At 58.7% G+C, this 113,921-nt stretch carries 106 protein-coding genes, 1 tRNA gene and 3 pseudogenes (2 of these 110 cut by a window edge); 48 read left to right on the forward strand and 62 right to left on the reverse strand.

The window, feature by feature from the left end; translation table 11 throughout:
• The 6 genes from dibA to AC07VR_RS08110 all read left to right on the forward strand — a co-directional run.
• Positions 1-1,846, forward strand: the 3' portion of a protein-coding gene (gene dibA / locus AC07VR_RS08085; RefSeq protein ID WP_495010956.1) for a phosphodiesterase DibA. 74 nt of this gene lie to the left of the window's left edge; only the last 1,846 of its 1,920 coding nucleotides appear in the window; its start codon lies off the left edge, out of view; its stop codon occupies positions 1,844-1,846.
• Between the two features lie 312 nt (positions 1,847-2,158).
• Positions 2,159-2,341, forward strand: a complete 183-nt coding sequence (oscA, locus tag AC07VR_RS08090; RefSeq protein ID WP_099229308.1) for a sulfur starvation response protein OscA — start codon at positions 2,159-2,161, stop codon at positions 2,339-2,341.
• A gap of 94 nt (positions 2,342-2,435) precedes the next feature.
• Positions 2,436-3,446 (forward strand): sulfate ABC transporter substrate-binding protein, encoded by a 1,011-nt coding sequence (locus AC07VR_RS08095; protein ID WP_495010957.1) that lies wholly within the window; start codon positions 2,436-2,438, stop codon positions 3,444-3,446.
• Positions 3,447-3,622: 176 nt separating this feature from the next.
• Complete coding sequence (gene cysT / locus AC07VR_RS08100) at positions 3,623-4,441, forward strand: sulfate ABC transporter permease subunit CysT (protein ID WP_483840858.1); 819 nt, start codon at positions 3,623-3,625, stop codon at positions 4,439-4,441.
• A 13-nt stretch (positions 4,442-4,454) separates the two neighbouring features.
• On the forward strand, positions 4,455-5,327 hold the full coding sequence (gene cysW, locus AC07VR_RS08105; protein ID WP_495010958.1) for a sulfate ABC transporter permease subunit CysW: 873 nt from the start codon (positions 4,455-4,457) through the stop codon (positions 5,325-5,327).
• A gap of 3 nt (positions 5,328-5,330) precedes the next feature.
• Positions 5,331-6,320: a sulfate/molybdate ABC transporter ATP-binding protein gene (locus AC07VR_RS08110; RefSeq protein ID WP_494994462.1), complete on the forward strand. Its 990-nt coding sequence runs from the start codon at positions 5,331-5,333 to the stop codon at positions 6,318-6,320.
• A 162-nt stretch (positions 6,321-6,482) separates the two neighbouring features.
• Here the strand turns inward: AC07VR_RS08110 and AC07VR_RS08115 are convergent, their stop codons facing one another.
• Positions 6,483-7,007 carry an Mpo1 family 2-hydroxy fatty acid dioxygenase gene (locus AC07VR_RS08115; RefSeq protein ID WP_495010959.1) on the reverse strand — a complete coding sequence of 175 codons (525 nt, stop codon included), beginning with the start codon at positions 7,005-7,007 and terminating at the stop codon, positions 6,483-6,485.
• Positions 7,008-7,093: 86 nt separating this feature from the next.
• Here AC07VR_RS08115 and AC07VR_RS08120 point away from each other — a divergent pair, with 86 nt between their 5' ends.
• The gene (locus AC07VR_RS08120) at positions 7,094-7,780 is read left to right on the forward strand and encodes a Crp/Fnr family transcriptional regulator (protein WP_495010960.1); all 687 of its coding nucleotides are present in this window, start codon (positions 7,094-7,096) and stop codon (positions 7,778-7,780) included.
• Positions 7,781-7,868: 88 nt separating this feature from the next.
• A complete protein-coding gene (locus AC07VR_RS08125) occupies positions 7,869-8,243 on the forward strand; it encodes a response regulator transcription factor (RefSeq protein ID WP_494994459.1) in 375 nt (124 codons plus the stop codon).
• 158 nt (positions 8,244-8,401) lie between these two features.
• Here AC07VR_RS08125 and AC07VR_RS08130 read toward each other — a convergent pair whose 3' ends face one another.
• Entirely contained in the window at positions 8,402-9,406 is a 1,005-nt protein-coding gene (locus AC07VR_RS08130) for an AraC family transcriptional regulator (protein WP_494994458.1), read from the reverse strand.
• Between the two features lie 100 nt (positions 9,407-9,506).
• On the opposite strand from AC07VR_RS08130, the gene AC07VR_RS08135 reads away from it, so the two are divergent.
• The 8 genes from AC07VR_RS08135 (at position 9,507) to AC07VR_RS08170 (ending at position 19,841) form a co-directional block, all read left to right on the forward strand.
• Positions 9,507-10,130 (forward strand): hypothetical protein, encoded by a 624-nt coding sequence (locus AC07VR_RS08135; RefSeq protein WP_495010961.1) that lies wholly within the window; start codon positions 9,507-9,509, stop codon positions 10,128-10,130.
• A 160-nt stretch (positions 10,131-10,290) separates the two neighbouring features.
• Entirely contained in the window at positions 10,291-10,872 is a 582-nt protein-coding gene (locus tag AC07VR_RS08140) for an alpha/beta hydrolase (RefSeq protein WP_494994456.1), read from the forward strand.
• A 54-nt stretch (positions 10,873-10,926) separates the two neighbouring features.
• Complete coding sequence (locus AC07VR_RS08145) at positions 10,927-11,862, forward strand: sigma 54-interacting transcriptional regulator (protein ID WP_495010962.1); 936 nt, start codon at positions 10,927-10,929, stop codon at positions 11,860-11,862.
• Positions 11,863-12,042: 180 nt separating this feature from the next.
• Positions 12,043-12,825, forward strand: coding sequence for a MetQ/NlpA family ABC transporter substrate-binding protein (locus AC07VR_RS08150; protein ID WP_494994454.1), 783 nt, complete (start codon positions 12,043-12,045; stop codon positions 12,823-12,825).
• Between the two features lie 318 nt (positions 12,826-13,143).
• Positions 13,144-14,328, forward strand: coding sequence for an RHS repeat-associated core domain-containing protein (locus AC07VR_RS08155; protein ID WP_495010963.1), 1,185 nt, complete (start codon positions 13,144-13,146; stop codon positions 14,326-14,328).
• 286 nt (positions 14,329-14,614) lie between these two features.
• Complete coding sequence (locus AC07VR_RS08160) at positions 14,615-15,724, forward strand: efflux RND transporter periplasmic adaptor subunit (protein ID WP_495010964.1); 1,110 nt, start codon at positions 14,615-14,617, stop codon at positions 15,722-15,724.
• Entirely contained in the window at positions 15,721-16,791 is a 1,071-nt protein-coding gene (locus AC07VR_RS08165; protein ID WP_494994451.1) for an efflux RND transporter periplasmic adaptor subunit, read from the forward strand. The genes AC07VR_RS08160 and AC07VR_RS08165 overlap by 4 nt, the downstream gene beginning before the upstream one ends.
• The gene (locus AC07VR_RS08170) at positions 16,788-19,841 is read left to right on the forward strand and encodes an efflux RND transporter permease subunit (RefSeq protein WP_495010965.1); all 3,054 of its coding nucleotides are present in this window, start codon (positions 16,788-16,790) and stop codon (positions 19,839-19,841) included. The genes AC07VR_RS08165 and AC07VR_RS08170 overlap by 4 nt, the downstream gene beginning before the upstream one ends.
• Before the next feature lie 71 nt (positions 19,842-19,912).
• On the opposite strand, the gene AC07VR_RS08175 is transcribed toward AC07VR_RS08170, so the two are convergent.
• From AC07VR_RS08175 to AC07VR_RS08230, 12 genes are all read right to left on the reverse strand, one after another.
• The gene (locus AC07VR_RS08175; protein ID WP_495010966.1) at positions 19,913-20,539 is read right to left on the reverse strand and encodes a class I SAM-dependent methyltransferase; all 627 of its coding nucleotides are present in this window, start codon (positions 20,537-20,539) and stop codon (positions 19,913-19,915) included.
• A 248-nt stretch (positions 20,540-20,787) separates the two neighbouring features.
• Entirely contained in the window at positions 20,788-21,432 is a 645-nt protein-coding gene (locus AC07VR_RS08180) for a methionine ABC transporter permease (RefSeq protein ID WP_495010967.1), read from the reverse strand.
• The gene (locus AC07VR_RS08185; protein ID WP_495010968.1) at positions 21,422-22,546 is read right to left on the reverse strand and encodes a methionine ABC transporter ATP-binding protein; all 1,125 of its coding nucleotides are present in this window, start codon (positions 22,544-22,546) and stop codon (positions 21,422-21,424) included. The genes AC07VR_RS08180 and AC07VR_RS08185 overlap by 11 nt, the downstream gene beginning before the upstream one ends.
• Before the next feature lie 2 nt (positions 22,547-22,548).
• Positions 22,549-23,358 carry a MetQ/NlpA family ABC transporter substrate-binding protein gene (locus AC07VR_RS08190; RefSeq protein WP_495010969.1) on the reverse strand — a complete coding sequence of 270 codons (810 nt, stop codon included), beginning with the start codon at positions 23,356-23,358 and terminating at the stop codon, positions 22,549-22,551.
• A gap of 143 nt (positions 23,359-23,501) precedes the next feature.
• Positions 23,502-24,857 (reverse strand): LLM class flavin-dependent oxidoreductase, encoded by a 1,356-nt coding sequence (locus AC07VR_RS08195; protein WP_495010970.1) that lies wholly within the window; start codon positions 24,855-24,857, stop codon positions 23,502-23,504.
• Entirely contained in the window at positions 24,857-26,050 is a 1,194-nt protein-coding gene (locus tag AC07VR_RS08200) for an SfnB family sulfur acquisition oxidoreductase (RefSeq protein ID WP_495010971.1), read from the reverse strand. The genes AC07VR_RS08195 and AC07VR_RS08200 overlap by 1 nt, the downstream gene beginning before the upstream one ends.
• Before the next feature lie 38 nt (positions 26,051-26,088).
• Entirely contained in the window at positions 26,089-27,330 is a 1,242-nt protein-coding gene (locus AC07VR_RS08205; RefSeq protein WP_495010972.1) for an SfnB family sulfur acquisition oxidoreductase, read from the reverse strand.
• 263 nt (positions 27,331-27,593) lie between these two features.
• Positions 27,594-28,358 (reverse strand): hypothetical protein, encoded by a 765-nt coding sequence (locus AC07VR_RS08210; RefSeq protein ID WP_495010973.1) that lies wholly within the window; start codon positions 28,356-28,358, stop codon positions 27,594-27,596.
• Positions 28,359-28,987: 629 nt separating this feature from the next.
• Complete coding sequence (tcyN, locus tag AC07VR_RS08215) at positions 28,988-29,740, reverse strand: L-cystine ABC transporter ATP-binding protein TcyN (RefSeq protein WP_494994440.1); 753 nt, start codon at positions 29,738-29,740, stop codon at positions 28,988-28,990.
• 4 nt (positions 29,741-29,744) lie between these two features.
• On the reverse strand, positions 29,745-30,434 hold the full coding sequence (gene tcyL / locus AC07VR_RS08220; protein ID WP_489073555.1) for a cystine ABC transporter permease: 690 nt from the start codon (positions 30,432-30,434) through the stop codon (positions 29,745-29,747).
• On the reverse strand, positions 30,434-31,228 hold the full coding sequence (tcyJ, locus tag AC07VR_RS08225) for a cystine ABC transporter substrate-binding protein (RefSeq protein ID WP_494994439.1): 795 nt from the start codon (positions 31,226-31,228) through the stop codon (positions 30,434-30,436). Before tcyJ ends, tcyL begins: the two co-directional genes overlap by 1 nt.
• Positions 31,229-31,548: 320 nt before the next feature.
• Positions 31,549-32,544 (reverse strand): D-cysteine desulfhydrase, encoded by a 996-nt coding sequence (locus AC07VR_RS08230; protein WP_495010974.1) that lies wholly within the window; start codon positions 32,542-32,544, stop codon positions 31,549-31,551.
• 192 nt (positions 32,545-32,736) lie between these two features.
• Between AC07VR_RS08230 and epsC the strand changes: the two genes are divergently transcribed.
• Positions 32,737-33,663, forward strand: a complete 927-nt coding sequence (gene epsC, locus AC07VR_RS08235) for a serine O-acetyltransferase EpsC (protein WP_494994437.1) — start codon at positions 32,737-32,739, stop codon at positions 33,661-33,663.
• A 463-nt stretch (positions 33,664-34,126) separates the two neighbouring features.
• Positions 34,127-36,082: a choline transporter BetT gene (gene betT, locus AC07VR_RS08240; protein ID WP_495011083.1), complete on the forward strand. Its 1,956-nt coding sequence runs from the start codon at positions 34,127-34,129 to the stop codon at positions 36,080-36,082.
• Positions 36,083-36,099: 17 nt separating this feature from the next.
• Here betT and AC07VR_RS08245 read toward each other — a convergent pair whose 3' ends face one another.
• Together AC07VR_RS08245 and AC07VR_RS08250 are read right to left on the reverse strand one after the other, a co-directional pair.
• A complete protein-coding gene (locus AC07VR_RS08245; protein ID WP_494994436.1) occupies positions 36,100-36,357 on the reverse strand; it encodes a hypothetical protein in 258 nt (85 codons plus the stop codon).
• A 253-nt stretch (positions 36,358-36,610) separates the two neighbouring features.
• Positions 36,611-37,351, reverse strand: coding sequence for an SDR family oxidoreductase (locus AC07VR_RS08250; RefSeq protein WP_495010975.1), 741 nt, complete (start codon positions 37,349-37,351; stop codon positions 36,611-36,613).
• Between the two features lie 136 nt (positions 37,352-37,487).
• Between AC07VR_RS08250 and AC07VR_RS08255 the strand changes: the two genes are divergently transcribed.
• From AC07VR_RS08255 to mgrA, 4 genes are all read left to right on the forward strand, one after another.
• Complete coding sequence (locus tag AC07VR_RS08255) at positions 37,488-38,378, forward strand: LysR family transcriptional regulator (protein WP_495010976.1); 891 nt, start codon at positions 37,488-37,490, stop codon at positions 38,376-38,378.
• A 129-nt stretch (positions 38,379-38,507) separates the two neighbouring features.
• Positions 38,508-38,690 (forward strand): type II toxin-antitoxin system HicA family toxin, encoded by a 183-nt coding sequence (locus AC07VR_RS08260; RefSeq protein WP_495010977.1) that lies wholly within the window; start codon positions 38,508-38,510, stop codon positions 38,688-38,690.
• Positions 38,691-38,782: 92 nt separating this feature from the next.
• The gene (locus AC07VR_RS08265) at positions 38,783-39,184 is read left to right on the forward strand and encodes a type II toxin-antitoxin system HicB family antitoxin (RefSeq protein WP_495010978.1); all 402 of its coding nucleotides are present in this window, start codon (positions 38,783-38,785) and stop codon (positions 39,182-39,184) included.
• 153 nt (positions 39,185-39,337) lie between these two features.
• Positions 39,338-40,375 carry an L-glyceraldehyde 3-phosphate reductase gene (mgrA, locus tag AC07VR_RS08270; RefSeq protein ID WP_495010979.1) on the forward strand — a complete coding sequence of 346 codons (1,038 nt, stop codon included), beginning with the start codon at positions 39,338-39,340 and terminating at the stop codon, positions 40,373-40,375.
• Between the two features lie 118 nt (positions 40,376-40,493).
• Here mgrA and tauD read toward each other — a convergent pair whose 3' ends face one another.
• The 7 genes from tauD to AC07VR_RS08305 all read right to left on the reverse strand — a co-directional run bounded on the left by tauD (position 40,494) and on the right by AC07VR_RS08305 (position 48,871).
• Positions 40,494-41,327 carry a taurine dioxygenase gene (tauD, locus tag AC07VR_RS08275; protein ID WP_494994430.1) on the reverse strand — a complete coding sequence of 278 codons (834 nt, stop codon included), beginning with the start codon at positions 41,325-41,327 and terminating at the stop codon, positions 40,494-40,496.
• Positions 41,328-41,382: 55 nt separating this feature from the next.
• Complete coding sequence (gene tauC / locus AC07VR_RS08280) at positions 41,383-42,228, reverse strand: taurine ABC transporter permease TauC (protein WP_495010980.1); 846 nt, start codon at positions 42,226-42,228, stop codon at positions 41,383-41,385.
• On the reverse strand, positions 42,225-43,019 hold the full coding sequence (gene tauB / locus AC07VR_RS08285) for a taurine ABC transporter ATP-binding subunit (RefSeq protein ID WP_495010981.1): 795 nt from the start codon (positions 43,017-43,019) through the stop codon (positions 42,225-42,227). Before tauB ends, tauC begins: the two co-directional genes overlap by 4 nt.
• Before the next feature lie 16 nt (positions 43,020-43,035).
• Positions 43,036-44,013: a taurine ABC transporter substrate-binding protein gene (gene tauA / locus AC07VR_RS08290; protein WP_494994427.1), complete on the reverse strand. Its 978-nt coding sequence runs from the start codon at positions 44,011-44,013 to the stop codon at positions 43,036-43,038.
• Positions 44,014-44,345: 332 nt separating this feature from the next.
• Positions 44,346-45,929 (reverse strand): glutamate--cysteine ligase, encoded by a 1,584-nt coding sequence (gene gshA / locus AC07VR_RS08295; RefSeq protein WP_495010982.1) that lies wholly within the window; start codon positions 45,927-45,929, stop codon positions 44,346-44,348.
• A 234-nt stretch (positions 45,930-46,163) separates the two neighbouring features.
• A complete protein-coding gene (locus AC07VR_RS08300) occupies positions 46,164-46,547 on the reverse strand; it encodes a PaaI family thioesterase (RefSeq protein WP_494994425.1) in 384 nt (127 codons plus the stop codon).
• The gene (locus AC07VR_RS08305) at positions 46,547-48,871 is read right to left on the reverse strand and encodes a Tex family protein (protein ID WP_495010983.1); all 2,325 of its coding nucleotides are present in this window, start codon (positions 48,869-48,871) and stop codon (positions 46,547-46,549) included. The genes AC07VR_RS08300 and AC07VR_RS08305 overlap by 1 nt, the downstream gene beginning before the upstream one ends.
• Positions 48,872-49,232: 361 nt before the next feature.
• On the opposite strand from AC07VR_RS08305, the gene ompR reads away from it, so the two are divergent.
• Both ompR and AC07VR_RS08315 read left to right on the forward strand, forming a co-directional pair.
• The gene (gene ompR / locus AC07VR_RS08310; protein ID WP_494994423.1) at positions 49,233-49,973 is read left to right on the forward strand and encodes an osmolarity response regulator transcription factor OmpR; all 741 of its coding nucleotides are present in this window, start codon (positions 49,233-49,235) and stop codon (positions 49,971-49,973) included.
• Positions 49,974-50,089: 116 nt separating this feature from the next.
• Positions 50,090-51,403 carry an ATP-binding protein gene (locus AC07VR_RS08315; RefSeq protein WP_495010984.1) on the forward strand — a complete coding sequence of 438 codons (1,314 nt, stop codon included), beginning with the start codon at positions 50,090-50,092 and terminating at the stop codon, positions 51,401-51,403.
• 87 nt (positions 51,404-51,490) lie between these two features.
• Here the strand turns inward: AC07VR_RS08315 and rimK are convergent, their stop codons facing one another.
• The gene (rimK, locus tag AC07VR_RS08320; RefSeq protein WP_494994421.1) at positions 51,491-52,396 is read right to left on the reverse strand and encodes a 30S ribosomal protein S6--L-glutamate ligase; all 906 of its coding nucleotides are present in this window, start codon (positions 52,394-52,396) and stop codon (positions 51,491-51,493) included.
• The gene (gene rimB, locus AC07VR_RS08325) at positions 52,393-52,875 is read right to left on the reverse strand and encodes a retropepsin-like aspartic endopeptidase RimB (protein ID WP_494994420.1); all 483 of its coding nucleotides are present in this window, start codon (positions 52,873-52,875) and stop codon (positions 52,393-52,395) included. Before rimB ends, rimK begins: the two co-directional genes overlap by 4 nt.
• 219 nt (positions 52,876-53,094) lie before the next feature.
• Between rimB and AC07VR_RS08330 the strand changes: the two genes are divergently transcribed.
• The 3 genes from AC07VR_RS08330 to AC07VR_RS08340 all read left to right on the forward strand — a co-directional run bounded on the left by AC07VR_RS08330 (position 53,095) and on the right by AC07VR_RS08340 (position 56,349).
• Positions 53,095-53,502, forward strand: coding sequence for an RNA-binding S4 domain-containing protein (locus tag AC07VR_RS08330; protein WP_495010985.1), 408 nt, complete (start codon positions 53,095-53,097; stop codon positions 53,500-53,502).
• Positions 53,503-53,722: 220 nt separating this feature from the next.
• A complete protein-coding gene (gene hslO / locus AC07VR_RS08335) occupies positions 53,723-54,625 on the forward strand; it encodes an Hsp33 family molecular chaperone HslO (RefSeq protein WP_495010986.1) in 903 nt (300 codons plus the stop codon).
• 179 nt (positions 54,626-54,804) lie between these two features.
• Positions 54,805-56,349 (forward strand): phosphoenolpyruvate carboxykinase, encoded by a 1,545-nt coding sequence (locus AC07VR_RS08340; RefSeq protein ID WP_495010987.1) that lies wholly within the window; start codon positions 54,805-54,807, stop codon positions 56,347-56,349.
• A gap of 146 nt (positions 56,350-56,495) precedes the next feature.
• On the opposite strand, the gene AC07VR_RS08345 is transcribed toward AC07VR_RS08340, so the two are convergent.
• The 3 genes and pseudogenes from AC07VR_RS08345 to AC07VR_RS08355 form a co-directional block, all read right to left on the reverse strand.
• Positions 56,496-56,849, reverse strand: a complete 354-nt coding sequence (locus AC07VR_RS08345; protein WP_495010988.1) for a DUF1493 family protein — start codon at positions 56,847-56,849, stop codon at positions 56,496-56,498.
• An 88-nt stretch (positions 56,850-56,937) separates the two neighbouring features.
• Positions 56,938-57,093: pseudogene (locus AC07VR_RS08350) on the reverse strand (YhfG family protein); the annotation flags it as partial.
• A gap of 114 nt (positions 57,094-57,207) precedes the next feature.
• Positions 57,208-57,504, reverse strand: coding sequence for a hypothetical protein (locus AC07VR_RS08355; RefSeq protein WP_495010989.1), 297 nt, complete (start codon positions 57,502-57,504; stop codon positions 57,208-57,210).
• A gap of 812 nt (positions 57,505-58,316) precedes the next feature.
• On the opposite strand from AC07VR_RS08355, the gene AC07VR_RS08360 reads away from it, so the two are divergent.
• Both AC07VR_RS08360 and AC07VR_RS08365 read left to right on the forward strand, forming a co-directional pair.
• Positions 58,317-60,251 carry a RecQ family ATP-dependent DNA helicase gene (locus AC07VR_RS08360; RefSeq protein ID WP_495010990.1) on the forward strand — a complete coding sequence of 645 codons (1,935 nt, stop codon included), beginning with the start codon at positions 58,317-58,319 and terminating at the stop codon, positions 60,249-60,251.
• A gap of 241 nt (positions 60,252-60,492) precedes the next feature.
• A complete protein-coding gene (locus AC07VR_RS08365; protein ID WP_494994414.1) occupies positions 60,493-60,924 on the forward strand; it encodes an acyl-CoA thioesterase in 432 nt (143 codons plus the stop codon).
• Between the two features lie 63 nt (positions 60,925-60,987).
• On the opposite strand, the gene AC07VR_RS08370 is transcribed toward AC07VR_RS08365, so the two are convergent.
• The 5 genes from AC07VR_RS08370 to yrfG all read right to left on the reverse strand — a co-directional run bounded on the left by AC07VR_RS08370 (position 60,988) and on the right by yrfG (position 66,740).
• Complete coding sequence (locus AC07VR_RS08370; RefSeq protein WP_494994413.1) at positions 60,988-61,482, reverse strand: glycine zipper domain-containing protein; 495 nt, start codon at positions 61,480-61,482, stop codon at positions 60,988-60,990.
• A 242-nt stretch (positions 61,483-61,724) separates the two neighbouring features.
• On the reverse strand, positions 61,725-64,082 hold the full coding sequence (locus AC07VR_RS08375) for an FdhF/YdeP family oxidoreductase (protein ID WP_495010991.1): 2,358 nt from the start codon (positions 64,080-64,082) through the stop codon (positions 61,725-61,727).
• Positions 64,079-64,918 carry a formate dehydrogenase accessory sulfurtransferase FdhD gene (gene fdhD, locus AC07VR_RS08380; protein ID WP_495010992.1) on the reverse strand — a complete coding sequence of 280 codons (840 nt, stop codon included), beginning with the start codon at positions 64,916-64,918 and terminating at the stop codon, positions 64,079-64,081. Before fdhD ends, AC07VR_RS08375 begins: the two co-directional genes overlap by 4 nt.
• 105 nt (positions 64,919-65,023) lie before the next feature.
• Positions 65,024-65,911, reverse strand: coding sequence for a LysR family transcriptional regulator (locus tag AC07VR_RS08385; RefSeq protein ID WP_494994410.1), 888 nt, complete (start codon positions 65,909-65,911; stop codon positions 65,024-65,026).
• A 166-nt stretch (positions 65,912-66,077) separates the two neighbouring features.
• A complete protein-coding gene (gene yrfG / locus AC07VR_RS08390) occupies positions 66,078-66,740 on the reverse strand; it encodes a GMP/IMP nucleotidase (RefSeq protein ID WP_494994409.1) in 663 nt (220 codons plus the stop codon).
• 145 nt (positions 66,741-66,885) lie between these two features.
• Here yrfG and nudE point away from each other — a divergent pair, with 145 nt between their 5' ends.
• Together nudE and cysQ are read left to right on the forward strand one after the other, a co-directional pair.
• Positions 66,886-67,452 (forward strand): ADP compounds hydrolase NudE, encoded by a 567-nt coding sequence (nudE, locus tag AC07VR_RS08395; RefSeq protein ID WP_494994408.1) that lies wholly within the window; start codon positions 66,886-66,888, stop codon positions 67,450-67,452.
• A gap of 11 nt (positions 67,453-67,463) precedes the next feature.
• Entirely contained in the window at positions 67,464-68,291 is an 828-nt protein-coding gene (cysQ, locus tag AC07VR_RS08400) for a 3'(2'),5'-bisphosphate nucleotidase CysQ (protein WP_494994486.1), read from the forward strand.
• A gap of 141 nt (positions 68,292-68,432) precedes the next feature.
• On the opposite strand, the gene AC07VR_RS08405 is transcribed toward cysQ, so the two are convergent.
• The 9 genes from AC07VR_RS08405 to AC07VR_RS08445 form a co-directional block, all read right to left on the reverse strand.
• On the reverse strand, positions 68,433-68,888 hold the full coding sequence (locus AC07VR_RS08405) for a thioesterase domain-containing protein (RefSeq protein WP_495010993.1): 456 nt from the start codon (positions 68,886-68,888) through the stop codon (positions 68,433-68,435).
• A gap of 48 nt (positions 68,889-68,936) precedes the next feature.
• Positions 68,937-70,331 (reverse strand): sigma-54-dependent transcriptional regulator, encoded by a 1,395-nt coding sequence (locus AC07VR_RS08410; protein WP_495010994.1) that lies wholly within the window; start codon positions 70,329-70,331, stop codon positions 68,937-68,939.
• Entirely contained in the window at positions 70,328-72,136 is a 1,809-nt protein-coding gene (locus AC07VR_RS08415) for a sensor histidine kinase (protein WP_494994405.1), read from the reverse strand. Before AC07VR_RS08415 ends, AC07VR_RS08410 begins: the two co-directional genes overlap by 4 nt.
• A 56-nt stretch (positions 72,137-72,192) precedes the next feature.
• A complete protein-coding gene (rfbC, locus tag AC07VR_RS08420) occupies positions 72,193-72,738 on the reverse strand; it encodes a dTDP-4-dehydrorhamnose 3,5-epimerase (protein WP_494994404.1) in 546 nt (181 codons plus the stop codon).
• Between the two features lie 79 nt (positions 72,739-72,817).
• Positions 72,818-73,900 carry a dTDP-glucose 4,6-dehydratase gene (gene rfbB / locus AC07VR_RS08425; protein WP_495010995.1) on the reverse strand — a complete coding sequence of 361 codons (1,083 nt, stop codon included), beginning with the start codon at positions 73,898-73,900 and terminating at the stop codon, positions 72,818-72,820.
• 257 nt (positions 73,901-74,157) lie between these two features.
• Complete coding sequence (locus AC07VR_RS08430) at positions 74,158-74,781, reverse strand: DUF3916 domain-containing protein (protein WP_495010996.1); 624 nt, start codon at positions 74,779-74,781, stop codon at positions 74,158-74,160.
• A 32-nt stretch (positions 74,782-74,813) separates the two neighbouring features.
• A complete protein-coding gene (locus tag AC07VR_RS08435) occupies positions 74,814-75,050 on the reverse strand; it encodes a DUF7683 domain-containing protein (RefSeq protein WP_495010997.1) in 237 nt (78 codons plus the stop codon).
• Positions 75,051-75,058: 8 nt separating this feature from the next.
• Positions 75,059-75,313 (reverse strand): colicin E3-like toxin immunity protein, encoded by a 255-nt coding sequence (locus tag AC07VR_RS08440; protein ID WP_495010998.1) that lies wholly within the window; start codon positions 75,311-75,313, stop codon positions 75,059-75,061.
• A gap of 7 nt (positions 75,314-75,320) precedes the next feature.
• Entirely contained in the window at positions 75,321-76,490 is a 1,170-nt protein-coding gene (locus AC07VR_RS08445) for an S-type pyocin domain-containing protein (protein ID WP_495010999.1), read from the reverse strand.
• 217 nt (positions 76,491-76,707) lie between these two features.
• On the opposite strand from AC07VR_RS08445, the gene AC07VR_RS08450 reads away from it, so the two are divergent.
• The 13 genes and pseudogenes from AC07VR_RS08450 (at position 76,708) to AC07VR_RS08510 (ending at position 88,233) form a co-directional block, all read left to right on the forward strand.
• Positions 76,708-79,620: an aminotransferase gene (locus tag AC07VR_RS08450; RefSeq protein ID WP_495011000.1), complete on the forward strand. Its 2,913-nt coding sequence runs from the start codon at positions 76,708-76,710 to the stop codon at positions 79,618-79,620.
• 346 nt (positions 79,621-79,966) lie between these two features.
• On the forward strand, positions 79,967-80,845 hold the full coding sequence (gene aguB / locus AC07VR_RS08455; RefSeq protein ID WP_494994398.1) for an N-carbamoylputrescine amidase: 879 nt from the start codon (positions 79,967-79,969) through the stop codon (positions 80,843-80,845).
• A 5-nt stretch (positions 80,846-80,850) separates the two neighbouring features.
• Positions 80,851-81,960 (forward strand): agmatine deiminase, encoded by a 1,110-nt coding sequence (aguA, locus tag AC07VR_RS08460; RefSeq protein ID WP_495011001.1) that lies wholly within the window; start codon positions 80,851-80,853, stop codon positions 81,958-81,960.
• A gap of 244 nt (positions 81,961-82,204) precedes the next feature.
• Positions 82,205-82,417 (forward strand): hypothetical protein, encoded by a 213-nt coding sequence (locus tag AC07VR_RS08465; protein WP_494994396.1) that lies wholly within the window; start codon positions 82,205-82,207, stop codon positions 82,415-82,417.
• Positions 82,418-82,779: 362 nt separating this feature from the next.
• Positions 82,780-83,475 (forward strand): DsbA family protein, encoded by a 696-nt coding sequence (locus AC07VR_RS08470; RefSeq protein WP_495011002.1) that lies wholly within the window; start codon positions 82,780-82,782, stop codon positions 83,473-83,475.
• 28 nt (positions 83,476-83,503) lie between these two features.
• A pseudogene (locus AC07VR_RS08475) lies at positions 83,504-83,641 on the forward strand (RES domain-containing protein); the annotation flags it as partial.
• A 496-nt stretch (positions 83,642-84,137) separates the two neighbouring features.
• Entirely contained in the window at positions 84,138-84,998 is an 861-nt protein-coding gene (locus AC07VR_RS08480) for a CAP domain-containing protein (RefSeq protein ID WP_495011003.1), read from the forward strand.
• Positions 84,999-85,233: 235 nt separating this feature from the next.
• On the forward strand, positions 85,234-85,449 hold the full coding sequence (locus AC07VR_RS08485; RefSeq protein WP_494994393.1) for a tautomerase family protein: 216 nt from the start codon (positions 85,234-85,236) through the stop codon (positions 85,447-85,449).
• Positions 85,446-86,102, forward strand: a complete 657-nt coding sequence (locus tag AC07VR_RS08490) for a DsbA family oxidoreductase (protein WP_495011004.1) — start codon at positions 85,446-85,448, stop codon at positions 86,100-86,102. Before AC07VR_RS08485 ends, AC07VR_RS08490 begins: the two co-directional genes overlap by 4 nt.
• A gap of 41 nt (positions 86,103-86,143) precedes the next feature.
• Positions 86,144-86,854 carry an SDR family NAD(P)-dependent oxidoreductase gene (locus tag AC07VR_RS08495; RefSeq protein ID WP_494994391.1) on the forward strand — a complete coding sequence of 237 codons (711 nt, stop codon included), beginning with the start codon at positions 86,144-86,146 and terminating at the stop codon, positions 86,852-86,854.
• Positions 86,855-86,913: 59 nt separating this feature from the next.
• Positions 86,914-87,756: an oxidoreductase gene (locus AC07VR_RS08500; RefSeq protein WP_495011005.1), complete on the forward strand. Its 843-nt coding sequence runs from the start codon at positions 86,914-86,916 to the stop codon at positions 87,754-87,756.
• A 56-nt stretch (positions 87,757-87,812) separates the two neighbouring features.
• Positions 87,813-87,959, forward strand: a pseudogene (locus AC07VR_RS08505) (transcriptional regulator); the annotation flags it as partial.
• A complete protein-coding gene (locus AC07VR_RS08510; RefSeq protein ID WP_495011006.1) occupies positions 87,949-88,233 on the forward strand; it encodes a helix-turn-helix domain-containing protein in 285 nt (94 codons plus the stop codon). The pseudogene AC07VR_RS08505 and the gene AC07VR_RS08510, both read left to right, overlap by 11 nt.
• A gap of 489 nt (positions 88,234-88,722) precedes the next feature.
• On the opposite strand, the gene AC07VR_RS08515 is transcribed toward AC07VR_RS08510, so the two are convergent.
• Positions 88,723-89,013 carry a DUF3077 domain-containing protein gene (locus AC07VR_RS08515; RefSeq protein ID WP_494994388.1) on the reverse strand — a complete coding sequence of 97 codons (291 nt, stop codon included), beginning with the start codon at positions 89,011-89,013 and terminating at the stop codon, positions 88,723-88,725.
• 730 nt (positions 89,014-89,743) lie between these two features.
• Between AC07VR_RS08515 and AC07VR_RS08520 the strand changes: the two genes are divergently transcribed.
• Positions 89,744-90,142, forward strand: a complete 399-nt coding sequence (locus AC07VR_RS08520) for a carboxymuconolactone decarboxylase family protein (protein WP_494994387.1) — start codon at positions 89,744-89,746, stop codon at positions 90,140-90,142.
• Positions 90,143-90,239: 97 nt separating this feature from the next.
• Complete coding sequence (locus AC07VR_RS08525) at positions 90,240-90,464, forward strand: hypothetical protein (RefSeq protein WP_495011007.1); 225 nt, start codon at positions 90,240-90,242, stop codon at positions 90,462-90,464.
• 36 nt (positions 90,465-90,500) lie between these two features.
• Here the strand turns inward: AC07VR_RS08525 and AC07VR_RS08530 are convergent, their stop codons facing one another.
• Positions 90,501-90,989, reverse strand: coding sequence for a SixA phosphatase family protein (locus AC07VR_RS08530; RefSeq protein WP_495011008.1), 489 nt, complete (start codon positions 90,987-90,989; stop codon positions 90,501-90,503).
• A 1,245-nt stretch (positions 90,990-92,234) separates the two neighbouring features.
• Here AC07VR_RS08530 and AC07VR_RS08535 point away from each other — a divergent pair.
• A complete protein-coding gene (locus AC07VR_RS08535; RefSeq protein WP_495011009.1) occupies positions 92,235-92,888 on the forward strand; it encodes a sce7726 family protein in 654 nt (217 codons plus the stop codon).
• 8 nt (positions 92,889-92,896) lie between these two features.
• Here the strand turns inward: AC07VR_RS08535 and AC07VR_RS08540 are convergent, their stop codons facing one another.
• From AC07VR_RS08540 to AC07VR_RS08625, 18 genes are all read right to left on the reverse strand, one after another.
• Entirely contained in the window at positions 92,897-94,024 is a 1,128-nt protein-coding gene (locus AC07VR_RS08540; protein WP_462000476.1) for a beta family protein, read from the reverse strand.
• Positions 94,025-94,027: 3 nt separating this feature from the next.
• Positions 94,028-94,522, reverse strand: a complete 495-nt coding sequence (locus AC07VR_RS08545; RefSeq protein WP_157225376.1) for an ImmA/IrrE family metallo-endopeptidase — start codon at positions 94,520-94,522, stop codon at positions 94,028-94,030.
• A complete protein-coding gene (locus AC07VR_RS08550) occupies positions 94,519-95,175 on the reverse strand; it encodes a hypothetical protein (RefSeq protein WP_495011010.1) in 657 nt (218 codons plus the stop codon). Before AC07VR_RS08550 ends, AC07VR_RS08545 begins: the two co-directional genes overlap by 4 nt.
• Before the next feature lie 936 nt (positions 95,176-96,111).
• Entirely contained in the window at positions 96,112-96,435 is a 324-nt protein-coding gene (locus tag AC07VR_RS08555; RefSeq protein WP_015373527.1) for a hypothetical protein, read from the reverse strand.
• Entirely contained in the window at positions 96,432-97,409 is a 978-nt protein-coding gene (locus AC07VR_RS08560; RefSeq protein WP_495011011.1) for an integrase domain-containing protein, read from the reverse strand. The genes AC07VR_RS08555 and AC07VR_RS08560 overlap by 4 nt, the downstream gene beginning before the upstream one ends.
• A gap of 912 nt (positions 97,410-98,321) precedes the next feature.
• Positions 98,322-99,644 (reverse strand): tyrosine-type recombinase/integrase, encoded by a 1,323-nt coding sequence (locus tag AC07VR_RS08565; RefSeq protein WP_495011012.1) that lies wholly within the window; start codon positions 99,642-99,644, stop codon positions 98,322-98,324.
• A 172-nt stretch (positions 99,645-99,816) separates the two neighbouring features.
• Positions 99,817-99,892 (reverse strand) — tRNA-Thr (locus tag AC07VR_RS08570).
• Positions 99,893-100,080: 188 nt separating this feature from the next.
• Positions 100,081-100,302 (reverse strand): formate dehydrogenase subunit delta, encoded by a 222-nt coding sequence (locus AC07VR_RS08575; RefSeq protein WP_494994383.1) that lies wholly within the window; start codon positions 100,300-100,302, stop codon positions 100,081-100,083.
• Complete coding sequence (gene fdhF, locus AC07VR_RS08580) at positions 100,299-103,187, reverse strand: formate dehydrogenase subunit alpha (RefSeq protein ID WP_495011013.1); 2,889 nt, start codon at positions 103,185-103,187, stop codon at positions 100,299-100,301. Before fdhF ends, AC07VR_RS08575 begins: the two co-directional genes overlap by 4 nt.
• On the reverse strand, positions 103,184-104,746 hold the full coding sequence (locus AC07VR_RS08585) for a formate dehydrogenase beta subunit (RefSeq protein ID WP_495011014.1): 1,563 nt from the start codon (positions 104,744-104,746) through the stop codon (positions 103,184-103,186). Before AC07VR_RS08585 ends, fdhF begins: the two co-directional genes overlap by 4 nt.
• Positions 104,743-105,219: a formate dehydrogenase subunit gamma gene (locus tag AC07VR_RS08590; protein ID WP_494994380.1), complete on the reverse strand. Its 477-nt coding sequence runs from the start codon at positions 105,217-105,219 to the stop codon at positions 104,743-104,745. Before AC07VR_RS08590 ends, AC07VR_RS08585 begins: the two co-directional genes overlap by 4 nt.
• Before the next feature lie 372 nt (positions 105,220-105,591).
• Positions 105,592-106,419 carry an FkbM family methyltransferase gene (locus AC07VR_RS08595; protein WP_495011015.1) on the reverse strand — a complete coding sequence of 276 codons (828 nt, stop codon included), beginning with the start codon at positions 106,417-106,419 and terminating at the stop codon, positions 105,592-105,594.
• A gap of 200 nt (positions 106,420-106,619) precedes the next feature.
• The gene (locus AC07VR_RS08600) at positions 106,620-107,861 is read right to left on the reverse strand and encodes a nucleoside deaminase (protein ID WP_495011016.1); all 1,242 of its coding nucleotides are present in this window, start codon (positions 107,859-107,861) and stop codon (positions 106,620-106,622) included.
• Positions 107,862-108,167: 306 nt separating this feature from the next.
• Entirely contained in the window at positions 108,168-109,397 is a 1,230-nt protein-coding gene (locus AC07VR_RS08605; RefSeq protein ID WP_495011017.1) for a methyltransferase, read from the reverse strand.
• Positions 109,378-110,067, reverse strand: coding sequence for an ABC transporter permease (locus AC07VR_RS08610; protein WP_495011018.1), 690 nt, complete (start codon positions 110,065-110,067; stop codon positions 109,378-109,380). The genes AC07VR_RS08605 and AC07VR_RS08610 overlap by 20 nt, the downstream gene beginning before the upstream one ends.
• A complete protein-coding gene (locus tag AC07VR_RS08615) occupies positions 110,064-110,759 on the reverse strand; it encodes an ABC transporter permease (RefSeq protein ID WP_494994372.1) in 696 nt (231 codons plus the stop codon). Before AC07VR_RS08615 ends, AC07VR_RS08610 begins: the two co-directional genes overlap by 4 nt.
• A 78-nt stretch (positions 110,760-110,837) precedes the next feature.
• Complete coding sequence (locus AC07VR_RS08620) at positions 110,838-111,590, reverse strand: ABC transporter substrate-binding protein (protein WP_494994371.1); 753 nt, start codon at positions 111,588-111,590, stop codon at positions 110,838-110,840.
• Between the two features lie 14 nt (positions 111,591-111,604).
• The gene (locus tag AC07VR_RS08625) at positions 111,605-112,378 is read right to left on the reverse strand and encodes an ABC transporter ATP-binding protein (RefSeq protein ID WP_494994370.1); all 774 of its coding nucleotides are present in this window, start codon (positions 112,376-112,378) and stop codon (positions 111,605-111,607) included.
• Positions 112,379-112,933: 555 nt separating this feature from the next.
• On the opposite strand from AC07VR_RS08625, the gene gabP reads away from it, so the two are divergent.
• Positions 112,934-113,921, forward strand: the 5' portion of a protein-coding gene (gene gabP / locus AC07VR_RS08630; RefSeq protein WP_495011019.1) for a GABA permease. 404 nt of this gene lie beyond the right edge of the window; 988 of the gene's 1,392 nt are visible here — the first part of the coding sequence; the start codon lies at positions 112,934-112,936; the stop codon falls past the right edge of the window.

Below are 113,921 nucleotides of genomic sequence, written 5' to 3' on the forward strand. Positions count from 1 at the left end.
CAGTGGTTATTTATTGAACAACTTCTTCGATGAGTCGACCGATCTGGCCCGTGGGCAACTGATCAACGGCTATGTATGGGCAGTGTTCAGTGCCGGACTGATCTTCATTGCCCGCGCACGATTGCTGCGTTTTCTCGGTATTGACGCAACGTTGCGCCACCGCAGTGAGGACCGCGAGCGTTTGCGTCAGGCAGCGGCGGTGTTCGATTGCACTCGCGAGGGGGTGCTGGTCAGTGACCGTCAGGGGCTGATCGTCCATGTGAACCGTGCGTTCATGGAAATTACCGGCTATCAAACTGCAGAAGTGCTTGGCCACCAGCCGAGCATGTTCAAGTCCGGCCATCATCCGCCGACGTTCTATGAGGCGATGTTCGAGTCACTGAAAAGCACCGGCGAATGGAGCGGCGAGATCTGGAACCGGCGAAAAAACGGTGATATTTACCCGCAATGGCAGACCATCCGGGCCATTCGCGATGATCACGGTGGGCTCAGCCATTACGTCGCGGTGTTCTCTGACATCAGCGCGACCAAGGACTCCGAGCATGAGCTGGCCCACCTGGCGCACCATGATCCGCTGACCGACCTGCCCAACCGTTTGCTGTTTACCGACCGGGCCGAACAGGCACTGGCCTCGGCGCAGATCCACAAGCGCGGTTGCGCCTTGTTGTTGATCGATCTGGATCACTTCAAGATCATCAACGATAGTCTCGGCCACAACGTCGGCGATCAATTGCTCAAGGCCGTGGCCGAGCGCCTGCAAGGCATGTTCGGCCCCGGGATTACCCTGGCGCGGCTGGGCGGCGACGAGTTTGCCGTGCTGGCCGAAAGTTGCCCGCAATTGATGCAGGCAGCAGCGTTGGCCCAGCGGATCATTGACGGTCTGAAAGAACCGTTCGGATTCAGCGGGCACCAACTCTTCATCAGCGCCAGCATCGGCATCAGCCTGTTCCCCAGCGATGCGTTGAGTGCCGGACAATTGCTGCGTAATGCGGATTCGGCGCTGTTCAAGGCCAAAAGTTGCGGGCGTGAAGGCTATGCCTTGTACACCGAAGAACTCACCGCCCATGCCCAGCACCGGGTGGAGATCGCCGGCCAGTTGCGCCGCGCACTCGAGCAGCAGGAACTGCGGGTTTACTACCAGCCGGTGCATGACTTGCAGTCCAGTCGATTGATTGGCGTCGAGGCCCTGGTGCGCTGGGAGCACCCGGAGCGTGGGCTGGTGGCGCCGGGTGAGTTCATTCCGATTGCCGAACGCACCGGATTGATTGCCGAGATCGACGCCTGGGTTATGCAGCAAGCCTGTCAGCAAATGTGCCAATGGTTGAAGGCAGGAGTGGCGTTGTCGTTCGTCGCGGTAAATGTCTCCAGTCGCCTGTTTGCCCGTCGCGAGCTGTATCAGCAGGTTGCCCAGGTGTTGCACGACACGGGCCTGGATCCGGCATTTCTGGAGCTGGAAGTCACCGAAAGCGCGGTGATGGACGATCCGGAAGTGGCGCTGGAGCAAATGCACCGGCTGCGCGAATTGGGGTTGCGCCTGGCGATCGATGATTTCGGCACCGGCTATTCATCGCTGTTGCGGCTTAAACGGTTGCCGGTGCACAAACTCAAGATCGATCAGGGCTTTGTCGCCGGATTGCCTTGGGATGACGACGATGCGGCCATCGTTCGGGTGATTATCGCCCTTGCGCAAAGCATGGGCATGCAAGTGCACGCCGAAGGCATCGAACAGATAGAGCAGGCGGGATTTCTGCTCGATCATGCCTGTGATCTTGGCCAGGGCTACTGGTTTGGGCGGCCGGTGCCAGCTCAGGAGCTCGACTGGGCGAAGGCGCCGGTGATTCGGTAATGACGCTGGCTGAAGGGGCAGTTGATCGTTCCCATGCTCCGCGTGGGAATGCCGCCCGGGACGCTCTGCGTCCGCCGTTGATGTGACGCAGAGCGTCACTGGATGCATTCCCACGCAGGAGCGTGGGAACGATCAACTTTTAATCTTGCCCCCCAATCCCCCCGCAAACCCGCGCCCCTTCGGCTAATTTATTTTGGTTATATAAACATTCTTAAATAGTATTTTTAAGAATATAACCGCCTGTCTACTATTGCTCTCACGCCGTAAGCAGTGCCGCCACTGCAGGGCACATCTCATTCAAGGAGCAGCACCATGAGCGCATCTCTACGTAGCGTTGACGGCCAGGACGAAGCAGCCATTTTGCGCGAGATTCAAAGCGCATTGCGCGATCTGCGCTTCGGTGCGGTGGAAATCACCGTGCACAACGCTCAAGTGGTACAGATCGAACGCAAAGAAAAATTCCGTTTGCAGAACCCTGGTAACAAACCGGGCTGAAGCGATTAACAACGTCAAAAGATCATCCGAACGCGGCCCGATTCCAGAATCCATAAGAAAAGCCAGCACCCCAAGAATTTCAGGAGCTTTCACTATGTCGTCGATTCGCCGTTACGCCCTGGCCGCTCTGGCCAGTGCCGTTTTTGCTGGTTCCGCGGTTGCCAAGGATTATGAGTTGCTCAACGTGTCGTATGACCCGACCCGTGAGCTGTATCAGGATTACAACGCTGAGTTCGTCAGCTTCTGGAAGAAAGATCACGCCGGTGACAACGTCAAAATCCAGCAATCCCACGGTGGCTCGGGCAAACAAGGCCGGGCGGTGATCGATGGTCTGCGTGCTGACGTGGTAACCCTGGCCCTGGCCGGTGATATCGACGAAATCGCCAAGCTCGGCAAGACCCTGCCGGCCGATTGGCAAAAACGCCTGCCGGATGCCAGCACGCCTTACACCTCGACCATCGTGTTCCTGGTGCGCAAGGGCAACCCTAAAGGGATCAAGGACTGGGGCGATCTGACCAAAAATGGCGTTGAAGTGATCACGCCCAACCCGAAAACCTCCGGCGGCGCACGCTGGAACTTCCTTGCCGCCTGGGCCTATGGCCTGAAAGCCGGCGGTAGCGAAGCCAAGGCTCAGGAATACGTCAAAGAACTCTTCAAACACGTTCCGGTGCTGGACACTGGCGCTCGTGGCTCAACCATCACCTTCGTCAACAACGGTCAGGGCGATGTGTTGCTGGCCTGGGAAAACGAAGCGTTCCTGGCGCTGAAAGAAGAGGGTGGCGCTGACAAGTTCGACATCGTCGTACCTTCGCTGTCGATCCTCGCTGAGCCGCCTGTTGCCGTCGTCGACAAGAACGCCGGGAAAAAGGGCAACGAGCAGATCGCCGAAGCCTACCTGAAACACCTGTACAGCCCGGCCGGTCAAGAAATTGCGGCGAAAAACTTCTATCGTCCGCGTGACAAGGACGTGGCCGCCAGGTACGCCAAACAGTTCCCGAAACTGGATCTGGTGACTATCGACAAGGACTTTGGCGGCTGGAAGACTGCCCAACCGAAATTCTTCAATGACGGCGGTGTGTTCGACCAGATCTACACGGCTCAGTAAGGAAAAATTGTAGGAGCGAGCTTGCTCGCGATGGACTCAAGAGCGCCGCGTTTACCCAGTAAAAACGCATCATCGTTAACGACCATCGCGAGCAATCGAGCGTCGACCGGCTGCTCCTACAGAGCCCGCATTCGTTTGCGGGCTTTGCGTGTCCGTTCAGTCAACCAAGGACTTTTATGTCGCGTCGTATCTCCCCCGTCATACCCGGCTTCGGGCTGACGCTGGGGTACACCTTGGTGTACCTCAGCCTGATTGTGCTCATCCCCCTGGCGGCGATGTTCGTGCATGCCGCTCAACTCACCTGGGATCAGTTCTGGGCAATCATCTCGGCACCACGGGTGCTGGCGGCGTTGAAGCTCAGTTTCGGTACCGCGCTGTATGCCGCGATTATCAACGGCATCATCGGCACGTTGCTGGCCTGGGTACTGGTGCGTTACACCTTTCCCGGCCGCAAGATCATCGACGCGATGATCGATCTGCCGTTCGCGCTGCCGACGGCCGTGGCCGGTATAGCGCTGACTGCGCTGTACACGCCGACCGGGCTGGTGGGCCAGTTCGCTGCCGACCTGGGTTTCAAGATCGCCTACACACCGCTCGGCATCACGCTGGCGCTGACCTTCGTCACCCTGCCGTTTGTGGTGCGTACGGTGCAGCCGGTTCTGGCCGACATTCCCCGTGAAGTCGAAGAAGCCGCCGCCTGCCTGGGTGCCAAGCCGTTGCAGGTGTTTCGCTACATCCTCGTGCCGGCCTTGTTGCCTGCATGGCTGACCGGTTTCGCCCTGGCCTTTGCCCGGGGCGTCGGCGAATACGGATCGGTGATCTTCATTGCTGGCAACATGCCGATGAAAACCGAGATCCTGCCGCTGCTGATCATGGTCAAGCTCGACCAATACGACTACACCGGCGCCACCTCCATCGGTGTGCTGATGCTGGTGGTTTCCTTCGTCCTGTTGCTGCTGATCAACTTGTTGCAGCGGCGCATCGAAACCCCATAAGGAGGCCCGGAATATGTCCAGTTCAACGCTTGCCAGCGCTTCCACGGCCAACGCTGCCCGTCGTGGCAGTGCTGTTTCCCGGCGGATTCTGATCAGCCTCGGCTGGCTGATTTTTGCCCTGTTCCTGCTGCTGCCGCTGTTTATCGTGGTGTCCCAAGGCTTGAAACTTGGCCTGGGTGCATTCTTCACCGCGATCTTCGAGCCGGATGCACTATCGGCCCTGAGACTGACGGTGATCGCCGTGCTGATTTCAGTGCCGCTCAACCTGGTGTTCGGCGTCAGCGCCGCCTGGTGCGTCAGTAAATACTCGTTTCGCGGCAAGAGCATGCTGGTGACCCTGATCGATTTGCCGTTCTCGGTCTCGCCGGTGATCGCAGGTCTGGTCTATGTGCTGATGTTCGGCGCCCAGGGAATCTTTGGCCCGTGGCTACAGGACCACGACATCCAGATTGTCTTCGCCTTGCCGGGCATCGTCCTGGCGACCATCTTCGTCACCGTACCGTTCGTGGCCCGGGAGCTGATCCCGCTGATGCAGGAGCAGGGTACTCAGGAAGAAGAAGCCGCGCGGTTGCTGGGCGCCAACGGCTGGCAGATGTTCTGGCACGTAACGGTGCCGAACATCAAGTGGGGGCTGATTTACGGCGTGGTGCTCTGCACTGCGCGGGCGATGGGTGAGTTCGGGGCGGTCTCGGTGGTTTCCGGGCACATACGCGGGGTAACCAACACCCTGCCGCTGCATGTCGAGATTCTCTATAACGAATACAACCACGTCGCCGCGTTTGCCGTTGCGAGCCTGTTGCTGATCCTGGCGCTCTTCATCCTGCTGCTCAAGCAGTGGAGCGAGAACCGTATTAACCGCCTGCGCGCCAGTGCGGCGGAGGAATAAATCATGTCGATCGAAGTCCGTAATGTCAGCAAGAACTTCCACGCCTTCAAGGCCCTGAACAGCATCAATCTGGACATCCAGAGCGGTGAACTGGTAGCGCTGCTGGGCCCGTCCGGCTGCGGCAAGACCACCTTGCTGCGGATCATCGCCGGCCTCGAAACCCCGGATGAAGGCAACATCGTCTTCCACGGCGAAGACGTCTCCGGCCACGATGTGCGTGATCGCAACGTCGGGTTCGTGTTCCAGCACTACGCCTTGTTCCGTCACATGACGGTGTTCGACAACGTGGCGTTCGGTTTGCGCATGAAGCCGAAGAACCAGCGCCCGACCGAAAGCCAGATCGCGGTCAAAGTCCACGAACTGCTGAACATGGTTCAACTGGACTGGCTCTCCGATCGCTACCCGGAACAGCTCTCCGGCGGTCAGCGTCAACGTATCGCCCTGGCTCGCGCCTTGGCGGTGGAGCCGAAAGTCCTGCTGCTGGACGAACCCTTCGGTGCGCTGGATGCCAAGGTCCGTAAAGAACTGCGCCGCTGGCTGGCGCGGTTGCACGAAGACATCAACCTGACCTCGGTGTTCGTGACCCACGACCAGGAAGAGGCGATGGAAGTCGCCGACCGCATCGTGGTGATGAACAAAGGCGTGATCGAGCAGATTGGCTCACCGGGCGACGTCTACGAAAACCCGGCCAGCGATTTTGTTTATCACTTCCTCGGCGACTCCAACCGCCTGCACATTGGCGAGGACAACCACGTATTGTTCCGCCCCCACGAAGTATCGCTGTCGCGCCATGAGCTGCAAGACCACCACGCCGCTGAAGTGCGCGACATCCGCCCGCTGGGGGCGACTACCCGGGTGACCTTGAAAGTTGAAGGTCAAAGCGAGCTGATCGAAGCTGAAGTGGTGAAAGACCACGACAGCCTGATTGGTCTGGCGCGCGGCGAGACATTGTTCTTCAAACCGAAGGTCTGGCAGAAGGTCGCCAACCTCTAAAAAGGTCATCAGATCGTTTCCACGCTCTGCGTGGTAATGCAGCCCGTGACGCCCTGCGTCACAAGAGCGGACGCAGAGCGTCCAGTGAGGCATTCCCACGCGGGAGCGTGGGAACGATCATTCCACGGACTTGTAGGAGCGAGGCTTGCCCGCGATGGCGTCTTACGCCGCAGCGCGTTTCGGATTGATTCGTACGACCCCGGCCCGCGCTTCGATCTGTTCATTGAGGTCATGCCGAAACCCCAGCATGAACGCCAATTCGGCCACGACAAATAGCGGCCCGACGATCAATCCCGATACGTCATCGACAAACGCCGGTTTGCGCCCTTCGTAGTGATGGCCGACAAACTGAATCGCCCAGCCGACCACAAACATGCCGATTGCGCTGCCGAGCCAGACCCATGTGCTGTCCTGCGCGAGAATATGACCTAGCCAAACTGACAGGCCAAGCAGGGCGGTCATTACTACCCCAAAGCGTACTTCCAGGCGTACATAAAACCACGCCGAGGCCAATGCCAGCAGCACCGCTGGAGACACCCAGAGCCCGGCCACCGGCCATTGCGGCCGTGACAGCAACACCGCAACGGCGACCACAATCAGCGGAATGCCGATAAAGTGGCTGGCGATATTGCGCGGGTCGCGGTGGTAGGCGGCGTATTGACTGAGATGGTCAACGAGGCTTTTCATTGTTGTTTCCTCCTGTAGGGAGTTCGATCATGCCCTGCGCTCAGTCTTCGCTCTGTCAGCCAGGCGACAATCATCTTGGAGTTCTCATGGATATACAGGCCTGGCGTCCGCGTTTGTTGAGCGGTCAGTGGTTCAACCATTTGCCTGCCTTGTTCCAGGATAGTCTGCTGGCGATCGCCAGGGTGCGGCGTCTGGCGCCGGGGCAACGGCTGTTCAAGCGTGGCGATCCACCCTGTGGATTGTACGCGGTGCTTGAAGGTGCGGTGCGCATTGGCGCAGTGAATGAGCAGGGCAAGGAGGCACTGCTGAGCCTGGTCGAACCGCCGCACTGGTTCGGTGAAATCTGCCTGTTCGATGGCCAGCCGCGAACCCACGACGCTTATGGTGTTGGCTTGTGCGTCCTGTTGCATGTGTCTCAGGCCGCGTTGCTCGAGCTGCTGGAAGAACACCCGCAATACTGGCGGCATTTGGCACTGTTGATGAGCCACAAGCTACGCCTGACGTTCATCAACCTCGAACAGCTGAGCCTGATGCCGGCGGCTGTACGCGTGGCTCATCGCTTGCTGCTGATCGCCGAAGGTTACGGTGAGACCGAGCACTCGCGACGGGTCCTGCAATTGCCCCAGGAGCAGTTGGCGTTAATGCTCTCGCTCTCCCGGCAGACCACCAATCAGATCCTCAAGGAGCTGCAAGGTCAGGGTATTCTCAATCTGAGTTATGGCGAGATCGAAGTTGTCGACCTGGAGAGATTACGTGCTGCGGCGCAGGGATGATTGAGTCGGCTCATCCGAAATAACCGTTAGTGATGGGCAATGACCGCCAAGGCGCCTAGCCTGTACAGATGATTAATCGAGGTGTGCCATGCGTTTGCTGTTAGTGGACGACGAGCCTGAGGTCGCGAAGCTCCTGGCTCAAGGCCTGAGCGAGGCAAGTTTTGCGGTGGATGTGGCGGTTGACGGGATGCAGGGGCGACGCTTTATCGACGAGCAGCCTGAGTATGACCTGATCGTCCTGGACGTCATGTTGCCCGGGCTCAATGCCTGGCAATTGCTGCAACAGATTCGTCGGCGCGGTGCAACGCCGGTGCTGTTTCTGACCACCAGAGACGGGATTGAGGATCGGCTGCGGGATCTTGAATTGCACGATGATGATTACTTGCTCAAGCCGTTTTCGGTGGCCGAGCTGGTGGCGCGGGTGCGTAAGTTGCTCAGACGTGGGCGTAGTGCAAACCCGTAGCAGCTGCCGAAGGCTGCGTTCGAGGCCGCAGGCCTCGTAATTCAGACGCTCAGATCTGTTTGAAGCACCGCGTTGTCTGGTTTTACGACTGCTGCGCCCGAGCGCGGACCGAGTCGAACGCAGGCTGCGCCAGCTACTACGGGATTGTCGTTGGTGCTTTATCGCAACCCATCCCGAAACTGCCCCGGTGTCATCCCGGTCCAGCGTTTGAAGGCGCGGCTGAAGCTACTGGTGTCGGCGAAGCCCAGCAGGTAACTGATCTCGCTCAATGAGCACTGCGGGTCGCGCAGGTGCAGCAGCGCCAGGTTCTCCCTACACTCGTTGAGCAAGGTATCAAAACGACAGCCCTCATCGGCCAGATGCCGTTGCAGGCTGCGCAGGCTCAGGTGCAAGGTCTGGGCGATGTGTTCGGCAGAAGGTTCGCCTTCCGGCAATTGCGCTTCAATGGCCGAGCGGACCTTGCGTTCCCAAGTCAGCGGTTGCAGTTGCACCAGGGTGTGTTTGAGCATCGTTTCGTTGTGCTCGGCCAGCTCCGGGTTGGCGTCATCCAGATGACTGTCGAAATCGCTGACGGCAAACTCCAACCGGTCCTCGTCGGCGGCGAAAAAAATCGGCGCACGGAACACCGCATGCCAATGCTTCGGGTCCGCCGGTTCCGGTCGACGCAGATACACTGCTAACGGTGCGTAATCCCGGCCCAGGCGGCTGCGGCAGGTACGGACATAGATCGCTGCGAAGGCGTCGATGGCCTCGAACGCCGGTCTCGGGCTGCCCTCAGGGACCCTCAAATGAAAACAATAGCGCTCGCCAACCTGGTTCAACTCCAGCTCCAGCGCATCGCTGACCACCTGGTGGTAACGCACGATCCGCTCGAAGACTTCCCGCAGGCTGCCGCTGGCCACCAGCGCATAACCCAGGGCGTGAAACGTGGTCGGGCTGACGAAGCGTGAGACCCGAAGGCCAATTGCCGGATCGCCGCTGGCCTTGACCGCCACTTCCCACAGACGCGTGGTGGCAGATAGCGGATAACGGGCGTTCGGGTCGTCCATCAATTGTGGGTCGAGGCCGGCTTCGCGGCACAGTGCGTCGCTGTCGAGGCCAAGGGCGTCGAGTTGCTTGCGCAGGGCGCGGGTCCAGCTGGCGAGGGACGTGGGTTCAATCATGATGATTGGCGCTTCCGGTCAACAGGTTGGCGTTCACGGCTACAGCCCTGCGCAGGTGAGCAGGGCAGGATGCGAACATCAATAACCAGAGGATGGAAGCATGTATGGTACTTCTGCAAGTCCCACGCACCTGAATGCACAGCAACGATCAGCGCATATTCGTGAAGTGGTGCTGGCCCGCGGCACAGAATTGCGTAAACGCTACCCGATTCTTAATCATCAGGACGCCCTTGGCGCGGGTATTCTGGCCTTTGCGCTGGCCGGAATGATCGGCTCGGCGACGCTCTACCTCACCAGTCTGCTCGGCGCACTTGTCGAATGGTCGGTGAACACGTTGTCGGTGATGCGGGTGATCGATATCGCGGCGGTGGTGATCATCGGTCCGAACGTGTTGCGTACCTTCTGCCTGCACTTTGTCAGCTCGAACATGCACTACTACGGCGACGTGGAACCGGGCAATGTGATCCAGCAGACGCAGATCCTCAACCCGTGGTGGATGTGGCCGTTGCAGGCGTTTTGTTTCAACTTCGGCAGTACCCACGGCATCCATCATTTTGTAGTGAAAGAACCGTTCTACCTGCGCCAGATGACCGCGCCGGTGGCGCATAAAGTGATGGTCGAAATGGGCGTGCGCTCTAATGATTTCGGCACGTTTGGGCGGGCGAACCGGTTTGCTCGTAAAGAAGAAGTGGTGGGGGAAAAGGTACGAACCGCCCAGGCTTGATGAGTTGTCCTCGAGGGCCTCTTGGCGGGCAAGTCACGCTTGCACATTAGACTTGTTTATATTCCTTTAAGGTCTTAACAAATAGCTTCTTATTCCTTAGAAGATATAGCTCCGGTCCCTATAATCGGCCACGAACAGACACGTAGCCGGAGGGCTCCCGATGCGCAACGAATCAATTCGCTATCTGATCGTGCCGGGCTGGCAAGGATCGCCAGAAGACCATTGGCAAAGCCATTGGCAGAACAGTTTGCCAAACAGCGCGCGCGTGGAGCAGGCCGACTGGCTGACACCGCGTCGCGAAGATTGGGTCGCGGCGTTGGCCGAGGCGATTGCTGCTGATAGTACGCCGGTGATCCTGATCGCCCACAGCCTGGGTTGCATCACCGTTGCTCATTGGGCTGCACAGGCGCCAGTGAGCTTTTTACGTCAGGTCCGCGGGGCCTTGCTGGTCGCGCCAGCCGATGTCGAACGCCCTGCCTGCGTGCCGGCCTTGCGCAACTTTGCACCAATCCCGACGCACCTGTTGCCGTTCCCCAGCCAAATCGTCAGCTCGGACAACGACAGCGCCGTGAGTGCCGCCCGTGCCCTTGAGCTGGCCCGTAACTGGGGCGCCGAAGCCGGAATTCTGGCGGGTGCCGGCCACATCAATGTGAAGTCCGGCCACCAACGCTGGGAGCAGGGCTTCGCCTACCTCTACCGTCTGCAAAATCGCATGGAACAGCATTCCCTGCGTCGCGCTTGAATCGTTTATTTTTTTACGCCCCCGCCTGCCGGCGGATTTGGGCGGGAGTCTGCCATGAGCCTGCATGAAACCTTCGGTCAGCCGTTGCTGACCTTTCCCGACGCGGAAAAAAGTCCGCTGAGCATTCGCGCCAAGGCGTTGGTATTTGTCGACCCGCGTTCGCGGCAGCTGCGCCAGGAACTGGAGCAATTGGCACCACGTTCGATCTCTGTGCTGATCCGTGGTGAAACCGGCACCGGTAAAGAACTGCTGGCGCGACATATCCACCGTGCCAGCGACCGAGGTGGTCTGTTCGTCTCGGTCAACTGCGGGGCGATCAGCCCGACGTACGCCGATGCCGAGTTGTTCGGCTATGCCGCCGGCAGTTACACAGGGTCGGCCAGCAGTCGGGCCGGCTGGTTCGGTTCCGCCAATGGCGGCACCTTGTACCTGGACGAAATCGGCGACCTGCCGTTGCCGATCCAGAACAAGTTGCTCGCGGCGCTGGAGAATCATGAAGTCACCCGCGTTGGTTCCCAGCAGCCGAGCCCGGTGGATGTGCGGCTGGTGGCGGCCACGAGCATCGACCTGGCTCAGGCGGTGAGTGCCGGGAAATTCCACGAGCGGCTTTATCACTACCTCAGCGAAGGCCAGCTGGAGCTGCCGGCGTTGCGCGAACGGGTCGGCGATATCCTGTCGCTGGCCGAGTATTTCCTTGGCATCTACAGCCAGCGCCTGGACCTGCCGGTACCGTTGATCAGCGAAGCGGCGCAGCAGCTGCTGGAACAACACAGCTGGCCGGGCAATACCCGTGAGCTGGAGAACGTCATTCACTTTGCGCTGCTGGTCAGCAGTGGCGACGAAATTTTGCCGGAGCATCTCAATCTGCCGGAAAGCCTCGCGCCGTTGCCGTTGATCGAGCAACAGGTAGGGCGAATTATCAGCGGCGGATCTGCTACGCAATTGGTCACCCTGAAAAGCGCGCTCGAACGGCTGGTGCGGTCCCTGTAGGTTGCGGTGTAGAGCGGTCGACGTCTGTATGAATAAAATGGAATATGAAAGTGAATAAAAGATATTGTTCGGGAATAAAAAAACTCGGTATTGTCCGCTCCACGTCAGCAATAGCATTCCACTGGCACTTCACTTGAAGCCGTCGTCGATGACGACCGTGATTTCCGATAAGGACACTGCATGAAAAAGGTTCTGTTGTTTACCGCATTGGCGGCTGCCCTGACCGCAGGTTTGGCTCAGGCCAACGAGAAACTGGTGGTTGCCGCAACCCCGGTTCCACACGCCGAGATCCTCGAGCTGGTCAAGCCGGCCCTTGCCAAAGAAGGCGTGGATCTGGAAGTCAAAGTCTTCACCGACTACGTACAACCGAACGTGCAGGTCGATCAGAAGCGTCTGGACGCCAACTACTTCCAGACCCTGCCGTACCTGAAAAGCTTCAACGACGGCAAAGGCACTAACCTGGTGACCGTGATTGGCGTTCACGTCGAACCTTTCGGCGGTTACTCGAAGAAAGTCAAAACCCTGGCTGAACTGAAGGACGGCGCGACCATCGCCATCCCGAACGAAGGCAGTAACAGCGGCCGTGCGTTGATCTTGCTGCAGAAGGCCGGTCTGATCGAATTGAAAGACCCGAAAAACGCTCTTGCCACCCCGAAAGACATCGCCAGGAACCCGCACAACTTCAAGTTCAAAGAGCTTGAATCGGCCATGCTGGCGCGTGTGCTGGATCAGGTTGACCTGGACATGATCAACACCAACTACGCGCTGGAAGCTGGTCTGAACCCGGCCAAGGACGCACTGGTCATCGAAGGTGCCGACTCGCCGTATGTGAACTTCCTGGTGGCCCGTCCAGACAACAAGGACAGCGTTGCCATCCAGAAACTCGCCAAGGCGCTGACCAGCCCGGAAGTGAAAGCCTTCATCGCGAAGAAATACAGCGGCGCGGTGCTGCCGGCGTTCTGATTCAGCGCGCGTTCTAGCGCAAAAAACCTTCAAGGTTTCAACGTCGACGGCTGGTACAGCGTCGGCGTTTTTTATTGGGTGCGATTCTTTTAGCGCCAATCGATCGTTCCCACGCTCCTGCGTGGGAATGCCTCACCGGACGCTCTGCGTCTGCTCTTGTGACGCGGAGCGTCACGGGCTGCATTCCCACGCAGAGCGTGGGAACGATCCGGGGCTTGCTGTTACGCCGTGATCAAGCGGTTACCTAGCAGTTCTGCCAGGTAGTCGATAGGTTGATGCCCGTGCAATCTAAGCCTTCTTCACACGAAGGATCAGAGCATGGCGAAGCCCGAAATACTTTTGTGCCGTTATGGCTATGACGCGCTGGACCGGCTGACCGGGCTTGTGCCGTCAGAGCAAGAAGAGGTGCAACGGTTTTATAACATTGAGCATCTGACCACTGAGCTTCAGGGCCCGGCGTCTCGGACGGTATTCCAGCAAGGCACTCAATTGCTTGCTCTACAGCAGCGACAAGGTGATGAGGTCAATAGCCAGTTACTGGCTACCGATCAGCAACGCTCGGTCTTGCACGCCGTCGATGGGGCTCGGCACCTGCAAAAGGTCTATACGCCTTACGGCCATCGACTCGCTGAAAGTGGCCTGAGCAGCCTCCTTGGATTCAACGGCGAGCGCCCCGATCCGGTGACCGGGCACTATCTGCTGGGCAACGGGCATCGGGCGTTCAACCCGGTGTTGATGCGTTTCAACAGCCCGGACAGGTTGAGCCCGTTTGGTCGGGGTGGGTTGAATCCGTATGCGTATTGTTTGGGGGATCCGGTTAATCGGAGTGATCCGAACGGACGGTTTTCCATCCTCGGCATCCTCGGGCTCCTTACAAGCGTCGCCAGCCTGGGAAGCTCATCAGTAGCGCTGTTCCCTTCGCTACCCTTCATCGTGTCGACAAAGGCATTGCTTACCGGTGCGACAGGTCGTTTACCTGCGAAATATTCTTTCGGCGCTGTTTCATCCGTTGTTGCCGGAACCACAGGATTATTAGGAACCATGGCAGGAACCGCGAGAGTTATTATCGGGGAGACTGATCCTGACTCGTCTGCACTGGAAGCACTGATATGGATCTCTTTAGGGCTTGGCGTAACCTCATTGTCAGCAAGATTGGGTTCCTACTGGGTGGCCCGCGATCCCGATTCAGTTCTAGCTTTGAAAGATTTCACCGCTTCGCGAGCAACGACTATAAGGCCTGGAAGCCTGGTGCTGAACACGGGCTCAGCAACTCCTGAGCAGTACACGCCTTCAGCTCCCATTTCTACAGGCACACCGACAACACCGCTGGCCTCAATACCTCCACCCTTACCCATGGCATTGGAAAATCTTTCCAAAACGGAGCTATTCAACTTATACCGAGGCCAACAAAATCTAGCTCGTAATGCGATTAATACGGCAGCAAAAGACTTGAAAATCGCCGCAGCTCATATTCGCGATGCCCGACGGCAGATAAAACCTTAGTCTTCGATCCATTTCAATCCGGCCAATGCCACGCCGGTTCATCCAGCATTCCTTGCCCAACGATTTCGGTCTGACCAAAATTCTTCTCCAGCACGATGGAATTGCACTCCGGGTCTTGAGCATCGTGGGTTTCCGGCTGCGTGGCCTGGCAGTTTCCCCGATAGCCTATCAGTCAAGGGTGACAGCGATCCAATGTGGCAAGGAGGTAAAGTGCACAGGTTCAACCCTGTTCTAAGCTCACAATCGTATCGTCACGTGTCCGCCCGCATCACGCAAAGGAGTCTGCATGGCTGGTCCCGGATTGAAATGGGTCGTTGGCGTGGGTCTCTTTGCCCTATTGACCGCGTGCGGCGATAAAAAACCGGTCGAGCGCGAGCACCCACGGGTGTTTGTGCAAGTCGTGCAGCCTGCCGATTTTGCGGCGTCCGTGACCCTCACTGGCGATGTCCAGGCACGGGTTCAGACCGAGCTGTCGTTTCGTGTCGGCGGCAAGATCATTCAGCGGATGGTTGATGTCGGTGATCGCGTATCCGCCAGACAAGTATTGGCCAGACTCGATCCCAAAGACCTGCAAACCAACGTCGATTCGGCCCAGGCGCAGGTTGTCGCCGAACAGGCGCGGGTCAAGCAGACCAGCGCGGCGTTTGTGCGACAGCAGAAACTCTTGCCCAAGGGCTACACCAGTCGCAGCGAATACGACGCCGCCCAGGCCGCGTTGCGCAGCAGTCAGAGCGCCTTGAGTGCCGCTCGGGCGCAGTTGGCCAACGCCCGCGAGCAACTTGGCTACACCTCGCTGTTCGCCGATGCGCCGGGGGTGATTACTGCGCGTCAGGCCGAAGTCGGGCAGGTGGTGCAAGCCACGGTGCCGATTTTCAGTCTGGCCCGGGACGGCGAGCGAGATGCAGTATTCAACGTCTATGAGTCGCTGTTGGCCGAGCCGCCGACGGACAGAACGGTGGTGGTCAGCCTGCTCGACAACCCGAAGATCAAGGCCACTGGCACGGTCCGTGAAATCACCCCGGCGGTCTCCGCACAGACCGGCACGGTGCAGGTCAAGGTGACCTTGAACGAACTGCCGGCGGGCATGCAGTTGGGCTCGGTGGTCAGCGCCACGGCCAAGCCTCCAGGCAAATCCGCCGTCGAGCTGCCGTGGTCGGCCTTGACCAAAAAACTCAGCGATCCGGCCGTGTGGGTGGTGGCTGACGACGGCAGGGCGCAGTTGCACACGGTCACGGTCTCACGTTACCTGACGGGCAAAGTGATCATCAGCAAGGGGCTGAGCGGTGGCGAAAAAGTCGTGACGGCCGGTGGGCAATTGTTGCACCCCGGGATGTTGGTGGAGATCGTCGCAAGGCCCGGGAAGGGCCCGACCCAACCGCCGGGAGTCCAGCCATGAAGCGCCTGCTTGTGGTGATGTCAGCCAGTGTTTTGCTCGCTGCCTGCTCAAAAAAAGAGCCGCCCCCGGAGCCGGTGCGCCCGGTACTGTCCATTGAGGTCCAAGCGGAGTCGCAAGAAAACCTCGGACGTTTCGCCGGGAGCATTCAGGCGCGCTTTGAAAGCAATATCGGCTTCCGCGTGCCGGGGCGCATAGCTCGGCGCAACGTCGATGTGGGTAGCGAAGTCCAGAAGGGCGCGTTGCTCGCGACCCTCGACCCCACCGATCAACAGAACCAGTTGCGCGCCAGTCAGGGCGATCTGGCACGGATCGAGGCGCAATGGATCAACGCTCAGGCCAACGCCCGGCGACAGCAGGAACTGTTCAACCGTGGGGTCGGCGCCCAGGCGCAACTGGACGCCGCCCAGACCGACCTGAAAACCACCAGCGCATCGTTGGAACAAGCCAAGGCATCAGTCAGCCAGGCCCGCGATCAGCTCAATTACAGTGAACTGCGCGCTGACCACGCGGCCATCGTCACCGCCTGGAATGCCGAAGCCGGGCAGGTGGTCAGCGCCGGTCAGCAAGTGGTGACCCTGGCGCGGCCGGACATCAAGGAGGCGGTGATCGACCTGCCCGCGACCCTGGCCGAACGACTGCCCGCCGACGTGGTGTTCAAAGTGGCTGCGCAGCTCGACCCGGGCATCAACACCACTGCCACCGTGCGCGAGATCGAACCGCAGGCGCAAAGCGCGACTCGCACCCGGCGTGCGCGTTTGACCCTGGCCGAGACACCGCTGGGGTTTCGCTTGGGGACTGCCATCAGCGTGACCCTCAGTTCGGCCATCGAGCCGCGTATCGAATTGCCGCTCAGTGCCTTGCAGGAAGTCGACGGCAAGAGCCGGATCTGGGTCATCGACCCCCAGACGCAAACCGTGTCGCCCCGTGACGTCACACTCGTCAGCCGTGACGACAGCACGGTCGTCCTGGCAACCGGCGTCAAGGCCGGTGAGCGGGTGGTCAGCGCCGGTGTGAACAGCCTCAAGCCGGGGCAGAAAGTCAAAATCGATGAGGAAAGCCCGCGATGAAAGGGAGTTTCAACTTATCCGAATGGGCCCTCAAACATCAGTCCTTTATCTGGTACCTGATGTTCGTCGCGTTGCTGATGGGCGTCTTCTCGTACATAAACCTGGGCCGCGAGGAAGACCCCTCGTTCACCATCAAAACCATGGTGATACAGACCCGTTGGCCTGGCGCGACCCAGGAAGAAACCCTCAAGCAGGTCACTGACCGCATCGAGAAAAAACTCGAAGAACTCGACTCTCTCGACTATGTGAAGAGCTACACCCGACCCGGCGAGTCGACTGTGTTTGTGTTCCTGCGCGACACCACCAGCGGCAAGGACATCCCGGAAATCTGGTACCAGGTGCGCAAGAAGATCAACGACATTCGCGGTGATTTCCCGCAGGGGTTACAGGGGCCTGGGTTCAACGATGAGTTTGGCGATGTCTACGGCTCGGTGTACGCCTTCACCGCCGACGGTCTGACGATGCGCCAGTTGCGCGACTACGTGGAACAGGTCCGAGCCGAGATTCGTGAAGTGCCGAACCTGGGCAAAGTCCAGATGATTGGCGAGCAGGACGAAGTGCTCTACCTGAACTTCTCTACACGCAAACTCGCAGCCCTCGGTATCGATCAGCGCCAGGTGGTGCAAAGCCTGCAAGCGCAAAACGCTGTGACTCCAGCCGGGGTGATCGAGGCCGGTCCTGAACGCATTTCGGTGCGCACCTCGGGGCAGTTCGCTTCGGAGAAAGACCTGGCCAACGTCAATCTGCGGCTCAATGACCGCTTCTATCGGTTGGCCGACGTCGCCGAGATCAGCCGCGGCTACGTCGACCCCGCGACGCCGATGTTCCGTTTCAACGGTCAGCCGGCCATCGGTCTGGCCATCGCCATGAAAAAGGGCGGCAATATTCAGGCCTTCGGCAAGGCCCTGCATCAACGTATGGACGACCTCACTGCCGACCTGCCGGTGGGTATAGGCGTACACAAGGTTTCCGATCAGGCCGAAGTGGTGGACGAGGCGATCGGTGGCTTTACCAGCGCCTTGTTCGAAGCCGTGGTGATCGTGCTGATCGTCAGTTTCATCAGCCTCGGCGTGCGCGCCGGACTGGTCGTGGCCTGCTCTATTCCGCTGGTGCTGGCGATGGTCTTTGTCTTCATGGAATACAGCGGTATCACCATGCAGCGGATTTCCCTCGGCGCCTTGATCATCGCCCTCGGCCTGCTGGTGGACGACGCGATGATTACTGTCGAGATGATGGTTACGCGTCTGGAAAAAGGCGAGTCCAAGGAAGACGCGGCGACCTTTGCCTATACCTCGACCGCATTCCCGATGCTCACCGGCACCCTGGTGACCGTGGCCGGCTTCGTGCCCATCGGTTTGAACGCCAGCTCCGCCGGGGAATACACCTTCACCCTGTTCGCGGTCATCGCCGTGGCGATGCTGTTGTCGTGGATTGTCGCGGTATTGTTCGCCCCGGTTATTGGCCTGCACATCCTCAGCACCGAGGTCAAACCCCACTCTGAAGAACCAGGGCGCATCGGCCGCGCCTTCAACGGCGGGCTGCTGTGGTGCATGCGCAATCGCTGGTGGGCGATTAGCCTCACCGTGCTGCTGTTCGTGCTCGCGGTGTTCTCCATGCGCTTTGTGCAGAACCAGTTCTTCCCGTCTTCGGACCGGCCGGAAATTCTTGTCGACCTGAACCTGCCGCAAAACGCCTCGATCAACGAAACCCGTCTGGCGGTAGACCGCCTCGAAGCGACCTTAAAAGACGACCCGGACATCGTCCGCTGGAGCTCCTACATCGGCGAGGGCGCGATTCGTTTCTACCTGCCCCTCGACCAGCAATTGCAGAACCCCTACTACGCGCAATTGGTGATCGTCAGCAAAGGCCTGAAAGAGCGCGCTGCGCTGACGCAACGCCTGAAAAAACGCCTGCGCGAAGATTTCGTCGGTATTGGCAGTTTTGTTCAAGCGCTGGAAATGGGCCCGCCGGTGGGCCGGCCGATCCAGTATCGGGTCAGCGGCAAAGACATCGACCAGGTGCGCAAACACGCCATTGATCTGGCGACCATGCTCGACAACAACTCGCACATCGGCGAGATGATTTATGACTGGAACGAACCGGGCAAAGTCCTGCGCATCGACATCGCCCAGGACAAGGCGCGGCAGCTGGGGTTGTCGTCGGATGATGTGGCGAAGTTGATGAACAGCATCGTCAGCGGCTCGAAGGTGACTCAGGTGCATGACGACATCTACCTGATCAACGTGGTCGGTCGTGCCATAGATGCCGAACGTGGTACGCCGGAAACCCTGCAAAATCTGCAGATCGTCACCCCGGGCGGCACCTCGATTCCGCTGCTGGCGTTCGCCAGCGTGCGTTATGAGCTTGAGCAGCCATTGGTCTGGCGCCGCGACCGTAAACCGACCATCACCATCAAGGCCGCAGTGCGCGACGAGATTCAGCCGACGGATCTGGTCAAACAGTTGAAACCTGATATCGACAAATTCGCCGCCGCGTTGCCAGTCGGCTATTCGGTCGCGACCGGCGGTACGGTAGAGGCAAGCAGCAAGGCCCAGGGGCCGATTGCCAAAGTCGTGCCGCTGATGCTGTTCCTGATGGCGACCTTCCTGATGATCCAGCTGCACAGCGTGCAGAAGCTGTTCCTGGTGGCCAGCGTCGCGCCGCTGGGGCTGATCGGCGTAGTCCTGGCGCTGATCCCCACGGGCACGCCCATGGGCTTTGTGGCGATCCTCGGGATCCTCGCGTTGATCGGCATTATCATCCGCAACTCGGTGATCCTGGTAACCCAGATCGAGGAGTATGAACGTGATGGCTATGCCCCGTGGGACGCCGTGGTGCAAGCCACCGAACACCGCCGCCGACCGATTCTGCTCACCGCCGCAGCCGCCAGTATGGGGATGATCCCCATCGCCCGCGAAGTGTTCTGGGGCCCGATGGCCTACGCGATGATCGGCGGCATCATCATCGCGACACTGCTGACGTTGTTGTTCCTGCCAGCGCTGTATGTGGCCTGGTACAAAATCAAGGAGCCGAAGAAGGTGGTGGCCTGAGGAGATTTTGATCGTTCCCACGCGCAGCAAAGGAATGCCGCCATGAAGGCTCTGCGTCCGATCCTGTCGAATCAGGCTTTGCGCCAGACACTCGCCAGCCACGGCTGTTGCTCGCGCGGTAGTCCCGCCGGCCGATAGTAATGCTCCAGCTCGACAAATCCTGCGTCATTCAACAACCTGCACCACGACTCCAGATCGTGATACGCGCCATAACGCGGGCCATTCCAGCCTTCCTGGTTTTCCCCGCGTGGGTTGGAGCTGAACAGCACGCCGCCGGGTTTCAACGTCGCGTGCAGTTGCTTCAGAATCCGAGGTAATTCCTGCCCGGGAATATGAAACAGCGCTGCGTTGGCAAAGATCCCGTCGAAACGCTCGACAGGCAGGTCGAGCTTGAGAAAGTCTTGCTGCCAGACCTCGCAACCGCTGTCTTCGCGAGCCATCTGCGCAAAACGTTCCGAGCCGTCGAGGCCGATAGCAATGTGACCCATACGCTTAAACGTTTGCAGATCGCGTCCCGGGCCACAACCGAAGTCGAGAATCGTGAACGGTGCTTCGCCCTGAATATGCCGCAACAGCGCGGTGATGTTCTGGCTGACGTCGTGGTCGCGAGTGCCTTCGCGGAAGCTCTCTGCTACCTCGTTGTAGTGGCCCAGAGTGGTGGAAGTAATCTGATCGAGGTCGGTCGGGGCGAGTTTCATGGACGTCTGCGCAGGCGAGGGTGAGTTCGCCAAATATACCTCATGGTTCAGTCGACCGCTGGCGCGGTCAATCGCGAGCAATCGAGCGTCGACCGGCTGCTCCTACAGGTGATCGGGTACCCCTGTTTGATCGTTCCCACGCTCCGCGTGGGAATGCAGCCCGTGACGCTCTGCGTCACAAGAGCGGACGCCGAGCGTCCATTCAGGCATTCCCACGCGGAGCGTGGGAACGATCCTGGTTGGTGAGTTCAGCGCTTGTTCAATCTGCGCGCCAGCCGATCTCCGCCCAGCTGAATCACCGCCACCAGAATCACCAACAGTACAATTACAGTGAGCATGATCTGGCTATCAAACCGCTGATATCCATACCGATAAGCAATATCGCCCAAGCCTCCTGCACCAATCGCTCCGGCCATGGCCGATGAGTTGATCATGGTCACCAGGGTGATGGTGAAACCGCCGATGATCCCTGGCAGCGCTTCCGGCAACAGCACGTGCCAGACAATGTGCCAGCGCCGGCAACCCATGGCCTGGGCGGCCTCGATCAGGCCGTGGTCGACTTCGCGCAAACTGACTTCGGCGATGCGCGCGAAGAACGGCGTGGCGGCGATGGTCAGCGGTACCACCGCCGCCCACACGCCATACGTGGTGCCAACGATCAGTCGGGTGAAGGGAATCAGCGCGACCATCAGAATCAAAAACGGAATCGAGCGGAACAGATTGACGAAGGCACCCAGCGCCCGATTCAGCATGGGCGCTTCATAGATTTCACCTTTGGAACTGGTGACCAGGATCACTGCCAGCGGAATACCCGCCAGCAGCGCGATCAGCGACGACACGCCGACCATCAGGAACGTGTCGATGACGCCTTGAAGTAAACGATCAAACCACATAGCCCAGCACCTCGACCTGTTGTGCCCATTGCCTGGCACGCTGGCGCAACTCTGCCTCGCCGTGAGACGAGTTCGTCACCGCCAACAGCAGCTCGCCCAACGCGTGTCCTTGAATCCGCTCCACACCGCCCTGCAGCAGACGCACCCGGCCGCCGAGGGCGCTGAACAAGGCCGCCAGATCCGGTTCGTCAGCCGTGCTACCGGTGAATTGCAGGCGCAGCACTACGGCGGCTTGCGATGACTGCGGTTGCGCTTGCAGGCGGCTTTTCAGTTCATCCGGCAAGCCGTGTTGCAACGGCGCGAGCAAGGTTTTACTGACCTCGTGCTGCGGGTTGCCAAAGACTTCCCAGACCGGCCCTTGCTCGACAATTCGTCCGTGTTCGAGCACCACCACTCGATCACAGATATCGCGGATGACCGCCATTTCATGGGTGATCAGAATGATGGTCAGGCCGAGCCGTTGATTGATCTCGCGCAGCAGGCCGAGGATCGATTGAGTGGTCTGCGGGTCCAGCGCCGACGTGGCTTCGTCACAGAGCAGAATCGCCGGGTCATGGACCAGCGCCCGGGCGATCCCTACGCGCTGTTTTTGCCCACCGGAAAGCTGTGCCGGATAGGCCTTGTGCTTGTCGTGCAGGCCCACCAGTTCCAGCAATTCGCGGACTTTTTGCTCGCGTTGTTCCTTGGGTACGCCTGCGACCTTGAGTGGCAGCTCGATGTTCTGCCAAACAGTCTTGGCCGACATCAGATTGAAGTGCTGAAAGATCATGCCGATGCGTCGCCTCAGCGCCACCAGCCGGTCTTCATCGAACTCACCGATGTCCACCTGATCGATCAGCACCCGGCCTGAACTTGGCTGCTCCAGACGGTTGATGGTGCGGATCAGCGACGACTTGCCGGCACCGCTGCGGCCAATGATGCCGAACACTTCGCCGCGCTGGATGGCCAGATCGATGCCGTGCAAAGCGTTGACCGGGCCATGTTGGCCTTCGTAGGTTTTGCCCAGGCCGATAAAGCGCACGTGAGCACGGTTCAGCTCTGGGTGCAGCTCCGTTTTTTCCGCGCTGCGCGGTGGCGGGTCATCCTGTCTGCGTTGGGCGGTTGCTGTGCTCATGCTTAACCTTCCCAGCCGGCTTGGTAGAGCTTGCCGTGCGCTTTGTCCAGGGCCGCGCGCACGGCAGGCGAATGCTGGTAAATGTCGACGAACCTGATCAGCCGCGGATCGGTTTTGCTCTTGGGCTGGATCACGAACTGGATCACATATTCCTTGTGATCCAGGCCGTCAAACAGCAAGGCAGACTCGGCATTGAAGGTTTTCGCCAGGCGAATATAGGCCGGGTATCCCTGCACCAGATCGGCGTCGTCATAGGCACGCACCAGTTGCACGGCTTCGACCTGAAGGATTTTCAGTTTCTTCGGGTTGGCGATGATGTCGTCTTCGGTGGCCTTGTAGCCGACTCCGGGTTTGAGGGTGATTAGCCCGGCTTTGGCCAGCAGTTGCAAGCCGCGCCCGCTGTTGATCGGGTCGTTGGCAATGGCAACGCTGGCGCCTTGTGGCAGCTCGTCGAAGCTTTTGTATTTCTTCGAGTAGAGGCCGACGTTGTTGATGATCCCAGGGGCGAAGGGCACCAGGTCAAAGCCCGCGGCGGCTTTGGCGTTTTCCAGGAACGGGATGTGCTGGAAATAGTTCACATCAATATCGCCAGAGGCAAGGCTGACGTTGGGTGCGATCCAGTCGCTGAACTCCACCAGCTCGACTTTCAGGCCTTGCTTACCGGCCTCGAAGACGGCGGCTTCCAGTGGAATGGCGAACGCGGCGGTGGTGCCGACTTTTAGCGGCGCGTCGCTGGCAAAAGCCACCGAGCTGAAGAGTCCGAGGGCGAGGGCCAGTGCTTTGACTGGATGAGTGAGGACTTTGTTTTTCATGATGGGTTTCCAGTCAGTAATCAGTTTTTGAATTGGTTGATCGTTCCCACGCTCCGCGTGGGAATGCCTCACTGGACGCTCTGCGTCCGCTCTTGTGACGCAGAGCGTCACGGGCTGCATTCGCACGCCCAGCGTGGGAACGATCAGGCTTGTCGGTAGTAGGCACCGGTGTGTTGCACAGGCAAATGCGCCTTCCCGTGAAACAGCTTTTCTCGCAGGCTCCCGGTGTCATAGGCAGTCTTGTACGACCCCCTGCGCTGCAACTCGGGGATCACCAGTTCGATGAAGTCGACATAGCTTTCCGGGGTGACGATGCGGGTCAGGTTGAAGCCGTCCAGACCGGTTTCGTCGATCCAGGATTCGAGCTCGTCGGCGACCTGTTCTGGCGAGCCGACCAAGGTGATGTAGCGCCCGCCCAAGGCGTGTTGTTCAAGCAATTTGCGTCGGGTCCAGTCGTTGTTTTGCAGGGTCTTGGTGGCGGACTGGATGGCGTTGCTTTTCACGTACTGGATCGGTTCATCCAGCTCGTATTCGGCGAAGTCGATGCCCGTGGAACTGGCGAAATGCGCGACACCGGCCTCGGCACTGGCGTAGCTCAGGTATTCGGCCTGCTTGTTCCAGGCAAGCTCGCTGGTTTCGCCGACGATCACGTTCAACCCCATGAACACCTTGATGTCTTCCGGGTTGCGGCCGGCCCGGGCGGCACTGGCGCGGACCTTATCCACTTGCACCTTGGTCGACGCCTTGTTCTGCCCGCTGATGAACACACATTCGGCATGCCGCCCGGCGAACTGCAAGCCGCGATCCGAGCTACCGGCCTGGAACAGCACCGGCGTGCGTTGCGGCGAAGGCTCGCAAAGATGGTAGCCCTCGACCTGATAGAACTCGCCGTGGTGCCGGACTTTGTGGACCTTTTCCGGCTGCGCATAGATTCGTTGCTGCGGGTCATTGAGCACCGCGTCGTTTTCCCAACTGCCTTCCCAGAGTTTGTAGAGCACTTGCAGGTATTCATCGGCCTGGTTGTAACGTTGGTCATGTTCGACCTGCTCGCTCAGGCCCATGGCCTTGGCGGCGCTGTCGAGGTAGCCGGTGACGATGTTCCAGCCGACCCGACCACGGCTCAAGTGATCGAGTGTCGACATGCGTCGGGCGAACAGATACGGCGGTTCACAGGTCAGGTTGGCGGTCAGGCCGAAGCCGAGGTTTTTCGTCACTGCGGCCATGGCCGAGACCAGCAGCAATGGGTCGTTGACCGGCAATTGGATCGACTCTTTGAGCGGCACGTTCGCCGAGTTTTGATACACGTCATAGACACCGACAATATCGGCAATGAACAACCCATCGAACAATCCGCGTTCCAGTAGTTGCGCCAGTTCGGTCCAGTATTCGATGGTTTTGTATTGGGTCGAATTGTCCCGCGGATGGGTCCACAGACCGTGGTTGATGTGCCCGATGCAATTCATGTTGAAGGCATTGAGCAGGATCTTCTTCTTGCTCATCAGATGGTCCCCCGCAGCGGCGGATTTTCATCGTTGAGGTAGTAATTACCGATGGCGTGGTATTTCCAGCGTACGGGGTCGTGCAGGGTGTGTACCCGCGCGTTGCGCCAGTGGCGGTCCAGTCCGTGCTCGGCCAGGGTTGCCTGGCTGCCGGCCAGTTCGAACAAGGTGCTGCCGGCGGCCAGGGAAATTTCGGTGCTGATGGCGCGAGCTTCGGCGATGGCAATGGATGCTGTGGCGACAGTTTGGGCGTTGGTTTCGGCTTGCGCCTTATCAAGAAATTCGCCGGCGCGCTCCAGCAGTGCCTCGGCGGCGTGCAGGCGAATGCTTAAGTGGCCGAAGCTCTTGAGGGTCAGTGGGTCTTCAGTGGCTTTGTCATTGCCCGAATCAATCCACGGCCGGGTTTTGGTTCGCACAAAGTGCAGCGCGTCTTCATAAGCGGCACGGGCGATGCCGGTGTCGATGGCCGCGTGGAGAATCTGTGCCAGCGGGCCGACTGGAGTCGGGCGCTCGAAGGCGCTCTGAAACGCGATCACATCCTCGGCCGCGACATACACGTTATCGAACACCACCGAGCCGCTGCCGGTGGTGCGTTGGCCGAAGCCGCTCCAGTCGTCGATCACGGTCAGGCCCTGGCTGTCGCGCGGCACAAAGGCCAGTTGCTGGACGCCGTTTTCATCCACCACGGAGGTCGGAATTCGCTGGGCGTAAATGGCGCCGGTGGCGTAAAACTTACGCCCATTAATGCGATAACCCTCGCCGTCGCGGTTCAGGCTGGTGACGCGGTCGTGGGCGGTTTTAGTGCCCAGTTCTGCAAGCGCATTGCCAAAACGCTGGCCAGCCAGTACTTCGGCGTAGAGACGTTTTTGCTGCTCGGGACTGCCGTTTACCCGCAGCACTTCGAGGGCATAAAAATGGTTCTGCGGAATCTGCCCCAGAGACGCATCGGCTTGGGCGATCAAGGCAATGACCTTGGCCAGGGTGATATTGGATACGCCAGCACCGCCGTAGGCTTTCGGCACGCTGATACCCCACAGACCAGAGCGCGAAAACACCTCCAGTTCCGCAAGCGGCAGCCGGCGCTCGCGATCACGCCATACGCTGTCGCGTTTGAAGACTTCGGCCAGGTCGCTGGCGACGATCAGGGCTTGTTCGTCGCTGGTTATGACCGCGACGTGTTGAGAAAGAGTCATGTGTTTCTCCAGAGATCTGCTCAATAGTGTTCTGGTCGTCAGATCCAGGAGTGCCGGGCCGGCAATGTTCCGTTCAAGTGATAGGCGCCGACGGCGTGATATTTCCAGCGCACCGGGTCGTGAAGGGTGTGTACGCGTGCGTTGCGCCAGTGGCGGTCCAGGTTGAATTCGGCGAGGGTCGCGCGGCTGCCGGCCAGTTCGAAAAGCTTTTCGCTGGCCAGCAGCGAAATTTCGGTGGTCAGCACTTTGGCTTCGGCCACGGCGATTGAGGCGCGGGCGGCGGACTCTGCGGTGACCGGCGCGGCGCGGACCTGATCCAGCACTTGCCCGGCCTTGCGCAGCAATGCTTCGGCGGCATGCAGTTCGATTTTCAGTTTGCCGATGTCGGCGATCACGTAGAGGTCATCACTGGCGCGCTTGACCTTGGCATCGATCCACGGCCGGGCACGTTCACGGACAAAACGAATGCTGTCGTCGATCGCCCCACGGGCAATGCCAGCATCGATGGCCGCCTGAATCAATTGCGACACGGCGCCCTGAATATTCGGGACTTCGGTCAACCGCCAGTTATCCACAACCAGCTCGGCTTCGACGGGGACGTTATTGAGCAGCACGGTGCCGCTGGCGGTGGTCCGCTGACCAAAGCCTGACCAGTCATCGACGACGCGCAGGCCCGGCGTGCCACGGCGGACAAATGCCATGACTTGCTTGCCTTCATCGTTCAGCGCTTTGACGGTAATCCAGTGGGCGAACAAGGCGCCGGTGGAGTAGAACTTCTGACCGCTGATGACGAAACCGTCACCTCCGGCGGTGATCCGCGCTTTGAGTTCAAGGGTGTTTTTGGTGCCGCGCTCAGGCCCTGCATTGCCGATTCGCCAGCCCTGGAGCACGCTTTGGAACAACTGTTCTTTTTGCCGCTCGGTGGCGCTGTCCAATAGCACATTGAGAATGCCGAACTGGTTTTGCGGGATCTGTCCCAAGGCCGGGTCGGCCGCGGAAATGATTGCGAACACTTCAGCCAGGGTGACGAATGAAACCTGCGGGCCGCCGAACTCACGGGGAATGGAAATACTGCCCAGGCCGCTGCGGGTGAACTGCTCGATTTCCGACCACGGTAACTTGCGCTGCTGGTCGCGCCGCGAAGCTTGCAGGCGGGCAATGTCAGCGAGTTCATGGGCGGCTTTCAGCGCTTCGGCGTCGTTACGCAAGATCCGTGCGGGCAACAACAGCGGGGCGATGTCCAGATCACTCTGGAGGGATGCATCTGCCAAATTAGACATCAGTGCCGCTCCTTGGCTGCAAGCAATGCCCTGGCGATCTGCACTCGGGTGATTGTGTTCCTGACCATACCTACCTCACATCTCATGGAAATGCCGCGAAAACTGCGGCGAAATCAAAAAACAAGAAGGTCCGGTGGTCCGGTTTATATACCCTAATCGCGCATAAATAATTAATAAACTAACTTTTAGGAATATACATAGAAGGTCTATCATCAGCGCCCCGCCTCTGAAGCCGCAGCCTCAGAGCGGGCCGGGGTGTGAGCTCAGCGGCGTCTGGTTTCGGCGGCTTTAAGCACTGTCTTTACCGGCACTTTGCTGTATGGGTTGGTACAACCGATTTTCAATTTGCGGGCCGGCGCCCAGCGCGAGTTATTACCTACCCGGTCGAGAATGCAGTAGGTGATTTCCAGTTGATTGTCTTCCCCTGCCTCCAGAATGACTGCCGGTGGCACCCAGACGTTGATCGGTTTGCCGACCTCGTCGGCTTTGACCTTGGGCAGGTCCATGCGCACGTCACCCCAACGCAGGGTGATCTCATCCTCGGCGGCCATGTTCAGGTAAGGCTCGATGGTCAGGGGCACGCCACGTTTGATCTGGCTGGGGTTGACTCCCTGGCGGCGGATCGGCTTGGGGATGCCCAGCGGTTCAAGGCACTGGTTTTCCTCGCCACAGACCTGCGACGGCTGGCCGCCCGGGCAGTCGAGTTTGACCTGGACCCTGGTTGCCGCTGATAGCGCGGGACCGCGTCCTATCTGCATGACCCGATAATGAATCGACGCCGTTCCGTTGCGGATGAAGCTTTCCGGCACTCTCAGGCTGAGGGGTTCGCTGACGTCGGCTTGCGACAGTTGGCGAGACGCCACATAGCAGCCGTCCCAGAACAATTCGATGAGGTCGCCTTCGTCCATGCCCGCGTAGGGCTGTATATCGACCAGCAGATGAGCCGCGGCGATGACGCCTATGCCGTGTGTAAGATTGTGCGCCAGAGACGGAGCGCCAAGTTCTGGTTTTGCCGAGGTACGTGTCATGTCGTGCTCCTTGAAAGCGTGCTGCGAAATCCGTTTCGGGCAAGAACACAGCTTAAGTGTCAAACCTTTACCTGTATCACGCCACGCAAGTAACAAAGTGATAAGTCTATTAATTTTTAAGTTCAGAGCAGGTAATTGGCCCTGATATTTTTTTTTAGCTAAGGGGGCGGAAGAGTTTGTGTCAAGCCGATGGGTAAGCAAACTTATCGATCTGCACTTATTCAGAAAATCCCTACATGCAATTGGCATTTTAGTGCGTATTCCAAATGATTTTTACCCAGAAGGCTATGGTGTAAAGGCGTCGCAATGCCGGGCGATAAAGCCCGACAAACGGCAGTCATGATTGTTATGGTTTTTTGAGGAGTGTGTGTAGCCGGAGATGTGTTTGCGGGCAGCATACAATTATTAACGGTGCTGCCGAGCGGCCCATATGATTGGGGTGGGGGCGTTGTTGATTAATAAGAGTTCAGTAAGCGCTGCTTTCCTTTATGCGGCGCGACTGGGCACCTGGGGCTGAAGCAACCTAACTATCTGAAAATGAAGTGGCGAGGGAAGAGGGTAAAACTAAAAAACAAACGTGTTACAGCGAGATTCGCTCCATCCTTGGGGCGAGTTATTGGGTCCGATAATTAAATATCGACGGTCAGAAACTTGCTGAGAAACTGCCGGGTGCGTGCTTCTTTCGGATTGGCGAACAACGCTTTGGCTTCTCCTTGCTCGACGATCACACCTTTGTCGAAAAACACCACACGGTTGGCCACATCCCGGGCAAAGCTCATTTCGTGGGTGACGATCACCATGGTGCGTTTCTCTTCGGCCAGGCTACGGATGGTCGCCAGTACTTCGCCAACCAGTTCCGGGTCCAGGGCTGAGGTGGGCTCATCGAACAGGATCACCTCCGGCTCCATAGCCAGCGCCCGGGCAATCGCGACACGCTGTTGCTGCCCACCGGAAAGCCGGCGCGGGTAAGCGTCTTCCTTACCAGCCAGACCCACCTTGGCCAGCAACGAGCGGCCCAAAGCGATTGCTTTGTCCCTGGGCATTTTTTTAACCACCAGCGGGCCTTCGATAACGTTTTCCAGCGCCGTGCGATGGGGGAACAGGTTGAAGTTCTGGAACACGAAACCTACGTGCTGGCGCAACCTGCGCACCAGGCTTTGCTGCTGGTTCAACGGACGGCTGCCATCAATTTCGATATCGCCGACCTTGATCCGGCCACTGCTGGGTTCTTCGAGAAAGTTCAGGCAGCGCAGGAAGGTCGTTTTGCCCGACCCGCTGGGCCCGATGATTGCGACTACCTCACCCTCCTCGACTCGTAGGTCGATGCCGTTGAGGACCGTCTGACCTTTGAATTGCTTCGTCAGTTTTTCAACCACAATCATGCGTTCAAGACTCCTGGTCGTGCCGATTGACCCGCTCTTCCAGACGGTTCTGCAGGTGCGCGAGCAGGCTGGCCAGAATCCAGTAGATCAGTGCGGCGGCAAGATACATGGTGAAAATTTCGAAGGTTCGGGCGGTGATCAGCTGCGCCTGACGGAACAACTCCGGTACTTGAATGGTGGCTGCCAGTGCGGTGTCCTTGACCAGCGAAATAAAGCTGTTGCCCAGTGGCGGCAGAGCGGTGCGCGCCGCTTGCGGCAGGATCGCCCGACGCAAGGTTTGCGCACGCGTCATGCCGATACTGGCGGCAGCTTCCCATTGGCCGCGTTCGATCGAGCTGATCGCGGCACGAAGGATTTCGCAGGCATAGGCGGCCATGTTCAGCGAGAAGCCGATCAACGCGGCCGGCAGCGGGTCAAGTTCGATACCCAATTGCGGCAAGCCGTAATAGATCACGAACAATTGCACCAGCAGCGGTGTGCCGCGAAAGAACGACACATAGACGCGGGCAATCCAGCTCACCAGCTTGAAGCGCGAAAGGCGCATCAAGGCCAGGCCAAACCCCAGTAACAGGCCGAAAAACATCCCGCCCAGACTGAGAAACACCGTGTAATACGCGCCCTTGATCAGAAAGGGCGCGGAGTCCAGCGCAAGCTGCAGCGCCGCCTGGAGCTGCGGGAAGTGCAGTGCTTCCATTATTGAGTGACGTCAGCGTTGAAGTATTTTTCCGAGATTTTTTTCAACGTGCCGTCTGCGCGCAGTTTCTCGATGGCTTTGTTGACGGCGGCCAGCAGTTCAGGCTCGCCTTTGCGCAACGCGATACCGGCTTCCTGACGGGAGAAGGGTTCGCCGGAGACTGCGGTGTCCTTGGCCTTGCCGACCAACTCAAGGGCTGCCAGACGGTCCACCAGAATGGCGTCGATGCGGCCTACGCGCAGGTCCTGGTACTTGGTCGGATCATCATCATAGGTTTTGATGATGGCTTGTGGAACGTTGTCCTTGAGCCATTGCTCGTAGTTGGTGCCAAGGCCCACACCGACCTTCTTGCCAGCCAGGTCGGCGGAGGTCTTGATAGTCCCTTCGTTCTTTTTCAGGGTCAGGGCCTGAATCCCGGAGATGGTGTAGGGCGTGGAGAAGTCGTACTTTTTCTTGCGCTCTTCGGAGATGGTCACCTGGTTGATCACGGCGTCCAGACGCTTGGATTCCAGCGCTGCGAGGATGCCGTCCCATTTGGTCGGCTGCAGTTTGACCTTCACGCCCAGCTCTTTGGCCAGCGCCTCGGAGAACTCTACTTCGAAGCCGGCCAGCTTGCCGTTTTCATCGACGAAGCTGAACGGAGGATAGGTGCCTTCAAGGCCGACGTTGATCACGCCGGCATCCTTGATTTTTTGCAGTTGCTCACCGGCAACCGCTTGCCCCAACAGACCGGCACCCAGTGCCAGGCCCAGCGAGCCGATAAGCAGACTTCGACGTAGTGCGGAAAAATTCATGACAAGCCCCTATGTTTTCTTATGAAGATGCATTTGGAAAAGAAGGCAAATTTCAGGATCTGGACGACTGCAGCATCCTGCCTGAAAGCAGCCTATGCGTCTTTCGGCATATTCGCCTACAGAGCGACTATATGGCCGTTTTTTTAGATTGGAAAATAATAAAAATTAATGTTGTTATTCTTTTATTTTGATTGAAAAGTTCGTATTGATCATTCCCACGCTCCCGCGTGGGAATGCCTCCATGGATGCTGCGCGTCCAAGTGACACAGAGCGTCGCAGGCTGCATTCCTACGCAGAGCTTGAGGAGGAACGATCAATCCCTAGGCGAGCGTGTTCGCATACGCAAACAACGCCGGCGCCCCGCCGGTGTGCAGGAATATGATCGGGCCGTCATCAAAACGCTGGCGGCCGATACCGTCGAGCAATCCAGCCATGGCCTTGCCGGTGTACACCGGATCCAGTAATAAACCTTCCTGGCTCGCCACCAGCTTGATCGCCGCCAGCGTGCCGGCGTTTGGCTCGCCATAGCGCGGAGCGAAATATTCGTCCCACAGTTCAACCTTGAAGCTCGCCGGCAAACTCACACCAAGCAGCTCGGCGGTGCGTTCGGCCAGGCCTTGAACCTTCGGCCGCTGGGCTTCATCGCTGCGGGAAACCGTGACGCCCACCACAGGTAAATCCGGCAGTACTTCGCTCAGCGCTAGCGCCAGTCCGCTATGAGTCCCGGCACTGCCAGAGGCTAGCACCACGGCGGCGAACTTCAGGCCGGTGTCCTCGATCTGTCCGGCCAGTTCCAGGCCGGCCCGTACATAACCCAAAGCCCCCAAGGCGTTGGAGCCGCCAATCGGCACCAGATACGGTTTTTTGCCGTTGGACCGCAAGCGGTTGGCGAGGGCGTGCAGCTGATCGTCGGCGTTGTCCAGGTTGTCCACCAACTCGACCTTGGCATCGAACAAATCCAGCAGCAGGCGATTGCCGTTAGCCAGATAGTTGCTGTCGTGGGTGCCGATAGGGTTTTCCAGCAGCGCGACGCAACCAAGACCCAGCCTGGCGGCCAGCGCGGCGGTCTGGCGCACATGGTTGGACTGGATGGCGCCGGCGGTGATCAGCGTATCGGCACCGGCGGCCAGCGCATCGGCCGCCAGGTATTCGAGCTTGCGCAGCTTGTTGCCGCCCAGCGCCAGCGGTGTGGTGTCATCGCGTTTGACATAGATATCGCGACCCAGCCAGGTCGACAGGCGTTCGAGTTTTTCGAGCGCGGTGGCATTGCCAAGGAGTTCCAGACGATTGAAGCGAGCAAGCTGTTGTTTGATCATGGGTCCGCACTGGCTGTAGGAAATGTCTGGACTATAGGCAGGCCCTTTTACTCGGGCAACCGCCAATCGCTTATATCAAAAAATGCTGAGAGCAGCACAATTCGTTCTTAATTCAGGTCTGGGCGCATACCGTAAAGTGGATGTCGTTTGCGCGGCCAGACAGTCCGGCTGCCAGAGTGAGGAGTCTTTACCGTGAGCGAGCGTTCCAGCCATTGGCAATTGCAGACCATCGTCGGCCAATTGCGCTGCGCCAGAGATCAGTGGCGCACTCAGAACGGTCGCATTAGCGGCGAGCAGGGCGGGCGCGAACTGCCATCCCGCGCTGCCATGGCCGAGATTCTTGAAGCGCTGTGTGGTGCGCTGTTCCCGATGCGCCTTGGCCCGGTGGATCTGCGCGAGGAGAGTGAAGATTTTTACGTCGGTCACACTCTGGACGTGGCCCTCAATGCCTTGCTGGCCCAGGCACGACTTGAGCTGCGCTATGTCGCTCGGCAAAGCGCGCAGGTCGATAGCGAAGTCGAGATCAAGGCGATCCGGCTGATCCAGGATTTCGCGCTGGCCTTGCCAGGGTTGCGCAGCCTGCTTGATACCGACGTGTTGGCGGCCTTCCACGGTGACCCGGCGGCACGCAGCGTGGATGAAGTGCTGTTGTGCTACCCGGGGATTCTCGCGGTGATCCACCATCGCCTGGCGCATCACCTGTACCGCGCCGGGTTGCCGCTGCTGGCGCGGATCAGTTCGGAAATCGCTCACTCGGCAACGGGCATCGATATCCATCCCGGAGCACAGATCGGCGCCAGTTTCTTTATCGATCACGGCACGGGTGTGGTGATCGGCGAGACGGCCATTATCGGCGAGCGGGTGCGCATCTATCAGGCCGTGACCCTTGGTGCGAAACGTTTTCCTGCGGACGAGGACGGGCAATTGCAGAAGGGCCATCCGCGCCACCCGATTGTCGAGGACGACGTGGTGATTTACGCCGGCGCGACTATCCTGGGGCGGATCACCATCGGCAAAGGCTCGACCATCGGCGGCAATGTCTGGCTGACCCGCAGCGTGCCGGCGGGTTGCAACCTGACCCAGGCGAATCTGCAGCATGATGACGGGACGCAGAAGTAGAGATCCACGGTGATCGTTCCCACGCTCTGCGCTCATCGTATTGATCGTTCCCACGCTCCGCGTGGGAATGCCTCACTGGACGCTCCGCGTCCGCTTCGGCAGTGACGCGGAGCGTCACGGGCTGCATTCCCACGCTGGAGCGTGGGAACGATCGGCGCTGCTTCGCCCGAGCGCGGACCGGCCGGCGGGAGCAAGCTCCCTCGCCACAGAGATTCCCCCACCACACCACCTCATACCCCTCCTTGAGCCAGCGTACGAAAGCTGCCGCTGAGCCTTGCGATTAGTCCTGAAACGCCTATCCATGTTTAACTTGACCGTTCGTTCAAGTTAAACCGGTGGTTCGCTGCCCGCTCACAACAGGAGGCTTACCTTTGCTGAGTCCGTTTTATTCAGCCACATTTCACACCTTCGAGGTGCACCGTTCATGAGTGCATCGTCTACCCCTCCCAGCGGCCAGATCCGCATGAACCCGCCGGTGTTTTACTTCGCCGCAGGCTTCATTCTGTTGTTTGGCCTAGTGGTAATCGCCATGCCGGAACAGGCCGGCGCCTGGCTTCTGGCCGCACAAAACCGGGCGGCCAATACGGTCGGCTGGTACTACATGCTGGCGATGACCCTGTATCTGGTCTTCGTGGTGGTCACCGCCTTGTCCGGCTACGGCAAGATCAAGCTCGGTGCCGACCACGACGAGCCCGAATTCAGTTACCTGTCCTGGGCCGGCATGCTGTTCGCCGCCGGGATCAGCATCACGCTGTTTTTCTTCTGCGTCTCTGAACCGCTGACGCACATGCTGCAGCCGCCCCAAGGCGAACCCGGTACCGCGGACGCCGCGCGCCAGGCCATGCAGATTCTGTTTCTGCACTGGGGCTTGCACGGCTGGGGCGTGTTCGCCTTCGTCGGCATGGCGTTGGCCTACTTCGCCTATCGGCATAACCTGCCGCTGGCCCTGCGCTCGGCGCTTTACCCGCTGATCGGCAAGCGCATAAACGGCCCGATCGGTTACGCGGTGGATGGCTTCGGGATCATCGCGACGGTGTTCGGTCTCGGCGCGGACATGGGTTTTGGCGTGTTGCACCTCAACTCAGGTCTCGACTTCCTGTTTGGCGTCGCTCATACCCAGTGGATTCAGGTTGGGCTGATCACGTTGATGATGGGCGCGGCGATTCTCGTCGCGGTCTGCGGCGTCGATAAAGGCGTACGGGTGATGTCCGACATCAACATGCTACTGGCCTGTGCGCTGCTGTTGTTCGTGTTGTTCGCCGGCCCCACCCAGCACCTGCTCAACACCCTGATCCAGAATGTCGGCGACTACCTCGGTGCGCTGCCGACCAAGAGTTTCGATCTCTACGCCTACGACAAACCCGGCGACTGGCTGGGTGGCTGGACGGTGTTCTACTGGGCCTGGTGGATCGCATGGTCGCCGTTCGTGGGGCTGTTCATCGCGCGGATTTCCCGTGGCCGGACCATCCGCGAATTCGTCTTCGGCGTGCTGCTGATTCCGCTGGGCTTCACCCTGGCGTGGATGTCGATCTTCGGCAACAGCGCCATCGATCAGGTACTCAATCACGGTATGAGCGCACTGGGGATGTCGGCTATCGAAAATCCATCGATGACCATTTACCTTCTGCTGGAAACTTACCCGTGGGGCAAGACGGTCATCGCGGTCACGGTGTTTATCAGCTTCGTGTTCTTTGTCACCTCGGCGGACTCTGGCACCGTGGTGCTTTCGACTCTCTGCGCCCGTGGCGGCAACCCCGACGAAGACGGACCGAAATGGCTACGGGTGTTCTGGGGAGCGATGACCGCGCTGATCACCAGTGCCTTGTTGTTTGCCGGCAGCATCGATTCGCTGAAGTCAGCAGTGGTGCTGACCTCGCTACCGTTCTCGTTGATCTTGCTGCTGATGATGTGGGGGCTGCACAAGGCGTTTTATCTCGAGTCGCAGAAGCAGATCGCGCAACTGCACTCGTTGGCGCCAGTGTCCGGTTCACGACGTGGCGGTTGGCGTCAGCGCCTGAGCCAGGCCGTGCATTTCCCTTCACGGGATGAGGTGTACCGTTTCCTCGATTCAACGGTGCGCCCGGCGATCGAAGAAGTGACGGCGGTATTCGTCGAAAAAGGCCTGCATATGGTCACCTGGCCGGTCCCGGCCAACGACAGCGTCAACCTTGAAATCAGTCATGGCGAACAACAAGCGTTCATCTACCAGGTGCAGATGCGCGGCTACTTCACGCCATCTTTTGCCCGTGGCGGGATGGGTTCCAAAGAGCTCAACAACCGTCGTTATTACCGGGCCGAAGTGCATCTGAGCGAAGGCAGTCAGGATTATGATCTGGTGGGTTACACCAAGGAGCAGATCATCAACGACATCCTTGATCAGTACGAGCGGCATATGCAGTTTCTACACTTGGTGCGTTGATCGAGGGCCGGTGGCGCTCAGGCTCTGGTCAGCATCAGGAACAACAGCAGAGCGATCACCGGCACGCCAAACACCACACTGCCGACCGCCAGTTCCGTGGTCAGCGGCTGCTTTGCGGTGACCATGCCGACCGCGCCGTTGATCACCGCGAGTGCCAACCACAGGCCGACGAAGCTATAGCTGAGCGTCTGCTGGTTGAAGCCGAGTTTGTCGCCGATAAAGAGCATCAGGGCCAGAAGGATCAGGCCGAAGGTGATGATGATGGTGGTGTGCATGTGGGTGATTCTCCTGATTTGAAATCTTTGGCGCCTGTTAAGCCGCCATCGCGGGCAAGCCTCGCTCCTACGGGGGGTGTATCGATCATATGATTGTGGCCTGACCCAACTTTGATCGTAGGAGCGAGGCTTGCCCGCGATGGGGCCCTTACGGATTCACTCGCGCTGAGGCGTTGTCCATCACGTCGTGATAATGAGCATAGGCGTCGCGGCGGGCCACGTCGGCCGGGCGGTTGTGCTGAGTGTTGAGGGCTTAAGCCAAACCGCCGTTGGTGCGCAGGATTTGCCCGTTGACCCAAGCGGCAGCGGGGCTTATCAGGAAGGAGATGACGTTGGCGATGTCTTCCGGCTGACCGAGGCGTTCCAGTGGCGGCATCTTGGCGAAGGTCTGGATCTGTTCTTCGCTTTTGCCGTGCAGGAACAGTTCAGTGGCGACCGGGCCGGGAGCGACCGCATTGACGGTGATGTTGCGACCACGCAGTTCCTTGGCAAACACCTGCGTGAAGGATTCCACCGCCGCTTTGCTGGCGATGTATACCGCGTAGCCCGGCAGGTTCATGGCCACGGTGCTGCTGGAGAAGTTGATGATCCGCCCGCCGGCGTTCAGGCGGGTCGCGGCTTCGCGCAAGGTGTTGAAGGTGCCGCGGGTATTGATGGCGAAGGTTTGCTCGAACAGTTCGTCGCTGTGCTGGGCCAATGGCAGAACGTTGAGGATTCCGGCGTTGTTCACCAGTACGTCGACCTTGCCCAGTTGCGCTTCGGTCTCATCGAACATCCGGCGCACGTCGGCAGCGTTGGACACGTCAGCCTTGATCGCTATGGCCCGATGGCCGGCCTGGCGCAGTTCCACAACCAGAGCCGAAGCTTCGTTGGCGCTGCTGGCGTAGTTGATGGCAACCGCGAAACTTTCGCAGGCGAGTTGTCTGGCGATTACTGCGCCGATGCCGCGGGAGGCGCCGGTAACGATCGCGACTTTTGAGGTTGGAGTAGTCATGGCGTTGTTTCCTTGAGGTGGTGAAGTTGCTTGCCGGGTGTGAAGCAAGATTCACCTGTTTACCCATGGCGATAAATGCACCAGAGTTGCCTTGACTGTTCAATAATCGCCAACAATCGAGTGCCAGGAGTCCCGCGTGGATCAAGTCAAAGCGATGAAGGTTTTTGTGCGGATCTACGAGCGCAGCAGCTTCACGCTAGCGGCCGATGACCTGAATCTGCCCCGCGCGACGTTGACCCACACCCTCAATCAATTCGAAGCCTGGCTCGGCACCCGGCTGCTGGAACGCAGCACGCGTCGGGTGCGTCCGACCCTGGATGGCGAGGCGTACTACGTGCGTTGCGTGCAATTGCTGGCGGAGCTGGAGGAGGCTGAACTGGCGTTTCGGAGCGTGGCACCGAAAGGGCGGTTGCGGGTCGATTTGCATGGCACGTTGGCCAAGTACTTCGTGATCCCGGCGTTACCGCAGTTCATGGAGCGCTACCCGCAGATCGAGTTGTCCATCAGCGAAGCGGATCGCTTTGTCGACCTGATCGCTGAAGGGGTCGACTGCGTGTTGCGGGCCGGCACATTGGGGGATTCGTCGCTGATTGGCCGCCGCGTCGCGACCCTGCGCCAGGTGACCTGCGCCAGCCCGGCCTACCTGCGTAAATACGGCGAACCGAAGAGCCTCGACGAGCTGGCGCAGCATCGGGCGGTGAACTACGTCTCGCGCACCACCGCCAAACGGTTCCCGTTCGAATTCATGGTCGACGGCGAGCTGAAAGAGGTCGCCATCGAGGGTGCGTTGTCGGTGTTCGGTGCAGAGATCTACGCCGCCTCGGCGGTCGCAGGTCTAGGTCTCATCCAATGCCCGCACTACCGCATGGCGACGCAGATTTCCCAAGGACTGGTGCAGGAAATTCTCCTCGACACTCCACCACCGCCCATGCCGGTGTCGGTGCTCTATCCGCACAACCGCCACATGTCGCCCAGAGTGCGAGTGTTTGTCGATTGGTTGAGCGAGGTGTTTGCCAAGGCTCAGTAACCGTCCGTCTGGGCAGAAGCGGGCGAAGCTCTTGTGGACTAATATTTAACACGGTGTGTATGGTGTGTATTAATTTCGCCCTTTGCTGCATACAGTTCGCCGCAGATGCTGTCGAAAAGGGCGAGGGTGATGCGAAGTCGGGAAATGATTAACGCGATCGAGGAGGATGGGTGGTATCTGGTGGCGGTGAAAAGCAGTCAACATCAGTACAGACATCCGAGCAAGCCGGGTAGGGTCACCATCAAGCACCCGGACTCCGATCTTCCGAAAGGTACGATCAACAGCATACTGAAACAGGCCGGACTGAAATGAGGCCGGCAAGCGGGTACGAGAGCCCACATGGGATCGCATTGAAGACAAACCGGTTTCCAACGAAACCGGATTTAAAGGAAGGGTCCACCAACATGAAATTCCCAGTCGTTCTGCACAAGGATGCCGACTCAGACTATGGAGTGATTGTCCCTGACGTGCCGGGTTGCTTCTCCGCAGGTAGCACGGTGGCGAAGGCATTCGAAAACGTGAAAGAAGCGTTGTCCTTGCATTTCGAAGGATTGGTCGCCGATGGCGATCCACTTCCACAAGTGCACGAGATAGATGATCACCTTGATAACCCCGACTACGCCGGCGGTGTATGGGGTGTGGTTGAGTTTGACGTGACACCTTACTTTGGGAAGTCGGTGCGCTTTAACGCCACGCTTCCTGAGCGGTTACTTGAACGTATCGATCAAACCGTAAAACGGGATCATCGTTACAGCTCGCGGTCCGGTTTTCTGGCGGCTGCGGCATTGCGAGAGTTGTCGGCTTAAAAAACAGTTGATCGTTCCTCGCGCATTTTTGGGGAACGATCAGGCTGTGTGCTGTTTCCATACCGAATACGGTGGTCATACCTTGCCCGCTAAATGGTCGAAACGACCTTCAGAATTCAAAGACACTGTTACCCCAAACAAGTAGAGAGTCCGATGACCTATATCGCTGCTGCTGATCGCTACGACTCCATTCCTTACCGCCGCGTTGGTCGCAGCGGGCTGGTGCTGCCGGCGCTGTCTCTGGGCCTGTGGCACAACTTCGGCGACAGCACGCCGATCGACACCCAGCGCTCCTTGCTGCGCACCGCCTTCGACTTGGGCATCAATCATTTCGACCTGGCCAACAACTACGGACCGCCCTATGGCAGCGCTGAGATCAACTTCGGTCGTTTGCTGCGCGAAGACTTCAAGCACTACCGTGACGAGCTGATTATTTCCAGCAAGGCCGGCTGGGACATGTGGCCGGGCCCGTACGGTCAGGGCGGCGGCTCGCGTAAATACGTGCTGGCCAGCCTCGATCAGAGCCTGCAGCGGTTGGGAGTCGACTATGTGGATATCTTTTATTCGCACCGCTTCGACCCTGACACACCGCTGGAAGAAACCGCCGGCGCATTGGCTACTGCAGTGCAACAGGGCAAGGCGCTGTATATCGGCATCTCGTCGTATTCCGGGGCTAAGACCCGGGAAATCGCAGCCTTGCTCAAAGAATGGAAAGTCCCGCTGTTGATCCATCAACCGGCCTACAACCTGCTCAACCGCTGGGTGGAAAAAGACCTGCTGGACACCACCGACGAACTCGGTGCCGGGGTAATCGCCTTCACTCCATTGGCCCAGGGCCTGCTGACTGACAAATACCTCAACGGTGTGCCCAAGGATGCGCGGGTCAATCGTCCGGGCGGCGGTTCGCTGCAAGACTCGCACTTGTCGCAGGCCAACATTGCCCAGGTGCGGGCTCTCAACGAAATCGCCCAACGCCGTGATCAAAGCCTCGCGCAAATGGCGTTGGCCTGGACCCTGCGCGACCCACGCGTGACCTCCGCCCTGATCGGCGCCAGCCGCCCGGAGCAGATCATTGAAAATGTCGGGGCGTTGAAGAACCTGAGCTTTAGCGCGGAGGAACTGGCCGAAATCGACCGGTTTGCCCAGGAAGGCGGGATTAACTTGTGGGAGAAGCCTTCTACAGCTGAGTGATGCTGATCGTTCCCACGCTCTGCGTGGGAATGCCGCCGTGGATGCTCCGCGTCCACAGTGACGCAGAGCGTCACGGGATGTGTTCCCACGCGGGAGCGTGGGAACAATCATTGATCACTTAAACCGGTACATCCCCCAATATCGTCGCCCGGTGCATCACACGCCGTTGCGGGCGATAGTCATCCACTGCGTAATGCTGCGTCACGCGGTTGTCCCAGAATGCCACGTCGCTTTCCTGCCAGCGCCAGCGGATGGTGAACTCCGGGCGGGTGGCGTGGGCGAACAGCAACTTGAGGATGGCTTGGCTTTCCGTCGGCTCCAGCTCGTTAATGCGGGTGGTGAAGCCATCGTTGACGAACAGCGACTTGCGCCCGCTGACCGGGTGAGTACGGATTACCGGGTGCGACAGCGGCGGGTTTTTCTGGCGGGCTTCTTCCCAGCGCGCCAGGTCTTCGGCGGTGGTGCCGAAGCGTTCCAGCGGGAAGGATTTGGTGAAGTCGTGGGTAGCGGTCAGACCTTGCAACAGGGTTTGCATTGGTGCCGACAACGCCTCATACGCCGCGATGCCGCTGGCCCATAAGGTATCGCCACCAAACGCCGGCAACAGCTTGGCGCTGAGGACCGCGCCCAGCGCCGGGGTCGGCAGGAAAGTCACGTCGGTGTGCCAGATTGCGTTGTCTCGCACGTCGGTCACCGCGGTGTCGAGGATCAGCACTTCAGGCTGTTGCGGCACATTCGGATAAATCGGGTGGATATGCAGATCACCAAAGTTGGCGGCGAAATGCGCGTGTTGCTGCGGGTTCAACGGCTGCTCGCGAAAGAACAGGACTTGATGCTTTAACAGAGCCTGCTCGATGGCATCGCGCTGTTCGACGCTCAGTGGCTGAGTGATGTCGACGCCGCTGATCTGGGCGCCAAGTGCGGAGCTAATCGGGGTGATGGTCAGGCTCATGATCTTTCTCAAATTCGGCGCCGAAGTGTCGGCGTGGTCAGTTTTTCAATACCTGTCAATGCGTCTGGCCATGCCACGGCACTAGCTTGCGTTGCAGCGCACGCAGACCCATTTCCATGGCGAAGGCAATCAGAGCGATCACCAGAATCCCCAGCACCACCACATCGGTGACCAGAAACTGCGCAGCCGACTGGACCATAAAACCCAAGCCACTGGTGGCGGCGATCAATTCGGCGGCAACCAGGGTCGACCAACCGACCCCCAGGCCGATCCGCACACCCGTGAGAATATCCGGCAAGGCGCTGGGCACAATCACATGGCGAATCAGCTGTGCCCGCGTCGCACCCAACGATTGCGCGGCGCGCAGTCTGGCCGGGTCGACCGTGCGCACGCCGGTAGCGGTAGCGATGGCAATCGGGGCGAATATTGCCAGGTAAATCAGCAGGACTTTGGACAGCTCACCAATGCCGCACCAGATGACGATCAGCGGCAGATAGGCCAGCGGTGGAATAGGGCGGTAGAACTCGATCAACGGGTCGAAAATGCCGCGCGCGATACGGTTATGGCCAATGGCAATGCCGACCGGGACTGCCGTCAGCACCGCAAAACCCAGGCCCAGCCCGATACGGCTGAGGCTGGCGCCCAAATGCTGCCACAGCGTCGAATCCATATAGCCGGTGGTCGCCAGTAACCAGCCTTTTTGCAGCACCGACGAAGGTGGCGGCAGGAACAGCGGTTCAATCAGTCCGCTGGCCGTCACGGCCCACCAGATGGCGAGCAGGGTGATTATCGTCAACACGCTGATCCAGCGTGTACTCAGACTGCGACGAACAGGAATCACAACCGATTGGCCGACGGCAGGTTTAGTGGTGGCCGTAGCTGGTAATGGGTAGCTGCTCATGCGCGCTCCTGCCGCTGGACGGCGCTGCGTTGGGAGAACACCCGGGCCAGCACATGTTCGCGGGTTTCGATAAAGCGCGGGTCAGACTTGATTGCCCGGGCCGATTCGCCGGCGGCGTAACGCTGACCAAAGTCCAGGCTCAGACGCTCGACGATTTGCCCGGGGTTGGGTGCCAACAGAATCAAGTCGGTGGCGAGAAACACCGCTTCTTCAATGTCGTGGGTAATCAGGAACACCGGTTTGGCGGTGCGTTTGCAGACTTGCAGCAGCAGTTCCTGCATCTGTTCGCGGGTGAAGGCGTCGAGGGCGCCGAAGGGTTCGTCCATCAGCAACACGCGAGGATTGGCAGCGAGGGCGCGGGCCAGGCCGACACGCTGCTTCTGGCCGCCGGACAGCTGCCAGATGCGGCGATGGTCGAAGCCGGCCAGGTCCACCAGAGCGAGCATTTCCCGCGCACGGACTTCCCGTTGAGGCTTGGAGATGCCCGCCAGTTCCAGTCCGAAGCCGACGTTGGCCAACACGTCCTGCCACGGCAGCAGCGCGTCATCCTGAAACACCACGCCGCGTTCGGCACTCGGGCCTTTGACCGGCACGCCGTCGAGGGTGATGCGCCCGGCACTCGGTTCAACGAAACCGGCAATCAGGTTCAACAGCGATGTCTTGCCACTGCCGGAAGGGCCGAGGGCGACCAGCAGTTGCTGCGGCCCAAGGCTCAGGGAAATATCCGCCAGCACCGGTTCGGCCGCGCCGGGGTACTGTGCGCTGATGCGCTCCAGTTCTAACAAGGCCATCGCCGTGTGCTCCTGATCAGTTGGTAATGAACCTGGCGCTGACGTACGGCGCGTAGTCCGGCAGTACGGCTTCGACCTTGCCTTGTTCCTTGAGGAACGCCGCGGTGTCGGTGATGGCCTTGGTGGTCGGTGCGCCGAGGGTGATCACTTGATCAGCCGCCAGCGGGTAGACGTTGCCTTGCAGCAGCAATGGAATATCGCTGGCCTTGGCGCCGGAGAGTTTCACCAGTTTGTCGACGTTGCCTTTGTCAGCCAGCCAGGCTTGTGGGTCTTTGCGGTAAGCGGCGTAGGCGTCCAGGGTGACTTTGGCGAACGCGGTAACGATTTCCGGGTGCTTCTCGGCGAAATCTTTGCGCACGATCCAGGCATCGAAGGTCGGCGCACCGAACCTGGCCAGTTCGCCGGAGGTGATCAGCACCTTGCCGTTTTCCTTGGCCACGCCCAGCGCCGGGTCCCAAACGTAAGTGGCGTCGATGTCACCGCGTTTCCACGCGGCTATGATCGCTGGCGGTGCGAGGTTGAGAATCTGCACTTTCGACGGGTCGATGTTCCAGTGCTTCAACGCTGCCAGCAGGCTGTAGTGACCGGTGGAAACGAAAGGCACGGCGACTTTCTTGCCGATCAGGTCTTGCGGGGTTTTGATTGCGGAACCGTCGCGGGCCACCAGAGCTTCGGCGGCGCCGATCTGAGTGGCAATAAGGAAAGTTTCCACCGGAACCTTGCGGGTGATCGCGGCGGTCAGCGGACTGGAACCGAGGTAACCGATTTGCACATCGCCCGAGGCGATGGCGGCGATGATGTCTGCACCGTTGTCGAATTTGCGCCAGTCGATCTTGGCATGGGTGGCTGTTTCGTAAGTGCCGTCGGCCTGGGCGACTTTCGCCGGGTCAACGGTGGTTTGGTAGGCAACGGTAACGTCAGCCGCCTGGGCAAAGAGGCTCGCTGCGGCCAGGGACGCGGCCGCCAGGAGGCGAAGGGGAAAGTACGTTTTCATTGGCAAGCTCCTTGTCAGGCGGCCGAGAGTCGGCTGACAAAGAGACTAAATGATCTAATAAAGTTAAAATAAATAACTTTTTAGAATTAGCTTATGAGCGGAAAATTCTAAGAATCAAAAGATCGCACCCTGCGGGGACCGGCCCTGGATTGATTTGATCGTTCCCACGCTCCCGCGTGGGAATGCATCCCGTGACGCTCTGCGTCACAGCCGAAGCGGACGCGGAGCGTCCCATGAGGCATTCCCACGCAGAGCGTGGGAACGATCAACCGCGGGAGCGTGGGAACGATCAAACCGGTCCCCGCAGGCTGCAATATTTTTACAGGCGCCGCTTAATTACTGATCGCCAGAATGCTCGCCTGATACGACCCGACAAACACATCGAAATCGCCGACTTCGTTCTGTTCCAGCTCCGTTTGCTGAGCCAGCGACGACCGCGCCAGTTCTTCAAACTTCGCCTGCTCGTCGGCCGCCAGTGGTTCACTACGGAAGTACTCCGCGTGAGCCCGGCTCTGGCGCAGGGAGAACTGGGTAAAGCTCTCTTTATGCTCGTTCATGGCCGCCAGCACCTGAGCGGATGGCGTCAGGGACGGATCCTTGACCTTGGCCAGTTGCGCTTCCAGCGCGATGCTATGGGCATCGCCGCCGTGGCTTTGATCGAGCAGCGCGGCCAATGGCGCAATCTTCTCCAGCAACTCGCTGGCCCACTCTTTCAAGTCCACCGGTTGGCCCTTGCGCCGCAGTTGCAGGCCCGGACGGCGACCTTCCTTGACCACGGTGAGGAAGTTAGAGGTGCAGTTGCCGCATTCGATGTTTTCAAGCAGCGGGCTTTCATTCAGCGCGCAATACAGCAGGAAAGCGTCGAGGAAACGCGACTCTTGCAGATCGATGCCCATCGGCAGGAACGGGTTGATGTCCAGGCAACGCGCTTCGACGTACTGAATGCCGCGGGCCACCAGCGCCTGGATCGGCCGTTCGCCGGTGTAGGTCACGCGTTTTGGGCGGATGTTGGAGTAGTACTCGTTTTCGATCTGCAGGATGTTGGTGTTGAGCTGAACCCACTCACCGTCCTGATGGGTGCCGATTTCGACGTACGGTGCATAGGGTGTCGCGACCGCCTTGCGCAGGCTGTTGGTGTAGCTGTCCAGATCGTTGTAGCACGGCGTCAGTCCTGCCTGAGCGTTGCTCTGGTAACCCAGATCGCTCATGCGCAGGCTGGTGGCGTACGGCAGGTACAGCGTGTCGGGATCCAGTTGCTCCAGCTGATGGGCGCGACCGCGCAGGAAGCCTGCATCCAGAGCCGGCGAAGCGCCGAACAAGTACATCAGCAGCCAGCTGTAGCGGCGGAAGTTACGAATAAGCGCGATATAGGCCGCCGACTGATAGTCGCGGTCGGTGCCGACATAACCCTCGGCTTGCTTGAGCAGCGGCCAGAGTTTCTCTGGCAGCGAAAAATTGTAGTGAATCCCGGCAATGCATTGCATGGTCTTGCCGTAACGCAGGGCCAGGCCCTTGCGGTATACGTATTTGAGCTTACCGATGTTGGAGGTGCCGTAGTAAGCGATCGGGATATCTTCCTCGGCCGGCAACGGGCACGGCATCGATGGACTCCACAGGTACTCGTTGCCGAGTTTGCTGTAGGCAAAACGGTGGATCTTGTCGAGGCTGCTCAGCATCTCCGCCGGGTCAGGCAGGGCCGGAGTGATGAACTCCAGCAGCGACTCGGAGTAGTCGGTGGTGATTTGCTCGTTGGTCAGTGCAGATCCCAGTTCTTCGGGATGCGGCGTCTGCGCCAGACGGCCAACACCTGTAACGCGCAGGCATTCGCGCTCGATGCCATGCAGGCACTGCTCGAGCAGAGAGAGGTTAGCGCGCTCGCCAAGCAGAGCCAGGCGGCGGTTGAGAAGTTCGCTCAAGTTGGATTCCTTCACGCGTCAGTCGCCCCAATATGGGGGTGGGCAAGACGGTCTACAAGGGTGAAGTGAAAACTGGCGTAGTCGCCTGGTTTTGTAGGAGCGAGCTTGCTCGCGAAGGACGTGAGGACGCCGTGTTCATCCAGGCTGCCCTCGTCATCGTTAACCCCTATCGCGAGCAAGCTCGCTCCTACAGGATTCGCAGCGCCGAAATTAACTCAAATTGATGGCAGGGAGCTATAGGACAGCGAACGTGCCTTGTGCTTTTGCGACGAGTTTATCGCCTTGCATCACATCCGCTTCGACCACCAGCGTGCGCCGGCCAGGGTGGATCACCTTGGCTACGCACACCACGTCACCGTCAGAGACGGCACGCATGTAGTTGATCTTGCACTCGATGGTCACGCTCTGCTGGTCGAAACCATGGGCGCTGGAACAGGCCAGCCCCATGGCGATATCCACCAGACTGAACAACGCCCCGCCGTGCAGCTTGCCACCGCGATTACGCAGCGGCGGCGTCAGCGTCAGGGCAACTTCGGCTATGCCGACGTCCAGACGCTGCAAGCGGCAGCCGATCAACTCGCTGAAGGCGCTCTGAGTGAGGCCGGCGGGGATTTCCATCAGCGTTTCTTCAACTGCTTGGCGTTGGCGAAGAGCGAAGCCATGGCGTTGTTGCCCGGAGCTGGCGCCTGGGTTTCTTTACGCGGTGCAGTGTTTTGCGACTGGCGTGGAGCCGAGCCAGGGCGGGCGCCACGAGCACCGTCGATCTTCTCGCCCGGAGTGTCGCTCATGCGCATCGACAGGCCGACGCGTTTACGCGGGATGTCGACTTCCATGACCTTCACCTTGACCACATCACCGGCCTTCACCGCTTCGCGCGGATCCTTGATGAATTTCTCCGACAAGGCGGAAATGTGCACCAAACCGTCCTGATGTACGCCGATATCGACGAAAGCACCGAAGTTGGTCACGTTGGTGACCACTCCCTCGAGAATCATCCCCAGTTCCAGGTCCTTGAGGTCTTCGACGCCGTCCTGGAACTCGGCAGTCTTGAACCCGGGGCGCGGGTCGCGACCAGGCTTTTCAAGCTCTTGAAGAATGTCGGTCACTGTCGGCAGACCGAAGGTTTCGTCGGTGTACTTCTTTGGATCCAGGCGCTTGAGGAAGCTCGAATCGCCGATCAGCGAGCGAATATCGCGGTCGGTTTCAGCCGCGATGCGCTGTACCAGCGGATAGGCTTCCGGGTGAACGGCAGACGAATCCAGCGGGTTGTCGCCATTCATTACCCGCAGGAAACCGGCGGCCTGTTCGAAGGTTTTCTCACCCAGACGCGCGACTTTCTTCAGCGCGGCGCGGGTCTTGAACGCACCGTTTTCGTCACGGTGAGTCACGATATTCTGCGCCAGCGTCGCATTGAGGCCGGAAATCCGTGCCAGCAGCGCCACCGAGGCAGTGTTCACGTCGACGCCGACGGCGTTCACGCAGTCCTCGACGACTGCATCCAGGCCGCGAGCCAGTTTGAGCTGCGATACGTCGTGCTGGTACTGGCCGACACCGATGGATTTAGGATCGATTTTCACCAGCTCGGCCAATGGATCCTGCAGGCGACGGGCAATCGACACTGCGCCACGGATCGACACGTCCAGGTCCGGGAACTCCTTCGATGCCAGTTCCGACGCCGAATACACCGAAGCGCCGGCCTCGGAGACCATGACCTTGGTCATTTTCATGGCTGGGTATTTTTTGATCAGCTCAGCGGCCAACTTGTCGGTTTCGCGGCTGGCGGTGCCGTTACCGATGGCAATCAGGTCCACCGAGTGCTTGGCGCACAAGGCGGCCAGCACGGCGATGGTCTGGTCCCACTGGTTTTTGGGTACGTGCGGGTAAACGGTGGCGTAGTCCAGCAGCTTGCCGGTGGCATCGACTACCGCAACTTTGCAGCCGGTGCGCAGGCCCGGGTCAAGGCCCAGGGTCGCGCGCGGGCCGGCCGGTGCGGCCAGCAGCAAGTCGTGCAGGTTGTGTGCAAATACGTTGATCGCTTCGGTTTCCGCGCCATCGCGCAGTTCGCCCAGCAAGTCGGTTTCCAGGTGGGTATAGAGCTTGACCTTCCAGGTCCAGCGCACCACTTCACCCAGCCATTTGTCCGCCGCACGGTTCTGATTCTGAATGCCAAAGCGTTCGCCAATCATCCCTTCGCACGGATGCATGCTGCCCGGCAGCTCTTCGCCGACTTTCAGTGCAGAGCTGAGAATACCTTCGTTGCGGCCACGGAAAATCGCCAGCGCGCGGTGCGACGGCATGCTTTTCAGTGGTTCGTCGTGTTCGAAATAGTCGCGGAACTTGGCGCCTTCCTCTTCCTTGCCGGCGATCACACGGGCACTGAGGGTGGCTTCCTGCTTGAGGTAGCTGCGCAGCTTGTCCAGCAGGCTGGCGTCTTCGGCGAAGCGCTCCATGAGGATGTACTTGGCGCCTTCGAGGGCCGCCTTTACATCGGCAACGCCCTTTTGGGCATCAACGAAGCGCGCGGCTTCGGTGTCCGGGCTCAGGGTCGGGTCGTTGAACAGACCGTCAGCCAGCTCGCCGAGGCCGGCTTCCAGGGCGATCTGGCCCTTGGTGCGGCGCTTTTGTTTGTACGGCAGGTACAAATCTTCGAGGCGGGTCTTGGTGTCGGCGAGTTTGATGTCGCGGGCCAATTCCGGGGTCAGCTTACCTTGCTCTTCGATACTGGCAAGGATGCTGATGCGCCGTTCGTCGAGTTCTCGCAGGTAGCGCAGGCGCTCTTCCAGGTGTCGCAATTGCGTGTCATCGAGGCTGCCGGTCACTTCTTTCCGGTAACGGGCGATGAAGGGCACTGTGGAGCCTTCATCCAGTAGAGCGACGGCCGCTTCGACCTGTTGCGGGCGTACACCGAGTTCCTCGGCGATGCGGCTGTTGATGCTGTCCATAAAACCACCTGACAAATTGTGAAAGCAGGCTCGCAGGCGCTGTTTAGAAGGCTTGGCGAGTCTGGTTGAGCGGCCTGGCCGGCGCCGCTACCTGGATCAAAAGGCAGCCTGTTGACCCGTGGAATCGAAAAATTACTGCGCGGCGATGGAAAATAAATAGCAGCCATTCACAGTAACGATCAGACGTTGCCCTACACAAAAGGCGGCGCATTATAACCAGCGTTCTGTCCTTCGGGGGCATCGCGCAATGTAGGCACAATGGCTGGTTTGCTGGCGGTCGAGGAAAAATCTGCTAACAATGCACACGGTGCGTATAACGGCGGCTACGCCATAATGCGCGCCGAGATCAAAGGAGCATCCAATGAGCAGCACTGCACAAACTGCTGAAGGCGAAAAAATTCTCATCGTTGACGACGACCCGGGACTGAGCAGCCTGCTGGAGCGTTTTTTCGTCAGCAAGGGCTATCGCGCCCGCGCGGTGCCGAACACCGAACAAATGGATCGCCTGCTGGGTCGTGAGGTCTTCAACCTGGTGGTGCTCGACCTGATGATGCCTGGTGAAGACGGCCTGAGCGCCCTCAAGCGCCTGCGCACGGCGAAGAATCAAATACCGATCATCATGCTCACCGCCAAGGGCGACGAGCTGAGCCGCATCAACGGCCTCGAACTGGGCGCCGATGATTACCTGGCCAAACCGTTCAACCCGGACGAGTTGATGGCCCGCGTCAAAGCGGTCCTGCGTCGTCAGTCGGCACCGGTGCCTGGCGCACCGGGCAGCGAAGACGAAAGCGTGACCTTCGGCGACTACGAACTGTCCCTGGCCACCCGCGAACTCAAGCGAGGCGAGGAAGTGCACATGCTCACCACCGGTGAATTCGCTGTGCTCAAGGCGCTGGTGATGAACGCTCGTCAGCCGCTGACCCGCGACAAACTGATGAACCTGGCCCGTGGCCGTGAATGGGATGCCCTGGAGCGTTCCATCGACGTGCAAATCTCCCGCCTGCGCCGGATGATTGAGCCCGACCCGTCCAAACCGCGTTATATCCAGACAGTCTGGGGCGTGGGTTATGTGTTCGTACCGGACGGTACCGCAACCAAGTGATCAGTGATTTGTAGGAGCGGGTTTCTCGGGCGCGTTGTCATATGATTGCGAGCCGGGCGGCTCGCAATCCGCAATTCTGCGAGTGCGCTCGCTCCTGCAAAGTGTGTCTGCTGTCTATGAAAACCCCCGTGTGGTTCCCCCAAAGTTTCTTCTCTCGCACCCTCTGGCTGGTGCTGATCGTCGTGCTGTTCTCCAAGGCGCTGACCCTGGTTTATCTATTGATGAACGAGGACGTGCTGGTGGACCGCCAGTACAGCCACGGTGTGGCCCTGACCTTGCGGGCCTATTGGGCTGCAGACGAATCCAATCGCGACACCATTGCCAAGGCGGCCGGGTTGATCAAAGTGGTCGGTAGCGGCGTACCTGAAGGCGAGCAGCACTGGCCGTACAGCGAGATCTACCAACGACAGATGCAGGCCGAACTGGGCTCAGACACCGAAGTGCGCTTGCGCATGCACGCCCCGCCGGCCCTTTGGGTGCGTGCGCCGAGCCTGGGTGATGGCTGGCTGAAAGTGCCGCTGTACCCACACCCGTTGCGTGGTCAGAAAATCTGGAGCGTGCTTGGCTGGTTCCTGGCAATCGGTTTGTTATCCACAGCCTCGGCCTGGATTTTCGTCAGTCAGCTCAACCAACCCCTCAAGCGTCTTGTGTATGCCGCCCGCCAATTAGGTCAGGGGCGTAGCGTGCGTCTGCCAATCAGCGATACCCCGAGCGAAATGGCCGAGGTGTATCGCGCCTTCAACCAGATGGCCGAGGATGTCGAACAGGCCGGACGTGAGCGTGAATTGATGCTCGCCGGCGTGTCTCATGACCTGCGCACGCCGTTGACCCGTCTGCGGCTATCCCTGGAACTGATGGGCGACCACAGCGACCTGAGTGACGACATGGTGCGCGACATTGAAGACATGGACGCGATTCTCGATCAGTTCCTGGCGTTCATTCGCGACGGTCGTGATGAGACGGTCGAAGAAGTCGACCTCAGTGATCTGGTGCGTGAAGTCGCGGCGCCTTATAACCAGAACGATGAGCGGGTTCGCCTGCGCCTGGAGCACATCCAGCCGTTCCCGTTGCGCCGGGTTTCGATGAAGCGTCTGCTGAACAACCTGATCGGCAACGCTTTGAATCACGCTGGCACTGAGGTTGAAGTGGCCGCCTATGTATCAGGCGACACCAACGCACCTTATGTGGTGTTGAGCGTAATGGACCGTGGGGCAGGGATCGATCAGTCAGAGCTGGAGGCTATCTTCAACCCCTTCACCCGTGGTGACCGCGCCCGTGGCGGCAAAGGCACCGGGCTTGGTCTGGCGATCGTCAAGCGGATCGCCTCCATGCACGGCGGCAATGTGGAACTGCGCAACCGTACGGACGGCGGGCTGGAAGCGCGAGTGCGCTTGCCGTTGGGGCTGATGTTGCCCAGGGATGCGGTGTAAGGGCCTGACAGTAGATCGTTCCCACGCGCAGCAAAGGAACGCATCCCACGCAGAGCGTGGGAACGATCAAACGATCTACCTTCAGCCTTAGCCTTTTCCTTTAGTCCGCGTCATGTTCGGCCCGCCATTCTTCTCCAGATGCTGAATGATGATCCCTGCCACGTCCTTGCTCGTGGTGGTTTCAATCCCTTCCAGCCCCGGTGAGGAATTAACCTCCATCACCAACGGCCCGTGGTTGGAGCGCAGGATATCCACACCCGCGACACTCAGGCCCATGACCTTGGCTGCGCGCAGCGCGGTCATGCGTTCCTCGGGAGTGATCTTGATCAGGCTGGCGCTGCCGCCACGGTGCAGGTTGGAGCGGAACTCGCCGGGCTTGGCCTGACGCTTCATCGCGGCGATCACCTTGTCGCCCACCACGAAACAGCGGATATCCGCACCGCCGGCCTCCTTGATGTACTCCTGTACCATGATGTTCTGCTTGAGGCCCATGAACGCCTCAATCACCGACTCCGCTGCCGTGGCCGTTTCACACATCACCACGCCGATTCCCTGAGTGCCTTCCAGCACCTTGATCACCAACGGCGCGCCATTGACCATCTCGATCAGGTCGGGGATATCGTCCGGCGAGTGGGCAAAGCCGGTGACCGGCAAGCCGATACCGCGACGCGAGAGCAATTGCAGCGAGCGCAGCTTGTCCCGCGAGCGGGCAATGGCCACCGATTCGTTGAGCGGGAATACACCCATCATTTCAAACTGGCGCAATACCGCGCAGCCATAAAAGGTTACCGAAGCGCCGATCCGCGGGATCACCGCATCGAAGCCTTCCAGCGGCTTGCCGCGATAGTGAATCTGCGGCTTATGACTGGCAATGTTCATATAGGCGCGCAGGGTATCGATCACCACCATTTCATGGCCACGCTCGGTGCCGGCCTCGACCAGACGACGAGTGGAATACAGACGCGGGTTACGCGACAGCACAGCGATCTTCATGCAACACCTGTGGCAGAGGTAGTGGACGCCGGAAATGCCGGCTTGTCTTGAACGTATTTAATCCCCGGATTGACCACTAACTGGCCATCGATCAGGGCTTTGGAACCGAGTAACAAGCGATAACGCATGGCTTTGCGGCAGGCCAGGGTGAATTCCACCCGCCAGACCCGATCGCCCAGTGCCAGGGTCGTGCTGATCACGTAACGCACCTGCGCCTGGCCGTTGGAGCTTTTAATGGTTTTTATCGCTACCAGCGGTGCTTCGCAATGACGATGGCGCAGCTGCACCACGGTGCCCAGGTGGGCGTTGAAGCGCACCCACTTTTCCCCGTCGCGCTCGAATGGCTCGATCTCGGTGGCATGCAGGCTGGAGGTGCTGGCTCCGGTGTCGATCTTCGCCCGCAGGCCTGCCACTCCCAAATCTGGAAGCGCCACCCACTCGCGTAGACCGATAACGGTCAAATGGTCAAAAGTCTTCAAATGTGCTCAACCGGTGAGAAACCTGCTCGCGCCGCAAGCGGCCGAATTCGCGGTATTCACGCAGAATAATGGGTAAAAGGCGACAGATATCTACGGCCCGGATTTCCAGTCCTCGAACGAGGCGCTGGAGAGGCGCGCATTCTAAACTGAGCCGGTGTAATTCATGGCACAACAGAAACGGTAGTACAGTTCAGAAATATTTCAGGATGAGGAAATCCCATGGCACAAAAGACCGAAGAGGACGACAAAGTCCGTCTGGATAAGTGGTTGTGGGCTGCGCGCTTTTACAAAACCCGCGCGCTGGCCAAAGCGGCGATTGAAAGCGGCAAAGTGCACTGCCGGGGCGAACGTTGCAAACCGGGCAAAGAGCCGAGAGTCGGCGATGAGTTTCAGATCCGCACCGGTTTCGAGGAGCGCACCGTTACGGTCCTGGCGCTATCGATCGTGCGCCGTGGCGCACCGCAAGCCCAGACGTTGTACGCCGAAACCGAAGCCAGCATCGCCAAACGCGAGAACGCCGCCGCAATGCGCAAGGCCGGCGCCCTGGGCGTCAGCACCGATGGCAAACCGACCAAAAAACAGCGGCGTGATCTGTTCAAGTTTCATGGCGGGAGTAGTGGGGAGTAAGCTTGCCCGGAAAGCTCGAAGCCCGGAACCAAAAACACCGCAGCGCCAGAGGTAGTAAATTACACGGAACCAACCTGCCGATGTTCTACCTTGCTTGGAACAATCCCGGATTGTTCATAAAATGCTTTCCATGGCCGAACATTCGTGCACCAAAATGGCGCAAAAGCGCAAGTTTCGATCCTTGTAACCATTTTTGTTTTCACTTTAGATACCCAAACCTATGACCGATCTACCGGATAACGACTACACCCAACGCTTCATCTTCGATGAAAGCGACGCCCGCGGCGAGATGGTTGCGTTGGAGCGTAGCTACGCCGAAGTCCTTGCCAAACACCCTTATCCCGAGCCAGTCGCGCAACTGCTTGGCGAGCTGATGGCCGCGGCGGCGTTACTGGTCGGCACCTTGAAGTTCGATGGCTTGCTGATCCTCCAGGCCCGTTCCGAAGGCCCGGTACCCTTGCTGATGATCGAGTGTTCCAGCGAGCGCGAGATCCGTGGCCTGGCGCGTTATGACGCAGACAAGATCGCTCCTGATGCGACCCTGGCCGACCTGATGCCCAACGGCGTGCTGGCGCTCACCGTCGACCCGCGTCAGGGTCAGCGTTACCAGGGCATCGTCGACCTCGACGGCGAGACCCTGTCGGAATGCTTCACCAATTATTTCGTCATGTCCCAGCAAGTCGGCACACGCTTCTGGCTCAACGCCGACGGCCGTCGCGCCCGTGGTCTGCTGCTGCAGCAGCTGCCGGCCGATCGCATCAAGGATGACGAGGAACGCGCCTCCAGCTGGCAGCACATCACTACCCTGGCCAGCACCCTGACCGCTGACGAACTGCTTGGCCTGGACAATGAAACCGTACTGCATCGCCTCTACCATGATGAAGCGGTACGTATGTTCGACGTGCAGACATTGCGCTTCAGCTGCAGCTGCTCGCGCGATCGATCGGGTAACGCGCTGGTGAGTCTGGGTCAGGAAGACGCGCAGCAACTGGTTATCGAAAGCGGTGGCAGCGTCGAGATCGACTGTCAGTTCTGCAACGAGCGCTACCTGTTCGATGCTGCCGATGTTGCTCAATTATTCGCTGGAGCGGGTGTCAACACACCGTCAGATACTCGCCACTAAAACGGTTCAGCGCAGGTAAATTACCTGTCAAACGCCAGATTTACGCCGCCCTGACAGGAGGGCCCTACTTTTTTTGGGCATTTCTGGCATAATCCGGCCCACTTTTTTCGCGGTAGTAGTGCACAACTTTCTACTACAAAACGTTTGGAGCACTCGGCCACTGGCCGACGGGGAACCTCATGACGCAAGCCAATAACGCCGTGTACACCGATCTGAGTGTTGATGATCTGGTTAAAGAAGCCCTGAACCGCGGTGAAGGCGAGCTGTCCGATACCGGCGCTCTGGTTGTACGCACCGGTCACCGCACCGGCCGTTCGCCAGTCGACCGTTTCATCGTGGAAGAGCCTTCCACCCAAGGCGCCATCGCCTGGGGCCCGATCAACCGCAAGTTCCCGGCCGACAAGTTCGATGCCCTGTGGAACCGCGTTGAAGCCTACCTGGGCGAGCGCGAGCGTTTTGTTTCCCACGTCCACGTAGGTTCTGACCCTGCGCATTACCTCGCGGTCAAAATGACCACCGAGACTGCCTGGCACAACCTGTTCGGCCGTTGCCTGTTCATCAACCCTGAACAGTACAACCCAGCTGAAAAAGTCGAGTGGCAGATCCTCAACGCCCCAGCGTTCGTTTGCGAACCTGAGCGTGACGGCACCAACTCCGATGGCACCGTAATCATCAACTTTGCGGCCAAAAAAGTTCTGATCGCGGGCATGCGTTACGCCGGCGAAATGAAAAAAGCCCTGTTCTCGGTACAAAACTTCCTGCTGCCGGCAGCCGACGTTCTGCCGATGCACTGCGCGGCCAACATGGGCGAAGAGGGCGACGTAACGCTGTTCTTCGGCCTGTCCGGCACCGGTAAAACCACCCTGTCCGCTGACGAAAGCCGCTACCTGATCGGCGACGACGAACACGGCTGGGGCGTTGGCGTGGTGTTCAACATCGAAGGCGGTTGCTATGCCAAGTGCATCGACCTCTCCGAGAAGAACGAGCCGGTCATCTGGAAAGCCATCCAGCACGGTGCCGTACTGGAAAACGTCGTACTCGACCCGGTCACCAAGAAAGCCGACTACGCCGATGACAGCCTGACCCAGAACAGCCGCGCCGCTTACCCGCGCGAACTGATCGAAAAACGCGCCCCGAAAAACCTCGGCGGCGAGCCAAACGCTGTGATCTTCCTGACTTGCGACCTGACCGGCGTACTGCCGCCAGTCTCGATCCTCAGCGAAGAACAAGCGGCCTACCACTTCCTGTCCGGCTACACCGCTTTGGTGGGCTCGACCGAAATGGGTTCCGGCAGCGGCATCAAATCGACCTTCTCCACCTGCTTCGGCGCCCCGTTCTTCCCGCGTCCGGCTGGCGAATACGCTGAACTGCTGATCAAACGCATCCGCGGCTTCGGCTCCAAGGTCTACCTGGTCAACACCGGTTGGACCGGCGGTGGCTACGGCGTCGGCAAACGCTTCAACATCCCGACCACCCGTGGCGTCATCGCAGCCATCCAGAGCGGCGCGTTGATCGGTGCAGAAACCGAACACCTGGACACCATCAACCTCGACGTGCCGCTGGCCGTACCGGGCGTTGAAACCGGCCTGTTGAACCCACGCAACACCTGGGCTGACAAAGCTGCCTACGACGAAGCTGCCAAAGCACTGGCGGGTCTGTTCATCGAGAACTTCAAGAAGTTTGACGTGAGCGATGCGATCAAGGCTGCTGGGCCGAAGTTGTAATTATTCGGTAGTGGTTTGAGGTAAGAGAAAGCCGCCCTTAGGGGCGGCTTTTTTGCGGGTGCGATTCAGACCAGCGGAGGCAGAACTACCAATATTCCAGCTGAAAAGGCGCTAAACGGCCAGAATAATGGCACTTGTGGTGTCGACTAGATGCCTTCCAACTCCTGTGTATTCCACTGCTGCACCTTGATCGCCTGGTAGAGCATGCCAATGGTCAGTGGGTGTTTGTCACCACGTCCCTTGGCCCGCCGCTTGAGGAACACGTCAAAGCCTTCGGGCTGGAAGTAGCGATAGGCGTCGTAGTCGATGAAGTCGATGGCGAACTGTTCTTCCAGGGTTTCCATCAGGTGCCGCGCATCGGCGCCGTCACAGCCGAGGTCAAAATTGATCGAGGTGCTGAGGCTGATGGTTTTGCGTTCGGGCAGTCCGAGTTCTTCGTGCAGCAGCTGCATGAGCAGGTGCATGACGTGGTCGTCGGGGAAGTTGGGGGCGAGGTGCATTGCGGGGCGTCTGGTTGGGCTTAGGCGGATTTTATTGGCCGTCGGGCTTGGGGGGAAGGGCGGACGCAGATATTGGTGGTTCGTCTTGTCGGTACTTTGCGAGCACTTCTTCTCGTGTAGGAAGTGGTTTGTCGAGGTCTACCGGTGACGTGTCGAATCCGGCGAGGCGTAGGCTGGCCAAGTAGTTTGAGCGGCGGACTTTTTCGTAATGCGCTTGTTTTTGTTTGAAGGTTAATTGGCTCATGGCGGTGGTCCCGGGGCTGCTGTTTCTTTCACTTATGTTTGAAAACACGCGGCGCGTTCATCGCTGGCAAGCCAGGCTCCTACAGGAACGTGGCGTGCCTGCGAGTGGGGTGTGTCAGGTAGGTGCTTTCCAGTTCAGCATGCGTTGCTGGGCGACTTGGAGCAGGTCGCGGCCGTCTTGAGTCAGCAGGTACAGGGCGTGGGTGATATGGGGAATGTCTTTAACGTCGCCGTGCTTGAAGCATTGGCAGTGCAGGGTTTCGAGCAGGTCGCTGGAGGCTCGGATGCGCTGAAGGGCGGCTTCGAGGATGTCTTGCGGGTCGGCCTCTGTGTCGATGATCAGAACCGGGGTGTCGGTGAAGTTGGTTTTGGTGGGGCGATAGCGATCTGCAAACGGATCTAATGTGTTCATGGTTAGTTCTCTGTATGGATCAAATGAACCACACCAACCGTGACCAAACGATGGGTGGCGGACTGTGTTCAGGTTGGTCAACCGGCGAGAACACCCGGCACGCTCGAAAGCGTCCCAAACACAGCCGCCATAAAGCGTGCCGACATGTTAGTGCCGGCAGCATACAAGGGGATGCGAATGTTCTCTGTAATTTTTCGGGTGACCAAACCCGGCCGCTGATTTTGCAGCAACGCAAACAACTATAGATGTGGGTTGCAGGCTGGCGAAAGGCGACAAGGAGCACGAGGTTGTAGGAAGGGGACGAAGATTGGTAAGGCCTGGCTACCGGTCTGTCCGTCGACGTAGGGCGTCTCGTTTCTTAGCCATAAAACGCTTGGCTTCCTCGTCTTCAATGCTGGGTCCAGGGTCGTCGATGGACGCTTGAATGTCGGCAGCGAGTTGCCGGTTGTATGCGGCGACTTGATGGGCAGGCATGAAAGAATCCTTTATTGGCTACGTTTTCACCTTGTCATCCGCTGCCGTGCCACCTCGCACTACCCGGGTTTTTTTCAGCGATTCCCCTGGAGGTCGAATTTCCCACGCGCTTGTCAGGCGTGTCGAATAGAGCCGCAGTAACGCGTGCGCCAGACTGTGTAGGGGATTTCGTGATCTTCGATTCACATTTGAACGCCATCAGCCATGGAATTGCATCACGGGCCTTGCGCCGTTCTCCCTGTATCATGCCGTATCCTTTTTGCGCCCGACCTTTTCTCGACCCGCCGATTTGCCGCGCTAGGCTTCAGGCATCTGCGCGGTCAATGGAGTGACAGTTTATGCACAACACCCTTGAACAGGTCTTTGGTTATCCACAGTTTCGGCCCGGCCAGGAGGTGGCGGTCAGCGCGGTGTTGGCCGGGCGGTCGGCGGCGGCGATTTTTCCTACTGGGTCCGGCAAGTCGTTGTGTTATCAATTGTCGGCCTTGCTGCTGCCGAATCTGACGCTGGTGGTCTCGCCGTTACTGGCGTTGATGCAGGACCAGTTGGCGTTCCTGGCGCGTCACGGCATTGCGGCGGCGAGTATCGATTCGGCGCAGAGCCGCGATGATGCCAACGAGGTGATGGCGCGGGCCCGCTCCGGCGAGTTGAAGATTTTGATGATCTCCGTGGAGCGCCTGAAGAACGAACGTTTTCGCAACTTTTTGCAGCAGGTGCCAATCTCGTTGTTGGTAGTGGACGAGGCGCACTGTATTTCGGAGTGGGGTCATAACTTCCGTCCGGACTATTTGAAGCTGCCGGCCTATCAGCGCCAGTTCAACATTCCTCAAGCTTTGCTGCTGACCGCCACCGCAACGCCAAAGGTGATCGCCGACATGCAGGCGAAATTCGCCATCGCCCCGGCGGATGTGGTGACCACCGGTTTCTACCGACCCAACCTCAACCTGCTGGTGGAGCCGGTGCGTGGCCAGGACAAGCGTCGGCGTCTGGTCGAGTGGATGGGTCAGCGCGCCGGGCAGCCGAGCATCGTTTACGTCACGTTGCAGAAAACGGCCGAACAGATCGCTCAGCACCTGGCTCAGCACGGCATTCAGGCCGAGGCTTATCACGCAGGTTTACCCCACGAGCAACGCGAAGCGATTCAGCGCCGGTTCATGGGCGGGCAGTCCAATTGCATAGTCGCCACCATCGCTTTCGGGATGGGCATCGACAAGAGCGACATCCGCAACGTGGCGCATTTCGACTTGCCGAAATCCATTGAAAACTACAGCCAGGAAATCGGTCGCGCCGGGCGTGACGGGCAGTCCTCCGACTGCCTGGTGCTGGCCAACCGCGACAGCCTCAATGTGCTGGAGAATTTCGTTTACGGTGACACGCCGGAGCTGGAAGGCATTCGTTGTGTGCTGGATGAACTACAAGCAGCCAGCCCCGATGGTCAGTGGGAGTTTCTGCTGGGACCGCTGGCGGATCAGAGCAACATTCGTCAGTTGCCGCTCAAGACCTTGCTGGTGCAGCTGGAGCTGCGTGGTTTGATCGCGCCGCGTTATGCCTACTTTGCGGAGTACCGCTTCAAGTTTCTGGTCGAGCCCGAAGCCTTGTTGGCGCGTTTCGAGGGCGAGCGGCGGGACTTTGTGGCGGCGATTATCCAGACGTCGAGCCGCGCCAGGACCTGGGCCACGGTGAATTTCGACGCGTTGTATTTACAGCATCAAGCCGAACGAAATCGGGTGGTGAAGGCGCTGGATTATTTCCAGGAAAAGGGCTGGGTGGAGCTCGAAAGCAAGCAAATGACGGAGGTCTACAGCCTGCTGATGACAGATTTCGATGCGCAGGCGCTGAGCGCCGAATTGCATGCGTACTTCACACAGCATGAGCGCACCGAGATCGCGCGGATCCACGCGATGCTCGATTTGTTCGCGACCGAGCGCTGCCTGGGTTATCGACTGGCGCAGTACTTCGGCGATGAAAACGCACCGCAGCGGTGCGGGCATTGTTCGGTGTGCCACGGTCAGGTTGCACGTCTGCCAGAGCCTCCCGAGTTGCCGGCGCTTGTGGATAAAAATTTCCAGGCACTGTGCGGCGATTTTATCCACAGGCATGAGCAGTACAACGGGAGTCTGCCGGGTGCGGAACGACTGACGCGGTTTTTGTGCGGGATCAGCGTGCCACTGTTCACCAAACTCAAGGCTCGGGCGATTCCGGGGTTTGCGGCGTTGGAGGATTACCCGTATGCAGAGGTGAGGGCGTGGGCTGAAACTCATTTGCCGAAATGACGTAGATTCCGTAGCAGCTGCCGCCAGGCCGCGTAGCGGTCGTATAGGCCAAGACTGCGGTTCAACGGGAAGATTGAGTCGCCCAGATTGCGCCCGCTTCGCGGTCGGACGCAGGCTTCGCCAGCTGCTACGTGGTGTCGGCACGGTTGATTGGGGAGTTGGCGGCGGTGGGTAAAGGGTTTACGGGTCGGTAGACTCTGCGGATCATTTGCTTGATCACACTTCGCCCCGAGACCACCTTATGACCAACCGCATGCCGCAACGCACTGACTACCGTCACTTCCAGCCGATCATCACCCGGTGGCACGACAACGACGTTTACGGCCATGTGAACAATGTCACCTACTACAGCTTTTTTGACACCGCGGTGAACACCTACCTGATCGAGGTGGGTGGGCTGGATATTCATGACGGTGAGGTGGTGGGTTTTGTGGTGAGTTCGGCGTGCGATTATTTCGCTTCGATTGCTTTCCCCGAGCGTATCGAAATCGGATTGCGGGTGGGCAAGTTGGGTAACAGTTCGGTGCAGTACGAGTTGGCGGTATTCAAGGCGGGGGAAGAAGACGCCTGCGCGGCAGGGCGGTTCGTGCATGTGTTTGTGGATCGGGCGTCGAATCAGCCGGTGGCGATTCCTGCCGGGTTACGCGGGGCGTTGGAGCGGTTGCTGGTGTGAGGTCGTCGGCTACAGTGAAGGCTTCTGTAGCCGCTGCCTTGGGCAGCGGCTACAGATCGCATGTCAATCCCGGTCGCGCCAGTGGCGGTGATGCTTGTAATGCCCGTAGGCATGGCCACGGCCGCGGTGGTCATCGTCATCGTCATCACGGTAGTAGCGGCGATCACCACGACCGCGGTAGTCGTGATCCTCACGATAGCTTTCATTGCCCATATGGTTACCCAGCGCACCGCCCACGCCGCCGCCGGCTGCTGAGCCGATCAGGCTGCCACTGGTGCCGCCCAGGCTGCGGCCAACCACGTTGCCGCCCGCAGCACCGAGTGCGCCGCCAATGGCCGCCTGGCCACGGCTGCGTCTGTCGGCTCCGACCGCACTACCACCCGCGCCGCCCAGGGCTGCACCAATGGTAGAACCGGTGTTACCGCCTAACGACTGACCGACGACCGAGCCTAGAACCCCGCCCAATGCGCCGCCCACGCCTGCCTCGGTGGTGCCTCCAGCAAAAGCAATGCCACTGACCAGGCCAAGGGACAACAAGAGAATCGAGGAGTACTTCATGGGAGAGCCTCTAAGGGATGACGGCGCGATCGTGAGGCTGTGTTGAGATGCTTACAATCGAAATCCGACGAGTAACACGACTTGTGCACAATTCTATAAGTTACTGTTTTTTAGACGGAACTTAAGTGTTTTTCGCCGGTCTTTAGCTAATTCGGAAAGGCCGTTTTTATGCAAAAGCGGCCTTTTTTGTGGGCTTTTGAAAGGTTTCGTGATCAGCGGCGACGCGGTCTTTTGATCTTGCCTTACGCCGACTTTGCCATGATCAACCCGTTATCACTCGCCGCTTGCAACCGAATCGCGACGAACTTCGATGTTGGCGTATGGCTGCCGTCGCCGGTGCTTTCCAGGGGCACCAGGGGATTCACTTCCGGATAATAGGCGGCCGCTTGACCGGCGGGGATATCGAACGCCAGCAAGGTGAAGCCCTTGACCCGACGTTCGCGGCCATCGTCCCAGATCGACACGATGTCGGCTTTCTGACCGGGTTTGAAGCCCAGGCGAATGATGTCGGCTTCATTGATGAACAGCACATCCCGCTGACCTTTGACACCGCGATAACGGTCGTCCAGGCCATAAATGGTGGTGTTGTACTGATCGTGGGAACGCATCGATTGCATGATCAGGTCCGGCAGCACGCCAGTGGCGCGGGTGCGCTCATGCACCAGATCGACCGGCAGGATGTTCGCGCAGAAGTTGGCCCGCCCCGACGGGGTGTTCCACTGACGTGCTCCGGCAGTGTTGCCCAGGTGGAAGCCGCCTGGGTTCTCAATACGCTGGTTGAAATCCTTGAAGGCAGGAATGGTGTCGGCAATCAGGTCGCGGATGCGGCGATAGTCGGCGACCAGCCAGTTCCAGTCCACCGGATGTGCACCCAATGTCGCGGCGGCGATGCCGGCAATGATCGACGGCTCTGAACGCATCTGTTTCGACAGCGGCTGCAACTGGCCGTTGGAGGCGTGGACCATGCTGAACGAGTCTTCCACGGTCACTGCTTGCGGGCCTTCGGTTTGCAGGTCGATGTCGGTACGGCCCAGGCAGGGCAGGATCAACGCTTCTTTACCGTGGGCCAGATGGCTGCGGTTGAGCTTGGTGCTGATCTGCACGGTGAGGTCGCAGTTGCTCAGCGCCTGGAAGGATCGTGTGCTGTCCGGGGTAGCTTGGGCGAAGTTACCACCCAGACCGATAAAGACTTTCGAGCGACCGTCGAGCATCGCGTGAATCGCTTCCACCACGTTGTGACCGTTTTCGCGTGGCACTTTGAACTGGAAGCGCCGTTCCAGTGCATCGAGAAAGAACGCTGGTGGGCGCTCGTTGATGCCCATGGTGCGGTCGCCCTGCACGTTACTGTGGCCACGCACTGGACACAGTCCGGCACCCGGCCGGCCGAGGTTGCCGCGCAACAGCATCAGGTTGGTGATTTCCTGGATGGTCGGTACCGAATGGCGATGTTGGGTGATGCCCATCGCCCAGCACATGATCACGTTCTTGGCCTTGGCATACATGCGTGCGGCTTGTTCGATATCGCTCAGGGGCAGCCCGGACTGCTCGACAATCTGCGTCCATGAGGTGTCGTCGATGGCGGCCAGGTAGTCGAGCACACCATCGGTGTGTTCGTTGAGGAAGTCGTGGTCAAACACCGCCGGTTCATACGTCAGCTGCGCTTCGCGCTCCCATTGCAGCAGGAACTTGGCCATGCCTCGCAGCAATGCCATGTCACCGCCCAGTGCGGGTCGGAAATAGGCGGTGTTGGTCGGACGGTCCCCATTGGTGAGCATCTCGATAGGATGTTGCGGGTGTTGGAAGCGTTCCAGCCCACGCTCTTTGAGCGGGTTGACGCACACTACTTGAGCGCCGCGCTTCACCGCTTCGCGCAGGGGTTCGAGCATCCGCGGGTGGTTGGTGCCAGGGTTTTGCCCCAGGACGAAAATCGCATCGGCGTGTTCGAAGTCGTCGAAGGTCACCGTGCCTTTGCCCACACCGACGCTTTGCGCCATGGCCACACCGCTGGCTTCGTGGCACATGTTCGAGCAGTCGGGGAAGTTGTTGGTGCCGAAGGCGCGCACGAACAGTTGGTAGAGGTACGCCGCTTCGTTGCTGGCCCGGCCAGAGGTGTAGAACTCGGCCTGATCGGGGCTGCTGAGGTTCTGCAAGTGTTTACCGATCAGCGCGAACGCCGCTTCCCAGCTGATGGGTGTGTAGCGATCGGTTTCAGCGTCGTAGCTCATCGGTTCGGTGAGACGGCCCTGGTATTCGAGCCAGTAATCACTTTGTTCCAGCAACGAGCTGACGCTGTGCCTGGCGAAGAAGGCGCCATCGACCCGGCGCTTGGTGGCTTCCCAATTGACCGCTTTGGCGCCGTTTTCGCAGAACTTGACCATGCCACTTTCCGGCGAGTCACCCCAGGCGCAACCCGGGCAGTCAAAGCCGCCGTTCTGGTTGGTCTTGAGCATCATGCGGATGTTTTTCAGTGCGTTGTCGCTGGTCAACCAGGCTTGAGCGACGCTGATCAGTGCGCCCCAACCGCCGGCTGCGCCTTTGTAGGGCTTGTAGCGTTTGTAGCGCGGGGTTGGTTTTTGGTCGGTTTGAAGATGAGTGCTCACGCTTGATTTTCCATCGAAGGGCTGTAGACCCGCGGCGCACTTTTCTGCGGCAGGTGGATGAGATTGAGGTTGTGCCGGCGGGCCCATTGCAGGGCCAGGCCGGTGGGCGACGACAGGCTGACTAATGTCTGGATGCCTGCGCGCAAGACTTTCTGGATCAATTCCAGGCTGCAACGGCTGGTGACAATGGCCAGGCCGCCAGCAGTGGGGATGTTCTGCCGGATCAGCGCGCCGATCAGCTTGTCGAGAGCGTTGTGCCGACCGATGTCTTCGCGACCCAGTAGCAGTTCGCCCCGGTTGTTCATGAACACGGCCGCATGCACCGCGCCACTGTGCTGACCCAAGGGCTGGAAGGCACTGATGCGCTGACGCAAACCGTCGAGCCACTCGGCCGGTGGCAAGGGCGCACCGGGCAATACGTTTAGCTCGGGTAATGCCTGTTCAACCGCCTCTACGCCACAGAGCCCGCAACCGCTGGTGCCGGCCAGTTGGCGGCGTTGCTGTTTGAGGTTCCAGAAGGCGCGGCTGGAGATTTGCACTTGCGCGTATTGCGCCGGGCCGGATCCGCTGAGTTGCAGGTCGTAGATATCGCAGGCGTCGGTAATGATGCCGCTGCCCAGGCTGAAGCCGACGATGAAGTCCTCAAGGTCGGTCGGGGTGACCAGCATCACTGCCTGACTGATGCCGTTGTAGGCAATCGCCAGCGCAACTTCTTCAGCGAGCGCGGTGCTGGCCGATTCGGTTTGCGCAAGGTTGCAGTAGTGATAACTCTGACTGGCGGCGGGCGCAGGCGTTTCGACGGCAGGCGCCGCGCAGTCGGGGTGCTTGGCGTTCATGAGGAGTTACCGGCAGTATCAGGTCGTATTGACTACTGATAAGACTAGGCGCGTCAAAGTGTCGCGTCTAATCGCTAATACTGATCTGCCGATAGATGGCGTCGATCAAGAGTCTGTCGGTGATTTCTGATACAACGCAAAAACGGCCTCGGCCAAGGCTGAACGCGGCGCGCCGCGGCGCATGATCAGGCCCAGGCAGGCGAGGGTCTGAGCGCTTTCAATCGGTTGCAGACGCAGGTCGTCGATCAAGTCTTCAAGACCGCCTTCCAGGGGCATCACCGCACAGCACAGGCCACCGTGTACCGCTTGTAACAGCTGATGGACCGCGTCGGTTTGCAGCAGCGGTTGCGGGTTGAGGCCACGGCTGTGGAAGTTGTGGTCGATGGACTGGCGAAAGTGCATGCCGCTGGTGAGCATGCCCAGTGGTAACTCGATCAGCGCCTCCCAGCTCAATGGCTTTTCGCCAAAGCTGAAGAAGCGTTGGTCGTAGAGCAGGCCCATGCGGGTTTCGCTAAAGGCCAGCGAGTCGAAGCGTTCGTTGTCCAGCCGCTCCAGATACGAAACGCCGAGGTCGAGGCGATTGCTCGCCAGTTGCTCAAGAATTTCTTCGGAGCTCAACGCCGAGAGTTCGAAGCGCAGGTTCGGGTGTTCTTTGTGCAAGCGTTGCATCAGCGCCAGCGGGTCGAAGCTCGACAGCGGTACCACGCCCAGACGCAAAGTCCCGACCAGGTTGCCACGACAGGCTGCGGCCTCGGCATGCAGGCCGTCGTAGGCCGCGAGCACGGTGCGGGCCCAGGCCAGCACACGCTCGCCCGGAGCGGTAAAACCTTCAAAGCGCTGACCGCGGTTGACCAGCGGCAGCTCGAGCTCTTCTTCAAGGCTGCGCAGGCGCATGGATAAGGTTGGCTGGGTGATGTGGCAGCGAGCAGCGGCTTGGCCAAAGTGACGGGTTTCGTCGAGGGCGATGAGGAATTTCAGCTGTTTGATGTCCATCTTCGCTCCAGGGCGCAGGCAAGGGAGCAATTCTAACGTGCTTGTAGTGCACTTGAGTCATTGGCCGGATCGCGCAACCTTGCCCGTGGCCATCGCGGGCAAGCCTCGCTCCTACGGACCGCGCTATCTGTGGGAGCGGGCTTGCTGGCGATGCAGTCGACTCGGTCTAAAGACCTGCGATCAACTCCCGATAATCCCCGACCGCCGCAAATTCGGCGGTGTCTTTGGGCTCTTTTTGGCTGTCCGGCTGGCTGACCGCCAGCAGATGCCCAACGCCGAAATTTCGCGCGCTGCGCAGGATCGGCAAAGTGTCGTCGATAAACAGGCTACGGGCCGGGTCGAAGCCGATATCGGCTTGCAAGGCATCCCAGAACTGCGGGTTTTCCTTGGCGAAGCCGTAATCGTGGGAGCTGATCAAACGCTCGAAATACGGCGCCAGTTCGATTTTTTCCAGCTTCAATGACAGCGAATCGCGGTGAGCGTTGGTGATCAGCACCACGCGCTTGCCGGCCTGTTTGATCGCAGCCAGAAAGGTGTCGGCGTCGGGACGCAGGGCAATCAGATGGGCGGTTTCCAGTTTCAGTTCGCGCACGGGCAGTCTCAGTTCCGCGCTCCAGAAGTCCAGGCAATACCACTGTAACTGGCCGGCGTTGTGCTCGAATAACGGCTGCAACTCCAGTTCGGCCATGGCCCGGCTCACACCATGCAACTCGGCGTAGCGCTGGGGCAGGTGCTCCATCCAGAAATGGTTGTCGTAGTGCAGGTCCAGCAGCGTGCCGTCCATATCCAGCAGAACGGTATCGATGTCGCGCCAGGGTAATGAGGGCATGGAAAACTTCTCGAACAGTAGAAAGACATCCGACACAAATGATCGGCAACGCCGGGTACGCACTGATTTGAAAGTGTAGCGAGCGATGCGCGCAGTAGCTTTCAAACAGCCTGTATAGTAACGCGTTCACGCCAAGGAGCTTGTCATGCGCCAGAAACCCACCGTACTCGCCCGCGAGATCGTCGCCACTAGTCGATTGTTCTGCGTCGAAGAGTTGCAGTTGCGCTTTTCCAACGGCGTCGAACGCACCTATGAGCGATTGGTCAGCAAGGGTACCGGTTATGGCGCAGTGATGATCGTGGCGATGGTCGATGACAACCATGCGCTATTGATCGAAGAATATTGCGGCGGCACCGGGGAGTACGAACTGTCTTTACCCAAGGGCCTGATCGAGCCGGGCGAGGATGTGTTGGCAGCGGCCGAGCGTGAGCTCAAGGAAGAGGCCGGTTTTGGCGCACGTCAACTTGAGCATCTGACTGAGCTGTCATTGTCGCCCGGTTACATGAGCCAGAAGATTCAAGTGGTTCTGGCGACCGATCTTTACGAAGAGCGACTTGAGGGCGACGAGCCTGAGCCGATGCGCGTGGATCGCGTCAACCTGCGGGAATTGTCTGCTCTGGCGCAGAACTCGCAATTCACTGAAGGCCGTGCCTTGGCGGCGTTGTACCTGGCCCGCGATCTGTTGACTGAGCGCGGGGTGTTTCAACCATGAGTGTGCACTCCATGAATTTCCCCCATCCGTTACTGGCCCCCGTCATCGAACTGGCGCGTCAAGCCGGTGAAGCCATCCTGCCGTTCTGGCGCGCCGACGTGGCGGTCACCGCCAAGCTTGATGACTCGCCGGTGACCGCGGCTGACATGGCGGCGCATCATCTGATCCTCGCCGGCCTGACGGCGCTCGACCCAAGCATTGCGGTGCTCTCGGAAGAAGACGCCGACATCCCGATGAGCGTGCGAGCCGGCTGGCAGCGCTGGTGGCTGGTGGATCCGCTGGATGGCACCAAGGAATTCATTTCCGGCAGTGAGGAATTTACCGTCAACATCGCGCTGATCGAACAAGGGCGCGTGGTGTTTGGCGTGGTGTCGATGCCGACCAATGGTCGCTGCTATTTCGGCGGTGCTGGCCTGGGTGCCTGGCGTGCAGACAAAGATGCCGAGCCGACGCCGATCCATGTACGGGACGTTCCGCCAGTAGGTGAAGCATTCACCGTGGTTGCCAGCCGTCGACATTCGAGCCCTGAACAGGAGCGTTTGCTGGCCGGGCTGAGTGACAGCCTGGGCGAGCTGCAACTGGCGAATATCGGCAGCTCGTTGAAGTTTTGCCTGTTGGCGGAGGGGGCTGCCGATTGCTATCCACGCTTGGCGCCGACGTCGCAGTGGGACACCGCCGCCGCGCAAGGCGTGCTGGAAGGCGCGGGTGGCGAGGTGTTGAATTTGAGCGGCGAGCCGTTCAGCTATCCGGCGCGCGAATCCCTACTGAATTCATTTTTCCTGGCACTGCCGGCCAAAGCCGCATGGCGGGAGAAGTTGTTGGTGTTGGCCAGGTCTTGAGAGCGCTACAGGTTGATCGTTCCCACGCTCCGCGTGGGAATTGCATTCAGTGACGCTCTGCGTCACCCACGGCGGACGCAGAGCGTCCAGAGCGGCATTCCCACGCAGAGCGTGGGAACGATCAAACGATCAGCGCCAAGTCTACCGATGCAACACATACTGCCCGGTAAACCTTACGGCATCCTCTGTGCTGCCGGCATTGACGATGCGTGAATGCAGCGTCAGCCGGGCCCGTCCGTAGCGCTGGTACATCACCAGAAACTTCTTCCATACCGCCGCACTTGGCGCATCGCCAATTGCCATCGCATCGGTCGTGACCGGCAGCGGATAGCTGATGTGCCCTTCCTGAATCACGATATGCCCGTCTTCGATGCCCTCTTCACGCAAGCGTAAATGCAGCCAGCCCCAGCCGGCCAGTACCGCGCCGCAGTACAGGCTGCCGCCGAACATGGTGCTTTTGTGATTGACGTTGGCTTCCAGCGGCAAGTGCAAACGCAGTTGTTGTGCTTGCCAATCAAGCACTTTGAGACCCATATCCCGCGTGAGGGGGATATCGCGATGCAGGACTGATTCCAGGTGACGACTGTCGCGGTTCATGCAGGGTCTCTTTGTTCAGGATGCTTTTTCAAGATTAGTCGGCGTGGCTCAATCGAGTTCGTCGGTGCCACTGTTGGCGCCGCCATCGGCGAAGCTCAGACCGTGTTTGCGCAATTTGTCGTGCAAGGTCTTGCGTGGAATACCCAGCGCTTCGGCCAGGCTGCGCAGCGAGCTGTGGGAGCGTGCCAGCTCGGCAGCAATCAAGGTTTTTTCGAAGTTTTCCACTTGCTCGCTCAGTCCGGCGCTGAGGTTTGCGCTGATCGGCGCAACGCTGCCGTCCGGCGCGCTGTTATCCAGTGCCAGTTCCAGGCCGAGGGCGAAGCGTTCAGCGGCGTTCTGCAGTTCGCGCACGTTGCCTGGCCAGTTATGGCGCAACAGCGATGCCCGTTGCCCCGGCTGCAGTTCGTGAGGCGGCAGACCGTGACGGGTGCTGGCTTCATCGGCGAAGTGCTGAAACAGCATCAGCGCGTCTTCGCCACGTTCACGCAGTGGCGGGATGCGCAGCGGCGCGACGTTCAGGCGGTAATACAAGTCGGCGCGGAAGCGGCCCTGATCCGCCGCCTGGCGCAAGTCTTCCTTGGTTGCAGCAATGATGCGGATATCCAGCGGGATCAGCTGATTGCCGCCCAGGCGCTCAACCACCCGCTCTTGCAGCATGCGCAACAACTTGACTTGCACATCCAGACTCATGCTTTCGATTTCATCGAGGAACAGCGTACCGCCGTTGGCGAATTCGAACTTGCCGATGCGGCGCTTTTGCGCGCCGGTGAAGGCGCCCGGTTCGTGGCCGAACAGCTCGCTCTCCACCACCGACTCCGCCAGGGCGCCGGCATTGATCGCGACAAACGGCCCGTTGCGGCGGCTCGAAAGATCGTGCAGCGCGCGGGCGACTACTTCCTTGCCGGCACCGGTCTCGCCGAGGATCAACACATCGGCTTTGGTCGCCGCCAGGGCGCCGATCTGCTCGCGCAAACGCAGCATCGGTGCCGACTGCCCTACCAACCGGGTGCTGAGTTCATTGCGGTCGCTCAGGGCCAGGCGCAGGCTGCGGTTATCCAGCACCAGCCGGCGCAGCGCCAGGGCGCGGCGCACGCTGTCGAGCAGGGCGTCGCTGGCGAAAGGCTTCTCCAGAAAGTCATACGCCCCGGCACGCATCGCTTGCACGGCCAGCGGCACGTCGCCGTGACCGGTGATCAACAGTACTGGCAGTTCCGGGTCTTGCTCGTGCAGTTCGCTCAGCAGTTCGAGGCCATCCATACCGGGCATGCGAATGTCGCTGACCACCACGCCCGGCCAGTCGCGTTCAAGACGTCCGGCCAGGCCCTTGGCTTCAGCCAGCGGCAGGACTTTCAGTCCGGCGAGGTCGAGGGTCTGGCTCAGGGCCTGACGCAAATGTGGATCGTCGTCGATCAACACCACCTGGATGCGGTTGTCGATGTTCATGCACTGCGGTCCTCGGATGGTTGCAGATTGACTCCTGGCGCACCGGCGCGCAGTCGCAGGGTTAGCAGGGCGCCGCCATCGCGGTGGTTGGCGAACGACAGTTCACCGCCAAAGGCGCGCATCAGGGTGTCGCAGATTGCCAATCCCAGCCCGAGCCCTTGGGTGCGGGTCTTGGTGGTGTAGAAAGGCTCGCTGGCGCGGCCAAGGGCTTCCATGCAAAAACCCGGGCCGTTATCGCGAATGTACAGGTTGACGCCATCGGCGGTGGATTCGGCACTCAACCAGAGTTTGCGTGGCGGGCCCTTTTCGGTCAGAGCGTCGAGGGCGTTGGCCAGCAAGTTGCCGAGCACCTGGCGCAGGCGGGTTTCTCCGGCCTCGACCCACAGGGTGGCGGCCGGCAGGTCGCGGATCAGCTCGACTTCCATGGCGCGTCTGCGCTTGGCCAGCAAGGCCAGCGCGTCATCTAGCGCCGGTTGCAGGGCGACGCTTTCCGGCGCGTGGCGGTCGCGGCGGGCGAAGGCTCGCAAGTGGGCAATGATCGAGGCCATGCGCCCGGTCAGTTCGCTGATCAGTTTCAGGTTGCCGCGAGCGTCGTCGATGCGTTCGTGATCGAGCAGAACTTCGGTGTTTTCCGCGTAGCTGCGAATCGCCGCCAGCGGTTGATTGAGTTCGTGGCTGATGCTCGCCGACATCGTCCCCAGCGCCGACAGCTTGCCGGCCTGTACCAGGTCATCCTGAGCGCGCACCAGCTCTTGCTGGGCGTGTTCGCGCTCCAGCACTTCCTGTTTGAGGCGACGGTTGAGGCCTTCTAGGTCGCTGGTGCGTTCGACGACGCGCATTTCCAGCTCACGACGGGCCTTGGCTTCGAAAGCGATGCGCTCCAGGTAATGACGCCGGCGCTGCATCATCAGACCGAGCAACAACATCAATACCAACAGCGTCGCGCCGCCGATCGCGACCACGGTGCGCACCGGGCGGGCGATCAGGGTGCGCGGGGCGAGGATGCTGACGCTCCAACCGGTTTCCTGGATCTGCTGGGTCTGGGTCAGCCAGGCGTCGGGATTGAGGTGCAGAGGCTGCGGGTCGCGGGTCGGGTAGGGCTGGACCGTGATGATCGCCTGGCGCTCTTCGTCAGTCAGCGGACGGGTCGCGCGAAAACGCCATTCCGGCCGAGAGGTGAGAATCACCACGCCGTTGTGGTCGGTCATCAGCATTTGTTCGGGGGTTTTGCCCCACAGGCTTTCGGTGAGATCGAGGTCAACCTTGACCACCAGCACGCCGATGATCCGCTCGCCATCGCGTACAGCACCGGCAAAGAAATAACCGCGTTTGGCAGACGTCGTGCCCTGGCCGAAGAAGCGCCCCAAACGCCCGGCCATGGCTTCGCTGAAATACGGCCGGAAAGAAAAATTGCGCCCGACGAAGCTGTCGTGTTTGTCCCAGTTGGACGCCGCTAGGGTGTTGCCGGTGGTGTCCATCAGGTACATGACTTCGGCGCCGGTCTGGGCACAGATGTCTTTGAGCAGCTGGTTGGCGTTGTCTTGAGTCACGCGCTGTTGCGGTTCGGCAAGGGCGGCACGCAGGGCCGGCAGATCACCGAGGATTTGCGGCAGCACTTCGTAGCGATGCAGCGTGCCCAGCAGGTTGGCGACGTACAGGTCGAGGGTCTGACGGTTTTGCTCCACCAGTTCGCTGCGGTAGTAACGCTCGGCCAGGTGCTCCAACGGCCACAACAATGGCGCCAGGCACAGTGCGAGCAGTGCCAGGCTGCGCCATCGGGGTCTGCGGGGGAGGGTTGGGGTCATGGGAGTCGAGCGCCTGTGAGTACAGGCGCATTATGCCTAGCCGTGAACGAGAACGCTCACGGGAACAGGTCGGCCTCTTGAAGGGTCTTGCCAGCCAGATCCTTTGCCGATAGCTGCGGCGTTTCACTGAGCTGCCAGTCAATGGCCAGGGTCGGGTCGTCCCAGCGAATGCAACGCTCGGCCGATGGGGTGTAGTAGTCGGTGGTTTTGTAGAGGAATTCAGCGAAGTCGCTCAGCACCACGAAACCGTGGGCAAAACCTTCCGGAACCCAGAGCTGGCGATTGTTTTCAGCTGACAAACGCACAGCAACCCAGCGACCAAAATTCGGCGAACTGCGGCGGATGTCCACCGCTACGTCGAGCACTTCACCGGCAATAACGCGCACCAGTTTTCCCTGAGTGTTTTCAAGCTGGTAGTGCAAGCCGCGCAGCACACCTTTTTGCGAGCGGGAATGATTGTCCTGAACGAATTGTGTGTTCAGGCCGGTCGCCTCCTCGAAAGCCCTGGCATTGAAGCTCTCGTAGAAGAAGCCGCGCTCGTCACCAAATACCTTGGGTTCGATGATCAGAACACCGGGCAGGTCGGTGGTGACTACATTCATTGGTTTTCTCCAGCATTAGTGAACAGGTAATGGCCGTGATCGGCGTGCCCAGAGTGAGCATGATAGAGCAGTGCCTTGATCAGGCGATCAGATCTTTGAAGTCGCTGGCACCCAGGCGTTCGCCTTGATAGCTGCCGTCCTGGACCCGTTGGCACCACTCCAGGTTATCCAGATACCACCGTACCGTTTTACGCAGACCGGTTTCGAAGGTTTCCTCGGGAACCCAGCCCAGTTCGCGCTCGATTTTGCTGGCGTCGATGGCGTAACGCAGATCGTGGCCCGGACGGTCCTTGACGAAGGTGATCAGGTCGGCAAATTTCGCAACACCAGCAGGGCGCTGTGGCGCCAACTCTTCCAGCAGGCTGCAGATACCACGCACCACGTCGATGTTCTTCTGTTCGTTATGACCGCCGATGTTGTAGGTCTCACCGACTACACCCTCGGTTACCACTTTGAGCAGCGCCCGGGCGTGATCCTCGACGAACAACCAGTCGCGCACTTGCAGACCGTTACCGTACACCGGCAGTGGTTTGCCTGCCAGCGCGTTGAGGATAACCAGTGGGATCAGCTTCTCGGGGAAATGGAACGGCCCGTAATTGTTCGAGCAGTTGGTCAACAGCACAGGCAAACCGTAGGTGCGCTGCCAGGCGCGAACCAGGTGGTCGGACGCGGCTTTGCTGGCTGAATAGGGAGAGCTGGGCGCGTAAGGCGTGGTTTCGGTGAACAGGTCATCGACGCCATGCAGGTCACCGTAGACCTCGTCGGTGGAGATATGGTGAAAACGAAAGGCGGCTTTCTCGGACTCGGCCAATGTCTGCCAATAGGCACGAGTAGCCTCCAGCAGGCTGTAGGTGCCGACGATGTTGGTCTGGATAAAATCCGACGGACCGTCGATGGAGCGATCGACATGGGATTCGGCCGCCAAATGCATGATGGCATGGGGCTGAAACCGTGCCAGCACGGCGCTGACGGCGGCCTGGTCGACGATGTCGGCCTGTACGAACTCATAGCGGGTGTCGGTGGCGATGCTGGTCAGCGACTCCAGATTGCCGGCGTAGGTCAGCTTGTCCAGGTTGAGCACTTCGTGTTCGGTGTGCTGAATCAGATGGCGGATCAAGGCCGAACCAATAAAACCGGCGCCGCCGGTAATGAGAATGCGCATGTCAGGAGCCTTCTTCCGTAAGACGGGTATAGAGCGAATGGGGCATAGCTTGTCGGCAGGTGAGGGGCGGTGCAAGAGGGGCGTTGGTCAGATTTTGGAGAAGGTTCGGGATTGAGGTCGTTTGGGAGGACGCTTTCGCGGGCAAGCCACGCTCCTACAGGGGACGGTGGCGCTTTTGTAGGAGCGAGCGGTGCGGCGATCCGACTTGCCCGCGATGGCGATAGTGCTACCACCTTGATGCTGGGCTTACCCAGTGCTTATTGTTCCTGGCTGAAAAACATCGGATTTTCTGCACGGAAGGTTTTAAAGGTTTTGTGCCTCCAACGTTCCTCCTCGGAGCCATCATCGGCTTCATCGACCTCGCCAAAGTACCAATGCTCGGATTCAAACCGTTGCCCATCTTCATCCTCGTGAATAAAGTGAAACCCTGCTTCATTCATCCCGGCAGGAAGGGTTAAACCCCAGTCTGCGACGAGGCTTTTGTCGGTGATACGGGTTTGGCAGAAGTATTCGTAGTCGAATGGTAATACATGGCCGCGATAGCGGCTCATGTCGGTGTAGATGCATATTTCGCTGGAGAACATGGAGGGAGTGATAACGCAGGCGACTACTCGACAGTTGATAGTATCGTCAGGTCTGGCCTGGAGTAGGTGGTGGGCGGCATTGATCAGTTGTTGGGCGCATTCCTTCTGGATGGCGAAGGTTGTTTGTTTTCCTTCTACCAAGGTTTCCAGAACAGGGATCTTGTCCTTGAGGTAACCATCTTCCGAAGACAGATCTTCGGGGAAGTATCCTTTGTAGCTGGCTGCCCACCGGATCAACGCCCTGAGGCGTCTTGGGATGTTGCGTACTTTTTTGTCTGAAAGTGCAATTCGGCGCATAAGTAGTGTTCTATGTCGTGGTCTAGTTGGATTTATGCGTAGCTGGTTAAAAAAAGCTCTAGATTCTTGGGTAACTCCAATGAGCAGGCTTTTTCTATATCGCTGATCTGTTGTTCGGTGAGGCGATAATCGAAGGCGCAATAATTATCTGTTTGCCAGCCCATGATGGGTACGAGATCGATTGTCGAAATGGGCAGATTTTTTTCAAAGCATGGGAAGTCTTCACCACGCTGAACACCCATGACCATGTGTAAGAGGTTCTCTTTCATCTGGGCTGTCACCATTGATCCCTATAAGCGAATCCCAATTGATAGTCGTGAGCACTTATATCGATGGTATGGCTAAAGTAAGGCTGAATGAGTGCTACCCATTCCGCAGGTACATCAAATACCCCTTGGTTTACAGTATCGTATGGTTTCAAACCCAATGACTCGATAACCGCCCCATCGTCCCCGAAGTCCTGTGAATAGACTTCTCCTTCACAGAATTCCGTGATTTTGTTGAACCAGTGCAACTTCAGTCTTAAACCCATAGTGCTCTCACAAATACTTTTTAATATTCCGGCCTTTCTTTGCCGGTTTAAGTTGTTCACCGCTGATGTGGTCGAATGAGCCTAAGTGACTTCCGTCGCTGGCTCGGTAGGCTTCGAGCTCACCATGCTGAGAATCCCATTCGTAAATAATTCGGTCTTTAGCATCTTTCCAGCGTTCTCGAATACCTGCGCCACCTTGTTTTGGAGTTCTTCCGGGCACCCTTCTAAGGCCAGGAATGCCGACGATCTGAGCTGTGGCGGGGGCGTCGTGATACTTGTGACCTACCTCAGGAAGTCCTTTCCTTCGCGTACTCACCACCACATAAAGCGGCCTAACCCCCGAATCCGCCGGGAACACCAGGATGAAATCCTGATACTCCGGCGGGTAGATCGGGTTGACCAATATGTCGTTGCTGGCCTCGGTTGGAGGATAGACCCAGATGTTCGGTGCTTGTGGCGCGGCTTCCAGTGCCGGGATGCCTAGGGTGTCGGCGGGGTTGAGGGCTGGGGTCCAGATCAATTCCAGGCCGTCGCCGAACACCGCTACTTGTTGGCTGCCGCGGGGCTGGAACTGGATAACATCGATCATTTGCCACTCGGCGTTTTTGCCGGTGTAGAAGCCGTAGCCCTTGAGCGTGCCGTCGGCTTGTTGTTCGACGTGCAGGCGCACCCGTGAGTTGGCTTGCTTGAGCGAGCGCAGCTGTTCTTCGTTGTAGAGAGCGCTGTCGCCGAGTTCGGAAGGCCAGAGCAGGGCGACCAGGCCGGTCAGCAGGCCGGCGGCGACGGTGCCGCCGGCTGCTACTGTGACACTGCTGACCGATGATCCGGCCAGAGCAAGACCACCCAGGCCGACCGGTAATGCACTGCCACTGATTTTCTTTAGCGGGACGGCGTCGGAGCTGTCGGCCTCACGTGCGCCCAATAATGCGAAGTGGCCGTAATCCTTCAACGCATCCAGGGGGACGAAACCGGATGGATTGGCGTAGCTGATGATGCCGTCTGGCAGGTTGCAGGACTTGGCGAAGACGCAGCCCAGTGGCGTTACGGGCTCAGGATCAGATGGTGTGTTCTCGAAGAGCTCGGCAATGGGTGGATACAGTTCTGCCGACGGCTGCGGTGTCAGGATGCGGCGGCGCAGTTGATCTTTGTTGGTCAGTGGGTATGAGCGTTCTGGCATGAGTGACTGGCTTCCCTGTCCAAGGAAGTCAGCCTATGGGCATGGGTAAAGGCCGAACATTCCTGCCATTCGACGCATGGCGTAGGAAAGGTCTTTGAATGGCTGGCGCACTCAAACACTCATCCAGCTCCGAGGACTGACCTGCATCAAAGGGGGTTGCGTATCGGCGGTCGCAGTGGCGATATAGACGCCTTATAAAAATTCCAGAGGTCGTTGTATGTCGCTCGCCACGTTGATTCATCGCGCCAGTTTGCCGAGTCCGCAGGTCACTGCGCAGCAAGCGCTGCAACTGCTGCAGGTGCATTACGGTCTGAGCGCAACGCTGCACTCGCTGGGCAGCCAACAGGATCTCAACTTTCGGGTCGACAGCGACCAGGGCCGTTTCGTCCTGAAAATCTGTCGCGGCGACTACGCGAGGATTGAGCTTGAGGCCCAGCACGCGGCTCTCAATCATCTGGGCGCGCACCCCGAGCTTCATGTGCCACGGGTGATTGCGGCAAACAACGGTGAAGACCTGCTTTCTCTGGACGTGGCCGGGCAAGCGGTGCACGTGCGGTTGCTCGATTACATCGAAGGCCAGTCGCTGACCCACCTCAAGCACTTGGGGCATGAGCTGGTGTCCGGCCTGGGGCAACTCTGTGGAAAGATGGATCTGGCCCTGGCCAGCTTCCAGCACCCGGGGCTGGAACGCGCACTGCAATGGGATGCCCGTCACGCCAACGCACTGATCACCCATCTATTGCCGGTGATCACCCATGAACACCAGCGCGCGTTGATTGCCGAGGCCGCGCTACACGCCGAGCGTCGTTTGCAACCGCTGGTGGCGAAGCTGCCGGTGCAGGCGATCCATATGGACATCACCGATGACAACGTGGTCTGGCAACGGGACCAGCAGCGCCACTGGCAGCTGCAGGGCGTGATCGATTTCGGCGACTTGATTCGCACCTGGCGCATTACCGATCTGTCGGTGACTTGCGCTGCTCTGCTGCACCATGCCGACGGTGATCCATTCTGCATTCTTCCAGCGATCCAGGCGTATCACGCGGTCAATCCGTTGCAGCATGAAGAGTTGCTGGCGCTCTGGCCGTTGATCGTCGCCCGTGCGGCGGTACTGGTGCTCAGCGGGGAACAGCAGGTCAGCATCGATCCGCAGAACCAATACAGCCGCGACAACCTCACTCACGAGTGGGAAATTTTCCGCGTAGCCACCTCGGTTTCGTTCGAACTGATGGAGGCGGCGATCCTCACGGCGGTAGGGCATTCGCTGCCACTGATTGCCAGCGAAGGTTTTGCGCCGTTGCTGCCGAGCCTGGTGGGACGCGAATTCGCCTTGATTGACCTTGGCGTGCTCAGCCCGCATTTCGAAGCTGGCAACTGGGAGCAGGAGGGGATAGACGAGCGTTTGCTGGCTCAAGCCGCCGCGACTCACGGCCTGGCGGCCAGTCGTTATGGGCAATACCGTTTGTCCCGGACTCGCCCGGACAGTGCCACTGAACCGGACACCTGCCCGCTGCATGTGCAATTGCAGGTACCGCGAGGCACCGCCGTGGAGGCGCCGTTTGCCGGTGTTTTGCACGTGGCGGCCGATGGTGCGTTGCGGCTCGATAGTGCGCAGTTGAGCGTGCGCTTGTGGGGCGTCAGCCCTTCGCTGCATTCGGGAGCCGCGCTGGTCAAAGGCCAAGTGCTGGGCGAGGTCGAGGGTGCATTGCGGGTGCAGTTGTGCCGAGGCCTTGAGCTCAGCCCGCCGTTGTTCTGCACACCTTCACGGGTACCCGCGTGGCAGGCATTGTGCCCCTCTCCGTCGGCACTGTTGGGGCTGGCCTGCGATGCTGAACCCGAACTCGACCCGCAAACCCTGCTGGCCCGCCGCGACGCCAGTTTTGCCCGTTCGCAAAAACACTATTACGTCGACCCGCCGCGCATCGAACGTGGCTGGCGCAATCACCTGATCGACATGCAGGGCCGCTCCTACCTGGACATGCTCAACAATGTCGCGGTACTCGGCCATGGTCATCCGCGCATGGCCGCTGAAGCCAGCCGACAGTGGTCGCTGCTCAACACCAACTCGCGTTTCCATTACGCGGCAATCGCCGAGTTCTCCGAGCGCTTGCTGGCGCTGGCGCCGGATTCCATGGACCGGGTGTTCCTGGTCAACAGCGGCACCGAGGCCAATGACCTGGCGATCCGTCTGGCCTGGGCCTACAGCGGTGGGCGTGACATGCTCAGCGTGCTGGAGGCCTATCACGGCTGGTCGGTGGCCACTGATGCAATTTCCACCTCGATCGCCGACAACCCGAAAGCCCTCAGCACCCGCCCGGACTGGGTGCATCCGGTGACCGCACCGAACACTTATCGTGGTGAGTTTCGCGGCCTCGACAGTGCGCCGGACTACGTGCGCAGCGTCGAGCATAATCTGGCCAAACTGGCGGGGCAGAATCGCCAACTGGCCGGTTTCATCTGCGAACCGGTGTATGGCAATGCCGGGGGGATTTCGTTGCCGCCCGGCTACCTGCAACAGGTGTATGCACTGGTTCGCGCGCAGGGCGGTGTGTGTATCGCTGACGAAGTGCAGGTCGGCTATGGCCGGATGGGCAAGTTCTTCTGGGGCTTCGAAGAGCAGGGCGTGGTGCCGGACATCATCACCATGGCCAAAGGTATGGGCAACGGTCAGCCATTGGGTGCGGTGATCACTCGTCGGGAAATCGCTGAAGCGCTGGAGGCTGAGGGCTACTTCTTCTCATCGGCAGGCGGCAGCCCGGTCAGTTGCCGGATCGGCATGGCGGTGCTGGATGTGATGGAGGAAGAGAAACTGTGGGAAAACGCGCAGATTGTTGGCGGACATTTCAAGGAGCGTCTTGAAGCGCTGATCGACCGTCATCCGCTGGTCGGCGCGGTCCATGGTTCAGGCTTCTATCTGGGAGTGGAGCTGATCCGCAACCGCGAAACTCTTGAGCCTGCCACCGAAGAAACCACCGCGCTGTGCGATCGCTTGCGTGAGCTGGGAATCTTCATGCAGCCGACCGGCGACTACCTGAACATCCTCAAGATCAAACCGCCGATGTGCACCACGCGGCAAAGCGTGGATTTCTTTGTCGATACCTTGTCGAAGGTGTTGGAAGAAGGGTTATAAAAACGCTGAACAAAGATCATTCCCACGCAGAGTGTGGGAACGATCAAATACCCCCTGTGGGAGCGAGCTTGCTCGCGATGAGGCCGGTACATCCGATATCAATGTTGACTATCAGATCGCCATCGCGAGCAAGCTCGCTCCCACAGGGATTGCGTTTAAGTTCGATTGTTATCGGGAATATTTGAAATATTTTCGATGGGTGGAGATATAAATACTGTTAAAGCCGATTTTTATCGGCTATAAAGTCGCCATAACCCAAGGTGTGGGTAATCCACGCCTCACTGTTCCCATTTCTGTCATCGGTCGATGCCAATTCGACCCTCTGCACCTGCCCAGGAGATGATTCATGAGCCGTATTGTTACCGTCGCCGCCACCCAGATGGCCTGTTCCTGGGACCTTGAAGCCAACATCGAGACCGCTGAGAAACTGGTCCGTGAGGCCGCTGCCAAAGGCGCGCAGATCATCCTGATTCAGGAACTGTTCGAGAGCCCGTATTTCTGCCAGAAGCCGAATCCGGACTACTTGCAGTTGGCCACTCCGGTTGAGACCAACGTCGCCATCGCGCACTTCCAGAAAGTCGCCAAGGAGCTGCAGGTTGTATTGCCGATCAGCTTCTTCGAACTGGCTGGCCGTGCACGCTTCAACAGCATCGCGATCATCGATGCCGACGGCAGCAACCTCGGGATTTATCGTAAAAGCCACATCCCGGATGGCCCTGGCTACCACGAAAAGTACTACTTCAACCCGGGCGATACCGGCTTCAAAGTCTGGAATACCCGTTACGCGAAGATCGGTGTCGGCATCTGCTGGGACCAGTGGTTCCCGGAATGCGCCCGTAGCATGGCGTTGCAAGGCGCGGAAATTCTTTTCTACCCAACCGCCATCGGTAGCGAACCGCACGACAAGACCATCTCGTCCCGCGACCATTGGCAGCGTGTGCAGCAAGGCCATGCCGGCGCCAACCTGATGCCGCTGATTGCCAGCAACCGCATCGGCAATGAAGAACAGGACGGTTACGACATCACCTTCTACGGCTCGTCGTTCATCGCCAACCAGTTCGGCGAGAAAGTCCAGGAGCTCAACGAAACCGAAGAAGGCGTGCTGGTCCACAGCTTCGACCTCGACGAGCTGGAACACACCCGCAGTGCCTGGGGTTCGTTCCGTGACCGTCGCCCGAACCTGTACGGCGCGATCAAGACCCTCGACGGTTCGCTGGAGTCCTGATCGCCATGAGCACTTTGCAAAGCACGCCTCGCGCCGACGGCTTTTACATGCCGGCCGAGTGGGCGCCGCAGACTCAGACCTGGATGATCTGGCCTGAGCGCCCGGACAACTGGCGCCTGGGCGGCAAGCCGGCACAGGCCGCACACACGGCGGTGGCCAAGGCCATCGCCCGTTTTGAACCGGTGACCGTAGCGGTGTCCGCCGGGCAGTACGAGAATGCTCGGGCGCGTCTGCTGGATGTGCCGAATATTCGCCTGGTCGAGATGTCCAGCGACGATGCCTGGGTCCGTGATACCGGTCCAACTTTCGTCATTAACAACAGCGGCGAAGTTCGTGGCGTCGACTGGGGATTCAACTCCTGGGGCGGCTTCGACGGCGGTTTGTATTCGCCGTGGAACCGTGACGAGCAGATTGCCGGCAAAGTGCTGGAGATCGAGCGTTGCCACCGTTACTGCACCGAAGGCTTCGTGCTTGAAGGCGGTTCGATTCACGTCGACGGCGAAGGCACGCTGATCACTACCGAAGAATGCCTGCTTAACCGCAATCGCAACTCGCACCTGAACCGTGCCGAGATCGAAGCGGTACTTAGCGCGCAACTGGCTGTGGATAAGATCATCTGGTTGCCGGACGGTTTGTACAACGACGAAACCGACGGCCATGTGGATAACTTCTGCTGCTATGTGCGTCCGGGTGAAGTGCTGTTGGCCTGGACCGATGACCCGCAGGACCCGAACTACTCGCGATGCCACGCGGCGATGAACGTGCTGCAAAGCAGTCGCGATGCCAAGGGTCGCACCTTTACAGTGCATAAAATGCCTATTCCTGGGCCGCTGTATGCGACCGAGGAAGAGTGTGCCGGTGTCGATCCAGTGGACGGCACTCAAGAGCGTAATCCTTCGGTGCGCCTGGCGGGTTCCTACGTCAACTTCCTGATCGTCAACGGCGGCATTATCGCGCCAAGCTTCGACGATCCACTGGATAACCAGGCCAAGGAGATTCTCCAGAGCCTGTTCCCGCAGCACGAAGTGGTCATGGTGCCCGGCCGTGAACTGTTACTGGGTGGCGGTAATATCCATTGCCTTACCCAACAACAACCGGCGCCGCACAAAAGTTGAGTGAGGTTGTAACAGCTGGCCTCGTCTGAGGGACGATATCAGCGGTAAATTCAATCGCACGACCCGCCTCAAGCCCGCAGCCCGTCAGGACTGCGGGCTTTTTTGTACCCGCGTTCAAACAAACGGACACATTGGCATAGCTCTTGTATCTGTTTGAGTGTCATTCACGGACGTGAAGAACTGCGATGTTCTGTCATAAACCTTGGATAAGTTAGCCGCTCACAAACCGGGAGAGAGCGCTGAAATGAACGCCGAAATGAACGTGGTCAGCGAGCGGGCATCCCATCCCTTGGCAATAAATAGCGAATCGCTCCAGGTTCTGGTGCACTGGTTGAAGTCCAATGGAACGCGTCAGATCAGAAACTCTGATCCGCGCCGGATGATGATCGAGCGCTACCCCGCTGGTTTATTCAGCGAGGCGGAACTGGACGCGTTGTGGGATGTGATCGAAGGATAAGAAAACAACGGATTGGTAAAAGCGCTGCCTGGAAGGCGGCGTTTTTTTTGTCTGGCGTAAGCTCCCCCCGTAGCAGCTGCCGAAGGCTGCGTTCGGCTGCGCAGCAGTCGTAAACCTGGCCCCGCGGTTTTTCAGGTATACCGAGGTGCCTGGTTTTGCGAGGACTACGGTCGAGCGCGACCCCGGCCCGAACGCAGTTCGGCAGCTGCTACGCGGATTATGCATATGTCCAAATACATTGGTTCTGCGCGGCATTCGACCGATTCGCGAAACAAACTAAAAGCCATTCCAGCGTTTTTCACTGGCGAGCAAGGGATTAGGCTGCCGACATCGAATTTTCACGACTTCAGCTGGAGCCGATCATGTCTGCTGCAACCCTTCACTATATCTACGACCCTCTGTGCGGCTGGTGCTATGGCGCCAAACCCCTGGTGCAAGCGGCGCAGGCTGTTTTGCCGGTCATCGCCCATGGCGGCGGCATGATGACGGGCAATAACCGTCAGAGCGTTTCGCCACAGCTGCGCGATTACGTGATGCCCCATGACCGGCGCATCGCCGAATACACCGGGCAGCCGTTTGGCGAGGCGTATTTCGAAGGCTTGCTGCGCGATCATTCGGCGATCTTCGATTCGGCGCCGCCGATTGCGGCTGTCCTGGCTGCCGAGCAACTGGCCGGGCGTGGTCTTGAGTTGCTAGGGCGTTTGCAGACGGCGCATTACGTCGAAGGTCGACGCATTGCCGATAAAGACGTTTTGCTGGAGCTCGCCAGGACTATCGGTTTCGAGCCTCAAGCCTTCGATATAGCGTTCGAGGAGGCCGCTGCGAGCGCAACCCAGAACCATATAAAGGAAAGTCGCGCACTGTTGGCGCAGGTCGGTGGCCAGGGTTTCCCGACATTGGTGCTGGAGCACGAAGGCACGTTCACGCTGATCGACATCGGCCCCTGGCTCGGCAAACCCGAAGCCTTTGCCACCTGGCTGAGCGAGTCGGTCGGTACTGCGGCGGTCGAATCCTCATCGAGCATTCAGGCCTGTGGTCTGGATGGTTGTGCACACTGAACCCACTCAATAGGCTATCGCGGGCTGAAGGCTAAACGGCCATGAATGCATCGCCGCCTTGCGCCCACCCGCGGTGTCGATCCCGCTGCCAGGCGAGCATATTCGCTACGTCTGGAGTGCCAGCAGCCGAAAAATCTCGTTTGTGTCCGAGATCAACGAGGTTTAAACCGAGAGGTCCGGCGAGCGTAAACCCAGCGACGTCTTTGTTTCTGCTGAACACCCATTCAGCCAACGTTTGCTTCGGTGGCTGTGCGCTGTTTGGCGCTGACGCTACTGTGTGGAAACACCTCAGGCGAATGGGTGGCAGCTGTGCGCGGGCATAAAAAACGCCTGCAATCGTGTCGTCGACAGCGACACGTTCTCAAGACGTGTCGCAAAAAGTTAAAAGCAGCGACACGTTAATACCCCACTAGCGACATGAGTTGAAGCCTCTCTTCTGCTTCAAAATGTATATGAAATGACCCCATCCGAAACTGATGTAGTTACTCATCCGCGCCAACAATAAATTTCCCCCCCCTTTGCTCGTGAAACTTGTGTTGAGGCCCACAGTCTTAGCCCAGCCTTGGAATCCATTTGCGAGCCAATACAGCGAAGCGCTCTGCGGTCATTCCTCAGCCCACTATCGCCATTACCGCCGTCATCCCATCAGAGCTGCCCGCCTCATGCGCCAGACCGTTCGCTCCTCCCGCGTTTTCTCGCTCTGCCTTATTCCTTTGCTCCCCCTGTTCGCCAGTCCCGCCCATGCCGGCGGGGAAAGGCAACTGGTGGAGGACATCAACGACTACCGCGCCCAGCCGCAGCGCTGCGCGGGGCGCACGGTCCAAGCCTTGACGCCGCTGGCTCTGAAATCGAGCCTGGCCTTGCCGATCGGCTATGGAGGCGTTTCGCGGGAGACGTTGAAGGATTCCGGCTATCAGGCGGTGTCTGTGCGGACTATCCATCTGGTCGGCGCTGAAGATGCCGAGGAGGCCTTTGACATGCTCCAGAGCAGCTACTGTGGGGCCTTGCTCGATACCCAGTTCGCCGATATTGGCGTGTATCGCGACGAGAGTGAATGGCAGGTGGTGCTGGCGCGGCCCTTGCTCGATGGGCATCTGGACGATCCGCGAGCGGCGGGCAAGACGTTGCTGGCACAAGTCAACGCGGCACGGGCGAAACCGCGCCTGTGTGGTCGTCAGCGCTTCGCCGCTGCACCGCCGCTGACCTGGAATGCCGCCCTGGGGACAGCGGCGCAGGGGCACAGCCGGGCGATGGCCAACGACAATTACTTCGCGCACCAGGACCCAAACGGTGATATGCCGTGGGACCGAGCGAAGGCCGCCGGCTACGGTGGCCGGCAGATCGGAGAGAACATCGCCGCCGGGCAGAGTTCGCCGGGCAAGGCTATGGAAGGCTGGCTGGCCAGCCCCGGGCATTGCGCCAACCTGATGAACCCGATGTTTACCCAGGTTGGCGCGGCCTATGCCGCGAACTCGCGTAGCGACGAGGGCGTCTATTGGACGATGCTGTTCGGCGCGAAATGAAAAAGTGGGGGACACCCGTTAGCCGGTCCTGCGTCAAGATCCAAAGCCTACCCACCCTGCTTTATTAACGGCAGGGTGTTTTCCTCGCTAAACCTGATCGGGTGAACCGGTCGAACTCATTACATCACGTCACAAGTGATGTGTTTTTACCTATCTTTATCCCTCCAGACCAACGTCCTACATTGACCTCCACTACCTACCCGTCATATCGAAGGGAGGTCACAGGAGAGTTGTCATGCCTTTCGTCAGCGTGCGCATTACCCGCGATGGCGTCACTTCGGAGCAGAAAGCTCAGGTGATCGCTGAAATCACTGAAACCCTGGAGCGCGTCCTCCACAAACGCCCGGACCTGACCCACATCGTGATCGAGGAAGTCGACACCGATAACTGGGGCTATGCCGGGATGACCACTACCAAGTACCGCAAACAACTCGCGGAAGGTCAGTCATGACCCAGTCCATCACCATCGATTTCGTCTCCGATGTGGTGTGCCCGTGGTGCGCCTTGGGCGTGACGGCTCTGGAGCAAGCCATCGACAACCTGGCCGGTGAAGTCTCGGTTGCGCTGACCTTCAAGCCCTTCGAATTGAACCCGGACATGCCGGCGGTCGGCGAGAACGCGGTCAAGCACTTGATGCGCAAATACGGGCGCAGCGCCGAGGAAATCGCCGCCGGCAAAGCGATGCAGATCGCCCGTGGACAAGCCATCGGTTTCAAGTTCGATCTAGAGAAACGCAGCCACTTCTACAACACCTTTGATGCTCACCGTCTGCTGTTGTGGGCGTTGCAGGAAGGGCGGCAGGTCGCACTCAAGAAAGGCTTGCTGCGCGCTTATTTCACCGACGGCCAAAACCCAAGCGATCAGGAGACGCTGGTGCGCCTGGCCGCCGAAGCGGGGTTGGATTCGGCCGGTGCGCGTGAGGTGTTGATGTCCGGAGAGTTTGCCAAGGAGGTACGTGAACTTGAAGAGTTCTACCGCGAGCGCGGCATCAATTCGGTCCCGGCCATGATCCTCAACGGTCGTCACCTGGTGTCCGGTTCGCAGTCGGTCGAGTACTACGAACAAATGTTGAGACAAATGGCGAAGGCACCCGCCGAAGCCTGATTGATCACTTTTCAAACCCCAATATTTAGTAGAGGTTCATCATGAGCAATTCGAAAAAAGTCATTGTTATTACTGGCGCATCCCAAGGTCTCGGCGCGGGTATGGTCAAGGCCTTCCGTGATCTCGATTACCGGGTGGTTGCCACTTCGCGTTCGATCAAACCGTCCACCGACCCGGACATCCTCACCGTGGCGGGGGACATCGGCGACCCGGCGATCGCCGAGCGCGTGATTCGTGAAGCGGTCGCACGTTTTGGCCGTATCGACACCCTGGTCAACAACGCCGGGATCTTCGTCGCCAAGCCGTTCACCAGCTACACCCACGAAGACTACGCGGCTGTGCTGTCGGTGAACCTGAATGGTTTCTTCTACATCACCCAACTCGCCATCACCGAGATGGAAAAACAAGGCAGCGGCCACGTCGTCAACATCACCACCAGTCTGACGGATCACGCCATTGACGGCGTGCCTTCGGTACTGGCGTCGTTGACCAAAGGGGGCCTCAACGCGGCGACCAAATCCCTGGCCATCGAATACGCCAAGCGTGGCATCCGTGTGAACGCGGTCAGCCCCGGCATCATCAAAACTCCGATGCATGGCGAAGAAACCCATGAAGCGCTGGGGAATTTGCACCCGGTCGGGCACATGGGTGAGATCAGCGACATCGCCCAGGCCGTGGTGTATCTGGACTCTGCCGGATTCGTTACTGGCGAAATCCTGCACGTCGATGGCGGTCAGAGCGCCGGTCACTAAGACCTGTGCGCAGCGTCGTCGATCAACATCGACGGCGCCGCGATAGTGGAGCGCGCACCATGAACACTCTGGTACACAAGGTTTTCCTGATCACCGGCGTCAGTTCGGGCTTGGGCCTTGCCTTTTCGCAAGCGGCGCTGGCGGCGGGGCATACAGTGGTTGGCACGGTGCGGCGCGAGGCCGAGCGTAGCGCGTTCGAAGCGCTGCACGCCCATCGCGCCAAAGCGTTCGTGCTCGACGTCACCGATTATCCGGCGATCGAGCCGCTGGTGGCCGAAATCCTGCGTGATGTGGGGCGGATCGACGTGTTGGTGAACAACGCCGGCTATGGTCATGAGGGCATTCTTGAGGAGTCGCCGCTGACTGACATACAGCGCCAGTTCGACGTCAATGTGTTTGGCGCGGTGGCAATGATCAAGGCAGTACTGCCCGGCATGCGTGAGCGGCGCAGCGGGCATATCGTCAATATCACCTCCATGGCCGGCTTCATCACCTTGCCAGGCATCGCTTACTACTGCGGCAGTAAATTCGCCCTCGAAGGCGTCAGCGAAGCGCTGGCCAAAGAAGTGGAAGTTTTGGGTATCAAGGTGACCGCCATGGCACCTGGCTCGTTTCGTACCGAATGGGCGGGTCGTTCAATGATCCGTTCGGCTCGCACCTTGAGCGACTACGACCCGGTTTTCGATCCGGTCCGCAAGGCGCGTGAAGAGAAGAGTGGCAAGCAGGCCGGCGATCCGCACAAGGCGGCGCAGGCGTTGTTGACCCTGGTCGCCGCTGAAAAGCCACCCGTTCATCTGTTGCTCGGCAAGGATGCGGTGAGGCTGGTGCGCGAAAAAATAGTGGGTCTTCAAGCGGAAATCGATGCTTGGGAACATCTGTCGGGATCGACGGATTTCGAGTGATCGGAAACGCTGCCGCATGATGATTCAGACGCCGATGGCGGGGATTTCCTCAATCGTGGCGAGGTGGTACACGTGTCATTTACTACAACACGCTTTCTGAAGGCTCTATCTGGTTGCTAATCGCCTATACCAAGGCGAAGTTCGACAATTTACCCGCAGCCTTCCTCAAGCAGCTGAAGGAGGAAATCAACAATGGACAATGAACTGGAGCAGTTCCAAAAGGACTTGCTGGACTCTGTGCGTCAAATGAAAGCCGGTAAAGGCGCTCGCGTAACGGAAGTGCAGCTGTCAGCTGCTGCCGAAGCGCGGGCCAAAGTAGGCGTATCTCAAAATGCGTTCGCCAAGCTGCTTGGAGTCAGTTTGCGTACGTTGCAGGACTGGGAGCAAGGGCGTCGACAACCTACTGGAGCTGCGCAGACGCTGCTGCGCGTGGCAAGCCAACATCCTGAAGCATTGCGTGACTTACACGCGCTGTGAGATTGGAACAGGGAAGCATTATTGTAAGCTCGCTATAAACCCCATCTATCGGTAGGTGGGGTTATGACGCACTTACAAATAGATGGTATCGATTTCAGTCTGAAAAAAACCTCGACTTGTTCGTAATGCCGTTCAGTTAAGGCGACGACGCGATCCGTAGCAGCTGGCGAAGCCTGCGTTCGGCTGCGCAGCAGTCGCAAATCATGCAACCACGGTCAACCTGTAACACCACAGAGCCTGATTTTACGACCGCTACGCAGCCGAACGCAGCCTTCGGCAGCTGCTACGGGGAATGTGCGGAGCCAGAAATTCCTTAACTGAACAGCATTGCGACTTGTTCGAGGTTTTTTATGGGACGCAGGATCTGGCGAGCACAAATTTTCCAGCCAATAGAGACAACAAAGGCCTCGCATTTCTGCGAGCCTTTGCATCCGCTGTCAACAGCGAAGCTGCATGCCGTTCAACGCCAATTCCACTGCGTGGGAACGACTAACTGCCTTTCTTTTGCGCGGGTGCGAGCGGAAGGCTAAGCACCTTCACCACGTCATCGATCACCGCCTTGCTCATCTCCTGCAAATAATGTGACGCCCAGGCATAGCGGTCCGAACCCCGCTCCATCGCCGCATCCTCCGCCAGCATCTTCGCGACATGGAGCAAGTCGGACACGTGGGATAGGGCTTCTCGAATCGGTACGCCGCCGTTGACGCAGAACAGGGCCTGATCCGAATGGATGGAGAAGGGTGTGAGGCCGATGGTTTTTAGGTCTTGGGGGTTGGTCATTGGGCATCTCCGGGGGATGGGAGATAGCGGATGAGGGGGATGCAGATTTCGGACGGATTTATGGTGTGCATAGTGGGGTCTAGCTCCTTGACTTGAGGAACTGCCACGAACCTTCTCACAGGTTTGGGTGGCAGCCGTGCGCGGGGTGAGAAACCGGCAATCAAGGCAACCGGTAGACCCGAAGGTCTCCCACGCACAGCCGCCATAAAACGATATCGCGGGCGAAAAAAAACGCCGCAATAGGTCTTTTGGCGCTTTTGCGCCTTGATTTGCTCGGGTTCTCACACCCGGTCGCTGAATTTGCAACGACGGGGCAAGGTTAGCGTGGTGGTGGGATAGCTGCAACCGCGTGTTGGCCAAAGCGGCAGAAACAGCGGGGAGGGATCAAGATTTCCTGGAGGAAGCGCGGTTCACCGCTGCTCAGGAACCTTGATCAAGGTTGACTGACTTCCTCAGGGCATGAAGCAGTCACTCGATTTGTGGGGCTTTATCCAAATTAAATCACTACGCCCCGTATGTCTCTGAGCCCCCCTTCAATTTTGATAACTCCAAGTACTTAGTGGTACGTCATTGCACCAAAAGAATCTAAATCCATCCTGTTGTTTCTACGATGTTTAAGAATTCATTGCTGGAGTCGTCCTGCTGCCGACTCTGGCATGGCTGCCAGCGAACTAAACTACTAGTTGTATCTCTGGAGCAAGATACCTCCAGAGAAGCAAGGAGGTGTCAGATGGCCATTCGTGATACTTATCGGGAAATTGAACAGACCCTCGGTCAGGTACCGGAGTGGATTAAACAGATGCCGGAAGGCGGAGCGAGCGGATTTTGGGGCGTGGCTCGGGACTTCTGGCTGGCGGATACCAAGATTCCTAATAAGTACAAGGAGTTGATAGGTCTGGCGGTTTCCGGGGCGACCCGTTGTAAGTATTGCGCCCTGTTCCATACCGAAGCCGCGCGCTTGTTTGGCGCGAGCGACGAGGAAATTTCCGAAGCTAGCTTTATGGGCGCGCTGACCATGATGGGCAGCACCTTTATTAACGCCCAGCAGATCGACTACGAGCAGTTCCGGCAGGAAACGCTGAGTATCGTCCGGTATGTCAAAGATCACTCGCAAGCCAAGGCCGCTTAAGCCGTTGCGCGAACCTGCCCTTCGCCAGCTGACGAAGGATAAGCTGATTGCAATCACCAGCGATGGTCCAAGGACCACCGCTCGGTGGCAAGCGGCTGTGCTGCGAGCCATCGGCGAACTAATGCACTACAGCGATACCGCCCGCGAAGAAAACCAGGACCTGCGCATTCCCTTCGCCAAAGCACTCCATGACCTCTATGCGGGACAGAAGTCCGACGCCGAGTTGACGGAAATGGTGTTGCTGATGCTGGAAGTGGAAACCGCCCCCTTTCTCGGCAAAGGGCCCCAGGCGGGAACAGCATCTGGGAGCAATGACCTCTGAGAAAACCTCTGAGAAGTGGACTTTTTCAGATTTTCCCTAGGATTTTTTTGGATAGTCGAGCGCCACTTGTGCGGGCTCGATCTCGCCGATTTCTGACCACGACTTCGCATCGAACCTGAACTCAGCGACGGCGCACGTTGGCATGACGGTGATCTCGCTGGAGAGCCGCTGCGCGAGTTCGACCAACGCGGGGTTATGACCAAAGATCATCACTGACTTCAGCCGGTCGCCCAGCGTGCGGATGACCTCGAGCAAGTCATTCGCCTCGGCGGTATACAGCCTATCGTCCACGACTATGTCCTTGCGCCGGTAATCGAGCTTCCTGGCGATGATCTCCGCCGTCTCAAGCGCACGCACGGCCGGGCTCGACAGGATCAGATCGGGCCTCAGATCGCGCTTGGCCAAGCGCTCACCGATCTTGGGCGCGTCGCGTCTGCCTCGATCGTTCAAGGGGCGGTCTTTGTCGGGCTGCGCAGCGTCATCCCAACTCGACTTGGCATGGCGAATGAGAAATAACTTTTTCATACCGCCTCCGGTATCTGCGGAAAGTCCGACCAAAGGGGTCGTAGTGATTAATCTAAATTAAATCACCACATAGCCTTATCGGGGCGCTCCCTTTGGTGTGCCGACTCAGAAATATTGACTCGATGGCATGGACTCGTTGCCAATAATGAGCGTGCAGGCCTCGCTACTTTAGCCATTCCAATGGCTGTTCTACGCTGAGGGCCGGCTTGTCGAAGGGCCTCATGTAGTTTTCTCCGGGCACAAAAAAACCGCACGATTTGAGCTTGCTGACGGGGTCAACCTAGGCTTGGCGGGTGTATTGGGGGGCATTTTAGGTCGCTGGAGGAGGTCGTCAACGTCATGCTGAAGTGAAATTGTAACGGGTAGGTGTACCACCAGATTTTGGTGGGGCAACCGGATCCGCGTTGGGGTCGAAGATCAAAAGATCGCAGCCTTCAGCAGCTCAGGGGCTGTTTGTGGCAGTTGGATTTGTGGGGGCCAGAAACAACAAAGGCCCGCATTTCTGCGAGCCTTCGTTTTGTATGGTGCGGCACCAGGAGTCGAACTATACAAAAAATGGTAATTATCTCAGTAGCTTGTGTTCGGGCTGAGCTCCTATTTACCCCTATTTCTATCCTTAAGCGGCTGGTCCTCACTGAATTGCCTTGGATTTTCTACGCACCTTGCAAGCTCATTTGGACTGCTCCCCGTATCCTAGATATCTTCAACCCATGCAGACCACGATTTTACTAACTGATAAAACGGCCCATCCCATAATCGTGGAATGTCCCCGCTTTCTGATTGATCTTATTATTTGATTTTCGTTTTAATCGGATTGCGCCCAGTAATAGGGAGTACTTCGTTTATGCGGCGGTAATGCATGGCATGCTAGATAAAGGCATCAATAGAAAATGCGCGCTGTTTGGAGTTGGATAGTTGTAATATTGCTGGCTTGAGTTGAATTAGATTTGTATTTTTGGAATAACCTAGAAACGCCATAAATATTATGCGTGCTAGTGAAAGAGTAGTGATGACGTCTGCGGTTGCCGGCTTATCTGGAGCGGTGCAGAATTCTAGCTTTATATTGATTTCAATGCAGGTTATACTTAAGTTTCGATACTGTGGATAATTTATATTTTCCAGAAAGTTCGGGGAGTGCTGAAAATGTCAGGAGGGCTGAAAATATTTTGTTTTCGTGTCTGCTGCAGAGATGCTTTGTTGGCGGGCTGTGTGCGTTGGTTAAATGTATGAAAGCGGTGTTTAAATATGGGTGAGAAAGAGATTAAAACGACGGTTTTAGACAAGCTTTTGAAAACAGGGCAGATTGATTTTTCGTCCATTGTTTTTAGTGAGATGAACTTGGCAAGAAAAGCTCGCAGGGTAGATCTTGGTTATATTCGGAATCAAGAGATGGTCGCAATTGAAATTAAGAGCGAAAAAGATTCATTATTTCGATTGGCGGGACAGCTCGAAGAGTATAGAAAATACTTCGATCGCGTCATTGTTGCCGTTGCTGGGAAGTACGTTGAAGGGGTCCTCGCTATCGCTGATGATGATGTGGCGGTTTGGGAGGTGACCTCGGACGGGTTAAAGGTTATTCGCAAGGGTCGTCTGATTAAAAATGTATCTAAGCAAAATTACCTTGAGCTTATGACGAAGAGAGAAGTCTCCCTTCTAGCTAGGCGGATCGGCATAATTCCTTCCGACCTTGCAATGTATGAGTTGAAAATCGAAGTCTCAAGTAGGTTGAATAAGATTTCTAAATCTGATGTGAAAGACATACTTCTAGACGGGATTTCTAAGAGATTTAGCATGCCGTCAAATAGGTTCCTGGCCAAGGTCTGTGCTTTTGGTAGTGTCAGACCATCCGATGTGATTTTGTTAAGCCCATATTTGAAGCGCGTAGTCGAGGTAGCATGAGAGAGTGGTCAATCCACCCACTCTTCATCGGTGTTAATTATATCCCCAATAGCATTGTAATGAAGCTGGTTGAAAAGATGGATGTTGATGCGAACTGCGGTGGATTTTTGAGCGCTGTAAATTCCGAACTCATTATTTTCAGAGGTTATTTCAATCTGTTGGGTGCCCCAAAGGCGTAGCTCTGGAATCCAATATTCATCACTGATTATTTCCTTTGCAATATCTATATAGGCAGTCGTGCGTTTGGCTTTGGAGTCTGGCGCGTTATCGTCAACTTCTCGTCTGACGAATTTCCAATCTTTTTTTAATGGGTAATCAATTCTAGGAGGAGGAACTCCCGAACCACCATCTTGTTTCTCTGCACGTGCGCTTCCTCTGTCGGAATAAACGACAGGATTGAAGATTCCTTTTTCTGCTATTGTATTAAACAGAATTCTCTCGTATATAGAGTTCGTTCCTCGATGTTGCCCTGCAAAACCTGAAGGGAAAGAGGACGCGCTTATTGATATCGTAACATTTGCAATCTGGCGTTTTGCTTCTAGCATCAGCCTTTCTAAAAGCGGAATCCTCTCGTGGAAATTTACGTCGATCCCACCTAGATCGTAAATAATAAGAACATTTTCCGCTTTAGTAACATTGAGAGCGGTAACCAAGCGTTGATGCTTCTCAATATTTAGCTCGTTTGGACAGATCCTCAAGACTAACCCTCTATCAAGGGATGACAGCTTGTTAATCTGGCCCTCAATACCTTGTAGGCTTTCATGTCGAAGGCAAGGGATCGCATTTTTTTGGCTTTTTATGAAACTATACCAATTGTCATAACTGTTACTAGGGTCTAAAAGCTGCACTAATTCTTGATACACGGGTTTTTCGGGATATTCTCCTGTGAACAGGAATACTTTATTTTCGGAAAGAAATTTTTCGTCGATATCTGAGATCCAAGGACGGTTTCCTATGGACTCCTCAATTTTCTTGAGTGAGTTTTCCAGGCGATGAGCACTAACCCATCCTCTCAGGGAAAAGAGCGGAAGTAGTTCATCTTTGTCTTTGTCGGGGAGTTGTGCAATCGCCGTCATTTCAGCAAGACTTATTGCTAAGATCGGTATGTATTCCCAATTTGGAAATGTATCTTGCATAAACTATTTTTTCCCCGTCCTGATTTTTATTGCGGCGAGCGATACTTGGGCGAGCTCAGCGATTTTTTTATATCGATCATCTGGTTTTAGCGCACCATGCATAATTAGCGCTTCTTGGATAAGCGATGCAGGCATTATTATATCTGCCGCTAATCTATTGGCTTCTCTTTCCAGGTCATCCGAGAGTCTCGAGCGATAAAGTACATCATCTGTGATGCCGCCAGCGAGACGTTCACGATGTAGCAAAAAATGCGCGATTTCATGCGCAATAGTAAATCGTTGCCTTTCTTTAACATCGTGGCGATTAACCTTGATCGTAATAACTCCCTCCGTCTCCCTTATTTCTCCTGAAATTGAACCTGGCATAGTAGATTTAAGGATGGTTAATCCGAGATCCTTGGCGATTGCCCCGACCGCCACTGGCAGATTAGTTTGATGCGAAGATATGACGGTTCTTTGATGATCGCTCAAAGAGTTCCATTCTGGCGAAGTTCTCAATTTGACCGCTCCTCATCTGCAACTTCATCCGGCATTGAAGTATCTCGATATACAATATTTTCCACAGCGTTTTGAATTAGCCTGTCGAATCTATTTTCTTCGATTAGCTTAATTATATTCTCTTCTGTTGCTCTCGGAATTTCTTCTTTGGCGACTATTTCTACAGTTTCTTTTGCGGTTTTTCGAGCGTCTTTAATAGCTTCGTTCTTGATGTTGCGATACCCAAGTATTGCTAGTATCGCAATAAGTACTCCAAGTACAGTGATGATTACTGATACAGCGGATAATAAAAGCGTGGCCACGCTGTTATCGTCAGGTTTTCTTAATTCTGAGACTTCTTTCTCTAGATTTTTTATTTTTTCAGCTTGGAGTTTTACTTCCAGTGCGAGATCTCGTGTGCTGGAATCCGCTTTGGGAATCATCGACTGGACGATCTCCTGAATAAGAAGATAGTCTTTCAGGTTGTTGTGATTTGTCAGACTTGACTCTTCTTGATTTTGTTCTTTTGTTTCGGTGTTGGATGTTTCTGCAAGAGTCTTGATGGCGTAGAGACTAAATATTAAAGCCAGAATCAATGTGGCTAACGTTGTTGTTAAGCGCATATGTCTTATATTTAGAATAGGAGTACTATTTTTTTGCGCTGTGTTGGGCATGCTGTTGTTCATCATGTTGTCGACGCTGCAATGCGCCGGTTTGTTGTTCTCCAACCTTTAATTACTGTATAGGCTGGTGATAAAAGATGGAGTATGCCAGCAGGGGGCACGAAGAAAAGACAAAACATAAATGAAAGTGTTTGTTGCATGCGCGTTAAATCGTGTCGATGTTGAGAGTACGACGGCGTGGCTTTCTCCATACGCTTTCGTTCTCGGATATCTGATAAAGTCTCTTTCCAAGATTTTATATATTCCATCACTGCACTTTCTCCTTCGACTACCTTGAAGCTTGAAGTAAGTAGCCCTACTATCTGCCTATACTTTTATGATGATTGGATGTCTAACTTTAATATGTACTTTCATCTGCTCATTAGTGTCAGTGTGCCATTAGACGGGGCCAATATTCAACCTCCGATGCTGTTTAGGGTTGCTCCTTCAAATTATTCAAGGGCTTGAGTCTAAACCGATTATCGACTCGGTCATTGATCCGACCACGAATGCTGTGTGTTATCAAGCCTTTAGAGCTCCCAGCGTGGATATACTGACTTGATGCTAGCCACGTCGCCCGGAAAGCTAAATTAGCCTAAAAACGGGAGACGTCGAGAAGCACCTCGCGATGACCTGCAAATTCAAGTGAGCGTTTGCCGGTTTAAGATGCCCAACAACCGTCCTCCATCGAGGCGGCCAGGATCGGGATATCCCTGAACCTATCGGAAGACCTTTCACGCTATCTCGCCGATCTGGCCAAGACGAGTGGCCAAGTGCGAGTTGCTTGGTGTTGGACGTTTTCCACGATGACATCGAGCATGAGAGGACTCAGAACGAATGGGTCGAACTGCGGTGGAGCAGACCGATTAAGGTAAATTCATCCACTGATGAACAACTAGCAGGGATGCGTGCCCCGCGCGGGATGCGGGTTGAGCGGCTGGAAAACTCTCAAGAACCTGGAAGACGAAGATAATTATGGCGATTAGGGTCCTTCGCCTTATGGCTGAACTGCCATGACTTTCCTAATCGCTTCGTGAGCAACCGTATCGTCAGCACAAAGTAATAGCGTGATGATTCCGCATGCCCATTCACGTGGTGATTTAAAAACCATACGAGGTGCTTCTGCTGCCACGTCCACGGATTGTCTCGATGCCAGCGGTCTGCAATTGCATTTTGGATAGCCTTAGCCTGCCGAATATGGCGCTGGCGCGTGGAATGCGACCCGCTCAGGACTCCCGCCAGAAACAGCTCCATTTCGAATGCTTTGCTCATGCTCGGCCTCCGATGTACGCCGACACTATGTCGATACGCCCGTGACCAAGTTCATAGCTGATTTGCACCCGAGCTTCACGATCCAAACGCTGTTCCAGTTGATAGCAATGGCCGCCATTGATGGGCGCGGGATGCTGGGTGATCTGCTCATAGCGTTCACACGCATAGGCCGCCCGTAATTCGTGGAAGCCTTTGAGGTGATAGGTCTGCAGGATGCCCCGTGCGAGTCGGACGACTTCCCGCAGAAAGTCTCGATAGCTTTCATTTGGTGCCAGCAGGTTCCGACTACCAGTGGGCGACACATGCTCGGCGTAGTTCAATGCTTCGCGAATATGATCATTTGCGACTATCCAGCGAGGTGCTGACGTTCCCGAGCGACCTCCTTTGGTGCCATCCTGAATGTTGATCTTGTCGTAGTGTTCGACCTCCCGTTGAAGACGCGGTAGGTCGGCTAAGATGGCTTCGCGCAGGCGCATCCCTGTGGAGCGTGCCAACTGTGCGATGGCGGCGGCACGAGGATGCTGTTTGCGGAGCGCATCTAGGATGCGCATCACGTGTTCGCGATCCTGGCCTTGTGGAACTGTCGTGCGGATTGTGGTGCGCTGCATTTCCAGCGCCTTGCTCGGACTCGGCACTTTCACGCGCTGATCACCGCGAAGCGCTGCCATGGTCCGGTTCACGCTGGATAATCGATTTTGTGCGGTGGCGATAGTGAAGTCGCCGCGCTCGACTAAGTGACGCAGATGCGCCGCGTAATCCGACAAGATCTGGCGATCTATCTGCCGTGCATCGTTGAGTCCTGGTCCATCGTCTGAGCGGCACCAGCGCACGAATGCCTGCCAACGATCACTGTGCGCTTTGACGGTCCCGTAATGCCCTCCGCGGAACATGTCTTTTAACGCCTGCGGCCCGGCATAACTCATTTGCCGACCATAGCCAAAATTGCGCCCGTCACGTTTACCTACCAATGCCATGATCGAACTCCGCTCAAAGCCAAAACTTTTAAAACCTTCCCCACGTCATCCCGCCAAGAATGTTGAGTGTTATCAGGGATCAAGGCCCCTGCGACCTGTGAGGGTTGTCCACTAACGCGGGACTGGCGGCTCTTTACGACCGGGAGCTTGGGCATCTCATGATCTGGCCTCCTGAACACTTCCGAGGAAGTGGGCGGGTGGAGGCTGCATTGGCTGACGAGACCGATGCCGCGAGATCCTGAGTTGGGTGAAGGCAGCTATGCGATGACCGGGGCATGCCTGACTGTCAGTCAGGTGCAGTCCATTCCGTGGGCTGCGGCACCATCATCTGCATCGCTGTTGCTGGTGACTTCGGTGTTTGTCACGCCGATTGTCATGAGGGGGGAGTGCCGCAAAGCCTTGTACGAGTTGGGCTGCAGCAGCGGTAGGAGCGCCCGTCTCTTTCCAGGAGAAAGAGACGGGCGCAGGTTGGCGCAATGAAATGGCCAAGCGGATAGGTTGCTGCAGGGCAGCTATGAAAGGGTATGAGTTGCCGCAGTGGGCACGCTGATAAAAGTAGGCATCCATCACATCGCTGTGACCGTGCGAGCCGCCAGACGCTAATCGCACTTTGGGGGAACCACCACGGTGTGGCGTAGCCTTAAAGGTTCTGGCTACCTGGGTTGCTGTCAACGACAGCGCTTTGCCCGATCTTTTCTACGCCTGTGGATAATTCGGGTCAAGACTCGAATTTTCCGGAGTTCTGCAGCTGTGGATGAAATTATCCACCGGTGGAAATCTGTGGTTTTCCACAGACAGTCGCGTGGGCTTTAGATTTTTTAAGTGAGGTCCATCCAAGCAGGGCGGCTTTGCAGCCCTGTTTGGATGGACCCGCGTGGACAAGCGGATCACTGAGATATGAAGACCGAGCGCTTACTCGGTTGCGCCACGTTTCGCTTTTAGGCGAGTGACGTTCGCTCCGGTCTGGTTGGCGAACTCGTGTGGAGTGACACGCTCCTGCCGGTTGGCCTCCAGGTACCGGCTCCACCAGTTCATGATCAGCCTCCGCTCCTCGATGAACTCTGCCTTGTGGATGTAAGCGGCGCGGACGTTGTTGCGTTCCTTGTGGCTCATCTGCCTTTCAATGGCGGTCTCGGACCACAGTCCTGACTCGATCAGTGCGCTGCAGGCCATCGAACGAAACCCATGCCCGCAGATATCGGTTTTGGTGTCGTATCCCATCGTCCGTAGCGCGTTGTTCACGGTATTTTCGGACATGGGTTTCCAGGGTTTGGCATCACCTGCGAAGACCAATGCGAATTTGCCTGTGAGTGCATGGATTTTTTCGAGTAGCGCCACTGCTTGCGGCGATAAGGGTACTAAATGGATATCCCCTGCCATCTTCGTACCCCTTGTGGAAAAGGGTACGCCTTCCAACGCGGGTCGAGTGTCCGGTATCTCCCAGGTGCCGCGCTTGAGGTCGAATTCGCTCCAGCGTGCGAAACGCAGCTCGCTGGATCGTACAAACACATGCAGCGACAGCATCACCGTCAGCCGGGTAAGTGCCCGGCCTTTATAGGTGTCGATCCGCTCCTGCAGTTCCGGCAGTCGCGATAAGGGTAGAGCGGGGCGATGTACCACCCGCGGGGCTTTGATCGAGCCTTCGAGATCGTAAGCAGGGTTTATGGTGATAAGCCGGAGGCGCTTTGCCTCGCGCATGATGCTCTGCAGGTAGTTTTGTACCCTTAAAGCAACGTCGATCGTTCCGCGCTTCTTGATCGCTTCCAAGGGCTGCATAAGGTCATGGGTGTCGAGATCAACAATGGCGCTTGCGCCGATCAGCGGGAATACGTGGGTTTTGAGGCGGCTCATCACTGTCTTGGAATGGCCTGGTGCCCACTTGGCCGACATTTCCGTGTGCCAGTCCAGCGCAACGCTTTCAAAGGTTCTGCCTTTGATCACAGCTTCCGCCTTGGCTTGGTGCTTGGTCTCTATGGGATCAATGCCATCCGCCAGCATTCGCTTGACCTCCAAGCGCTTGCGGCGCGCATCGGCGAGGCCAATGACGGGGTAGTTGCCGAACGAGGTCAGTCCTTCCCGTCCGTCAGGTTTGACGTAACGGAGCCGCCAGCCTTTGCGGCCATTGGGTTGGACTAGGAGATAGAGGCCATCGCCGTCGAAAAGCTTGTAGGCGCGGTCTGTAGGTTTTGCCAAGCGGCAAGCTGCGTCGGAGAGCGGAGCTGTGGTGCGCGACATAAGGGTACTCCCTTTTATCGAAGTGACCTGTATCCCAAACTCTACCCTTAAAACGGTTGGAATCCACCAGTTTCTGACGGAAACCGATGGAACGCCAAAACGAAAAAACCCGCCAGAAGGCGGGTTTTTCGGGGGTTCCAGAGATTTTGAAAGCCTTCTCTGGAACCTTGTATGGTGCCGGCACCAGGAGTCGAACCCGGGACCTACTGATTACAAGTCAGTTGCTCTACCAACTGAGCTATACCGGCGTGTTGGGCGACGATTATAGCGATTGGTTTGGTTCTGTAAACCCCTGAAATCTGACTATTTTTGCGTGAGGCGTGCTGACGCTTTGTGCTTGGGTGTGTGTGGGTTCTCCGCGCCCTCGAATAGTCGACTTTAAAAGCCTCTGGAACGCCCCTTGGCCTGTCTTCACAGGCCAGGGGATCGTGTGAATCTAAGCCTCCCAGCCCGCCCCACTGACCGCCGCCTGCGCCAGTGGGTGCAAGTCTGCCCCCTGATGCTCCGTCTGCCAGGCCAGCAACTCCTTGCGCATGCCGGGCGTCCAGTACATCTGCAGGTGATTACGCACGCCGAGCACGGCCTGTTGCTGGTCCGGTTCGCCGGCGAAGTACTGGGCGATCTGGTTGGCCATTTTGATCAGGTTGGCGGTGCTCATCGGCGTACCTCGGCTTTTGTTCCGGCGGTGCGTGCCTGGCGGCGTTCGTCGAGCAGGCGTTGTTGATCGTCGCTGAATGCCTGGTAGCGTTTTTGCCACTCGGAAGGGTGGTAGACGCGGCTGACTTCCACGGCGGTGACCTTGTACTCCGGACAGTTGGTGGCCCAGTCGGAGTTGTCGGTGGTGATGACGTTGGCCCCCGACTCAGGGAAGTGGAAGGTGGTGTACACCACGCCTGGGGCTACCCGTTCGCTGACCCGCGCACGCAGTACGGTCTGTCCGGCGCGGCTGCCGATGCCGACCCAGTCACCTTCGTTGATGCCACGGCTCTCGGCGTCGGTCGGGTGGATTTCCAGGCGGTCTTCGTCGTGCCAGGCGACGTTCTCGGTACGCCGGGTCTGGGCGCCGACGTTGTACTGGCTGAGGATGCGTCCGGTGGTCAGCAGAAGGGGATAGCGACTGTTGACCTTTTCCTCGGTGGGCACGTAGCCGGTGAGCATGAAGCGCCCCTTGCCGCGCACGAATTCCTCGATGTGCATGGTCGGTGTGCCGTCCGGTGCCGCGGCGTTGCACGGCCATTGCAGGCTGCCGTGGCGCTCCAGTGAGGCGTAGCTGACGTTGCTGAAGGTTGGCGTCAGGCTGGCGATTTCATCCATGATTTCTGACGGGTGCTGGTAGTTCATGGGATAACCCAGGGCGTTGGCCAGGGCCACTGTGCCTTCCCAGTCGGCCTTGCCGCCCAGTGGCTCCATGACTTTGCGCACCCGGGAGATGCGCCGCTCGGCGTTGGTGAAGGTGCCGTCTTTTTCCAGGAACGAGCAGCCTGGCAGGAACACATGGGCGAACTTGGCGGTTTCGTTGAGGAAAATGTCCTGCACCACAATGCATTCCATGGCCGACAGCGCTGCGGTGACGTGCTGGGTATTGGGGTCGCTCTGGGCGATGTCTTCGCCCTGGCAATACAGGCCCTTGAAGCTGCCGCCCAGGGCTGCCTCGAACATGTTGGGGATGCGCAGGCCCGGGTCGGGTTGCAGGGTGACGTTCCAGGCCTGTTCGAATTGCGTGCGTACCACCTCGTTGGAGATGTGTCGGTAGCCGGGCAGCTCGTGGGGAAAGGAGCCCATGTCGCAGGAGCCCTGAACGTTGTTCTGCCCACGCAGCGGGTTCACGCCCACGCCTTCGCGGCCGATGTTGCCGGTGGCCATGGCCAGGTTAGCGATGCCCATGACCGCGGTGCTGCCCTGGCTGTGCTCGGTGACGCCCAGGCCGTAGTAGATCGCCGCATTGCCTCCGGTGGCATACAGACGGGCGGCGGCACGGATGTCGGCAGCGGCTACGCCGCAGATGGCGCCAAGGACTTCTGGCGAGTTTTCCGCGCGGCTGACGAACTCGCGCCAGTGGGCGAAATCGCTGTCCTCGCAACGGGCGTCGATAAAGGCCTGGTTGAGCAGGCCTTCGGTGACGATGACGTGGGCCAGGGCGTTGAGCATGGCGACGTTGGTGCCCGGGCGCAGGGCCAGGTGCAGTTCGGCGCGGGCATGCACCGTGTCCACCAGATCAATGCGTCGTGGGTCGATGACGATCAGCCGCGCGCCTTCACGCAGGCGGCGTTTGAGCTGGGAGGCAAACACCGGGTGGGCGTCGCTGGGGTTGGCGCCCATTACCAGGATCACGTCGGCCTGCATCACCGAGTCGAAACTCTGGGTGCCGGCGGACTCGCCCAGGGTTTGTTTCAGGCCATAGCCGGTCGGCGAGTGGCAGACCCGCGCACAGGTGTCGACGTTGTTGTTGCCGAAGGCGGCGCGCACCAGCTTCTGCACCAGGTAGGTTTCTTCGTTGGTGCAGCGGCTGGAGGTGATGCCACCAATGGAGTCGCGGCCGTATTTTTGCTGCAGCCGGCGGAATTCGCTGGCGGCGTAGGTCACCGCTTCATCCCAGCTGACTTCCTGCCAAGGGTCGTTGATGTGCTTGCGGATCATCGGTTTGGTGATGCGATCCGGGTGGGTGGCGTAGCCCCAGGCAAAGCGCCCTTTGACGCAGGAGTGGCCGTGGTTGGCCTGGCCGTTCTTGTCTGGAACCATGCGCACCAGCTGGTCGCCTTTCATCTCGGCGCGGAACGAGCAGCCCACGCCGCAATAGGCGCAGGTGGTGATCACGCTGCGTTCGGGCTGACCCAGTTCGACCACGCTTTTTTCCATCAGGGTCGCGGTAGGGCAGGCTTGCACACAGGCGCCGCAGGACACGCATTCCGAGTCGAGGAAGTCCTCGCCACCGGCGGCCGCGACCCGGGATTCGAAACCGCGCCCGGTAATGGTCAGGGCAAAGGTGCCCTGGGTTTCTTCGCAGGCACGCACGCAGCGGTTGCAGACGATGCACTTGCTCGGGTCATAGTCGAAGTAGGGGTTGGAGGTGTCCTTCTGGTCGGCCAGATGGTTGTCGCCTTCATAGCCGTAACGCACCTCCCGCAGGCCGACCTGGCCGGCGACGGTTTGCAGCTCGCAGTTGCCGTTGGCCGAGCAGGTCAGGCAGTCCAGCGGGTGATCGGAGATGTACAGCTCCATGACGTTGCGGCGCAGGGTGGCGAGCTTCGGCGTCTGGGTGTGCACGCTCATGCCTTCGCTGACCGGCGTGGTGCAAGACGCCGGGTAGCCGCGCATGCCGTCGATCTCCACCAGGCACATGCGGCAGGAGCCGAAGGCTTCCAGGCTGTCGGTGGCGCACAGTTTGGGAATGGTGGTGCCCAGCAGCGCGGCGGCGCGCATCACCGAGGTCCCTTCGGGCACGCTGATACTGCGGCCGTCGATGTTCAGGGTGACTTGCACCTCGCTGTTGCGAGCAGGGGTGCCCAGATCGATATCGGTGTTCGGGTCGAAGAGAGTGATCATTGCTCAGCCTCCGAAGGCTGCAGACCGAAGTCGGCGGGGAAGTGCTTGAGGGCGCTGGCTACCGGATAGGAGACCATGCCGCCCAACGCGCACAGCGAACCGTATTGCAGGGTGTCGCACAGGTCCTTGAGGATGATCACCTGCTCATCACGACCGCTCTGGTCAGGCGCGGCCAGCAGGCGGTCGATCACCTCCACGCCCCGGGTCGAGCCGATGCGGCATGGGGTGCATTTGCCACAGGATTCCTCGGCGCAGAACTGCATGGCGAAACGCGCCATGCGGGCCATGTCCAGGCTGTCGTCAGCCACCACTACACCACCGTGACCGAGCATGGCGCCGATGGCGGCGAACGCTTCGTAATCCAGCGGCGTGTCGAATTGCCCCGGTGGCACCCAGGCGCCGAGGGGGCCGCCAACCTGCGCGGCTTTCAGCGGTCGGCCACTGGCGGTACCGCCGCCGTAGTCTTCCACCAGTTCCCGCAGGGTCAGGCCAAATGCCCGTTCCACCAGGCCGCCGTGACGAACATTGCCCGCCAGTTGGAAGGGCATGGTGCCCAGCGAGCGGCCCATGCCGTAATCGCGATAGAACTGCGCGCCCTTGGCCAGAATCAGCGGCACCGAGGCCAGCGTCAGCACGTTGTGCACCAGGGTCGGCAGGCCGAACAGGCCCTGCAAGGCCGGGATGGGCGGCTTGGCGCGGACGATCCCGCGCTTGCCTTCGAGAGAGTCCAGCAGCGCGGTTTCCTCACCGCAGATATAAGCGCCGGCACCGACTCGCACTTCCATGTCGAAGGCCTGGCCGCTGCCGCCGACATTGGCGCCGAGGTAACCGGCGGACCGGGCGATGTCCAGCGCCTCGCGCAGGGTGGCCACGGCCTGTGGATATTCCGAGCGCACATAGATGTAGCCGTAGCTGGCCCCGACGGTGATTCCGGCAATGGCCATGCCTTCGATCAGCAGGAAGGGGTCGCCTTCCATCAACATGCGGTCGGCGAAAGTGCCGGAGTCGCCTTCGTCGGCGTTGCACACAATGTATTTCTGCGCAGCCTGAGTGCCGCGCACCGTGCGCCATTTGATCCCGGCCGGGAAGGCCGCGCCGCCACGGCCACGCAGGCCCGAATCGAACACGGCGGTCGCGGTCTGCTCGCCGCCCAGGGCGATGGCCCGGGTCAAGCCCTCAAAGCCGCCGTGGGCCCGGTAATCCTCCAGGGACAGCGGCCGGGTAATGCCGGCGCGGGCGAACAGCAGGCGTTGTTGCGTCTTCAGATAAGGTAGCTGCTCCACCAGGCCCAAGGCCAATGGATGAGCGGACGGCTCGCCTTGCAACGCATCGAGCAGCGACGGCACATCGGCAGCGGTCAGCGGGCCGAAGCCGATACGGCCTTGCGGGCTGTCCACTTCCAGCAGCGGTTCCAGCCAGTACAGGCCGCGAGAGCTGGTGCGTTGCAGGTCCAGCGGCAAATTGCGTTCCCGGGCCTGAGTGGCAAGGGCCACGGCCACCTCATCGGCACCCACGGCACGGGCAAGAGAATCACAGGGCAGATAGAGACTCGGCATCATGCGTCCTCCAGGCAAGCGTCGAGCAGGGCATCCAGGCGCTCGGCGCTGAGCCGCGCATGCACCTGACCATCCAGCTCCAGGGCGGGCGAACAGGCGCAGGCGCCGAGGCAATACACCGGGCGCAGACTGATGTTGCCGTCGGCACTGCTGCCGTGGTCGTCCAGTTGCAGGCGTTCACGCAATTGCGCCGCGAGCTGCTCGGCGCCGCGGCTCTGGCAGGACTCGGCCCGGCACAGACGCAGGATATGCCGCGCCGGGGGCGCGGTGCGGAAGTCATGGTAGAAGCTGATCACCCCGCGAACCTCGGCCTGACTCAGGTTGAGGGCATGGGCAATCTCGGGGACGGCGGCATCGGGGATGTAACCGATGCCCTCCTGAATCTCATGAAGGATCGGCAACAGTGCGCCGGGGGAGCCCTTGTGGCGCTCCAGCAGGCTGTTGACCATAGGCAGGTGCAACATCTCATCAGGCATACAGCATTCCTCACGGTCACGGGCAAACCAGGCGGTTGTCGGTTGTCCGAAAGTGTCGGCTGCGGCACTCACACCACGTCACGGTATCGTGGCATTTTCAGGCCGTTGGCCAGGCACCCTGAGCGGGCATCTTGTTGGGCCCGGTGCGATCTTTGCCGCACCTGTTCAGGGCATAACAGGCAGCTTGCCACGCTGCCTTTGATTCATCTGCACCAAAGCGACGTGTTTGGTTCTTTCTGCGACTACCGGTTGAGTCTAGAAGAGCGCAGACCGAGGTGTCGTTCCTGAATGGTCGTTATGCCTTTTCGCTTGAGGGTTTATGCACAACGGATTGCTCGCCGGAGGATTTTGCGGCTGATTTTGTGGAGCGGCTCACGCTCGGCTGCGAACCAGCACATTCTTGAGTTTTTGAATGGCTCGCCATGACCGGCTGTTTCTCATGGCGTGCAGTTCTGCCTCGGCTTTTTCGGCCCGGCGCCGTTCGGCGATCAGGTCTTTTTCGGTGCCGGATACGGGGTGGCTGAATTTATGCCCGTAGCAAAACTGGAAGTCGTCCAGGTTGCATGGCGGGATGTCGAATGCCGGTTTGAGGTCCAGGTGTTCTTCGGCCAGGTAGAAGGTGTTGATGCCGTCGAACTGCACGGGGTGGTAGCGGGCGTCGGTGACGATTTTTTCCCAGGTCTGGTCGCGGTTCCACGGGGTTTCGATGAGGATGATCCAGGGCCGCCATTTGTTGAAGTCCATGCCGCGCAGGACGGTTTCTTCATGGCCTTCGACGTCGATTTTCAGGAAGTGGATCGGGCCGTTCACGTGTTCTTCGCAGATCGAGGCCAAGGTCCGCGACTGGACGGTTTGGCTGCGCACGTCCATGCCGGCGTCTTTGTGTTGCCTGGCGATGTTTGCATCCAGGGTCGAAAGCCCGGTGCCGGCGATCCCGTAGAAGGTGAGGTCTTGTACGGTTTCTCCGGCCACGCATTGAAGGTTTGTGTCCAAGGGCCGTTGCTGGCAAAGGGCGTCATAGTAGCCCTGGAGCGGCTCGATGTTGATGCCGTTCCAGCCGTGGTCGTAGAACGCCCGGGTGACCGAGTCCAGGGTGGGATCATTGGCCCCGACGTCGATGTAGAAACCGTTTTCGATGTACTTCAGCGCGCGCCACAACCGTATATCTTCGAAATTTTGTGCGTAAGAAATGAACGTCACTGTCTCTTCCTGATAGTCCGAACTGCGTTGGGATGGTGGCGCGCGCGCCAATCGCTTCAGTGCCTGTGTTGCAGGCCCGATGTCAGAGTTTAGCTATCTTGAGGCGGAACGTGTGGTGGCGAAGCGGCCAAATACGGGTGCGGGGCCGCAGGCCCGTTGATCGCACAACGGGCCTGGCCTTTGCAGGTTACTTCAGCGTGCTACACGCCGTTCTTGACCGCATTGATCAAGTCCTGGCTCAGGACCTGGGCCGGAGCCACTTGCACGCTTTGGGTGTAGAACGGTGGAAGGTCCTGGGCCAGTATCGACAGCGCCTGAGGCGTGACATTACCCGGCAGCAGTACGTATTGCAGGTTCGACGGGTAACTCTGGGGAACCGGGCCTTCCATGGTCGAACCGTAGGCACCGAGGGTCATCACCGCTTGCGCGGTGGTGGGGTCGGGAGCGTAGAGGAACACGAAGGTGCCGTATTTTGGGTGCGTCAGGTATTGCTCGGCTTGTTCGCGTACCAGTGGGTCCGGGTCATTCATCAAGGTCCAGCGCATGACGGCGTAGCCGCGGGTGGTTTCCATGAACGCGGTTCTAATCGGTGACTCGTTCTCTACCCCGCCCAGGCACACCAGCAAGTTGCCGAAGGGGTCGAGCAGGGCCACGGAGTTGAAGACGTCGGCTTGCTGTGCGGTCTTGAGCAGTGGCGGCGCCAGTTCGGCACCGGGGTCTCGCGGGTTGGCCGATTGAACGGTCAAGGCGTACGGGCTCAGCCTGGACAGCGCCTTGCGCACCGGGCTGTTGGCCGGGAGTGTCGCGGGGTTCTTCAGCTTTGAAGGTTCCACGCCACTGTTGTTGCTCGCTTCGCGCACTGTGTTGACGCTGGCGTCGAAGATCGAGCCGGTGAGGTAATAGGCTCGCGAATTGATGGTCTGGCCGGCGAACACCGGGCTTTTTGATCCTTGATAGGCACGATTGACCGGATCGCCGACGGCGTAATAGCCCCAGGTGTCTTGCGCCTGCTGACGAATCTGCGGCGGCAGGGACGGGAAGTTGAACTCGCTGTTGTAGTTGACCCCGGCATAGGTATCGATCGCGCTGACGGCGACGTTGAAACCGGCAGTGAGCAGGGCGCCGGCACACATGGCGCAAGGGTCCAGGGTGGTGACGATGGTCAGTTGGCCGGGCGTGGGAAGGTTCAGCGCCGCGACGTTTTCGTAGTACCAGTCAACCAGCTGCCGCTCGCCGTGGGCGGTCGGGTCGTGAGGCAGGAAGTAGGTGGTGCCGCTGCCCGGGAAAGGCATCAGTACGTTGTTGTGTAGTGCGGCGATGACCTCGCCGGTGGCGTTATCGATGATGGCGCCACCGACGGCGAAGGTTTTCTGCATGGCGGCGAGAATGGCCTGATCGGCGACGGTATCTACAGCTTCCTGCGCACTGTTCACTGTGCTCATGGTGTGCGAGCTCCTTGCTGTCCTCTCGCCAGACCATTCTGGCGTTTGAAGACGATAGCTCAGCTTTTCGAGCGCGTTTATGCCCTTTGGCTTGAACGTTTATGCACAACTGAGTGGTTGCAAGTCTGGACAATGCGCCATTTTGTGATCTGGTTCTCATTTGTGCGCAACTGGCTGTTTTTTCGGTTTTTTATTGGCTGAACGAAAATTGAACAGTTGTTGTTTAAGCTCTGAAATGGCTCTGGAATTGGATCCGCGAAAGTTTCATCAACAGAGTTATCCACAGGCTGGGGAGTAAAAAGGGGGCTATTTGCGTTCGGCCAGCAGCATCAGGTTGCGGGGTGTCAGTGGGGTTTCGCAGAACACTCCGAGGCGCACGCGGTAGTTTTGCTCTTGCAGAAAAAGTGCCCGATCAAGCACCAGCCAGAGTTCCAGTGGCCGACGAAACAGGCCGCGCAGCAACTCCAGGTTGCGCACCTGTGCCAGGCGTTGCCAGCCAGCAGTTTCCAGTGCCGGCCAATCCTGCTCGACGGTGGATAAATCTTTGAGTGCGGCGAGATCACGGCAGTAGTCGGCGAACGGCTTGTCCAGCCAGGCGCTGGGCAGTGAGGGTGTTGGCAGATACTCGTCGCACCCGCGCAGTTGCCGTTGCAGCAGGTCGAAGGCCAGCCGTCGGGCCATTGAGGTATCACGCTGGCGCCGTACGCGAGCGCCAGCAGTGACGGTTTCGCTGAGGGGCAGCGCCAGATCATCGAGCGATAGCTGTAGGCCAGATGCCTTGGCCGCGCCTGAAAGTGCCTGGTACTCGCTGCTCTGGATGCGGTTGTAGCAGCAAGGCGCGATTGCCAGTTGCTTGCAGCCCGCTCCGCTGGCCAGTTGCATCAGACGCACGTGCAGGTCGCCGCAGGCATGCAGCGCGACCGGGGTGTGTTCGGCGGTCAGGCGAGCAGCAGCGTCCGTTGCCAGGACGTCTTGCTGGACATGGGTAACCGGTAGCTGATGTCGCTGGCTGAGCTGTTCACCGGCATCGATCAACGCCGGGTCGTATTCCAGGCAGGTCAGCTGTTGTCCGGCGTGCAGCAGGCGGCGCCCCAAATGGCCTTTACCCGAGCACCAGTCGAGCCAGTGTCTGGGCTCCTCGGCAAATTGCAGGCACTGGGCAAAGGCCTCGATCTGCTGCCACTTGCGTCCGGGAACATCGACGTTCAAGCGTCGGGCGGCAGGATCGAGCGGATGGCTGGGCAGTTCGCCGACAGCGCTGAGTGCGGCGGACGTGGCGGCTAACGCTGAAAACGGAGCGGGGGCATCGAGGTGTTGTGGCTGGTTGTGGCTGGCTTCGGCGTCGTCCAGCGAACGTTGCCGTAGCCAGTTGGCCAGCTCGGGATGCTGCGCTTCCCATGGCAGCTGCCGATGGGTAAAAGGACGCGGTCGCCACAGCGCCTGATGCTCGATCAGAAACGCGTCCAGTGCCTTGAAACGGGCGAGCAGTTGCTCGCCCGTAAGCACCGGCGGCAGATCAGCGTCCCTGAGAGGCATCGACGCGCAACCAGCGCTCCAGCAGCTTGAAGCCGCGCACCAGTACATAGGCCATCAGCAGGTAGAACATCCCTGCAGCGAAGAAAATCTCCACTGGCAGATAAGTCCGCGCAATGATGGTTCGGGCCATGCCGGTCAGTTCCAGCAAGGTCACGGTGCTGGCCAGCGCGCTGGCCTTGAGCATCAGGATCACTTCGTTGCTGTAGGCCGGTAAACCGATCCGCGCTGCACGCGGCAGCATGATGTAGAGCAGCGCCTTGGGGCGCGACATGCCCAGAGCACGCGCCGCTTCGATTTCGCCGGGTGGAATGGCCTGGATCGCGCCGCGCAGGATCTCGGCGATGTAGGCCGCCGTGTGCAGGGTCATGGTGGCGGTGGCGCACCAGAACGGATTGCGCAGGTAAGGCCACATGGCGCTTTCACGCACCGCGTCGAACTGCGCCAGGCCGTAGTAGACCAGGAACAACTGCACCAGCAGCGGCGTACCACGGAAGAAGAAAATGTAGGCGTAAGGCAGGGTGCGTACGTACCTGCTCCGCGACGAGCGGGCGATACCCAGCGGAATAGCCAGCAGCAACCCGAGGATGACGGCGATAGCGACCAGTTCCAGGGTCAGGGTCGCGCCCTGCGCCAGTTTCGGCAGCCATTTGATGATCACTTCCCAGTTCATTGCGTGCTCCTGGCGAAGCCGCGAGCGGCGCGTTTTTCCAAAAAGTGCATGCCGGTCATGGCAAGAATCGTCAGGCCCAGGTACATGAAGGCGGCAACCATATAGAAGGTGAACGGCTGCTTGGACACGGTTACGCCGATTTGCGCGTGGCGCATGATTTCTTCCAGGCCGATGACCGACACCAGCGCGGTGTCCTTCATCAGGATCATGAACAGGTTGCCCAGCCCTGGCAGGGCAATGCGCCACATTTGCGGCATGATCAGCCGGGTGAAAATCCGAAACTTCGACAGGCCAAGGGCCACGCCGGCTTCACGATGGCCCTTGGGGATCGCCAGAATCGCACCGCGAAAGACTTCGGTGGCATAGGCGCCAAAGCACAAGCCAAGGGCGATCACGCCGGCAGCGAAGGCATTGAGTTCCAGATCGGGGTTGCCGAAAAACTCACCCAGCGCCCGCATCAGGTTGACCGTGCCGAAGTAAATCAGCAGCACCCAAAGCAGTTCCGGGATGCCTCGAACCAGCGTCGAGTAAGTACCGCCAAGCCATTGCAACGGCTTGTACGGGGAAGTCTTGGCCAAGGCGCCGAGCAGACCGAGAACCAGCCCCAGGCACAATGCCGAGAGAGCCAGTTTGACGGTCATCAGCGCGCCGGCGGCGAGCGCCGGGCCGAATCCGTAGAGATCGATATTCATGGATTTTTATTCAAATCGCAGCAGGCTTTGCTAAGGACCGGCAACCGCCTGAGGCGGTGCCGGTCGGGCGCGTCAGTATCAATAGATGCTGAACGGGAAGTACTTGTCGTTGATCTTCTTGTAGGTACCGTCAGCCACGATTTCTTTCAGCGCAGCGTTCAGCTTCTCGCGAATCGGGTCGCCTTTGCGTACAGCGATACCGATCTTGTCGCTTTCTTCAACCGGGTCGCCCTTGAACTCATAAGGCTTGCCGGCATCGCTTTTGAGCCACTCATAGTTGACGTACTTGTCTGCCAGGATCGCGTCGACGCGGCCGGAAGTCAGGTCCAGGTAGGCGTTTTCCTGGGTGTCGTAGAGTTTGATCTCGACCGCGTCACCCAGGTGGTCTTCCAGCCAGGTACCGGCCAGGGTCGCGCGTTGGGCACCGATGACTTTGCCTTTCAGAGAGTCTTTGTCGGTCTTGAAGTCGGTTTTGTCTTTGGCCGCGATGAATTGCAGCTTGTTCGAGTAGTACGGATCGCTGAAGTCGACGGCTTGCTTGCGTTCTTCAGTGATCGACATCGAAGAGATCAGGAAGTCGAACTTCTTTGCGTTCAAGGCCGGGATGATGCCGTCCCAATCGGAGGTGACGATGGTGCACTCGGCTTTCATCTTGGCGCACAGGGCGTTGCCGATTTCGACGTCGAAACCGACGACCTGGCCGCTGGCATCTTTATTGTTGAACGGCGGGTAGGCCGCTTCGATGCCCATCTTCAAGGTTTCAGCAGCGGCGGTGGCGCTGAACGCCAGGGTAACGGCAGCGGCCAGGAGGAATTTTTTATAGCTCTGCATTGGGTGTTGCTCCGTTAGCGGTTGCTGGACATGAATTGTTTGCAGCGCGCCGAAAGCGGGTTTTCGAACACCTGCTGTGGCGATCCTTGCTCCTCGATCAGACCTTGGTGAAGGAATACCACTTCACTGGAAACCTGTCGGGCGAAGCCCATTTCATGCGTGACCAGAAGCATGGTGCGGCCTTCTTCGGCCAGCGCGCGGATCACATTAAGTACTTCCTGGACCATTTCCGGGTCAAGGGCCGAAGTCGGCTCATCGAACAGAATGACTTTGGGTTGCATCGCCAGGGTGCGGGCGATGGCCGCGCGTTGTTGCTGACCGCCGGAGAGTTGCGCGGGGTAGGCGTGGCGTTTGTCGGCGATGCCGACCTTGGCCAACAGGGCTTCAGCGATTTCGGTGGCTTCGGCCTTGCTCTGCCCGAGTACGCGGCGCGGCGCTTCGATGATGTTGTCGAGCACGCTCATGTGTGGCCAGAGGTTGAAGTTCTGGAACACGAAACCGATTTCGCTGCGCATGCGGTTGATCTGCCGGCCATCGGCAGCGATCAGCTCGCCGTTTTTCGCAGCTTTGAGCTTGAGCTCTTCGCCAGCCACCAGAATCTGGCCCTGGTGCGGGTTTTCCAGCAGGTTGATGCAACGAAGGAAAGTGGACTTGCCGGAACCGGAGGAACCCAGGATCGAGATCACATCGCCGTCGCGTGCGGTCAGCGAGATACCTTTGAGTACCTCAAGCGTACCGTAGCGTTTATGCAAGTTGCGGATTTCAAGCGCGGGCGTGGCCTCAGCCATGTGCGGTCCTCATGTGTTCTATTGCGCTCCTGCTGTAGGCGGCCGTCCTGGCGAGGCGGCCAAGCTAGCATAGCGTTTGAATGACAGCCAACAGCGCTACGGGGCGCAAACGGGGGGCGTGTGGGGGGTTGTCGCATCGGTGCAGCAGACTGTCGCGCCATCAACAACCGAACACTCGTTTGAACCTTCATCCCGGCGGGTGTCGCGTAAAAAAGGGCGCGATGGTGCCAGCTTTGGCCGGGTGTTGGAAGCGCTATGCAACCAAACGGCCCCACAACCGCCCCTTAATTGTGCGTGGCGTGCTTTGAGAGTGTGTTTTTGGTGCGCCCATTCATTCTCTAAGTGGGTGGACAGGTAACGCTCTGGCTAAATGCCATTAATCTCAATGGGTTGTGATGATTGTCCGATTGCTCTACAGCCCCCGGAAACTGGCGCAATGAAACATTTTGGCGCAGAACTTGCGTAAAAAATAAGGAACGCTCCGTTGGATTCTTTTTACGAGAAAGTCTGCAGACGGAGTGGACTGAATCGCTCTTCATCGCAAAGGTAGTTTCAATGAGCAATACCCAAAGCTCTAATGGCCTCGAACAGGGGCTTAAACCGCGGCATGTGACCATGCTGTCGATCGCCGGAGTCATCGGCGCCGGCCTGTTTGTCGGCTCCGGACACGCCATCGCGGCCGCCGGTCCTGCGGTACTGCTGGCTTATGCAGCCGCCGGTACTCTGGTGGTATTGGTAATGCGCATGCTGGCCGAAATGGCCATTGCTTCGCCGGACACCGGCTCGTTCTCGACGTATGCCGATCGGGCGATCGGTCACTGGGCCGGCTTCACTATCGGCTGGCTGTACTGGTGGTTCTGGGTGTTGGTGATCCCGCTGGAAGCCAACGCTGCGGCAACTATTCTGCACGCCTGGTTTCCCGGCATGGCGATCTGGGCTTTCACCCTGGTCATTACGCTGCTGCTGACAGCGACCAACCTGTGCAGCGTGAAGAATTATGGCGAGTTCGAATTCTGGTTCGCACTGGTCAAGGTCGTAGCGATCATCGGCTTTATCATCCTTGGCGTGCTGGCGATTTTCGGCCTGCTGCCAGGCAGCCAGGTCAGCGGCGTCTCGCACCTGTTCGATACCCAAGGCTTCCTGCCTAACGGCATGGGTGCGGTTCTGGCCGCGATTCTGACCACGATGTTCTCGTTCATGGGCACCGAAATCGTCACCATCGCCGCCGCCGAATCGAAAAACCCGGGTCAGCAAATCTCCAAGGCCACCAACTCGGTGATCTGGCGGATTGGCTTGTTCTACCTGGTGTCGATCTTCATCGTCGTGGCGCTGGTGCCATGGAATGACGCAAGCCTGGCGCAGGTCGGTTCCTACCAGACCGTGCTCGACCGCATGGGTATTCCTAACGCCAAGCTGATCGTTGATCTGGTGGTATTGGTTGCTGTAACCAGCTGCCTGAACTCGGCGCTGTACACCGCTTCGCGCATGCTCTTCTCTCTGGGCAAGCGCGGCGATGCGCCGGCAGTCTCCAAGCGCACCAACA

Source organism: Pseudomonas sp. GW821-FHT02H09 (assembly GCF_059421425.1).

Coding starts and splice junctions, on each gene's coding strand:
- oscA (WP_099229308.1), top strand. CDS start 2,159: ATGAGCGCATCTCTACGTAGCGTTGACGGCCAGGACGAAGCAGCCATT.
- AC07VR_RS08095 (WP_495010957.1), top strand. CDS start 2,436: ATGTCGTCGATTCGCCGTTACGCCCTGGCCGCTCTGGCCAGTGCCGTT.
- cysT (WP_483840858.1), top strand. CDS start 3,623: ATGTCGCGTCGTATCTCCCCCGTCATACCCGGCTTCGGGCTGACGCTG.
- cysW (WP_495010958.1), top strand. CDS start 4,455: ATGTCCAGTTCAACGCTTGCCAGCGCTTCCACGGCCAACGCTGCCCGT.
- AC07VR_RS08110 (WP_494994462.1), top strand. CDS start 5,331: ATGTCGATCGAAGTCCGTAATGTCAGCAAGAACTTCCACGCCTTCAAG.
- AC07VR_RS08115 (WP_495010959.1), bottom strand. CDS start 7,007: ATGAAAAGCCTCGTTGACCATCTCAGTCAATACGCCGCCTACCACCGC.
- AC07VR_RS08120 (WP_495010960.1), top strand. CDS start 7,094: ATGGATATACAGGCCTGGCGTCCGCGTTTGTTGAGCGGTCAGTGGTTC.
- AC07VR_RS08125 (WP_494994459.1), top strand. CDS start 7,869: ATGCGTTTGCTGTTAGTGGACGACGAGCCTGAGGTCGCGAAGCTCCTG.
- AC07VR_RS08130 (WP_494994458.1), bottom strand. CDS start 9,406: ATGATTGAACCCACGTCCCTCGCCAGCTGGACCCGCGCCCTGCGCAAG.
- AC07VR_RS08135 (WP_495010961.1), top strand. CDS start 9,507: ATGTATGGTACTTCTGCAAGTCCCACGCACCTGAATGCACAGCAACGA.
- AC07VR_RS08140 (WP_494994456.1), top strand. CDS start 10,291: ATGCGCAACGAATCAATTCGCTATCTGATCGTGCCGGGCTGGCAAGGA.
- AC07VR_RS08145 (WP_495010962.1), top strand. CDS start 10,927: ATGAGCCTGCATGAAACCTTCGGTCAGCCGTTGCTGACCTTTCCCGAC.
- AC07VR_RS08150 (WP_494994454.1), top strand. CDS start 12,043: ATGAAAAAGGTTCTGTTGTTTACCGCATTGGCGGCTGCCCTGACCGCA.
- AC07VR_RS08155 (WP_495010963.1), top strand. CDS start 13,144: ATGGCGAAGCCCGAAATACTTTTGTGCCGTTATGGCTATGACGCGCTG.
- AC07VR_RS08160 (WP_495010964.1), top strand. CDS start 14,615: ATGGCTGGTCCCGGATTGAAATGGGTCGTTGGCGTGGGTCTCTTTGCC.
- AC07VR_RS08165 (WP_494994451.1), top strand. CDS start 15,721: ATGAAGCGCCTGCTTGTGGTGATGTCAGCCAGTGTTTTGCTCGCTGCC.
- AC07VR_RS08170 (WP_495010965.1), top strand. CDS start 16,788: ATGAAAGGGAGTTTCAACTTATCCGAATGGGCCCTCAAACATCAGTCC.
- AC07VR_RS08175 (WP_495010966.1), bottom strand. CDS start 20,539: ATGAAACTCGCCCCGACCGACCTCGATCAGATTACTTCCACCACTCTG.
- AC07VR_RS08180 (WP_495010967.1), bottom strand. CDS start 21,432: ATGTGGTTTGATCGTTTACTTCAAGGCGTCATCGACACGTTCCTGATG.
- AC07VR_RS08185 (WP_495010968.1), bottom strand. CDS start 22,546: ATGAGCACAGCAACCGCCCAACGCAGACAGGATGACCCGCCACCGCGC.
- AC07VR_RS08190 (WP_495010969.1), bottom strand. CDS start 23,358: ATGAAAAACAAAGTCCTCACTCATCCAGTCAAAGCACTGGCCCTCGCC.
- AC07VR_RS08195 (WP_495010970.1), bottom strand. CDS start 24,857: ATGAGCAAGAAGAAGATCCTGCTCAATGCCTTCAACATGAATTGCATC.
- AC07VR_RS08200 (WP_495010971.1), bottom strand. CDS start 26,050: ATGACTCTTTCTCAACACGTCGCGGTCATAACCAGCGACGAACAAGCC.
- AC07VR_RS08205 (WP_495010972.1), bottom strand. CDS start 27,330: ATGTCTAATTTGGCAGATGCATCCCTCCAGAGTGATCTGGACATCGCC.
- AC07VR_RS08210 (WP_495010973.1), bottom strand. CDS start 28,358: ATGACACGTACCTCGGCAAAACCAGAACTTGGCGCTCCGTCTCTGGCG.
- tcyN (WP_494994440.1), bottom strand. CDS start 29,740: ATGATTGTGGTTGAAAAACTGACGAAGCAATTCAAAGGTCAGACGGTC.
- tcyL (WP_489073555.1), bottom strand. CDS start 30,434: ATGGAAGCACTGCACTTCCCGCAGCTCCAGGCGGCGCTGCAGCTTGCG.
- tcyJ (WP_494994439.1), bottom strand. CDS start 31,228: ATGAATTTTTCCGCACTACGTCGAAGTCTGCTTATCGGCTCGCTGGGC.
- AC07VR_RS08230 (WP_495010974.1), bottom strand. CDS start 32,544: ATGATCAAACAACAGCTTGCTCGCTTCAATCGTCTGGAACTCCTTGGC.
- betT (WP_495011083.1), top strand. CDS start 34,127: ATGAACCCGCCGGTGTTTTACTTCGCCGCAGGCTTCATTCTGTTGTTT.
- AC07VR_RS08245 (WP_494994436.1), bottom strand. CDS start 36,357: ATGCACACCACCATCATCATCACCTTCGGCCTGATCCTTCTGGCCCTG.
- AC07VR_RS08250 (WP_495010975.1), bottom strand. CDS start 37,351: ATGACTACTCCAACCTCAAAAGTCGCGATCGTTACCGGCGCCTCCCGC.
- AC07VR_RS08260 (WP_495010977.1), top strand. CDS start 38,508: ATGCGAAGTCGGGAAATGATTAACGCGATCGAGGAGGATGGGTGGTAT.
- AC07VR_RS08265 (WP_495010978.1), top strand. CDS start 38,783: ATGAAATTCCCAGTCGTTCTGCACAAGGATGCCGACTCAGACTATGGA.
- mgrA (WP_495010979.1), top strand. CDS start 39,338: ATGACCTATATCGCTGCTGCTGATCGCTACGACTCCATTCCTTACCGC.
- tauD (WP_494994430.1), bottom strand. CDS start 41,327: ATGAGCCTGACCATCACCCCGATTAGCTCCGCACTTGGCGCCCAGATC.
- tauC (WP_495010980.1), bottom strand. CDS start 42,228: ATGAGCAGCTACCCATTACCAGCTACGGCCACCACTAAACCTGCCGTC.
- tauB (WP_495010981.1), bottom strand. CDS start 43,019: ATGGCCTTGTTAGAACTGGAGCGCATCAGCGCACAGTACCCCGGCGCG.
- tauA (WP_494994427.1), bottom strand. CDS start 44,013: ATGAAAACGTACTTTCCCCTTCGCCTCCTGGCGGCCGCGTCCCTGGCC.
- AC07VR_RS08300 (WP_494994425.1), bottom strand. CDS start 46,547: ATGGAAATCCCCGCCGGCCTCACTCAGAGCGCCTTCAGCGAGTTGATC.
- AC07VR_RS08305 (WP_495010983.1), bottom strand. CDS start 48,871: ATGGACAGCATCAACAGCCGCATCGCCGAGGAACTCGGTGTACGCCCG.
- ompR (WP_494994423.1), top strand. CDS start 49,233: ATGAGCAGCACTGCACAAACTGCTGAAGGCGAAAAAATTCTCATCGTT.
- AC07VR_RS08315 (WP_495010984.1), top strand. CDS start 50,090: ATGAAAACCCCCGTGTGGTTCCCCCAAAGTTTCTTCTCTCGCACCCTC.
- rimK (WP_494994421.1), bottom strand. CDS start 52,396: ATGAAGATCGCTGTGCTGTCGCGTAACCCGCGTCTGTATTCCACTCGT.
- AC07VR_RS08330 (WP_495010985.1), top strand. CDS start 53,095: ATGGCACAAAAGACCGAAGAGGACGACAAAGTCCGTCTGGATAAGTGG.
- hslO (WP_495010986.1), top strand. CDS start 53,723: ATGACCGATCTACCGGATAACGACTACACCCAACGCTTCATCTTCGAT.
- AC07VR_RS08340 (WP_495010987.1), top strand. CDS start 54,805: ATGACGCAAGCCAATAACGCCGTGTACACCGATCTGAGTGTTGATGAT.
- AC07VR_RS08345 (WP_495010988.1), bottom strand. CDS start 56,849: ATGCACCTCGCCCCCAACTTCCCCGACGACCACGTCATGCACCTGCTC.
- AC07VR_RS08355 (WP_495010989.1), bottom strand. CDS start 57,504: ATGAACACATTAGATCCGTTTGCAGATCGCTATCGCCCCACCAAAACC.
- AC07VR_RS08360 (WP_495010990.1), top strand. CDS start 58,317: ATGCACAACACCCTTGAACAGGTCTTTGGTTATCCACAGTTTCGGCCC.
- AC07VR_RS08365 (WP_494994414.1), top strand. CDS start 60,493: ATGACCAACCGCATGCCGCAACGCACTGACTACCGTCACTTCCAGCCG.
- AC07VR_RS08370 (WP_494994413.1), bottom strand. CDS start 61,482: ATGAAGTACTCCTCGATTCTCTTGTTGTCCCTTGGCCTGGTCAGTGGC.
- fdhD (WP_495010992.1), bottom strand. CDS start 64,918: ATGAACGCCAAGCACCCCGACTGCGCGGCGCCTGCCGTCGAAACGCCT.
- AC07VR_RS08385 (WP_494994410.1), bottom strand. CDS start 65,911: ATGGACATCAAACAGCTGAAATTCCTCATCGCCCTCGACGAAACCCGT.
- yrfG (WP_494994409.1), bottom strand. CDS start 66,740: ATGCCCTCATTACCCTGGCGCGACATCGATACCGTTCTGCTGGATATG.
- nudE (WP_494994408.1), top strand. CDS start 66,886: ATGCGCCAGAAACCCACCGTACTCGCCCGCGAGATCGTCGCCACTAGT.
- cysQ (WP_494994486.1), top strand. CDS start 67,464: ATGAATTTCCCCCATCCGTTACTGGCCCCCGTCATCGAACTGGCGCGT.
- AC07VR_RS08405 (WP_495010993.1), bottom strand. CDS start 68,888: ATGAACCGCGACAGTCGTCACCTGGAATCAGTCCTGCATCGCGATATC.
- AC07VR_RS08410 (WP_495010994.1), bottom strand. CDS start 70,331: ATGAACATCGACAACCGCATCCAGGTGGTGTTGATCGACGACGATCCA.
- AC07VR_RS08415 (WP_494994405.1), bottom strand. CDS start 72,136: ATGACCCCAACCCTCCCCCGCAGACCCCGATGGCGCAGCCTGGCACTG.
- rfbC (WP_494994404.1), bottom strand. CDS start 72,738: ATGAATGTAGTCACCACCGACCTGCCCGGTGTTCTGATCATCGAACCC.
- rfbB (WP_495010995.1), bottom strand. CDS start 73,900: ATGCGCATTCTCATTACCGGCGGCGCCGGTTTTATTGGTTCGGCCTTG.
- AC07VR_RS08430 (WP_495010996.1), bottom strand. CDS start 74,781: ATGCGCCGAATTGCACTTTCAGACAAAAAAGTACGCAACATCCCAAGA.
- AC07VR_RS08435 (WP_495010997.1), bottom strand. CDS start 75,050: ATGAAAGAGAACCTCTTACACATGGTCATGGGTGTTCAGCGTGGTGAA.
- AC07VR_RS08440 (WP_495010998.1), bottom strand. CDS start 75,313: ATGGGTTTAAGACTGAAGTTGCACTGGTTCAACAAAATCACGGAATTC.
- AC07VR_RS08445 (WP_495010999.1), bottom strand. CDS start 76,490: ATGCCAGAACGCTCATACCCACTGACCAACAAAGATCAACTGCGCCGC.
- AC07VR_RS08450 (WP_495011000.1), top strand. CDS start 76,708: ATGTCGCTCGCCACGTTGATTCATCGCGCCAGTTTGCCGAGTCCGCAG.
- aguB (WP_494994398.1), top strand. CDS start 79,967: ATGAGCCGTATTGTTACCGTCGCCGCCACCCAGATGGCCTGTTCCTGG.
- aguA (WP_495011001.1), top strand. CDS start 80,851: ATGAGCACTTTGCAAAGCACGCCTCGCGCCGACGGCTTTTACATGCCG.
- AC07VR_RS08465 (WP_494994396.1), top strand. CDS start 82,205: ATGAACGCCGAAATGAACGTGGTCAGCGAGCGGGCATCCCATCCCTTG.
- AC07VR_RS08470 (WP_495011002.1), top strand. CDS start 82,780: ATGTCTGCTGCAACCCTTCACTATATCTACGACCCTCTGTGCGGCTGG.
- AC07VR_RS08480 (WP_495011003.1), top strand. CDS start 84,138: ATGCGCCAGACCGTTCGCTCCTCCCGCGTTTTCTCGCTCTGCCTTATT.
- AC07VR_RS08485 (WP_494994393.1), top strand. CDS start 85,234: ATGCCTTTCGTCAGCGTGCGCATTACCCGCGATGGCGTCACTTCGGAG.
- AC07VR_RS08490 (WP_495011004.1), top strand. CDS start 85,446: ATGACCCAGTCCATCACCATCGATTTCGTCTCCGATGTGGTGTGCCCG.
- AC07VR_RS08495 (WP_494994391.1), top strand. CDS start 86,144: ATGAGCAATTCGAAAAAAGTCATTGTTATTACTGGCGCATCCCAAGGT.
- AC07VR_RS08500 (WP_495011005.1), top strand. CDS start 86,914: ATGAACACTCTGGTACACAAGGTTTTCCTGATCACCGGCGTCAGTTCG.
- AC07VR_RS08510 (WP_495011006.1), top strand. CDS start 87,949: ATGGACAATGAACTGGAGCAGTTCCAAAAGGACTTGCTGGACTCTGTG.
- AC07VR_RS08515 (WP_494994388.1), bottom strand. CDS start 89,013: ATGACCAACCCCCAAGACCTAAAAACCATCGGCCTCACACCCTTCTCC.
- AC07VR_RS08520 (WP_494994387.1), top strand. CDS start 89,744: ATGGCCATTCGTGATACTTATCGGGAAATTGAACAGACCCTCGGTCAG.
- AC07VR_RS08530 (WP_495011008.1), bottom strand. CDS start 90,989: ATGAAAAAGTTATTTCTCATTCGCCATGCCAAGTCGAGTTGGGATGAC.
- AC07VR_RS08535 (WP_495011009.1), top strand. CDS start 92,235: ATGGGTGAGAAAGAGATTAAAACGACGGTTTTAGACAAGCTTTTGAAA.
- AC07VR_RS08540 (WP_462000476.1), bottom strand. CDS start 94,024: ATGCAAGATACATTTCCAAATTGGGAATACATACCGATCTTAGCAATA.
- AC07VR_RS08550 (WP_495011010.1), bottom strand. CDS start 95,175: ATGCCCAACACAGCGCAAAAAAATAGTACTCCTATTCTAAATATAAGA.
- AC07VR_RS08555 (WP_015373527.1), bottom strand. CDS start 96,435: ATGAGCAAAGCATTCGAAATGGAGCTGTTTCTGGCGGGAGTCCTGAGC.
- AC07VR_RS08560 (WP_495011011.1), bottom strand. CDS start 97,409: ATGGCATTGGTAGGTAAACGTGACGGGCGCAATTTTGGCTATGGTCGG.
- AC07VR_RS08565 (WP_495011012.1), bottom strand. CDS start 99,644: ATGTCGCGCACCACAGCTCCGCTCTCCGACGCAGCTTGCCGCTTGGCA.
- AC07VR_RS08575 (WP_494994383.1), bottom strand. CDS start 100,302: ATGAGCACCGCCAACCTGATCAAAATGGCCAACCAGATCGCCCAGTAC.
- fdhF (WP_495011013.1), bottom strand. CDS start 103,187: ATGATCACTCTCTTCGACCCGAACACCGATATCGATCTGGGCACCCCT.
- AC07VR_RS08585 (WP_495011014.1), bottom strand. CDS start 104,746: ATGATGCCGAGTCTCTATCTGCCCTGTGATTCTCTTGCCCGTGCCGTG.
- AC07VR_RS08590 (WP_494994380.1), bottom strand. CDS start 105,219: ATGCCTGATGAGATGTTGCACCTGCCTATGGTCAACAGCCTGCTGGAG.
- AC07VR_RS08600 (WP_495011016.1), bottom strand. CDS start 107,861: ATGAGCACAGTGAACAGTGCGCAGGAAGCTGTAGATACCGTCGCCGAT.
- AC07VR_RS08605 (WP_495011017.1), bottom strand. CDS start 109,397: ATGCCTCTCAGGGACGCTGATCTGCCGCCGGTGCTTACGGGCGAGCAA.
- AC07VR_RS08610 (WP_495011018.1), bottom strand. CDS start 110,067: ATGAACTGGGAAGTGATCATCAAATGGCTGCCGAAACTGGCGCAGGGC.
- AC07VR_RS08615 (WP_494994372.1), bottom strand. CDS start 110,759: ATGAATATCGATCTCTACGGATTCGGCCCGGCGCTCGCCGCCGGCGCG.
- AC07VR_RS08620 (WP_494994371.1), bottom strand. CDS start 111,590: ATGCAGAGCTATAAAAAATTCCTCCTGGCCGCTGCCGTTACCCTGGCG.
- AC07VR_RS08625 (WP_494994370.1), bottom strand. CDS start 112,378: ATGGCTGAGGCCACGCCCGCGCTTGAAATCCGCAACTTGCATAAACGC.